This is a genomic window from Pseudomonas baetica (assembly GCF_002813455.1).
In the GTDB taxonomy this organism is placed as follows: domain Bacteria; phylum Pseudomonadota; class Gammaproteobacteria; order Pseudomonadales; family Pseudomonadaceae; genus Aquipseudomonas; species Aquipseudomonas baetica.
The window spans coordinates 4,720,649-4,833,249 of record NZ_PHHE01000001.1; the positions used below are offsets into that span (position 1 = coordinate 4,720,649).

Below are 112,601 nucleotides of genomic sequence, written 5' to 3' on the forward strand. Positions count from 1 at the left end.
GATATTCCGAGTCCACGGCCGATTATCATCCCGGATGTCCCGACGATCGATATCGCCCATCGTGACCTTGATATCCCGACTCGCCGACCGGTCATCGTTCCAGACGTTGTGAGTGCGCAAGACCCACGCCTGAAAATCGACGATACCTGGGGCGTAGGGCAAACCGCGGACACTACGTTCGCGTCAATCCGGGACAGGATCCGCGGCGGTTCAACACCTTCTACAACGAACCCTCTGCCGGCGGCCACCGACCCGAACGTCATGACGGTCCAGGGCTTCTTCGCCGATGTCACGATTGGCGACGAAAGCAAGACCATCAACGTCGAAGCCTCGAATGCCAAAGTGCATGCCGGCAACGGTGACAATAAGGTTAACGTGACGGGCCGCCGGGGCAATATCACTTTGGGCAATGGCAATAACGTTGTGATCGGTGATGTCGACAAGCTCACCGTCGGCCATGGCAACAACACCATTACCGATTCAGGGTCTTTCGCTACGGTGAAACTGGGGGATGGCAACAACAAGGTGGTGGTCAGCGGCAACATGCCGACGGTTGAAGTCGGGCACGGGGTCAATGACATCGAGTTCAGCAACGGGGGAGGCGATCTGGTGTTCGGCAAGGACATCAGCCCCGATCAATTGTGGTTCCAGCACAAAGGGCAGGACCTGCAGATATCGGTGATCGGCAGCAAGCAGGAAGTCACGCTGCATAACTGGTATGCCGACAAGCCGGAGCGGCCTCGGGACATCATGGCCGGAGACCGTCATCGGTTGATGGATCGTGATGTGGAGCAACTGGTCCAGGCCATGGCGGCGTTCGCGCCAGCGGCGCCAGCGACCATGACCTTCGGCGGGGCCGAGCAGCAGGCGTTGCAGCCTGTGCTGGCGGCGAACTGGATGTAAATAACGGCAGTTGACGCGAAAAAAGGCCCGCGATGTTTGTCACGGGCCGACGAGGGCGGTGCAATGCCGCCCTCGTCTTATGCTCGTCTGAAGCGCAACGTGCAGGTTTGCTTTTAAAGAATGGTTTTTTAGGGAAACTCTGAAGAAGCCTTCCAAATCTGGTGAAATACCCGCCCGACCCGAACACGACGGTTGAGTCACGATGAAACAGATGTCCTTCGCCGATGCCGAGTACGCCGGCAAACGTAAGCAGACCCGCCGCGAGCGCTTTCTGATTGAGATGGATCAGGTCGTGCCTTGGAAGGGCTTGATTGCCTTGATCGAACCACACTATCCGAAGGGCGACGGCGGTCGTCCGGCTTACCCGCTGATGGCGATGTTGCGGGTTCATCTGATGCAGAACTGGTTCGGCTACAGTGATCCGGCGATGGAAGAAGCGCTCTATGAGACCACGATCCTGCGCCAGTTTTCGGGGTTGCACCTGGATCGGATTCCCGATGAGACCACGATCCTCAACTTCCGGCGTCTGTTGGAAAAACACGAGTTGGCCGGCGGAATTTTGCAGGTCATCAACGGTTATCTAGGCGACCGTGGCCTGATGTTGCGCCAGGGTACGGTGGTCGATGCAACGATCATTCATGCGCCGAGTTCGACCAAGAATGAAGACGGAAAACGTGATCCCGACATGCATCAGACGAAGAAGGGGAACCAGTATTTCTTCGGGATGAAAGCGCATATCGGCGTTGATGCCGAGTCGGGTTTGGTGCATAGCGTGGTGGGCACGGCGGCGAATGTCGCGGACGTGACGCAGGTTGCTCAGTTGCTGCATGGCGAAGAGTCGTACGTGTCTGGCGATGCCGGTTACACCGGCGTGGACAAGCGTCCCGAGCATCAGAACCGCAAAATGATCTGGTCAATTGCCGCACGGCCCAGCACGTATAAGAAGCACGGCAAGAAGAGTTTTATTGCTCAGGTGCGTCGCAAAATCGAATACGCCAAGGCCCAGGTACGCGCTAAGGTTGAACACCCGTTTCGGGTCATCAAGTGTCAGTTTGGGTATACGAAAGTGCGCTTTCGCGGCTTGATGAAAAACACCGCGCAACAGGTCACGCTATTTGCGCTGTCGAACGTGTGGATGATGCGAAAACGGCTGCTGGTTGCGGGAGAGGTACGTCTGTAATGCGCAAAAAGCGCCTTGAAAAGGCGCCGCGCAAGGGTGAAACGATGAGTGAGTAACAGGAAAGGTCTGTTTTCTGACCCTGCCAGCGTTTTTTTGATTGACCAATGAGGGCATCAAAAAATCGCTGACTACTTCAGACCTTCCCTAGGTGGGGACATTCATTTCGGGTAAAGCAAACGCATCAGGCGTTTGTCTTTCTTGCTGATCTTGCGATTGATTGGCACTTCCCAATTACCCAGTGTCAACGTATTAGCCACTGGGTGGTGCATGATCGATCTTTTGTCGTAAGAAGTATAAATCGCCTCCAGCGTGTCGAAAGGAGTAAACAGGTTTCTGTCGATTTCCTCCGGCATCAGTGGATTCATTTCGCGGTTCTGATAGAACTCATAGACCTTTGGTTTATCCCACGGGATTTTCGCCTGCGGGTGCTGGTGTTCATGCATAGCGCCAAGGGCGTGACCGAACTCATGAGTCACGATGACTTCAAAGTCTGGATGATCCGGTTTTACGCCCAGGTCCATGGTTCTGTCGTCAGGATGAATCAACAACGCGTCGGTGCCGAGCATCGAACTGTTGGAGTTGTTGGTAGTGGCGATGCGTATGTCGCCCACGAGGTCGTCAACGAACTCGAACTTCAGGTTGATATACGGCAACCATTGACTGGCTGCCTTTATGATTTTGTCTTTGTGATCTGCTTCGGGTGCGTCCATGAAGGCAATCTTCAGGGTGCGGCCGTTTGCCCATAGTTTTGAATAATTTAATATCGAGCGTTTACGCCGAGTGCCAGTAAATGTGCCGATGTTGGCCGGGTTTTCATTGGTGGCCACCTGGTAAGCCGCTTGATCGTCGGGCCATTGTATAAGTTGGCAATCTGTTAGTTCGTGCATGATGGACTTCATCCTTGAAGTTGAGAGTAAGCAGTTGTTCAGGCACTGCAAGTTATTCAGCTCTATATTAGCGCTTGGCCGAAAGGCAAGTGCAATACAACGTTATATGGACTGTGACGTCATATTTTTATGTCCCGTGCAGGTACGAGCCCGACCCCACGGTCACGCGTCGCTTGAAATCCTTGGATTGGCGACGACACGCTCAGGCAGATTAGATTAAAGCTGTGGCGGTGTGTCGGTGTCTTGCTGGGAGTTTATTTTTTATAGGGTGCGGGAGTTTGATGCTGCAAGTGGCCGTGCCAGATTGACTGGCACGGCCTCATCAATTACTGCTTGCGAGTAATAAATGCGCGAATACGCTCGGCGGCTTCCACGCATTCCGCCAGCGGCGCGACAAGTGCCATGCGTACACGGCCCGCACCCGGATTGACACCGTCCACGTCGCGGGACAAGTACGAGCCCGGCACCACCGTCACGTGCTCTTCGGCGAAAAGATCACGGCAGAACGCTGCATCATCACCTTGCACATTCGGCCACAGGTAAAAGCTGCCATCCGGGCGCTGCACATCCATCACTGGGGCAAGAATCTCCAGCACCGCATCGAACTTCTCGCGATACAGCGCACGGTTGGCGCGTACGTGTACTTCGTCGTTCCACGCGGCAACGCTGGCCAGTTGAGTTTGGACTGGCATCGCGCAGCCGTGGTAGGTGCGATACAGCAGGAAGCCTTTGAGAATGTCAGCGTCGCCGGCGACGAAACCGGAACGCAGGCCCGGCAGGTTGGAGCGTTTGGACAGGCTGTGGAACACCACGCAGCGTTTGAAATCCTTACGGCCCAGTTCGACGCAAGCGGTCAGCAGGCCTGGCGGCGGCGTTTGCTCGTCAAAGTACAGTTCGCTGTAGCACTCGTCGGCGGCGATGACGAAATCGTATTCATCGGCCAGGGCAATCAACTTTTTCAGCGTCTCGACCGGGATCAGTGCGCCGGTCGGGTTGCCCGGCGAGCACAGGAACAGGATCTGGCAGCGTTTCCAGATGTCCGGCGACACCGCATCGAAATCAGGGTTGAAGCCGTTTTCATCGAGGCACGGCAGGTAATGTGGCTTGGCCCCGGCGAGGAACGCGGCGCCTTCGTAGATCTGATAGAACGGGTTCGGGCTGACCACTAGCGCGTCGTCGCCACGGTTGACCACGGTCTGGGTGAAGGCAAACAACGCCTCACGCGTACCGTTGACCGGCAGCACGTTGCGAGCCGGGTCGATCCAGCCGCTCGGCACGCCGAAGCGACGTTCACACCAGCCAGCGATGGCTTCACGCAGGGCTGGAATACCGAGGGTCGTCGGGTACACCGCCATCTGATCCAGACTGTTCGCCAGTGCTTCGGCGACAAAGCTTGGCGAACGATGTTTCGGCTCGCCGATCGACAGGGCGATCGGGCGCTTGTCAGGGTTCGCTGTGACCGTGCCAAGCAGGGCGCGGAGCTTTTCGAACGGATAGGGCTGGAGCTGGTTCAGAGCGTTGTTCATTGGTACAGGGTCTCATTGCAAAGCAGATTAATCCGGGCACGCACTCAGATGCTGATGCGCGAAAGCTTGATATCGGGTTCCTGATTGACGCTCAGTTGCTCAACGATCGCGTCCTGCAAACGACTGCACAGCAAGGGATCGGACAGTGGCTGGTTGTGTGCGTCGGTGATGAAGAACACGTCTTCCACCCGCTCGCCCAACGTTGCAATCTTGGCGTTTTGCAGCGACAGGTCGAATTCCAGGAATATACCGCCGATTCGCGCCAGCAGGCCCGGACGGTCAGGTGCGGTGAGTTCCAGTACGGTCACCGGTCGCTGGGCGTCGTTGTGGATTGTCACTTGCGGCGCAAAGGCAAAATGCTTGAGCTGACGCGGCACCCGGCGCTGGATGATCGTCGGGTAGTCGTCCGGATTGCGCAGGGCTTCGGTCAGACCTTCGCGGATCTGCTTGATCCGTGCCGGGTTGTCGCCGATGGACTCGCCTTCGTTGTCGAGCACGATGTAGGTGTCGAGGGTGAACTGGCTGCTGGACGTGATGACGCGTGCGTCGTGAATGTTCAGGTTGAGCTGGTCCATCGCCGCCACGGTCACGGCGAAGAAGTCGTGCTGGTCCGGCGCGTAAATAAAGATCTGCGTGCCACCCTCGAATTCGCGCTGGGTGGTTTCCTTGATCAGCACCAGCGGCCCGCCGTCCAGCGGCTGCTGCAGAATCGCATCGCTGTGCCAGGCCACGTCGCCAGCAGTGTGGCGCAGGAAATAGTCATCGCCCAACTGCGCCCACAACTGCTCGACATCGTCCGGGTCGGTGCCGCCGCGCACCAGAATATCCAGTGCAGCGCTTTGGGTCTGGCGGATCTGCTCTTCGCGATCCACCGGGTTTTCCAGGCCGCGACGCAGGGCGCGCTTGGTCTCGGTGTAGAGCTGGCGCAACAGGCTGGCGCGCCAGGAGTTCCACAGTGTCGGGTTGGTCGCGTTGATGTCGGCGACGGTCAGCACGTACAGATAGTCCAGACGGGTTTCATCGCCCACCGCCTGAGCAAAGTCGTGGATCACCTGCGGGTCGGACAAGTCCTTGCGCTGGGCGGTCGTTGACATCACCAGATGGTTTTGCACCAGCCACACAATCAGGCGGCTATCCCACACCGGCAACTGATGACGCTGGCAGAACGCCTCGGCATCGACCGCGCCGATCTCCGAGTGATCGCCATGCCGGCCCTTGCCGATATCGTGGTACAGGCCGGCTAGGTAGATCAGTTCGGGCTTCGGTAGTTTGCCCATGAGCTTGCTGGCCAGCGGGAATTTTTCCGACACCTGGGTGTACTGCAACTTACGCAGGTGTTTGATCAGGTTCAGGGTGTGTGCATCGACCGTGTAAATGTGGAAAAGGTCGTGCTGCATCTGCCCGATGATGAAACCGAACTCCGGCAGGTAGCGCCCAAGGATGCCGTAGCGGTTCATCCGTCGCAGGTTGCGGTGGATGCCGATTTTGCACTTGAACAGCTCGATAAACAGGCTGGTGTTGCGGATGTCGTTGCGAAAGTTGTCGTCGATCAGGTGCCGGTGCTCGCGCAGCAGGCGAATGGTGTCAGCGCGTACGCCTTTGATTTCCGGCTGCTGGGCCATCAGCACGAAGATCTCCAGCATGGCGAACGGCGTGCGGCGAAACACGTTGTCGTTGCGTGCTTCGATATAGCCGTCATGCAACTGGAAGCGTGAATTGATCGGCTGTGGCGGCGCTTCGTCTTCCGGGGCGAGGATGACCTCCTCGAAGTGCTGGATGATCAGATCGCTGAGCTGGGCGATGCTCATCACCACGCGGAAGTACTGCTGCATGAAATTTTCGACGGCCTGCTTGGCGTCGTCGCCTTCAAAGCCGAGCAGCCCGGCAATGCTGCGCTGATGGTCGAACAGCAGGCGATCTTCGGAGCGGCCGGCGAGCATGTGCAGGGCATAGCGCACTTTCCAGAGGAATTCCTGGGAGGAGGCGAGCAGGGCGTTTTCGCTCTCGACCAGAAAGCCTTCGCCGGCGAGTGCGCGCAGGTTGAGGGTGCCGTACTGGCGTCGGGCAACCCACAGAATTGTCTGGATATCCCGCAGTCCGCCGGGCGAACCTTTGACGTTGGGTTCCAGGTTGTATTCGGTGTCGTTGTACTTGTGGTGACGAGCTTTCTGTTCGGCGCGTTTGGCCAGGAAGAACTCCTTGGCCGGCCACATGTGGGCGGTGCTGGTGACGTCGAGCATGCGCTGACGCAGGCGCTCGGGGCCGCAGATGGTACGGCTTTCCATGAGGTTGGTGACCACGGTCAGGTCAGCGCGTGCTTCTTGGGCGCATTCATCCACCGAGCGAACGCTCTGACCGACTTCCAGGCCGATATCCCACAGCAAGGTGAGAAAGCGCTCGATGGAATCGCGGAAAACTTCGTGATCGGCACTGTCCAGCAGGATCAGCAAGTCGATGTCCGAGTAGGGGTGCAACTCACCCCGGCCATAGCCGCCGACCGCGACCAAAGCGATGTCCGCGTCATCGCTCCAGTTGAACTGCTCCCAGGCCTTTTGCAGGATGTTGTCGACGAACCAGGCGCGGTCTTCGATCAGCCGGCGGATGTCGCGGCCACTGCGAAAACGTGCGTCGAGCACTTCGCGAGCCTGGCGGATCGCCTTCTTGAACGCGGCGATAGGGCTCGCTTTGAGGGCCAGTTCAGCCTGGAACTGGCCGCGGTCGAAGAGTTCGGGATCCACCTGCGGCATCGATTGGCTTTCCTTCTATATAAGGCTGGGAGCGTTATGTGGATCAGGCCGAGATGCGCGGGATGGTGTCGTCGGCGCGCAGGGTGAAGATCTCGTAGCCGGTGTCGGTCACCAGCAAGGTGTGTTCCCACTGGGCCGAGAGCTTGCGATCCTTGGTGATCGCGGTCCAGCCATCGCCCAATACCTTGGTGTCGGCCTTGCCCTGATTGATCATCGGCTCGATGGTGAAGGTCATGCCGGCTTTCAGTTCCATGCCGGTGCCGGCGCGGCCGTAGTGGAGGATCTGCGGCTCTTCGTGAAACACCTTGCCGATGCCGTGGCCGCAGAATTCGCGAACCACCGAAAAGCCGTTCTTTTCCGCGTGTTTCTGGATGACTTCACCGATGTCACCCAGGCGGCAACCCGGTTTGACGATCTCGATCGCCTTGTACATGCATTCCTGGGTAATCTGCGACAGACGCTCGGCCCACACCGGTACTTCGCCGACATGGAACATGCGGCTGGTGTCGCCGTGGTAACCGTCCTTGATGACGGTGACGTCGATGTTCAGGGTGTCGCCGTTTTTCAGCGGCTTGTCATTCGGGATGCCGTGGCAGACAACGTGGTTGATCGAGGTGCAGATCGACTTCGGGTAGCCTTTGTAGTTGAGTGGGGCAGGGATGGCCTGCTGCACGTCAACGATGTAGTCGTGACAGATCTGGTTCAGTTGATCAGTGGTAACGCCTGGCTTTACATGTTCGGCAATCATTTCCAGCACATCGGCGGCCAGTTTGCCGGCGACACGCATGCCAGCGATGTCCTCGGGAGTTTTGAGGTTGACGGTCATACAGGCTCTCTCTGCGCTCGGCGGCGCTTGCTGATACGGATAGGGTTGCAGCGGTGCGTTTTGCGACCCTGAAAAACGCGATTCTACCAGACGAAAGGAGCAAATCCGCGCCTGCGTGCATCGCTTCTCTCTATACAATGGTGCCCGCGGCGCCGATTCCAAGGGGCTGCGCCCATGTCCTTGGTGTGATTACAGATTTCGGGTTCCGTTTCTGCACACCCTGTGGTATAAAATGCGCCGCTTTCCGGGGATACCCCGAAAGGCTTAAATCCACACACGTGTCGACACGATGACCTGGGTGCTTTTGGCTTAATGCCACTGGTTGGTCATTGGGATACGTGGAGGCCAAACCCGACTTATTAAGGAACTATCATGTCCCAAGTCAATATGCGCGATATGCTGAAGGCCGGTGTGCACTTCGGTCACCAAACCCGTTACTGGAATCCGAAAATGGGTAAGTACATTTTCGGCGCGCGTAACAAGATTCACATCATCAACCTTGAAAAAACCCTGCCAATGTTCAACGAAGCTCTGACTTTCGTAGAGCGTCTGGCCCAGGGCAAAAACAAGATTCTGTTCGTCGGCACCAAGCGCTCCGCTGGCAAGATCGTTGCTGAAGAAGCAGCACGTTGCGGTTCGCCGTACGTCGATCACCGCTGGTTGGGCGGTATGCTGACCAACTTCAAAACCATTCGTGCTTCCATCAAGCGTCTGCGTGACCTTGAAGTTCAAGCCGAAGACGGTACTTTCGCCAAGCTGACCAAGAAAGAAGCGCTGATGCGCACTCGTGATCTTGAGAAGCTTGATCGTTCGCTGGGCGGCATCAAGGACATGGGCGGTCTGCCAGACGCATTGTTCGTGATCGACGTTGACCACGAGCGCATCGCGATCACCGAAGCCAACAAGCTGGGCATCCCGGTCATCGGCGTTGTCGATACCAACAGCAGCCCGGAAGGCGTTGACTACATCATCCCAGGCAACGATGACGCAATCCGCGCTATCCAGCTGTACATGGGTTCGATGGCTGACGCTGTTATCCGTGGTCGCAACAATGTTGGTGGCGGCACTGTAGAATTCGCAGCTGAAGAAACTCAGGCTGCAGCTGAGTAATTGACGCCCTGGCGTTGACTCAGTAAGCAAAAAGGGGGCTTGGCCCCCTTTTTGCCACCTCGAAAACCATTGTCGGCAGCGCAGCTACAGCACCTGTAACGTGCAGCGGCTACAAGGGTGGCTCGGGAAGAATTGAACGCCCGTTCGATCGGGTGGAATGGTTGAAAACCTATCCAAGAGGAATTTGAAAATGGCAGCAATTACTGCAGCGTTGGTTAAAGAACTGCGCGAGCGTACCGGCGAAGGCATGATGGATTGCAAGAAAGCCCTGGAAAAGGCTGACGGCGACATCGAAAAAGCCATTGATGACATGCGTGCTTCGGGCGCGATCAAGGCTGCCAAGAAAGCTGGTAACGTTGCCGCTGAAGGCGCAATCGCCATCAAATCGAACGAAAAGGCAGCCGTGCTGCTGGAAGTCAACTCGCAGACCGACTTCCTGGCCCTGCAAGACGACTTCAAGAACTTCGTTGCTGCCAGCGTAGAAAAAGCCTTCGACGAAAAACTGACCGACGCAGCTCCGCTGATCGCCGCTCAGGAATCGGCTCGTGAAGCTCTGGTTGCTAAAGTTGGCGAGAACGTCAACATCCGTCGTCTGGTACGCGTAGAGGGTGACGTTGTCGGCACTTACCTGCACGGTAACAAGATCGGTGTTGCTGTCGTCCTGAAAGGCGGTGACGTCGAGCTGGCCAAAGACATCGCGATGCACGTAGCTGCAAGCAACCCTGAGTTCCTGCTGCCTTCGCAAGTTTCCGATGAAGCGATCGAGCGTGAAAAAGCTGTGTTCCTGCAGCTGAACGAAGAAAAAATCAAAGGCAAGCCAGAAAACATTGTTGAGAACATGGTCAAAGGCCGTATCAGCAAGTTCCTGGCAGAAGCGAGCCTGGTTGAGCAGGCGTTCGTCAAGAACCCTGAAATCAAGGTTGGCGAGCTGGCCAAGAAAGCGGGTGCTGAAATCGTTTCCTTCACCTACTTCAAAGTAGGCGAAGGCATCGAGAAGCCGGTCGACAACTTCGCTGAAGAAGTTGCTGCCCAGCTGGCTGCCGCCAAGCAATAAGACGGTTTTTCAACTGTCGCCCGAAAGAGGCTGCCCGCTCACGCGCGCAGCCTCTTTTCAGATGGGATTACCAATTTTTATTGGTTTCCACTTGGAACTGGCTTACAAAGCCATGTTCCGATGGCGCTGAAGCAGCGCCAAGCTAGAGTGAACGCCAGCTGTAAAGCAGCTCGCAAAGAATTTTAAATACGCCGCAGGAGAGATTCGCAATGGCTCAGCAGGGCAGTGGTTATCAGGCTCGCTATAAACGCATTCTACTCAAGCTTAGCGGCGAGGCCCTGATGGGCTCGGAAGAGTTCGGGATCGATCCAAAAGTGCTGGATCGGATGGCGCTGGAAGTCGGCCAACTGGTCGGCATCGGCGTGCAGGTCGGTCTGGTGATCGGCGGCGGCAACCTGTTCCGCGGCGAAGCCCTGAGCAAGGCCGGCATGGATCGGGTAACAGGCGACCACATGGGCATGCTGGCCACTGTGATGAACGCTCTGGCCATGCGTGACGCGCTGGAGCGTGCCAATATCTCGGCCATCGTGATGTCGGCCATTTCCATGGTGGGCGTGACCGATCACTATGATCGCCGCAAAGCCATGCGCCACCTGAACTCCAAAGACGTCGTGATTTTCGCGGCCGGTACTGGCAATCCGTTCTTCACCACGGATTCGGCAGCTTGCCTGCGTGCAATCGAAATCGATGCCGACGTCGTGCTCAAGGCGACCAAGGTCGATGGCGTCTACACCGCAGACCCGTTCAAAGACCCGCATGCCGAGAAGTTCGATCATCTGACTTATGATGAAGTACTGGATCGCAAGCTGGGCGTGATGGATCTGACCGCTATTTGCCTGTGCCGCGACCACAAGATGCCGCTGCGCGTATTCAACATGAACAAGCCCGGTGCCCTGCTGAACATCGTACATGGCGGCGCTGAAGGCACCCTGATCGAGGAAGGTCAACAATGATCAACGAAATCAAGAAAGACGCTCAAGAGCGCATGCAGAAATCCCTCGAATCCCTGGCCCACGCGTTTGGTCAGATTCGTACCGGTAAAGCCCACCCAAGCATTCTGGGGAGTGTGATGGTGCCGTACTACGGCGCAGATACCTCTATCACTCAAGTGGCTAACATCACTGTAAAAGACTCGCGCACCCTGCAAGTCGTGGCGTTCGAGCGCAATATGCTTGCGGCTGTCGACAAGGCAATCCAGAGCGCTGGTCTGAACCTCAATCCGACCAACCTGGGCGAGTTGCTGCTGATCTCCATGCCAGCCTTGACCGAGGAAACTCGTAAAGGGTTTACCAAGCAAGCTCGTAGCGCAGCAGAAGATGCTCGCGTAGCGGTACGTAACATCCGTCGCGATGCGCTGGGCGAGCTGAAGAAACTGGTCAAGGACAAGGAAATCAGCGAAGACGAAGAGCGTCGTGCAGCGACTGATATCCAGAAGCTTACCGATAAGGCAGAGGCCGATATCGATGCGGCTACCAAGCAAAAAGAAGCGGATCTGATGGCCGTATAAGGTTCGAGTTTTAAATGGACAAGACCAAGCAGACTGCGCCGTCCGCGGTGCCGCGCCATGTCGCGATCATCATGGATGGCAACAATCGCTGGGCGAAAAAACGCTTTATGCCGGGTGTCGCCGGGCATAAAGCGGGCGTCGATGCTGTGCGGGCCGTTATTGAGGTGTGCGCCGAGGCCAAGGTCGAGGTGTTGACCCTGTTCGCCTTTTCCAGTGAAAACTGGCAGCGTCCGGCCGATGAGGTCAGTGCCTTGATGGACCTGTTCTTCAAGGCCTTGCGTCGTGAGGCCAAGCGCCTCAACGACAACAACATCAGCCTGCGCATCATTGGCGATCGCTCGCGATTTCATCCGGAGCTGCAGGCCGCGATGCGTGAAGCTGAGGCCATGACCGTCGGTGCCAACCGATTTGTCCTGCAAATCGCTGCCAATTACGGCGGGCAATGGGATATAGCCCAGGCTGCCCAGCGCCTGGCGCGTGAGGTTCAGGCCGGCCATCTGCGCCCGGAGGACATTACTCCGGACTTGCTGCAGACCTGTCTGGCCACTGGCGATCTGCCGTTGCCTGATCTGTGTATCCGCACTGGGGGGGAGCACCGCATCAGCAATTTCCTGCTGTGGCAGCTGGCTTATGCCGAGTTGTACTTCTCCGACCTGTTCTGGCCGGACTTCAAACACGAAGCCATGCGCACTGCGCTGGCCGATTTCGCTTCGCGTCAACGTCGCTTCGGTAAAACGAGCGAACAGATCGAAGCTGGAGCCCGGGTTTAATGCTTAAACAACGAATCATCACCGCGCTGATCCTGCTACCGATTGCCTTGGGCGGGTTTTTCCTGCTCGAAGGTTCCGGTTTCGCGCTGTTCATCGGTCTGGTCGTGAGTCTGGGTGCCTGGGAATGGGCGCGTCTGGCGGGCTTTGCCGCGCAATCGTTCCGCGTCGGCTTTGCCGCCGTGGTGGCCCTGATGCTGTTCGTCATGTACATCCTGCCCGGGCTCGCGCCTTGGGTGCTCGGCGCCGCCGTGCTCTGGTGGGCAGTGGCGACTTATCTGGTGCTGACTTATCCGCGTTCGGCCGAGCACTGGTCCAGCGCAGCGACCAAACTGGTGATCGGTCTGTTGATCCTGCTGCCGGCCTGGCAAGGCCTGGTGCAGATCAAACAGTATCCGCTGGGTAACTGGCTGATCATGGCGGTGATGGTGCTGGTCTGGGGTGCTGACATTGGTGCCTACTTCTCCGGTCGTGCATTCGGCAAGCGTAAATTGGCGCCTCAAGTCAGCCCGGGTAAAAGCTGGGAAGGCGTTTACGGTGGCCTGGCGCTTAGCCTGGTTATTACCGCGATTGTCGGCCTGGTGCGCGACTGGACGGTGGCCGAGTTGCTCAAGGGCTTGATTGGTGCTGCACTGATCGTATTCATTTCCGTCGTGGGCGACCTGACTGAAAGCATGTTCAAGCGCCAGTCCGGGATCAAGGACAGCAGTAATCTGCTGCCGGGCCATGGCGGCGTGCTTGATCGCATCGACAGCCTGACTGCAGCTATTCCGGTCTTTGCCGTATTGTTGTGGATGGCTGCACCGTGAGTCGCCCGCAACAGATTACCGTTCTGGGGGCGACCGGCTCGATCGGTCTGAGTACCCTGGATGTCATTGCCCGTCACCCTGAGCGTTATCAGGTTTTCGCCTTGAGCGGCTTCACTCGCCTGAGTGAGCTGCTGGCCTTGTGTGTGCGTCACGTCCCGCAATTTGCTGTGGTGCCGGAAGTCGCTGCCGCTCGCGGTTTGCAGGATGACTTGCGCGCAGCCGGTTTGCCGACCCGCGTGCTGGTGGGTGAGGAGGGCTTGTGTCAGGTAGCCTCCGCTCCAGAAGTAGACGCAGTCATGGCGGCGATTGTTGGTGCGGCGGGTCTGCGTCCGACTTTGGCTGCCGTCGAGGCGGGCAAGAAGATTCTCCTGGCTAATAAAGAAGCGCTGGTGATGTCCGGCGCCTTGTTCATGCAAGCTGTGCGCAAGAGCGGTTCGGTATTGCTGCCGATCGACAGTGAGCACAACGCGATATTCCAGTGCATGCCACAGGATTTTGCCCGCGGGCTGAGTTCGGTAGGGGTGCGAAGGATTTTGCTTACAGCCTCTGGTGGCCCCTTCCGGCAAACGCTGATGGCTGAATTGGCGCATGTTTCACCTGACCAGGCCTGTGCACACCCGAACTGGTCCATGGGGCGAAAAATCTCGGTCGACTCGGCGAGCATGATGAATAAAGGTCTCGAGTTGATCGAGGCTTGCTGGCTGTTTGATGCGAAGCCTTCGCAGGTCGAAGTGGTGATTCATCCGCAAAGCGTCATCCACTCGCTGGTCGATTATGTGGATGGCTCGGTGCTGGCGCAGTTGGGTAATCCTGATATGCGTACACCGATTGCCAACGCACTGGCCTGGCCGGAGCGTATCGATTCCGGCGTGGCGCCGCTGGACCTGTTTGCAATCGCGCGTCTGGACTTCGAGGCGCCGGATGAAGAGCGCTTCCCATGTCTGCGTCTGGCAAGGCAAGCTGCTGAGGCGGGTAACAGCGCGCCAGCGATGCTCAATGCGGCCAACGAAGTCGCAGTGGCGGCGTTTCTCGACGGCCGGGTCCGTTACCTGGAAATCGCGAGTATCATCGAGGAGGTCTTGAACCTCGAAGCAGTCGTTGCGCTGGACAATCTCGATGCCGTGTTCACGGCAGACGCCAAGGCGCGAGTTTTGGCGGAGCAATGGCTGAAGCGTCACAGTCGATAGATTTCGCAACACAATGGTTACAAGCGGTACTGAACAGGATTGCGGAGAAAGTAGATGAGCGCGCTCTATATGATTGCCGGCACCCTGATCGCTTTGGGTGTGCTGGTCACCTTTCACGAATTCGGCCACTTCTGGGTCGCGCGTCGCTGTGGCGTAAAGGTTCTGCGCTTTTCCGTAGGCTTCGGTATGCCGCTGCTGCGCTGGCACGACAAACAAGGCACTGAATTTGTCGTTGCCGCGATCCCTCTGGGTGGCTACGTCAAGATGCTTGATGAGCGCGAAGGCGAGGTGCCGGTCGATCAACTGGATCAGTCGTTCAATCGCAAGTCCGTTCGTCAGCGTATCGCCATTGTTGCCGCCGGCCCAATTGCCAACTTCCTGTTGGCCTTGGTGTTCTTCTGGGTGCTGGCCATGCTCGGTAGCGAGCAGGTGCGCCCGGTCATTGGTGCAGTCGAGTCCGGCAGCATCGCCGCCAAAGCCGGTTTGGGTGCGGGTCAGGAGATCGTCGCGATCGATGGCGAGCCGACTACTGGTTGGGCCGCCGTCAATTTGCAACTGGTTCGTCGTCTTGGTGAAAGTGGCTCCTTGCAGTTATTGGTGCGTGAGCAAGGCTCTACCGCGGATTCGCCGCGTGAACTGGTGCTGGATCACTGGCTGAAGGGTGCTGATGAGCCAGATCCGATCCGCTCTCTGGGTATTCGTCCATGGCGCCCGGCCTTGCCGCCGGTGCTTGCCGAGCTTGATCCAAAAGGCCCGGCTCAGGCTGCCGGGCTGAAGACCGGTGATCGTTTGCTGTCTCTTGACGGTCAGGCGCTTAACGACTGGCAGCAAGTGGTTGATACCGTTCGTACGCGTCCTGATACCAAAATCGTGCTGCGTGTCGAGCGCGATGGTGCTTCAATCGACGTCCCTGTCACCCTGGCGGCGCGCGGTGAAAGCAAGGCGCCAAGCGGTTATCTGGGGGCGGGTGTCAAAGCTGTCGACTGGCCGCCGGAAATGATCCGCGAAGTCAGTTATGGGCCATTGGCCGCGATTGGCGAGGGTGCCCGACGCACTTGGACCATGAGCATTCTGACGCTCGATTCACTGAAGAAAATGCTGTTCGGCGAGCTCTCGGTAAAAAACTTGAGTGGACCGATAACCATTGCTAAAGTGGCGGGCGCTTCTGCCCAGTCGGGTGTCGCTGATTTCCTGAATTTCCTTGCTTATCTGAGTATTAGCCTGGGGGTTCTGAATTTGCTGCCCATTCCTGTACTGGATGGGGGGCATTTGTTGTTTTATCTGATCGAGTGGGCGCGTGGTCGTCCCTTGTCGGATCGGGTGCAAGGTTGGGGGATACAGATCGGTATCAGTTTGGTGGTCGGGGTGATGTTGCTTGCTCTGGTCAACGATCTGGGTCGTCTGTAACGCTTCGCTGAATTGCGAATCTGCCGCATTTTGCGGCAGTTTGTTTATTGCCAGTTGGAATAAGAAAGGACTTCATGAAACGTCTGCTGCTAACTGCGGTTCTCACCGTATTGATGATCGCCGAAGTTCACGCCGAGTCCTTCACTATCTCTGATATTCGCGTCAATGGCCTCCAGCGGGTCTCCGCGGGTAGCGTCTTTGGTGCCTTGCCGTTGAACGTCGGCGAGCAGGCGGATGATCGTCGCCTGGTGGAATCCACTCGTGCGTTGTTCAAAACCGGTTTCTTTCAAGATATCCAGCTGGGCCGCGAAGGCAACGTACTGGTAATCACGGTTGTCGAGCGTCCGTCGGTCGCCAGTATCGAGATCGAAGGCAACAAAGCGATCTCCACTGAAGACCTGATGAAAGGCCTCAAGCAATCCGGTCTGGCCGAAGGCGAGATCTTCCAGCGTGCCACCCTCGAAGGCGTGCGTAACGAGCTGCAACGTCAGTACGTCGCGCAAGGTCGCTACTCGGCTACCGTAGATACCGAAGTGGTATCGCAGCCGCGTAACCGCGTTGGTCTGAAAGTGAAGATCAACGAAGGCACCGTTGCGGCCATTCAGCACATCAACGTGGTGGGCAACACGGTTTTCCCCGAGGACGACCTGACCGACCTGTTCGAGCTGAAAACCACCAACTGGCTGTCGTTCTTCAAGAACGATGACAAATATGCCCGTGAAAAGCTTTCCGGTGACCTGGAGCGTCTTCGTTCCTACTACCTGGATCGCGGCTATATCAACATGGATATCGCTTCGACCCAGGTGTCCATCACCCCTGACAAGAAGCACGTGTACATCACCGTCAACGTCACCGAGGGCGAGAAGTACACTGTCCGTGACGTCAAACTCAGCGGTGATCTGAAAGTCCCTGAAGACCAGGTCAAATCCTTGCTGCTGGTTCAGAAAGGCCAGGTCTTCTCGCGCAAGCTGATGACCACCACCTCGGAACTGATCACCCGTCGTCTGGGTAACGAGGGTTACACCTTCGCCAACGTCAACGGCGTACCTCAGCCGCACGATGATGACCACACCGTGGACATCCTGTTTGCTGTCGACCCGGGCAAGCGTGCCTACGTCAATCGCATCAACTTCCGTGGCAACACCAAGTCCGAAGACGAAGTGCTGCGTCGCGAAATGCGTCAGATGGAAGGTGGCTGGGCTTCAACCTACCTGATCGACCAGTCCAAGACCCGTCTTGAGCGTCTGGGCTTCTTTAAAGAAGTCAACGTCGAAACCCCGGCTGTTCCGGGCGTTGATGACCAGGTTGATGTGAACTACAGCGTAGAAGAGCAGGCGTCCGGTTCGATTACCGCCAGCGTCGGTTTCGCCCAGAGCGCCGGTTTGATCCTCGGTGGTTCGATCACCCAGAACAACTTCCTCGGTACCGGTAACCGCGTCAGCGTCGGCCTGACCCGAAGCGAATACCAGAGCCGCTACAACTTCGGCTACGTTGACCCGTACTGGACCGCCGATGGCGTGAGCCTGGGTTACAACGCGTTCTATCGCACCACCGACTACAAAGACCTCGACGTCGACGTAGCAAGCTACGCGGTAGACAGCCTGGGTGCAGGCGTGAACGTTGGTTATCCGATCAGTGAGACTTCGCGTCTGACCTTCGGTCTGTCCGCTCAGCAGGACAAGATCAAGACCGGTCAGTACACCGTTGACGAGATCTTTGACTTCGTTAACAAGGAAGGCGACAACTACCTGAACTTCAAGGCATCGGCCGGCTGGTCCGAGTCGACCCTGAACAAAGGTGTATTGCCGACTCGTGGTCGTTCCCAGAGCCTGACCCTGGAATCCACTATTCCGGGTAGCGATCTGTCGTTCTTCAAACTGGATTACCGCGGTCAGTTGTTCCAGCCGATCACTGAAAACTACACCCTGCGTCTGCACACCGAACTGGGTTATGGCGACGGTTACGGTTCGACTGACGGCTTGCCGTTCTATGAAAACTACTATGCTGGTGGTTTCAACTCGGTGCGTGGCTTCAAGGACAGCACCCTCGGCCCGCGCAGTACGCCGAGCCGTGGTACCAACCCGGGTACGCTGGCTGACCCGGACCAGGATCCACTGCCGTTCGGTGGTAACGTCCTGATCCAGGGTGGTGTCGAGGTTCTGTTCCCGCTGCCGTTCGTGAAAGATCAGCGTTCCCTGCGTACGTCGGTATTCTGGGATGTGGGTAACGTATTTGATTCGCAGTGCAAGGACACCACCAACGCCAATGGCTCGTCGTCGAACACCAAGTGCAACGACATCAGCCTGAGCAACATGGCCAGTTCGGTCGGTGTGGGCGTGACCTGGGTCACCGCGCTGGGTCCTCTGAGCTTCGCGTTGGCCATGCCGATCAAGAAACCGGATGAAGCTGAAACTCAAGTGTTCCAATTCTCCCTCGGCCAGACGTTCTAAGCGTCTGACCCAAGATAACGACAATGGATTTTGTAGGAGTGCATCGTGCGTAAGTTGACTCAATTGGTTCTCCTGGCCTCCGTACTGGTGGCAGGCCCGGCATTTGCCGACATGAAAATTGCCGTTCTGAACTATCAGATGGCTCTGCTGGAGTCCGATGCGGCCAAGAAGTACGCAGTGGATGCCGAGAAGAAGTTCGGTCCTCAACTGACCAAACTGAAGACTCTGGAAAGCAGCGCCAAGGGTATTCAGGATCGTCTGATGGCGGGTGGCGACAAGATGCAACAAGGTGAGCGTGAGCGTCTGGAGCTGGAATTCAAGCAAAAGGCCCGTGACTTCCAGTTCCAGTCCAAGGAACTGAACGAAGCCAAAGCTGTTGCCGACCGCGAAATGCTCAAGCAACTGAAGCCGAAACTGGATGGTGCAGTAGAAGAAGTCATCAAGAAAGGTGGTTTTGACCTGGTGTTCGAGCGTGGCGCAGTGATTGATGTCAAACCTCAGTACGACATCACGCGCCAGGTTATCGAGCGCATGAATCAGCTGAAGTAACCCATGACCGTAAATATCAAACTCGGCCAGTTGGCCGAGTTCCTCGGCGCCACCCTGCGTGGCGACCCGGAGAAGCAAATAACTGGGCTAGCCACTTTGCAAGAGGCTGGCCCAGCTCAGTTGAGCTTTCTGGCAAATCCCCAATATCGCAAATACCTGGCAGGCTCGCAGGCAGCAGCGCTGCTGCTCAAAGAGGCCGATGCCGAAGGATTTGCCGGTAATGCGCTGGTGGTGCCGGATCCTTATCTGGCTTACGCACGCCTTTCGCACCTGTTCGATCCCAAACCCAAAGCCACTGCCGGTATCCACCCGACAGCGGTGATCGCGGCTGACGCTGTGGTTGACTCCACCGCCAGCATCGGTCCCTTCGTGGTGATCGAGGCCGGTGCGCGGATCGGCGCACAGGTGACCCTGGGCGCCCATTGCGTCATTGGTGCTCGCAGCGAAATCGGTGAAGGCGGCTGGCTCGCGCCGCGCGTGACGCTGTATCACGACGTGCGCATCGGCAAGCGTGTGGTTATCCAGTCCGGTGCCGTACTCGGTGGCGAAGGCTTCGGCTTTGCCAACGAAAAAGGTATCTGGCAGAAAATCGCGCAGATCGGTGGTGTTGCCATCGGCGACGACGTGGAGATTGGCGTGAACACCGCCATCGACCGCGGCGCGTTGGCCGATACCGTGATCGGCAATGGTGTGAAGCTCGACAACCAGATCCAGATTGCCCACAACGTCCAGGTCGGTGATCACACCGCGATGGCCGCGTGCGTAGGGATCTCCGGCAGCACCAAAATCGGCAAGCACTGCATGCTGGCCGGTGGTGTCGGTCTGGTCGGGCACATTGATATTTGCGACAACGTTTTCCTGACCGGGATGACCATGGTGACCCACTCGATTACCGAGCCGGGCGCCTATTCTTCCGGCACAGCCATGCAACCTGCTGCCGAATGGCGTAAAAGCGCGGCACGCATCCGTCAGCTCGATGACATCGCGCGACGTTTGAAACAGCTGGAAAAGCGCGTAGGGGAAGTGACCCCTGACGGCAATGTTTCATCAGATGGCTGATACCATTTCCATATCAAGTGTGCACAGCCTCTGGACTGCCTCCTTGATTTGCTAGAGGAGTGCGCGTCAGTCGCGCTCCCAATCTTTACATAGGCTTCCCCCCGAAATGATGGACATCAACGAGATTCGCGAATACCTGCCTCACCGTTACCCGTTCCTGCTGGTGGACCGGGTGGTGGAACTGGACACTGAAGGCAAGCGCATTCGCGCCTACAAGAATGTCAGCATCAATGAACCGTTCTTCAATGGGCACTTCCCGGCGCATCCAATCATGCCAGGCGTGCTGATTATCGAAGCGATGGCTCAGGCTGCCGGGATCCTCGGTTTCAAAATGCTTGACGTCAAACCGGCCGACGGCACCCTGTATTACTTCGTCGGTTCCGACAAGCTGCGCTTCCGCCAGCCAGTCAAGCCGGGCGATCAGTTGATCCTGGAAGCGACGTTCATCAGCTGCAAGCGCAAGATCTGGAAGTTCGAGTGCCAGGCTTCGGTCGATGGCAAACCGGTCTGCTCGGCTGAGATTATCTGTGCGGAACAAAAAGTATGAGTTTGATTGACCCTCGCGCAATCATCGATCCGTCGGCCGTTCTGGCTGACGGCGTCGAGGTCGGCCCGTGGTCGATCATCGGCGCTGGTGTGGAAATCGGCGAGGGTACCGTGATCGGGCCGCATGTGATCCTCAAAGGCCCGACGCGCATCGGTAAGCATAATCGCATCTACCAGTTCTCCTCGGTAGGCGAAGATACGCCCGATCTGAAGTACAAAGGTGAAGAAACCCGTCTGGTGATGGGTGACCACAATGTCATCCGTGAAGGCGTGACGATTCACCGTGGCACCGTGCAGGATCGCTCGGAAACCACGTTGGGCGATCACAACCTGATCATGGCCTATGCGCACATCGGTCACGACAGCGTCATCGGCAATAACTGCATTCTGGTTAACAACACCGCTCTGGCCGGCCATGTACACGTCGATGACTGGGCGATCCTTTCCGGTTTTACCCTGGTTCACCAGTATTGCCACATCGGCGCCCACAGCTTCTCCGGTATGGGCACCGCGATCGGTAAAGACGTTCCGGCGTTTGTCACCGTGTTTGGCAATCCGGCGCAAGCGCGCAGCATGAACTTCGAAGGCATGCGCCGTCGCGGTTTCAGCGAGGACGCTATCCACGCATTGCGTCGCGCCTACAAAACCGTTTATCGCCAAGGGCTGACGGTTGAGCAGGCACTGGCAGAACTGGCCGAACCTGCTGCCCAGTTCCCGGAAGTTGCGGTGTTCCGCGATTCCATCCAGTCGTCGACTCGTGGCATCACTCGCTGATCATGGCTAATCTGCGTATTGCACTGGTGGCGGGTGAGGCTTCCGGTGACATTCTCGGCGCCGGACTCATGCGCGCCCTCAAGGCACAGCATCCGGCGGTCGAGTTTATCGGCGTCGGCGGTCCGTTGATGCAGGCCGAAGGCCTGACTTCCTATTTCCCCATGGAGCGTTTGTCGGTCATGGGGCTGGTGGAGGTGCTCGGTCGTTTGCGCGAGTTGCTCAAGCGTCGCAAAGAACTCATCGCCACGCTGATCGCCGAAAAGCCGGACGTGTTCATCGGCATCGATGCACCGGACTTCAACCTCAATATCGAACTCAAGCTGCGTCAGGCCGGGATCAAAACCGTGCATTACGTCAGCCCGTCGGTGTGGGCGTGGCGGCAGAAGCGCGTGTTGAAGATTCGCGAAGGCTGCGACCTGATGTTGACGCTGCTGCCGTTCGAAGCAAAATTTTACGAAGAGAAAGGCGTGCCGGTTCGGTTCGTCGGTCACACGCTGGCCGATACCATACCGCTGGAGGCTGATCGCGCTGCTGCGCGTGCCGAATTGGGTCTGCCCGACGGCCCGCTGGTGGCATTGATGCCCGGCAGCCGTGGTGGCGAAGTCGCCCGTCTGGGGGCGCTTTTCCTTGATACCGCCGAGCGCTTGCGCGCCATGCGCCCAGGGCTGCGTTTTGTCATGCCTTGCGCCAATGCAGAGCGTCGCGCGCAGATTGAAGCACTACTGGCCGGGCGCGACTTGCCGGTGACCTTGCTCGACGGTCAGTCTCATCTGGCCCTGGCGGCGTGCAACGCAGTGCTGATCGCCTCCGGCACGGCAACCCTTGAAGCGCTGCTGTACAAGCGGCCGATGGTGGTGGCCTATCGTCTGGCGCCGCTGACGTTCTGGATTCTCAAGCGCATGGTCAAGAGCCCGTATGTGTCTCTGCCGAACCTGCTGGCCCAGCGCTTGCTGGTTCCGGAACTGTTGCAGGATGATGCGACAGTCGAGGCATTGGCACAGATGCTGTCGCCATTGATCGAGGGCGGCGAAGAACAGACGCGCGGCTTTGACGAAATCCATCGCACGCTGCGGCTGGATGCTTCCAACCAGGCGGCCGCTGCCGTGCTGAACCTGATCGGTCAAACACGATGAGCAAGAAAGATATGCAGATGGGCCTGGATTTCACCTTGGTCGCCGAAGTCGAAGAGCTGGTGGCGGGTGTCGATGAAGTCGGTCGCGGCCCGTTGTGCGGCGCCGTGGTGACTGCGGCGGTGATCCTCGATCCAAACCGGCCGATCCTTGGCCTCAACGACTCGAAAAAACTCACCGAAGCCAAGCGCGAAAAGCTTTACGACGAGATCATCGAGAAATCCCTGAGCTGGTGCATCGCCCGCGCCGAAGTTGAAGAAATCGACGAGTTGAATATTCTGCACGCAACCATGCTGGCCATGCAGCGTGCGGTCGCCGGCCTGCATATTCAGCCAAAACTGGCGATGATCGACGGCAACCGCTGCCCGCAACTGCCGATGCGCGCTGAGGCCGTGGTGCAGGGCGACGGCAAGGTCCCTGCTATTGCCGCAGCATCGATTCTGGCCAAGGTCAGTCGTGACCGCGAGATGGCCGCGTTCGAATTGATTTACCCGGGTTACGGTATTGGCGGTCATAAAGGCTACCCGACGCCCGTTCATCTGGAAGCGTTGGTGCGTCTTGGTCCGACGCCTATTCACCGGCGCTCGTTCGCCCCGGTGCGTCAGGCTTACGAGGCACTGGAAGGTCTGACGCAGGTTTAGTCGCAAGGCTGATGTTTTGTTCGAGGCCCGGTACAATCCGGGCCTTGTTGTCTCTATGTAACTGGACAGGATCACTATGCCGGCTTCATTCGTTCATCTACGCCTGCACACTGAATACTCCCTGGTCGACGGGCTGGTGCGGATCAAGCCGCTGGTCAAGGCGCTGACCGCCATGAACATGCCGGCCGTGGCGGTCACCGATCAGAACAACATGTGTTCCCTGGTCAAATTCTATAAAAACACCATGGGCGCGGGCATCAAGCCAATCTGCGGCGCCGACCTGTGGCTGTCGAACAAGGATCCTGATGCTCCGCTGAGCCGCATCAGCCTGTTGGTCATGAACGCCAAGGGCTATCGCAATCTCACCGAGTTGATCTCGCGCGGCTTCATTGAAGGTCAGCGTAACGGCATGATCATCATCGAGCGCGAGTGGGTCGCCGAGGCCAACGAAGGCCTGATCATGCTGTCCGCCGCCAAAGAAGGCGAGATCGGCATGGCGCTGATCGGTGGCAACCCGGCCGAAGCCGAAGCCCTGACACGCGAATGGATGACGGTGTTCCCGGATCGTTTCTATCTGGAAATCCAGCGCACCAACCGCCCCAACGATGAAGAACAATTGCACGGCGCCGTGGCCCTGGCCGACAAGCTGGGCGCGCCGCTGGTGGCGACCAACGATGTGCGCTTCATCAAGCAGGAAGACTTCGCCGCTCACGAAACCCGCGTTTGCATCGGTGAGGGCCGTGCCCTCGACGATCCGCGGCGTTCGAAGAATTACAGCGACCAGCAATACCTGAAAAGTGCCGAGGAAATGGCTGAGCTGTTCAGCGACATCCCCGACGCGATCGAAAACACTGTCGAGATCGCCAAGCGCTGCAACATCGAGGTGAAGCTGGGCACGCACTTTTTGCCCAACTTCCCGATTCCCGATGGCATGACCATCGACGAGTATTTCCGCAAGGTGTCCTTCGACGGTCTGGAAGAGCGGCTCGCGGTTCTGCTGCCCAAGGACACCACTGAAGATTACGAAGCCAAGCGTCAGGTCTACGTTGATCGGTTGAATTTCGAGCTGGATATCATCATCCAGATGGGCTTCCCCGGTTACTTCCTGATCGTGATGGACTTCATCCAGTGGGCCAAGAACAACGGTGTGCCGGTAGGCCCTGGCCGTGGATCGGGTGCCGGATCGCTGGTGGCTTACGTCCAGAAGATCACCGACCTCGACCCGCTGGAATATGACCTGCTGTTCGAACGTTTCCTTAACCCGGAACGGGTCTCGATGCCCGACTTCGACGTCGACTTCTGCATGGACGGTCGCGACCGGGTGATCGACTACGTGGCCGAGAAATACGGCCGCAACGCGGTAAGCCAGATCATCACTTTCGGTTCCATGGCCGCGAAGGCTGTGGTGCGAGATGTGGCGCGGGTGCAGGGCAAGTCCTACGGTTTGGCGGATCGTCTGTCGAAGATGATTCCGTTCGAAGTCGGCATGACCCTGGAAAAGGCTTACGAACAGGAAGAAATCCTGCGCGACTTCATCAAGGTCGATGAAGAGGCGGCGGAAATCTGGGAGATGGCACGCAAGCTCGAAGGCGTTGTGCGTAACGTCGGCAAGCACGCCGGTGGTGTGGTTATCGCGCCAACCAAGCTGACCGACTTCTCGCCAATCTATTGCGACGAGGCCGGTGACGGTCTGGTAACCCAGTTCGACAAGGATGACGTTGAGGCCGCCGGCCTGGTGAAGTTCGACTTCCTTGGTCTGCGGACCCTGACGATCATCGACTGGGCGCTGAAAACCATTAACCGCGACCGCGCCAAGGTCGACGAGCCGCCGCTGGATATCGCGTTCATCCCGCTGGATGACAAACCGACCTACCAGTTGCTGCAGAAAGCTGAAACGACTGCGGTGTTCCAGCTTGAATCGCGCGGTATGAAAGAGCTGATCAAAAAGCTCAAGCCCGACTGCCTGGAAGACTTGATCGCACTGGTGGCCCTGTTCCGTCCGGGCCCGCTGCAATCGGGCATGGTGGACGACTTCATCAACCGTAAGCACGGTCGCGCCGAACTGGCGTATCCGCACTCGGACTACCAGTACGAAGGCCTCAAGCCCGTATTGGCGCCGACTTACGGCATCATCCTGTATCAGGAACAGGTGATGCAGATTGCTCAGGTCATGGCCGGTTACACCCTCGGTGGTGCGGACATGCTGCGTCGGGCGATGGGTAAGAAAAAACCCGAGGAAATGGCCAAGCAGCGCGGCGGTTTCATTGAAGGTTGCGCGACCAACAATATCGACGCCGACCTCGCCGGTAACATCTTCGACCTGGTGGAAAAATTCGCCGGTTACGGCTTCAACAAATCCCACTCCGCCGCCTACGGCCTGGTCTCGTACCAGACCGCCTGGCTGAAAGCTCACTACCCGGCACCGTTCATGGCTGCGGTACTTTCTGCGGATATGCACAACACCGACAAGGTCGTGACCTTGATCGAGGAAGTGCGCACGATGAAGCTGCGCCTCGACGCGCCGGACGTGAACACTTCGGAGTTCAAGTTCACGGTGAACGACGACGGCCGCATTGTGTATGGCCTCGGCGCGATCAAAGGCGTTGGCGAAGGCCCGGTGGAAGCGATCACCGAGGCGCGTCAGGAAGGCCCGTTCAAGGATTTGTTCGACTTCTGCGCGCGGGTCGACCTCAAGCGTATCAACAAGCGCACGCTCGACGGTTTGATCCGCAGCGGTGCGCTGGATCGTCTGGGGCCTTACTTCCACGACGAGCAAAAGGCTTATCAGGCCAACATCGACCGCAACCGCGCGGTGCTGCTGGCGGCGATGGAAGAGGCGATCAAGGCTGCCGAGCAGACTGCTCGCACCCACGATAGCGGCCATGCCGATCTGTTTGGTGGGCTGTTCGTCGAGGAAGATGCCGACGTTTATGCGACTCATCGCAAGGCCAAGGAACTGACCCTCAAGGAACGTCTCAAGGGTGAAAAAGACACGTTGGGCCTGTACCTGACCGGTCACCCGATTGACGAATACGAAGGCGAGATCCGCCGTTTCGCCCGTCAGCGCATCATCGACCTGAAACCGGCCCGTGATACGCAGACCGTGGCGGGGATGATCATCGCGCTGCGGGTGATGAAGAACAAGAAGGGCGACAAGATGGGCTTCATCACCCTCGACGACCGCTCTGGGCGGATCGAGGCGTCGCTGTTTGCCGAAGCGTTCCATTCCGCGCAGTCGCTGTTGCAGACCGACGCGATGGTGGTGGTTGAGGGGGAGGTCAGTAACGATGACTTCTCCGGCGGCCTGCGTCTGCGGGTCAAGCGCGTGATGAGCATGGAAGATGCGCGCACCAACCTCGCCGAGAGCCTGCGTCTGAAGTTGCAGACCCAGGATCTCAAAGGCGATCAGCTACGCTGGTTGGGTGATTTGCTCAAGCGTCATCGCGGGGCGTGCCCGATCACCATGGAGTACACCAGCCCTGATGCGAAGACCTTGCTGCAGTTTGGCGAGACCTGGCGGATCGACCCGGCGGATGCCTTGATTCAAGCCCTGCGTGACCAGTTCGGGCGAGACAACGTCTTCCTCCAATACCGTTGACCGGCAAGTGCCATCATTGCACTTGTCCACAACCTGAATTTTTAATCTCGACCTCAGCGCGCCTCTCCCTTAAGGTAGGGCGCGAATAGACAACCGGCCGGCCCAAGCTCATTTGGGACACGACCCAAGACGGACGCCTATGAACCCGAATTTTCTAGATTTCGAACAGCCGATCGCCGACCTGCAAGCCAAGATCGAAGAGTTGCGCTTGGTCGGTAATGACAATTCGCTGAATATCGGCGATGAGATCTCCCGCCTGCAAGACAAGAGCAAAACGCTGACCGAAGACATCTTCGGCAAGCTGACCAGCTGGCAGATCGCACGCCTGGCGCGTCACCCGAAACGCCCGTACACCCTGGACTACATCGAACACATCTTCACCGAGTTCGACGAGCTGCACGGCGACCGTCACTTCTCCGACGACGCTGCGATCGTTGGCGGCATCGCCCGTCTGGACGACCAGCCGGTGATGATCATCGGTCACCAGAAGGGTCGCGAAGTGCGTGAGAAGGTACGTCGCAACTTCGGCATGCCGCGTCCGGAAGGCTACCGCAAGGCTTGCCGTCTGATGGAGATGGCCGAGCGTTTCAAAATGCCGATCCTGACCTTCATCGACACCCCGGGTGCTTACCCTGGCATCGACGCTGAAGAGCGTAACCAGAGCGAAGCGATCGCCTGGAACCTGCGTGTGATGTCGCGCCTGAAGACCCCGATCATCGCCACCGTAATCGGTGAAGGTGGTTCCGGCGGTGCATTGGCAATCGGTGTCTGCGATCAGTTGAACATGCTGCAGTACTCGACCTACGCGGTGATCTCGCCGGAAGGTTGTGCTTCGATTCTGTGGAAAACCGCCGAAAAAGCACCGGATGCTGCTGAAGCGATGGGCATTACTGCCGAGCGTCTGAAAGGCCTGGGCATTGTCGACAAGGTGATTGGCGAGCCTCTGGGCGGCGCCCACCGTGATCCGGCAGCCGCTGCTGCTTCGATTCGTGCGGAGCTGAGTTCGCAACTGGCAATGCTGAAGAAGTTCGATAACGAAGCGCTGTTGAAGCGCCGTTACGATCGACTGATGAGCTACGGTCTCTAAGTCGAGCGCAATACCCATGTGGGAGCGAGCCTGCTCGCGAAGAGGGGGTAACATTCAACCAATATGTTGGCTGTTACACCGCTATCGCGAGCAGGCTCGCTCCCACATTTGATTTGGGCAAAGAGAAAGATATGGATCGATCATCGATTGATTTGCCTGCAAGGCTTCTGCTGAGTCTTGAGCCTTGGCGCAATGCCGCTCATTGGCGCATCGCTTTCTCCGGCGGTCTCGATTCCACTGTCCTGCTGCATCTGCTCGCCCATCTTGCAAAAAAACAATCCCTTCCAGCGCTAAGTGCCATCCACATCCACCATGGCCTTCAGGCTGCGGCTGATGCGTGGCCAGAACATTGCCAGTCTGTTTGCGATGGGCTGGGGGTTCCGTTACAAGTGGAGCGGGTCAAGGTGCAACCGGGGGCGAGTCTGGAGCGGGCGGCGCGGGATGCGCGTTACGCGGTGTTCAGTTCGGTGACGCAAGTCGATGAGATTTTGCTGACAGGCCAGCATCGGGATGATCAGGCAGAAACACTTTTGTTTCGCCTGATGCGCGGTGCTGGCGTGCGCGGTCTTTCGGGGATGCCGGCGCAGCGTTCGTTAGGGCAGGGCGCTATGGTTCGGCCGCTGCTCGATGTCAGTCGAGCAGCGCTGGAAGCCTACGCTCAAGCGCATCAATTGCGCTGGATCGAAGATCCTTCGAATCAGGATGCGCAGTTCTCGCGCAACTACCTGCGTCATCAAGTCATGCCGCTGCTCACCGGGCGCTGGCCGCAAGCACAGGCGAGCATGGCGCGCAGTGCCGCGCATCTTCGCGAAGCGCAAGGCTTGGTTGATGAGCTGGCACAAATAGACCTGGCCCAGGCCGACACTCGTCATGAATTCGAATGGCTGGGGTTGCGATCACTTGAGTTGGCGCCGCTGGCGGCGCTGTCTGCCGCGCGTCAGCGCAATGCGCTCAGCCACTGGCTCGAGCCGCTGACACGGCTGCCGGACACTGACCATTGGTCGGGTTGGTCAGATCTGTGCGACGCCGCCCACGATGCGACACCAGTCTGGCGTCTGGCCGATGGCGAGTTGCACCGTAGCGCCGGTCGTCTGTGGTGGCTCAGCGGCGACTGGCTGCACACGCCGGTGATCGGTGGCCAGTGGCAGACCCCGGCGTCATCGCTACGCTTGCCGAATAACGGGTGTGTCATGTTCAGCGGGCAGACTCCCGACGGGCCGTTGCGCATTGCCTATCGGCAGGGCGGCGAAGTGATGCATCTGGCCGATCGCGGTCATCGTGATCTCAAGCGGCTGCTCAATGAGCGCGCGGTGCCGGGGTTCGTGCGTGGCAGATTGCCGCTGCTGTTTCGCGGCGAAGAATTGCTCGCGGTAGCGAACCTGCCGGGCCTTGATGGCCACGCGCAGGGCGAGTGGAAATTGCATTGGCAGCCAACAGACGAAGATCAAGGTTTGAGATGAAAGGGGCATTCCGGTAGACTACGCTCCCTTCTTGATACAACTTCTGTGGATTCGCCTGAATTGCAGGAGTTGCCGATTACCAAGCAGTCTTTGCTGGGCGATTCCAAAAAATGTGTAGCGAGCAACGTACCGGTGTTTCATCTGCCGGTCTGTCCCAACGCGGCGGTTTTTTTGAAAGGTGCACTGTGATTAATGCAGGTGATCGGGGGCTTCGGCCTTCCTTCGCTTTCCCCGGCGGCTCGTACCGCTTTAACGCAGACTTCTAGGGTTTTTCATGACGCGCTACATATTCGTCACGGGCGGTGTTGTTTCTTCATTGGGGAAAGGCATTGCCTCGGCTTCATTGGCGGCCATCCTGGAGGCGCGGGGGCTTAAAGTCACCATGCTTAAGCTGGATCCGTACATCAACGTCGACCCGGGCACCATGAGCCCGTTCCAGCACGGTGAAGTGTTCGTCACCCATGACGGCGCCGAGACCGACCTGGACCTGGGTCACTACGAGCGGTTCATCCGCACGACCATGACCCAGAACAACAACTTCACCACTGGCCGTGTCTACGAGCACGTGCTGCGCAAAGAGCGCCGTGGTGACTATCTGGGGGCAACCATCCAGGTGATCCCGCACATCACCGACGAAATCAAGCGCCGCATCATCAAGGGTGCTGGTGACGCTGACGTGGCAATGGTCGAGATCGGTGGCACCGTCGGTGACATCGAGTCGCAACCGTTCCTCGAAGCCATCCGTCAATTGCGTTTCGAAGTCGGCGCCAAGCGCGCGATGCTGATGCACTTGACCCTGGTTCCGTACATCGCCACTGCCGGCGAAACAAAAACCAAGCCCACCCAGCACTCCGTCAAGGAACTGCGTTCGATTGGCCTGCAGCCAGACGTGCTGGTCTGCCGTTCCGATCACCCGATCGACGTTTCGTCGCGTCGCAAGATCGCGCAATTCACCAACGTTGAAGAACGTGCGGTGATCGCGCTGGAAGACGCCGATACCATCTACAAGATCCCGGGCATCCTGCATTCGCAAGGTCTGGACGATTTTGTTGTCGAGCGCTTTGGCCTGCAATGCGGCAGCGCTGACCTGTCCGAGTGGGAAGCGGTGGTTGACGCCAAGCTGAACCCGGAACACGAAGTCACCATCGCGATGGTCGGCAAGTACATGGAGCTGCTGGACGCGTACAAGTCGCTGATCGAAGCGATGAGCCACGCCGGCATCAGCAACCGTACCAAGGTCAACCTGCGTTACATCGACTCCGAAGACATCGAAAACCAGGGCACTGCGCTGCTCGAAGGTGTCGACGCGATTCTGGTACCGGGCGGCTTCGGTCTGCGTGGCGTGGAAGGCAAGATCACTGCCGTTCAATACGCTCGTGAGAACAAGGTGCCATACCTGGGTATCTGCCTCGGCATGCAAGTGGCGGTCATCGAGTTCGCCCGTAACGTGATGGGCTGGAAAGACGCCAACTCCACCGAGTTCGATCGCGCCAGCGGTCACCCGGTCGTCGGTCTGATCACCGAGTGGGAAGACGCCACCGGCGCCGTTGAAGTGCGTACCGAATCGTCTGACCTGGGTGGCACCATGCGCCTCGGCGCTCAGGACTGCCTGCTCGAAGCCGGCTCCAAAGTGCACGATTGCTACGGCAAGGACGTGATCGTCGAGCGTCACCGTCACCGTTACGAAGTGAACAACAACCTGCTGCCACAAATCATCGAAGCCGGCCTGAAAATCTCCGGTCGCTCTGCTGATGCTGCGCTGGTTGAAGTGGTCGAAGCGCCGGATCACCCATGGTTCGTCGCTTGCCAGTTCCACCCTGAGTTCACCTCGACACCACGTGATGGCCATCCGCTGTTCAGCGGTTTTGTCAAAGCAGCGTTGGCTCAACACCAGAAGAAGGCGTAACCCCGATGGCACAGAAGATCATCCGCGTCGGCGACATCGAAATTGCCAACGACAAACCCATGGTGTTGTTCGGCGGCATGAACGTGCTGGAAAGCCGTGACATGGCCATGCAGGTTTGCGAAGAGTACGTGAAGGTCACCGAAAAACTCGGCATCCCTTACGTGTTCAAGGCCAGTTTCGACAAGGCCAACCGGTCTTCTGTGGCCTCTTATCGCGGTCCTGGCCTGGAAGAGGGCATGCGCATCTTCCAGGACATCAAACAAGCCTTCGGCGTGCCGATCATCACCGACGTCCACGAGCCTGAACAGGCCGCGGTCGTCGCTGAGGTCTGCGACATCATCCAGCTGCCGGCCTTCCTGTCGCGCCAGACCGATCTGGTCGTCGCGATGGCCAAGACCAACGCGGTGATCAACATCAAGAAAGCCCAGTTCCTCGCGCCTCAGGAAATGAAACACATCCTGAACAAGTGCGTTGAAGCGGGTAACGATCAATTGATCCTCTGCGAGCGTGGTTCGAGCTTCGGCTACAACAACCTCGTGGTCGACATGCTCGGCTTCGGCATCATGAAGCAGTTCGAATACCCGGTTTTCTTCGACGTGACTCACTCGCTGCAAATGCCTGGCGGTCGTTCCGACTCCGCCGGCGGTCGCCGTGCGCAGGTTCTGGATCTGGCCAAGGCCGGCATGAGCCAAGGCCTGGCGGGTCTGTTCCTCGAAGCGCATCCGGATCCGGACAACGCCAAATGCGATGGCCCTTGCGCCTTGCGTCTGGACAAACTGGAGCCATTCCTGGCCCAGCTCAAAGCCCTGGACGAACTGGTAAAGAGTTTTCCGACGGTAGAAACCGCGTAAACCTCAATTCTCCGGTAAAGTACCGCACGATTTGTCGCTCATGCCCTCGGGCATGAGCGTTATCGTCTGCAAGCTGCCCGCCGTACACCCCTTGCCGACGGTAAAAAGATTTCCTCTAGCTGCGTCGTTTTCGTCAACTTTGGAGTGTTTACAACAATGGCAAAAATCGTCGACATCAAAGGTCGTGAAGTTCTCGACTCCCGTGGCAATCCCACCGTGGAAGCGGACGTGCTTCTCGACAACGGCATCATCGGCAGCGCATGCGCGCCGTCCGGTGCATCCACTGGCTCGCGTGAAGCGCTCGAGCTGCGTGATGGCGACAAGAGCCGTTACCTGGGCAAGGGCGTGCTCAAAGCGGTAGCCAACATCAACGGTCCGATCCGCGATCTGCTGCTGGGTACCGACCCAAGCGACCAGAAAGCCCTGGATCACGCGATGATCAAGCTCGACGGTACTGAAAACAAAGCGACCCTGGGCGCCAACGCCATCCTCGCTGTGTCCCTGGCTGCGGCCAAGGCTGCTGCACAGGATCAGGACCTGCCGCTGTACGCACACATCGCCAATCTGAACGGCACCCCGGGTGTGTACTCGATGCCGGTTCCGATGATGAACATCATCAACGGTGGCGAGCACGCCGATAACAACGTCGACATCCAGGAATTCATGGTTCAGCCGGTTGGCGCCAAGTCTTTCTCGGAAGGTCTGCGCATGGGCACCGAGATTTTCCATCACCTCAAAGCTGTGCTGAAGGCCCGTGGCCTGAGCACCGCCGTTGGCGACGAAGGCGGTTTCGCACCGAACCTGGCGTCCAACGAAGACGCGCTGAAAGTGATCTCCGAAGCTGTGGCCAACGCCGGTTACAAGCTGGGCACCGACGTGACCCTGGCCCTGGACTGCGCGGCCAGCGAGTTCTACGAAGACGGTAAGTACAACCTGTCCGGCGAAGGCCAGGTGTTCACCGCTGAAGGTTTCGCCGACTACCTCAAAGGTCTGACCGAGCGTTATCCGATCATCTCGATCGAAGACGGTCTGGACGAGTCCGACTGGGCTGGCTGGAAGATCCTCACCGACAAGATCGGCGAGAAGACTCAGCTGGTTGGCGACGACCTGTTCGTAACCAACACCAAGATCCTCAAAGAAGGCATCGATAAAAAGATCGCCAACTCGATTTTGATCAAGTTCAACCAGATCGGCACCCTGACCGAAACTCTGGAAGCCATCCAGATGGCCAAGGCTGCCGGTTACACCGCCGTGATCTCGCACCGTTCCGGCGAAACCGAAGATTCGACCATTGCCGACCTGGCTGTGGGCACTTCGGCTGGCCAGATCAAGACCGGTTCGCTGTGCCGTTCCGACCGCGTTTCCAAGTACAACCAACTGCTGCGTATCGAAGAGCAGTTGAATGGCAAGGCCAAGTACAACGGTCGTTCCGAGTTCCGCGGCTAAGTAAATGGTAAAAAGACACCGGATTGTGTCGGAAAAGTCGTGACAGCGATGGATTTGCCACTAATCTGATGCCTTAACAGCACAAGCCTGGATCTTCCAGGCTTCGTGCTATCAGACGTTTCATGTTTTGGCGTGGCTGTCTTTTTTCACTGGATACCTGATATTCGATGCGCAGTCCTTACTGGTTGTTTCTCGTTTTGCTCTTGCTGCTGGCCGGTCTGCAATACCGCCTGTGGGTGGGCAATGGCAGTCTGGCGCAAGTCGCCGAGCTGAATCAGCAGATTGCTGAGCAACATGCCGAGAACGAGGGCCTGCTGGAGCGCAACCGGGTGATGGACGCTGAAGTCAGCGAACTGAAGAAAGGCATGGAGACCGTTGAAGAGCGGGCTCGTCATGAGTTGGGCATGGTCAAGGACGGTGAAACCCTTTACCAGTTGGCCCAATGATCAATTCCCTGCCGGCCTTCTGGGCCGTGATTCCTGCTGCGGGCGTCGGTGCCCGTATGGCCGCGGACCGTCCCAAGCAATACCTGCAACTGGGCGGGCGCACAATTCTTGAACACAGCCTCGGCTGTTTCCTCGATCACCCAAGCCTGAAAGGGTTGGTGGTCAGTCTTGCGGTTGATGATCCTTATTGGCCGAACCTGGCATGCGCCACTGATTCGCGTATTCAGCGGGTCGAGGGCGGCGCCGAGCGTTCGGGGTCGGTGCTCAACGCTTTGCTGCATTTGCATGCGCAGGGTGCTGATGACGAAGATTGGGTGCTGGTGCACGATGCGGCACGGCCGAACCTGAGTCGCGATGATCTCGACAAGTTGCTTGATGAGCTGGCGGATGATCCGGTCGGCGGCTTGCTTGCCGTCCCTGCGCGCGACACGCTGAAACGGGTCGACAAAAACGGTCGCGTGGTCGAGACCGTGGATCGCAGTGTGATCTGGCAGGCCTATACGCCGCAGATGTTCCGCCTCGGTGCATTGCATCGGGCGTTGGCGGACAGTCTGGTGGCGGATGCTGTGATCACCGATGAAGGCTCGGCGATGGAATGGGCGGGGCTGAAACCGCGACTGATCGAAGGGCGCGCGGATAACCTCAAGGTTACGCGGCCAGAAGACCTGGAGTGGTTGCGGCAGCGTTGGGCTAATCGCCGCTGAGTGTTGTGGCGCTTTTCAGATTGCCTTCGCGAGCAAGCCCGTTCCCGCATTTGACCGTGTTCGACAAGTAACTGCGATCATAGGTGGGAGCGGGCTTGCTCGCGAAAGCGATGGCCCAGGCAACCTATCACTCAGCTTCGATACTCCGGCCGCTCGGCCAAGCCTTCCTTGAGAAAATCCACCAGTTTGCGCACCTTCGGCGACAAGTGCCGCTGCTGCGGATACAGCGCCCACACCGCGGTATTCGGCGGCTGATGCGCCTCCAGCAACGATATCAATGCCCCGCTGTACAAATGCTCCAGCACGTAATAATCCGGCAACTGACACAGCCCGACGCCCTGTAGCGCCGCATCCAGCACCGCTTGCCCACTGTTACAACGCCAGTTTCCCTGCACCCGTTGGGAAAATTCCCGGCCGTTTTGCTCAAGTTGCCAGATGTCGGAGCTACCGATCAGGCAATTGTGGCGACTCAGTTCCGACAAGCTGTGTGGGCGACCGTACCGTTCAACGTAAGAAGGCGACGCGCACAGATACATGCGCCGTGGTGCCAAACGAGTCGCGACCAATCGCGAATCCTGCAATCGACCCAGTCGGATCGCCAGGTCCAGCCCTTCATGCACAAGGTCGAGCTGACGATTGCTCAATTCGATATCAATGCGCAGTTGTGGGTACAGGCCCATGAACCGCGTCACCAGCGGCACGATAAAACGCTCGCCATAGGCAACGGCGCAGGTCATGCGCAGCATGCCTTTGGGCTCACTGGTCAGGTCGCCGACGGCGCGCAAGGCTTCTTCTCGACCATCCTGCAAGCGCTGGCAATGTTGCAGAAACGTCTGCCCGGCCTCGGTCAGCGTGACCCGGCGGGTGCTGCGATAAAGCAGTCGTGTCTGCAAACGCTCTTCCAGTCGTACGATTTGTCGACTGATGTGCGAGGAAGAAACCCCAAGTCGTTCGGCGGCGGCGGTGAATTGGCTGCATTCGGCGACGGCGACGAACTCGTCGATGCCTTCCCAGCGATTTTCGGACATCGGGATTATCCCTGTATGGCAATAATGTTTTGCTTTTGCCCGAATTATTCATCGTTAGGCCATGTATTACACTCCTTGTCTGCTTTTTTATTCAATGGATTCACTGGAGAGTCAACATGATCAAGTCGCGCGCCGCCGTTGCCTTCGAGGCCAAGAAGCCGCTGGAAATCGTAGAAGTCGATGTGGCCATGCCCAAGGCCGGGGAAGTGTTGCTGCGTGTGGTGGCTTCCGGCGTTTGCCACACCGACGCATACACCCTGTCCGGCGCTGACCCGGAAGGCATCTTCCCGTCGATCCTCGGCCACGAAGGTGGCGCAATCGTTGAAGCCATCGGCGAAGGCGTGACGTCGGTTGCCGTCGGCGATCACGTGATTCCGCTGTACACCCCGGAATGCGGCCAGTGCAAATTCTGTAAGTCGGGCAAGACCAACCTGTGTCAGGCGATTCGTGCGACTCAGGGCAAGGGTTTGATGCCAGATGGCACTTCGCGCTTTTCCTACAAGGGCGAAACGATTTTCCACTACATGGGTACGTCGACCTTCTCGGAATACACCGTGCTGCCGGAAATCTCCGTCGCTAAAATCTCTAAAGACGCACCGCTGGAAAAGGTCTGCCTGCTCGGTTGCGGTGTCACCACCGGTATTGGCGCAGTCTTGAACACTGCCAAAGTCAAACCGGGTGACACCGTGGCGATCTTCGGCTTGGGCGGCATTGGCCTGTCTGCGGTGATTGGCGCGGTGAAAGCCAAGGCCGCACGCATCATCGCCATCGACATCAACCCGGCCAAATTCGAAATCGCCAAGCAACTCGGTGCCACCGACTGCGTGAACCCGAAAGACTTCGATCGTCCGATCCAGGAAGTGATCGTCGACATGACCGATGGCGGCGTCGACTTCTCCTTCGAATGCATCGGCAACGTGCAACTGATGCGCGCAGCGCTTGAGTGCTGCCATAAAGGCTGGGGTGAGTCGGTCATCATCGGTGTTGCCGGCGCGGGTCAGGAAATTTCCACCCGTCCATTCCAGTTGGTCACCGGTCGCGTCTGGCGCGGTTCGGCGTTCGGTGGCGTGCGTGGTCGTACCGAGTTGCCAAGCTACGTCGACATGGCGCAGAGCGGCGAAATCCCGCTGGATACGTTCATCACCCACACCATGGGCCTGGAAGACATCAACAAGGCGTTCGACTTGATGCACGAAGGCAAGAGCATCCGTACCGTCATTCATTTCTGATCAATCGCGACGCCATGGCTGCAAGTCTTGAAGGCTTGCAGTTCTGGTCGCGTAGGAGTCTTTACATGAGTCTGGAAAACATCTCCTGTCAGAAAAGTTTCGGCGGTTGGCACAAGCGTTATCGCCACCGCTCTGACGTGCTCGGCTGCGACATGGTGTTCGCCGTGTATCTGCCGCCACAGGCGGAGCAGGGCGGCAAGCTGCCGGTGCTGTACTGGCTGTCGGGTCTGACCTGCACCGATGAAAACTTCATGCAGAAGGCTGGCGCGATGCGCATGGCCGCCGAACTGGGCTTGATCATCGTGGCGCCGGACACCAGCCCGCGTGGTCCTGATGTGCCAGGTGATCCGGACGGGGCGTGGGATTTTGGCCTCGGTGCCGGGTTTTATCTGAATGCCACGCAGGAACCCTGGTCGCGGCACTATCGGATGCATGACTATGTCGTGCAGGAATTGCCTTCACTGGTTGAAGCGCATTTCCCGGCCTCCGATAAGCGCAGCATCAGCGGTCACTCCATGGGCGGTCACGGTGCGCTGGTCTGTGCGCTGCGCAATCCGGGGCGTTACCAGTCGGTGTCGGCGTTTTCGCCGATCAACAATCCGATGGATTGCCCGTGGGGCCAAAAGGCTTTTTCCCGTTACTTGGGCGAAGACCGTTCGAAGTGGCGTGAATGGGATGCCTGCGCGCTGATCGCCGAGGCTGATGAAAAACTGCCGCTGCTGGTCGATCAGGGTGATCGCGACGACTTCCTTGCCACCCAGCTCAAGCCCGAAGCCTTGCAACAAGCGGCAAAACAAGCGGGCCATCCGCTGACGCTGCGCCTGCAACCGGGCTACGACCACAGCTATTTCTTCATCTCAAGCTTCATAGACGACCACTTGCAGCATCACGCACGCGCCCTTCGGGCCTAATGCAGGTAGAATCACGCCCTGACAAAAATCGGGGCGTTTTTTTTATGCGTATTGGCCACGGCTATGATGTGCACCGTTTCGCTGAAGGCGATTTCATTACTCTGGGCGGCGTGCGAATTGCACACAGCTTCGGGCTGCTCGCTCATTCCGACGGTGACGTCCTGCTGCACGCCTTGAGCGATGCCTTGCTCGGCGCCGCTGCGTTGGGTGATATCGGCAAACACTTTCCGGACACCGACCCGCAATTCAAGGGGGCCGACAGTCGTGCCTTGTTGCGCCATGTGGTCGCACTGATCCACACCAAAGGCTGGAAAGTCGGCAACGTCGATAACACCATCGTCGCCCAGGCGCCGAAAATGGCCCCGCATATCGAATCGATGCGCGCACTGATCGCCGCGGATCTTCAAGTTGAGTTGGATCAAGTGAACGTGAAAGCTACCACCACTGAAAAGCTTGGCTTTGTCGGTCGCGAAGAGGGCATCGCCGTACACTCCGTTGCCTTGTTGCTGCGCGCATGAATGAACTGCAACTGCTCGGCCCGCGGGCCTATGGCGACCCCCTCGGCACCGCAGTACTGAAAGCCATCGCTGAAGATTTTCAGGTCGATGAAGTCCTTGATATTCCGTTCAGCGGCGATGGCGAACATCTGTGGATCTGGGTGGAAAAACGCGGCCTCAATACTGAAGAAGCTGCGCGGCGCATCGCCAAGGCTGCCGGGGTGCCATTGCGTACGGTCAGTTACGCCGGTCTGAAGGATCGTCAGGCGCTGACGCGTCAGTGGTTCAGCGTGCAACTGCCGGGCAAGGCTGACCCGGATCTGTCCGCGGCGGAAAACGACACGCTGAAAATTCTCAAGACCACTCGCCATAAACGTAAGCTGCAACGCGGCGCGCATTCGGCGAATGGTTTCACTCTGCGCCTGACACAGTTCAATGGCGACAAGGCTGCGCTCGAAGCGCGTTTGCAATTGGTCGCCAAACAAGGCATTCCCAATTATTTCGGCGCCCAGCGTTTCGGCCATGACGGTGGCAACGTCGTTGATGCTCGCTCGTGGGCGGCGCGCAAGGCCTTGCCGGAACAGCGCAATGTGCGTTCGCGTCTGTTGTCGACGGCACGCAGCTTTCTGTTCAATCAGGTGCTGGCGGCACGGGTGACCGATGGCACCTGGCAAACAGCACAGGTCGGCGATCTGCTGGCATTCACCGATAGCCGCAGCTTTTTCCCGGCCGGTGAAGCCGAGTGCAGCGATCCACGCCTGGCGATTCTCGATCTGCATCCGACCGGCCCGCAATGGGGCGAAGGTGACTCCCCGGCCGCTGGCGCTGTCCATGATCTGGAGCAGGGGATCGCCGCCCGTGAAGCGGATCTGCGTGATTGGTTGATTCACGCCGGCATGAGCCACGAACGTCGCATCCTGCGGCTGCCCATTGGCGGGTTGACGTGGCATTATCCCCAGCCTGACATTCTGCAACTGGAATTCGTCCTCCCGGCCGGATGCTTCGCCACCGTATTGGTGCGCGAACTCGTTGATCTGGTGCCGGTGGGGCAGACGGACAGCCCATGCGTATTCTGATTTCTAACGACGATGGGGTAACCGCACCCGGTCTCGCCGCGCTTTATGCTGCGCTGGCGGATTACACCGAGTGCGTGGTTATCGCCCCGGAGCAGGACAAAAGCGGCGCCAGCAGTTCGCTGACGCTCGACCGTCCGTTGCACCCGCAATACCTGGCCAACGGCTTCATCAGCCTCAACGGCACACCGACCGACTGCGTGCACCTGGGCCTTAACGGGTTGCTGGAGCGCGAGCCGGACATGGTCGTTTCCGGTATCAACCTCGGCGCCAATCTTGGCGATGATGTGTTGTATTCCGGGACAGTGGCGGCCGCCCTTGAAGGACGCTTTCTTGAGCGTCCGTCGTTCGCCTTTTCGCTGGTCTCACGCCAGGTGGATAATCTTTCCACGGCAGCTTACTTTGCGCGCAAGCTGGTCGAGGCCCATGCCGGGCTCGATCTGCCACCGCGCACGGTGCTCAACGTGAACATTCCCAATCTGCCAATCGACCACATTCGCGGCATTCAGCTGACCCGACTTGGCCACCGTGCCCGGGCGGCGGCGCCGATGAAAGTGGTCGACCCGCGCGGCAAGGCCGGTTACTGGATTGCGGCTGCCGGCGATGCCGAAGATGGCGGGCCGGGCACGGACTTTCATGCGGTGATGCAGGGTTATGTTTCGATCACGCCTTTGCAGCTCGATCGCACCTTCAACGATGCCTTCAGAAGTCTCGATGGCTGGCTGGAGGGGCTACGCTGATGGCTCGTGAACACGAAGACAGAATGCGCAGCGGCATCGGTATGACGTCCCAGCGCACGCGAGAGCGACTGATCCAGCGTCTGTACGAAGAGGGTCTGTCCAACGCCAAGGTGCTGGAAGTGATCCGCCGCACGCCGCGTCACCTGTTCGTCGACGAAGCGCTGGCACACCGTGCTTATGAAGACACGGCACTACCGATCGGACACAACCAGACCATCTCCCAGCCTTATATGGTGGCGCGCATGAGCGAGCTGCTGCTGGAAGCGGGGCCGCTGGATAAAGTGTTGGAAATCGGCACCGGTTCCGGTTACCAGACGGCGGTGTTGTCGCAACTGGTGGAGCGGGTGTTTTCGGTTGAGCGCATCAAAGTGCTGCAGGATCGCGCCAAGGAGCGTCTGGTCGAGCTGAATCTGCGCAACGTGGTGTTTCGTTGGGGCGATGGCTGGGAAGGCTGGCCGGCGCTGGCGCCTTATAACGGCATCATCGTCACCGCGGTGGCCACTGATGTGCCACAGGCCTTGCTCGATCAATTGGCTCCGGGCGGGCGTCTGGTGATTCCGGTCGGCTCGGGAGAAGTGCAGCAACTGATGTTGATTGTGCGTGAAGAAAACGGTTTTTCCCGACACGTTCTGGGCGCTGTTCGGTTTGTGCCTTTGCTTAACGGTCCACTGGCCTGAGCATTTGTTTGGCGGCGCTGAATTCCTTTCAACAGCTTGGGTCTTACACCGGCAGCAAGGAATTAAACGCAGCAGATTGACAACTTGCAAACGTGTGCGCGGAACGAATTCGCTTCATTAAGGGTAAAGCCGGTTCGGCCCGTTATACTTGCAACACCGTATGCCGACATCCGGCATGCCATATTTTTCAGCCACCACAAAGGGAGCGGCGGGTGAGTCTCACAGTCATTGCGCAGCGTATGGGTAACACGAGCTTTCAGCGCCTGGTGACTGGCCTCGTCTTGAGCACCTTGCTGGTCGGTTGCTCCAGCACCAAATCGAGCAACGTCAGGGTGGTCGATCGCAATGCGGTCGCGCAACGTCCTACAGTTACGACCGGACAGTACGTAGTCCGTCCGGGCGATACGATGTTTTCCATCGCGTTTCGCTACGGCTGGGACTACAAAGCCCTCGCGGCCAGGAACAATATTCCTACGCCATATACGATCCATCCGGGTCAGACAATTCGCTTCGATGGCCGTACCGGTTCAACGCCAACGGCGGTGGTGAGCAACAGCAGTTCCTCACCGTCCTCGTCGAGTAAAACCACAGTAATCCGGCGCCAGGCGAATGGCACGACGACCACCACTGTGACGGGCTCCGGGGCCGGTTCTGCGACAGCGGTACCGTCCGTCGCCAGCAAATCCGCACCCGCATCACTGCCGCCGGCAGGCCCGGCCCCGACGGGCTGGGGATGGCCATCTAATGGCATTCTCATTGGAAAATTCTCTTCAAACGGTAGTTTGAATAAAGGAATTGATATCGCCGGAGATTTGGGACAGCCTGTTTTAGCTGCGTCTGATGGGACGGTGGTATACGCCGGGAGTGGCTTAAGGGGCTACGGCGAATTAGTCATCATCAAACACAGCGAAACCTACGTAAGTGCTTACGGTCACAACCGTCGGCTGTTGGTTCGGGAGGGACAGCAGGTCAAGGTCGGACAGACAATTGCCGAAATGGGGTCAACGGGTACAGACCGGGTGAAACTGCATTTTGAGATTCGCCGACAAGGTAAACCTGTAGATCCGCTGCAGTTCCTGCCAAGACGTTGATTTGTAAGCCAGCCTGTTCCGTCGCGTAGAGGGGACAGGCTCCAGCGCTGCCAAGGATAGAGGCGTCGCTTGAGCTTGGGGTCGGACTCACCAAAGGACTATAACAATGGCTCTCAGTAAAGAAGTGCCGGAGTTTGACATCGACGATGAGGTTCTCCTTACGGAGGCCGGCATCGATTCGGAATCTTCGATGTCGAATGATGAAGGGGCTGCTCCACCTTCCGTTCGTTCCAAATCCAAACACTCCGCTTCACTTAAACAACATAAGTACATCGATTACACGCGGGCACTTGATGCCACGCAGTTGTATCTCAACGAAATCGGCTTTTCCCCACTGCTCTCTCCGGAGGAAGAAGTTCATTTTGCGCGCTTGTCGCAAAGTGGCGATCCTGCCGGGCGCAAGCGCATGATTGAAAGTAACCTGCGGCTGGTGGTCAAAATCGCCCGGCGTTACGTCAATCGGGGGCTGTCGTTGCTGGATCTGATCGAAGAGGGCAACCTCGGCTTGATCCGCGCAGTGGAAAAGTTCGATCCCGAGCGCGGCTTTCGCTTCTCGACTTACGCGACCTGGTGGATTCGTCAGACCATCGAGCGCGCAATCATGAATCAAACCCGGACCATCCGGTTGCCGATTCATGTGGTCAAGGAACTCAACGTGTACCTGCGGGCTGCACGGGAGCTGACCCAAAAGCTCGACCACGAACCTTCACCCGAAGAAATCGCCAACCTGCTGGAAAAGCCGGTTGGCGAGGTCAAGCGCATGCTCGGCCTGAACGAGCGGGTTTCTTCGGTCGACGTCTCGCTGGGTCCGGATTCGGATAAAACCCTGCTGGACACCCTTACTGATGATCGTCCGACAGATCCATGCGAACTGCTGCAGGATGACGACCTGTCACAGAGCATCGATCAATGGCTGTCGGAGCTGACCGACAAGCAGCGTGAGGTGGTGATTCGCCGCTTCGGCCTGCGCGGCCACGAGAGCAGCACGCTGGAAGATGTTGGCCTGGAGATCGGCCTGACCCGCGAACGGGTGAGACAGATCCAGGTGGAAGGCCTCAAGCGCCTGCGGGAAATTCTCGAGAAGAATGGCCTGTCGAGCGAGTCGCTGTTCCAGTAAGCGCCTCAAACGACCGCCCGCAAAAAGCCCCGACTGGTTCGTAATGCTGTTCACTTAAGCGGAGCAGCCTTACGGTCCACCGGAAACCGGGTTTTTGAAATCTTCACCGTCCTTGGCCTCGAAGGCCTTGGGCGGTGATCCAGAAACAGCCCGCCAACGCCTTTTCTAAGTTCCGCCAACCGTCTACCCGTCGCTGAAACAGGATTGGCCGCTGCCATCACGATCAACTGCACGGCGATGTACTGGCAAGCCGGCTTGAAACGGATGTCCGACGGCGCTCGACCAAACGCGACTGCTGCCTGACTTGCCTCCCGACGAATCACGTTGTAAGCCAGCAACAACCCCCACACTTCCTGGTAGATCAGATCGACCTTTTTGCTGCGCAAGGTCATTGCGTTTTGCTGCATTGAGCTTTTGATATCCCTGAAGCCCAATTCGATTTCCCAGCGCTCCTGATAAAGCTTGGCAACAGACTTGGTGCTGTAGATCTTGGCCGGCAACGACGTCATGACTGTTTTTACTTTGCCTTGAATTTCATAACTGACTTCACGCGCCTCCCAGTGTGTAGGAAGAGTCGGATTTCGCTTTCTGGCTTGCGGCGACACTTTCATACGCACCAAACGATCATGCTCGTTGTAACGGGCTACCTCCTCGCAAACCAATCCCTTTTTTGCCGGAATCAGCCAATGACGGTGACTGCCGTCGCCGCTCAGGCTGAGCATGAGATCGGCGCTCCAGAACCCTTTATCGAACAACGTCACGGAGTGGTCGGGGATCTGCTGCAAAAACTCATCGGCCAGACGCATTTCGCTGCGTCGGTAAGGGCTAAGCTGTGCATCCAGGATCAGGTGTGAACGCACATTCATCAGCGCCACCAGGCGCAGCATGGGAAAGGGAGTCTGGCGGTCGGTCGAGGTGTTTCCAGAACCGAAATGGTCTCGCAACTCCGGCGTATCCGGCGTGCGCAGAAGCGCACCATCGACTGCAAATACTTGCAGATCCTGCCAGGCATCATCGGGATAGCGCTGCGCGCCCCATTGAGTACCCGTTTTGCGAAACAACCACTCAACCGGGTCGGCCCCCAGCCGCTTGCGGGCCTCGGTCACACCGCTACGGGCCAACAGATGGTCAGAAGCCAGACCTTGGGCGCAGATGTTCAAACGTCGGGCGACCTCATGAACCGGCTCGTCGCGAAACAATGCCATGCCGAGCACCAGCCAGAGCACTTGGTCGGCAGGCAAGCGACGCCGTCGGATAGTGGCTTGGCTGGACAGATCCAGCGCAGACGCGACCCACTCGATGGGAATATTTTGAGTGAATGTGCTCAAGTCACAGAAGTTGAAAAGGTCGCCGAGGTCGAGCAAGTCCTGTTGAACAGACATAAAAAATCCGATGCCAGAGATCTGACATCGGATTTTCGAAGAAGCCCGGCGAGGATTCAAATGCTTAAGTGAACAGCATTACGACTGGTTCGGGGTTTTTTGTTACCTACTGGATGATGGCCATCCTGCTTTATGTAGGCGCTGCCGCAAGAGAGGCGGCGCAGGAGGGATTTCTGCGCAGAGCTCAGGTTTGTAGTCTCGGGCTGTAAGCCTTGGCTTACTCTTCCGTAAGTGTTCGTTATTTTTACAGGACGGCAGACGTCCATTTCTCGCAGCGCAAGTATTTAACCTATTGATTTATATGTTTATTTTTTAATATGAAGTGCTTATGACAGCCTGTTTTTACGTCCCGACCACGTTGCTCCGGGCTGGGAACTCTTTAATATCGGGGTTGTGTCGACGGACAGACACGCTCTTCAAGGATGAGGAGAATGGACATCGCAGGATGCGATTCATCAGGACGATGAAAAGGAACACAGGGAATAGGGAAAAAATGTGGGCGGGTCAAACCGCCCCTTTTTTTGCCCGCAAGAAAGCAAAAAGGCCCGTAAGGGCCTTTTCTTCGAGCGCGCGACAGATCAGCGTTCGAGGTCTTTGATCTTGCCTTTGACGCCATCCCACTCTTCGGCGTCCGGCAGCGATTCTTTCTTCTCGGTGATGTTCGGCCAGATTTCGGCCAGCTCGACGTTCAACTGAATGAACTCCTGCATCTCTTCTGGAACCTCGTCCTCGGAGAAAATGGCTACGGCCGGGCATTCTGGTTCGCACAGGGCGCAGTCAATGCACTCATCCGGGTGAATCACCAGGAAGTTCGGGCCTTCGTAAAAGCAGTCCACCGGACAGACTTCTACGCAGTCGGTGTACTTGCACTTGATGCAGTTGTCGGTGACGACGAAGGTCATTTCTAATTCTCTCCTCAGGCGGCGGCAGCGTTGCCCCTTCACGGTTGGGGTCGCCAGGTTCGGGAGCGATGCCTGCTGGCCAGGCTATTAGCCAGCAGCATCCCAAACCGCGCGAGATTCTAACAGCTTGAAGCCGTTTGCGTTATATCCGCTTCTTCAGTGCTTATATCCGGTTCTTCAATGCATAGAGCATTTCGAGCGCACGACGCGGGGTCAGGTCATCCAGATCCAGTTTAGCCAGCTCATCGAGTACCGGATGCGGCAGGCTGGCGAACATGTCGCTTTGCTGTGGCGTCGCCGGTTTGCCCTTGGCAGCAGGTTTCGGCGCTTCATGGGGCAAAGCGGTTTCTTCCAGTCGGCTCAAATGCTCGCGGGCACGCACGATCACTTCACTCGGCACACCGGCCAATTGCGCCACTGCCAGACCGTAACTCTGGCTGGCAGGGCCGGGCAGTACGTGGTGCAGGAACACGATGCGTTCGTTGTGCTCGGTGGCGTTGAGGTGGACGTTGGCCACCAATGGCTCGGCTTCCGGCAACACGGTCAGTTCGAAGTAGTGCGTAGCGAACAGCGTATAGGCACGCAGATGGGCCAGGCGCTCCGCCGCAGCCCACGCCAGCGACAGACCGTCGAAGGTGCTGGTGCCGCGACCGACTTCGTCCATCAGCACAAGGCTGCGCTCGGTGGCGTTGTGCAGGATGTTCGCGGTCTCGCTCATTTCGACCATGAAGGTCGAGCGGCCGCCCGCGAGGTCATCGCTGGAACCGATACGGGTGAAAATGCGATCGACCAGCGACAGTTCGCAACTGGCGGCCGGCACGAAGCTGCCGATATGCGCCAGCAACACGATCAGTGCGGTTTGGCGCATGTAGGTGGATTTACCGCCCATGTTCGGGCCGGTGATCACCAACATGCGCGTGTTGTCGTCCAGGCTCAGGTCGTTGGCCACGAACGGCGTGGTCAGTACCTGCTCGACCACCGGGTGACGTCCCTGGGTGATGCGCATGCAAGGCTCGGTGACGAAGCGCGGGCAGTTCAGGTCGAGGTTCAGCGCACGCTCGGCGAGGTTGCTCAACACGTCCAGTTCAGCCAGTGCGCTGGCGGTGTCCTGTAGCGGTGGCAACTGGCTGATCAGATCTTCCAGCAGCGCTTCGTAAAGCATCTTCTCGCGCGCCAAGGCACGGCTCTTGGCAGAGAGGGCCTTGTCTTCGAACTCTTTCAGCTCAGGCGTGATGAAGCGTTCGGCGCCTTTGAGCGTCTGGCGCCGGATGTAATCCGCTGGCGCCGATTCAGCCTGCTTGCTCGGCAGCTCGATGAAGTAGCCGTGAATGCGGTTGTAGCCGACTTTCAAATGGCTCAGACCCGTTCGGGCTTTTTCGCGGGCTTCCAGATCGATGAGGAACTGGCCGGCGTTCTCGCTCAACGATTGCAGCTCGTCGAGTTCGCTGTCGTAGCCGGTTTTCAGCACGCCGCCGTCACGTATGACCGCAGGCGGATTGTCGATGATGGCTTTTTCCAGCAACGCCGCCAGCTCCGGATAGGTGCTGGTGATTGTCGCCAGACTCTGCAGGTGCGGCGCTTCCAGATCGGTCATCGCCACTTGCAATTCAGGCAGGGCGCCAAGGGCGTCGCGCAGCCGGGCAAGGTCACGAGGACGCGCGTTGCGCAGGCCGATCCGCGCGAGAATCCGCTCGATGTCGCCGATTTCCTTGAGCTGCGGTTGCAGCTTTTCGAAACGGTAGCGATCGAGCAGACAAGTGATCGAGGTCTGGCGCGCCAGCAATACGGTCAGATCGCGCAACGGGCGATTCAGCCAGCGAGTCAGCAAACGGCTGCCCATGGCGGTCTGGCAGCGATCGACCACCGATTGCAGGGTGTTGTCGCGACCACCGGCCAGGTTGGTGTCGAGTTCGAGGTTGCGACGGCTCGCACCGTCCAGCACCACCGTGTCGTCGAGACGTTCGTGGCGCAGGCTGCGCAGATGGGGCAGGGCGGTGCGCTGGGTTTCCTTGGCGTACGCCAACAGGCAACCGGCAGCGCCGATGGCCAGGGTCAGGTTCTCGCAACCAAAGCCCTTCAGGTCTTGGGTGGAGAACTGCTGGCAAAGACTTTTCAGTGCTGAATCACGCTCGAAATCCCACGGCGCACGACGACTGACGCCACGGCGTTTTTCCGCTGGCAGGTCCCTTGGCCAGTCATCCGGGATCAGCAATTCAACCGGATTGATCCGCTCCAGTTCCGCGAGCAGGTTCTCCCAACCTTTGATTTCCGAGACGCTGAAGTTACCACTGGTGATGTCCAGTACGGCCAGACCGAACAGGCGCTCGTCACCCAGCAGTGCAGCGATCAAGTTGTCGCGGCGCTCGTCGAGCAGCGCCTCATCACTGACCGTGCCCGGCGTGAGGATGCGCACGACCTGACGCTCAACCGGGCCTTTGCTGGTCGCTGGATCGCCGACCTGCTCGCAGATCACCACGGATTCGCCAAGCTTGACCAGCTTCGCCAGATAGCCTTCCGCCGCGTGGTAAGGAATCCCACACATCGGAATCGCCTGCCCCGCCGACTGTCCGCGCGCGGTCAGGGTGATGTCGAGCAACTTGGCGGCCTTCTTCGCGTCTTCGTAGAAGATCTCGTAGAAGTCGCCCATGCGGTAGAACATCAGCTGATCCGGGTGCTGATTCTTCAGGCGCCAGTACTGCTGCATCATCGGAGTGTGGGAGGACAGGTCAGAAATTACTTTATTCATCAATTAGTTAGGGCTGTCTTTGAAATTACTTGGGGCAAAATTCGGGCTTTTTTCGTTAGCGTGAGAGCCTCAGCTAAAGCCTGCTCTGCGTTCATAGGTCAAGTATGAAGTTTTTTTGAAGCATTTGGGCGTTCTGGTGATAATTGCGCCATCAAAAGGGGGCTGCTGATTGTCTGGTAATCAGTTTCGACAGAAATACATTGACCCGCGGAATATGCGAACGGCTCCTGACCGAACTGGCTTATCCCACCTATGATGTGTGTCTGCTAACTAAGGCGGCAGTCCATGCTGTCAAGCGTGTGTTCTGGCCAGGATTCAAATACATCACAGCGCGGTGATGCTCATCAATCTCTGTCAGCCTGGTGAGTGCATCGAGGATCTGTTCGCCATCACCCAATCGGCTGAAGTGACGAACCTAATGGCGGTGATGGATAAGATCAACGAAAGTGAGGGGCGGGGAACGCTGCGGTCTACAGGCGTACCGATCAGTCCCAATTGGGCAATGCGGCGCGAAAGGATGAGTAAAAGCCATACGGCAAGATCGATGATCTCTGGCGTGTCAGTCAGCTTTAGACTGCATTTTTTTTAGGTCTTCCAGTTTTAAAGCCAAATTCATGATTTTTTCAATATGCTCGTCAGTGATTCTCACGTCATTTAGAAGTTTTTGTGAGTTTTCAAGGGTTCCTATTACGTCGACAGTTTTTGTTATTGCGTCTTCAAGAGGGTCAGGGTTGGAAGCTGAGATGTCTGAACGGAGCACAGGGAGCTTGAATAAGTGTCGAGGGAACGCGTCAGTTTTGAAACCCATCGATCTTAAAGTGAGTCCGTTTGCGTTAGGTTTGTTATCAATGAGATCTGCAATACGGAGTATCCAATTCGAACTCGGGCCTATTTTCTGAACTAAAAACCAAATTACAGATATCAGTCCATAAAGCTTGTTTAATTCGAATTGCCCAAGCTGTAGTAGATTGAAGTAGCCAAGCTTAGGTGCTTTTAAAGTGCGGTGGTTTGGTCTGTTGCATACTCGGGAGTGATGCGCGCATCTATTTCGAGTTCCGTTTAAATTAATGAGCCAGTTATCAAGAACTACTCGGTCATCAATCCCTAGCCTATCGCAAATTAGTTTCTGGTTTGCACCATTGAGCATGCTGTAAAGTTTGGATATGGTACCAAAGGTCCAAGCTTCAGACGCTACCCAAATAGGTATTGGTTTGCCTGAGTCAATGTGAGACCTAATGCTTTCTTCGCGGCTTTCGTGTAATAAGGATGTATGTTTCTTATGCCACAAATCGAAGTCGGATTCGTAATTTTCTTCTTCGGGGGTGGTGGCAAATTTTGAAAAATTTTTCTTGTTTTCATGGGCGAGTGGGTCAGTGCGCCCAAGTTCGTGTGCAATGATTGTTCGCAGGTAAATTTCGATGCGTTCTATAGCGCAAGAAATTTCTTGTCTTAGCTTTTTATCAAATAGGTAGAAAGAAAAAATGGAATCGAAGCTGGTGTTGGCCTGAAAGTCGTTTGATTTATCATATCCGCCATCTTCATTTCTTATATATTTCAGAGCTGGAGACCAGTATCCAGATAGTCGATAATAACCGACTTGAGTCAACTTCCTTTGAGCTCTTAATGGATCGCGCAAGAGCATCCCCCGCTCTGCGAGTTTCATTACGAGGCGGTCATATTCGAGAAATGGCTTTACGGGTTTTGGTTGCTGATCCATAGCTTATTATTTTCAAGACAAAAAAAAGGCCAAACCTTCACCGATGCTGAGATCGGGAGTGGATTTGGCGCTGTTGAGGCAAGGTTACCACGATATCGAGGCGTGTCAATAGCCTGGCTCGATGACGTTCATAGTGACAGTCAATGATGACTGACGACGCATGTGTGATCGAGCGCGAGACGGTGCCGGACGAGTACGACCAGTGGTTTGGTGAGCAGCATCGATGGCTTCAGAGCGGGTGCTGAGCCGTTTTTGGCCGCCGACGCCACGTAAAAAAGCGGAGATATCGAATACTCTGGCCCTAACCGGCCTGCATGAGCGAAGGCAGGGTCGCTTTGTTTATCAGTACCTTACCCAGGTTCTTGGAGAGACCGGAGGCTGTTTAAAGATCCAATGCGACAGCGTTTTTCTTTCGTTATGCAAGGTTCACATACGGGGAGTGGCCAAGAATGCAGGCATGGACTATTTTGAGATGGAGAGGGATGTCAAATTGGCATCGCTAAGCTAGGGATGAAACCAATGGCTCACAGAGTTCAGTGCTGCTCTGGGAAACGAACTTACTTGATTCATGTAGCTCAAGGCGCTTCAAGGCGGCTTGATATCTTCGTATCCGAGCGAAGGGATGGTGACGATGGAACGCTCAAAATCCGGTGCGGGTCCTATGCCTCAAGTTTTACGCCCTGTAATGCCGAATATCCGGTCTTCAAATCCAAAAGCTAGAAGTCAAACAAAAGTCTTGTCCGCTTCAGGGAGTATTGTTGCACCTGAAGACGTATCAAAATTGCCTTCGATGAAGTTTGCCACGTCAACACTGGTAAAGAAGGAAACTACACTGAAAGACGTTGACTTTGTTCCCACTCGAAAAGTCGATTCTTCAAATAAGCCACAGCCATCGAACGCAGTTGAACCGGTTTCTCCGGCTTCTGGAAATATAATAAAGCGCTACAGTGCGGTCGAGACCGGGGTGCTCATGGCTGATATTGAAAAAATGGAAAGTGTCGCCGGAAAAATAAAGCATATACGTTACACCCACAATACCGATGTCAACGGGTTTATGGCGCTTCTGTCGACCGGCAGATTTTTAGCCACAGTCGAGCGCAACGTGAACTGGAGGCTGGATATAGACTCTCGATACGCGGGTGGTGTTACGTACATTATGAAGGCGAGTTTTTATAAGGAATACAAGAATTATTATTTTGACGATATGTATTGCAAGGGTTTCATTTTTCGTGAAATAACGGGCTTCACAAAAAAATTGGCGAAATTACAAGCTTCTGAAAGCACGACGGGAGGTACGGAAGCAGAGGCCTGGTTGAGATACATCGAGCTATTGACTGCGCAATCTGACTTCAGGCGCTTTCAGGTTGCCGATAAGGGGTTGGATCCGGTTAAGCAAACTATCGGCAAACAATGGACGCCCGCTCAAATTGCAACTCTTAAGATTAATTCAATTATCAGTTGTGTGAATCCACAGCTTCGTATCCCTTGGGAGGATAATAAAGAAATTTCGGTAAACGATATTGATCTGGTGTTGATAACGAAAAGTGCTTTTGAGTCTATAAATGAAAGCGATCTGGCCAAGGTTTTTCAGGTATTTAAAAGCAACATTGTAAAGGACTCGGCGAAGGACAAGTTTAAACTGAGCTATAACGCTGGTTTTGCCATCAAGAGGCTCAATTTTTTTGCATCTCAAGGCCGAATTGTAAAGATTTTAGACGGCAATAATACCTATTCGCACACCGCTGGGCGAGAGGCCCGGCGGTCGTCGGCTTCTGGTGAGGCTTCTATCAAACAAGCTGCACAGTCTGGGCTCGAATATCACCAGGATTTTCAATATTTCGGTGCAGGCAACAATTCTCCGAAAGCGTACTCTCTGGAAACCTTTCTGTTGTTTCAAAAAGAGTACTTCAAACACTTGGTCCGGCAGCACTCCGAAGACCCTGACGGCAATACAGATGAGTATAAAAAAGCTTACGAATACGAGCTTGCTCGGATAACGCCGTTGCCAGTTGAAGAAACCGATGAACTGTAATGTTCAACTGCTTTGTCGAATGCGTTGTCATGGGAAGAGACTATTTTCTCTGCAGCCCGCCTTTCCGCGTAGGGGGCTGCTGCACGGAGAGAAATGAAGCGACCAAAACAGGCAGTCTTTGGTTTATGCAAATCAGCATTTGTTTTCCCCGAAAACTTCAAGCACTATGCGCGTTATGCAAAAACGCAACGTAGCCTCCGTCTTAAGAGCACTGCTCGACCAGCACGGGATCTCCCCCACGGAGCTCCACCGTCGCACCGGCGTGCCTCAATCCACTCTCTCGCGGATTCTCAGCGGGAAGATCGTCGATCCTTCGGATAAACACATTTCGAAAATCGCCGAGTACTTCAATGTAAGCACCGATCAGTTGCGCGGGCGTGCCGATGTTGCGCCGTCGGCCGGTGCCGCGCGTGATGACGTGCATGCGGAACTCAAGGACATAATGCTGTGGGACGACGACACGCCTGTCGATGACGACGAGGTGTCGGTGCCCTTCCTTCGCGAGGTTGAATTGGCAGCAGGATCAGGAAGATTCGTCATCGAAGAGAGCGAGCGCTCCAGCCTGCGCTTCGGCAAGCGTAGCCTGCGCCATAACGGCGTGCAGTTCGACCAGGCCAAATGCGTGACGGTGCGCGGCAACAGCATGTTGCCGGTGCTGCGTGACGGTGCCACGGTCGGCGTGAACGCGGGCAAGTGCGGCATCGGCGACATCATCGATGGCGACCTTTATGCGATCAATCACAACGGCCAGTTGCGGGTGAAGCAACTCTATCGTCTGCCTACAGGCATTCGCCTGCGCAGCTTCAACCGTGACGAACACCCGGATGAGGACTATACCTTCCAGGAAATCCAGGAAGAGCAGATCGTCATCCTCGGTCACGTCTTCTGGTGGGGCATGTACGCCCGCTAAGCAGATACCGGTCAGATAAAACCCGCCCATCGGCGGGTTTTTTTTCGCCCGCGCAAAACCCTCAACGCCATGGTTTATGCGGCCTTAATGCACTCATGCATTTCTCACGTATAAATAAATGCGTTTACGCATTGACTGGATATGCATACATGCATATTATTGCCACCAAGCCGCTCGACAAGGCGGCTGGAAACGAAAGCTCTTTAGTTCCACAAGAACAGGCAGCGATGAACCGGCCTCAACGGTTCAGAGGGTTGGCAACTGACCCGGGTGTGCAGCGTAAAGCACCAGAAGCAGTTATCCGGCGGGCAGGGACCGCGGTCGGAAAAACAATTTGAATGGACTCGTACCGCGCCAGTAGCGCCGAAAAGTCAGCTTCCTTCTTGAACACAGGATTTGAAGGAAGGCGAAGGAGCGCATTACTGAAAATCCCGGTGCATTGCGCCGGGCTTTTTGGAATGCCTGCCGGAATTCATCACTACTTCCGAAAGCAATAGATAGCCGGCTTTCCGGCGATCACCGTCTGTCCAGTTACGTCGTACTGACAGACGGTCTCAAAAAGGGTTCGCTGAGAGCCGCTAAGAAGGAATCAGAAATGAGTCGTTACGCACTTACAGTTACAGCAACGGGTTACACCGTCGTTCTTCAGGTATTGGAGACTGACGGGAGTGTGCCTGCAACGCCTGCAGATGAGCCGAGTTCAGTTTGGCGAGAAGTTCCCGATGGCATGATTGTGGAGCCAGGAATGAAGACGGATTGGGGTTCGACCTACAGTGATACTTCTGATTATGAGCGACAGGCCTTTACTTCTGGACGCATACAGCTGCGCCTTGACCAGGCTTCCCGCTGGCTGATGTTCAATCCATTGCAATACAAGCTGGATCTCGAGATCGCCACTGCGGCAGAAGCGGCTGCACTGGTTGCATACAAGCAGTACTACATTGCCGTCACCGAAGTGATAAACCAAAACGCATTTCCGACGATCAACTGGCCAGTCGCTCCGTTCTGACTCCACTGCAATTGTCAGATCGAGAAGCGAGAGCGCATTACTGAAAAGCCCGCGGCCCCAATGCCGGGCTTTTTGGAATGCCTACCTCAAGAGAAAACGATTGAACCCAACACACACCACTCATCAATCACCCCCAGGAGGCGTGACATGACAAGCGAGCAACAAGCGTTGGCGGACATGCCGATCTGGCTGGTCATCCTCCTCGCCGTAGTGGGCGGGGTGTCCGGCGAAATGTGGCGCGCCGACAAGGAAGGCGCCCGCGGCTGGTCACTGCTGCGGCGCCTGGCCTTGCGCTCCGGCGCCTGCATGATCTGCGGCGTCTCGGCAATCATGCTGCTTTACGCTGCGGGATTGTCGATCTGGGCGGCCGGCGCATTCGGATGCCTGACCGCCATGGCCGGCGCCGATGTGGCCATCGGTCTCTACGAACGCTGGGCCGCCAAACGCATCGGCGTCTGCGAAGTCCCGCCGCGCGACCAGCCTTAACCTTGACTGTTTTCCGTGCCGCCATTTTGGCGGCAGGGCTTCGCGTGGACGATTGAAAAGGAGGTCATGTATGCCCACACCGATCCAGCAGCCGTCGCAACTGTTCACCGCCATCGCGACGACGCTGCGCAACACCGCCGGGCTGAACCTCAATGTCGGCAATCACGAAGATTTCAGTGCTCCGGGCGATCAAGCCTGGGTGTTGATCGACTTCGACCGAAATGCCTCGGGAGTGCGCGCCGCTGATGGGCGAATTGCTCATGTCATGACGTTGTCGCTGCAAGTCATCCCGGCGCTTTCCGCTACGGCATTTGCCGCCTGCGATCTGATCGCGGTGCTGAAAAATCTGATCACCGACAACCGCTGGGGACTGCCCGGCGATCAGTGTGATCTGCCGATGAACATGGATGGTTTGCCGTCATTGCTCATCCGCGCCGATCAGCAATACAGGGCCTGGACACTGACGTTCAACCAGACCCTCTACCTCGGCCCGACCTTGCTCGACGATCCACTCGGCACGCCGAAATTCGCCCGTACCTGGGAAGTCAGCAACATCGACGACCCCGACCAATACACCGCGCTGGAGGCCTGATCGATGTTCGACGCATTACTGCGCATGCAACTGGGTCCGATCATCGAACGCCTGGCCGAGATGGAAGCGGAAATCGAAGACCTGCATCGGCGTGCCGAGAGCTACTGCCGCATCGGCGTCTGCCAGACAGTCGACGCGGCGAGTAACACCTGCACGGTCAGCCACGGTGGACTGCTCACACCGGCCATCAAGTTCTTCAACCCGAGCGCCGGAACGCAAAGCGAATCGCGGATTCCGACAGTGGGTGAGCAGTGTTTGTTGTTCAACTACGGCAGCGGCGAAAGCGGTGCGCAGTCGGTGGCGTTGTTCGGTTTGAACAGTGATCGCTTTCCGCCCACTTCGACTGTACCGACGCTGACGCGCCGCGTGCATCAGGACGGCAGCGAAAGCGGTTACGACGACGCCACACACACTCTGCATTGGCAAAACGGCCCTGCGGCGTTCAACGGTTCTCGCGATTCGCTGGAACTGAGCATCGGCCCGGCACGACTGGCGCTGACCCCGCAGGCCATCAACCTGCAACTGGGCGCTGTCGGCATGACCATCGACGCTTCGGGCGTGCACTTCAGCGGCCCGTTGGTCGATCACCAGGGCCGCGTCATCAGCCCCTGATTCAAGAGCCTTCCATGATCGGAATCGATAGAGACAGCGGGGCCACGGTCGACGACTGGCTGCAGTTTGTGCAGCGCGCGACCCGGGCCCTGACTACGCCGCTGGGCACCCGGCAAAAACGGCCCTTGTATGGCTCGTTGATCCCCTCGCTACTGGGGCAGAACCTCGGTGACGACGTGCTGCTTCTGGCCCAGAGCCACGCAGCGCAAGCGTTCTACAACAAGCAAAACGGCATCGATGATTTTCAGCCGCAGGTGATCGTCGCCAGCCGTCAGGGCGCCGGTCTGCTGCTGCGTTTCGCCGGCACCTGGAAAAACCGTCAACAAACCTTCGAGGTCGTGACATGAGCATGTTGATCCCCGGCCAGAACCAATTGGCCGAACCCGCGCTGATCACCGTCGAAGCGTTCGAAGATCTGCTCGCCGAGTTCAAGACTTTCGTCATCGAATACGTCGGTGCCCGCTCGCCGGACAGCGCAGCGAAACTCAAGACCAGCCTGGAAAACGAAAGCGAACTGCTGACCCTGGCACTGGAAGCTTTCTGCGTTCGGCTGCAAACCCACGAACGCAAATACAACGCCCGCATCAAGCAGATGCTGGCGTGGTGGGCGACCGGCAGCAACCTCGACGCACGGCTGGCGGACATGGGCCTGGAGCGGCAGTTGCTCGATCCGGGTGATCCGGCGGCATTCCCGCCAGTGCCGGCGATTTACGAAAGCGACGACGACGCCCGGTTGCGTTATTACCTGGCGCCGCATGCCCCGGCGGCGGGGTCGCGGATGCAGTATCGCCGCGAGGTGTTCACCCTCGGCGAGCGGCCGACGGTGAAAGTCGAATCCACCGACGCCGGTGTGGTGAATGTCACTTACACCTTCAACCCGGACGGCTTCGCCGCGCAGGTCAAGGATGGCAATGGCCGCCGCACCGCGCCGGGTGAAGTGCAGGTCACCGTACTTGCGCGGGACGGTGACGGCACGCCGTCCGAGGCATTGCTTGAAGGCGTCCGCCAGCACTTCGCCCGGCCGGATGTGCGACCGGAAACCGACCTCGTCACCGTCAAGGCTGCCGACATTCAGCGCTACAAAATACGTGTCGTCGCCAAGATCAATTCCGGCCCCGATTCGGGCCTGACCCAAGTCGCCGCGCAGCAGCAATTGCAGGCTTACGCCGACAGTTGCCATCGCCTCGAAGGGCGGGTCGATCCGAGCTGGATCGATTACACGCTGCACAGCGCTGGTGCCGTGCAATTGCAGATTCTGGAACCGCTGACGCCGATCGTGACCACCGCGTTTCAGGCGCCGTACTGCACGGCGGTCGAGGTTGAGGTGCTGACGCTATGAGTGAAAAAACTCAACGCCCGACGCTGCTGCCTGCGAACAGCTCGGCACTCGAGCGCGGTCTGGATCTGGGCTTCGGCGCGCTACTTGATCGCATCGCGCCGCCGTTCCCCGAACTGATGAATCCGAGTGAAACTCCGGTCGCGTTTCTGCCGTATCTCGCAGCGGATCGCGGCGTCGCCGAATGGAGCACCGCCGCACCCGAAGCGGAAAAGCGCCTGACCGTCGAACTGGCCTGGCCCACTGCACGCCAGGCCGGCACTCGCAAGGCACTGGAAAACGCTGCCAAGGGTTTGCAGCTGCGCCCCGAAGTCCGCGCCTGGTACGAACAGACACCGCCCGGCGTGCCTTACAGCTTCACTGTGCGCGCCTTCAGCGACCAGCCCTACAGCGCAGAAATCGACGCCCGTCTCGACCGACGCCTGGCCGATGCCAAAAGCGAACGTGATGTGCTGACGGTCTCGGTCGGCTTGAGCGCTTTCGGCAATCACGTCATCGGCGCCGCGACGTTCTGCGGCGAACTGACCACGGTTTATCCGGTGTTCATCGAAGGGCTCGAAACCTCGGGAGAGGCGTTCATGGCCGCCGGTATGTACACCGTCGAAACATCCACTATTTATCCTCAGGGGGCCTGAATGGCTGACTATTACACCCTGCTCACCAACGCAGGGATTGCCTACGAAACGGCTTGTAAAGCTGCGGGCGTGCCGATCAAGTTGACGCAGATTTCCGTCGGCGACGGCGGCGGCGCGGTCTACAACCCGGCCGCGACCGCCACCGCGCTGAAACGCGAAGTCTGGCGCGGGCCACTCAATGCGCTGTTCCAGGACGAGAAAAACCCGAGCTGGCTGCTCGCCGAAGTCACCATACCGCCGGATGTTGGCGGTTGGTATGTGCGGGAAGCGGGGTTGTGGACTGACACTGGCGTGCTTTACGCCATCGTCAAATACCCGGAGTCGTTCAAACCGGTTCTGGCCACGTCCGGTTCGGGTAAAGAGTTCTACATTCGTTCGATTTTCGAGACGAGTAATGCGTCGCTTGTGACGCTGCTGATCGACGACACCGTCGTCAAAGCCACGCGTGCCTGGGTCATGAGTTACCTCGCCGAAGAACTCGGCAAACTTGACGGCAAACAGTCGGTACGCGTTGCGGCGACTGGCAATGTCGTGTTGAACGGTGCGCAGCAGATTGATGGTGTGGCCGTGATTGCCGGTGACCGTGTGCTGTTGCCGAATCAGACGCTGGCCAAGGACAACGGCCTGTGGATCGTCGCCAATGGCGACTGGTTGCGGGCGATGGATGCCAACAGCAACGCCAAGGTCACGCCGGGCCTGACGGTGATGGTGGAGGAGGGCACGGCGAACGGTGATTCGTTGTGGCACTTGACCACCAATGCACCGATCACCCTCGGCACCACGGCGCTGACGTTCAAGATGCTCGCGGGGCGTACCGGGATTGCTGCTGGCACTTACAAGAGTCTGACCGTTGATGAGTATGGTCGGGCGACTGCCGGTGCCAATCCTGAAACGCTGGCTGGATTCGGGATCAAGGATTCGTACACCAAGGCTGAAGTCGAAGCGCTGATTGCCAAGGCATCGGCGTTGCCGGTGGGCTCGATTGTCGCGTTCCCGGTTGATGCTCCGCCGCCGGGCTTTCTGGAACTGGATAACAGCGTCAAGAGCAGCGCGACTTACCCGGACTTGAGCGCTTATCTAGGTAGCAAGTTCAACAAAGGTGATGAGGGCGTCGGGAATTTCCGTTTGCCTGAGGCGCGTGGGGAGTTCTTGCGTGGTTGGGATCATGGGCGTGGGGTTGATGCTGGTCGGGAGTTGGGCAGTATTCAGGCTGACATGCTCAGGGCGCACACGCATTCGACATCGTATGCAGGAAACGAAATTGTTCAGGCGAATAGTGCCGGCGTGCCTGTTTCAAATTGGCGGGCAGCCCAAGGTGTAACCGGAAGCGCTGGTGGAACTGAAACACGACCGCGTAACGTCGCCGTCATGTGGTGCATCAAAGCTTGGAATGCGCCGGTCAATCAGGGAACCATCGATGTTGCCGCGCTGGTCACAGAAGTCGAACGACTCAAGTCTGCTGTTCCGGTGGGCGCTGTTCTGGCATTCCCGTCAGGGATCGTTGCACCCGGTTATCTGGAGCTGGATGGCAGTGTGCAGAGCATTGCGACCTATCCGGATCTGGCGGCGTATCTCGGCACAAAGTTCAACAAAGGGGATGAGGGGGCCGGGAATTTCCGCTTGCCGGAATCTCGCGGCGAGTTCCTGCGAGGGTGGGATCACGGACGCGGTGTGGATGCAGGCAGGGCAATCGGCAGTTATCAACTCGACTCGCTCCAGAACATCACAGGGCAGTACGCCGCGAACAACGGTGTTCAGCTCGCAGCAACAGGCACGGTCAGTGGCGCTTTCAGCGCGCCAGCGACAGGTGGGACTCAGCTCCCCGGAGGCATAGCCTCTACCGGTGTCATCAATATGTCGTTCGATGCTTCGAAGGTGGCACGCACTTCGACAGAAACCCGGCCACGCAACCTGACGGTGATGTGGTGCATCAAAGCCTGGAACGCGCCGATCAATCAGGGAAGCATCGATATCGCCGCCCTCGCCGATGAAGTTCGCAACGCTTCGGGTCGCTATCTGAGAACCCGGGTTTTCAAGGCAAACGAGATCTATCTGCCGGGGCCTGGAACCAAAAAGATCAAATACAGATTGCAAGGTGGTGGCGGTGCGGGTGGTGGTGCAGTCTCGACAGCCAATACTCAGCTTTCCGCCGGTTGCGGTGGGTCTGGCGGTGCTTATGCAGAAGGCTGGTTGACTCAGGGTTTCGACGGTCAGCAGATCACTATCGGTAAAGGGGGCACGGGCGTTGTTGCCAGTATCGGTCTCAATGGGGGAACAACATCTTTTGCCGGAATCGCTGCACCAGGAGGATATGGAGGAGGATTCTCGGCCAACACTGTGCCGCCTCTGCAACTTGGCCGCAGCCCCAATTCCGAGCCCGCCACAGGTGGTTCGACGATCAATGCCAATGGCCAGGGAGGCGGTGGAGTGAACGGGCCGACCTTGGCTTTTTGTACATCCGGCGAAGGAGGCCTCAGTGCATTTGGACCGGGTGGTAACTCTTCGGGCGGTGCCAGTCGAGACGGCGAGGGTGCCGTAAATCCTGGTTCCGGTGGCGGGGGAGCGTTAGCCAAGCCATCGTGTCCGTCCAACCTCAAAGGCGGCAATGGTGGTGACGGCATCGTGATTATCGAGGAGTGGACCTGATGAGTACCTATGTACGCATTTATGCCGACATGGTTGTCGAGCAGATCGAAACCGAGGGCGATATTTCGACGTTGTACCCGCCGACGCTGGTATGGGTGTGCGTCGATCATCTCGATCCACGTCCCCAGCAAGGCTGGGCGGCAAAGGAGCATGACGGTGATTGGTTGTTTTCGCCGCAACCTTCTATGACGGTCACGCCTGAAACACTGGCAACCGCCGTTGCTGCCGAACGCTTTTTGCGTGAAGCAGGTGGCGTCATCGTCGATGGATTCACCATCGAAACCACACGTGACAGCCAGACATTGATTGCTGGAATGGGCTTGTCTGCAATTGTCGATCCCGAGTACCGATGCAACTTCAAGACAGCCAATGGCTTTGTCGAAATTGATGCGACCCGAATCCTCGAAATCGCCAAGGCTGTGCGTACTCATGTCCAGGCATGTTTTGATCGTGAGCGCGATTTACTGCTGGCGATCGACCTTGGAAATTATCGTCCCGAAATGCTGACTGAGGGCTGGCCGGCTGTACCGCCAGCGTCTGAGCCCGGTTTGTGACGCTTCAATAAACGCCCCGCACCGTCGGGGCGTTTTCTTACCCGCCAAAGCCCCTCCCCGAGGGGCTTTCCCGTTTATGGAGAAACGAAAAATGGCAACCCGCCAAACCTACACCGTGCTCGTCCCATTCCCCACCGGCGGTGGGCACTGGTCGAGCGTCGGTCAAGACCTCGATCTGCTCGACGTCGAGGCCAGTGCCTTGCACAGCGCCGGTCGACTGGAACTGAAAACATCGTCCACCCAGGCCAAAAAGGCCGCTGCCAAGAAGGCTGACTGAACATGGCTGAGGTTTTGAACTTCGAGCACAACGGCATTACCGTCAATGCCACCGAATCCCCCGAAGCCATGGGTGGCCTGGGTGACAACGTCATCGGTCTGGTCGGCACCGCGCCGAAGGCTGATCCGCTGATTCCGCGTAACGCGCCGTTCCGCATCAATAGCTTTACCACCCATGCACTGCTCGATCCGACCGGTTCGGAAGAGGGCACCCTGTATCACGCCGTCTACCAGATCCTCAAAGTGGTCAAGGTGCCGGTGTACGTGGTGATCGTCGAGGCGGGTGCTACCCCGGCCGATACCGTCAACGCAGTGATCGGCGGCGTCGAGCCGGCGACCGGTCGCAAACTGGGTCTGGCTGCACTGGGCAGTGTCCCGGAAGATCTGACCATCATCGGCGCGCCGGGCTTCACCGGCACCAAAGCGGTGGCCAGCGAGTTCGCCTCGTTCGGCAAGCGCATCAAGGCTCGTGTGGTGCTGGATGGCAAGGACGCCTCGGTCGCTGATCAAGTGACTTACAGCCAGGAACTCGGCGGCGCCGACCTCGGTTTCGACCGTTGCCTGGTGGTGCACAACATGCCCGCCGTGTACTCGAAAGCGGCGAAGAAAAACGTTTTCCTGTCGCCTTCCAGCCTGGCGATTGCCGCGCTGGCCAAGGTCAAGCAGTGGGAAAGCCCGGGCAACCAGGTGACCTACGCCGAAGACGTGTCTCGCGTTGTTGAATACAACATCCTCGACACCTCCACTGAAGGCGATCTGCTCAACCGTTACGGCGTCAGCTACTACGCCCGCACTGTGCTTGGCGGCTTCTCGCTGCTGGGTAACCGCTCGATTACCGGCAAGTTCATCAGCTACGTCGGCCTTGAAGATGCGATCAGCCGCAAGCTGGTCAAGGCCGGCCAGAAAGCCATGGCCAAGAACCTGACGAAGTCGTTCATGGATCAGGAGGTCAAGCGCATCAACGACTGGCTGCAAACCCTGGTCGCCGACGAAACCATTCCTGGCGGCAGCGTGTATCTGCACCCGGAACTCAACAGCGTAGAGAAGTACAAGAACGGCACCTGGTACGTGGTCATCGACTACGGCCGCTACGCGCCGAACGAACACATGGTTTATCAGCTCAACGCCCGCGATGAAATCATCGAGCAGTTCCTGGAGGACGTTCTCTAATGTTGACCAACCGCAATCGCCAGGCCATCGCGGCCACCCTGCAAGGCCTGCCGCTGTCGGCGACCGTGGAGGAATTCACCCCGCCGAAGATCGAATTCGACATGGAAAACATGGCGGGCGGACGCTTCATCGTCGAAGAAATGGCCAAAAGCGCGAAGGCGCTTGGCGCCAAGTTGATCCTGCAGGGCGCTGGCCCGGAAATCATGCTCGCACTGGGCGTGAAGCTCGGCGATGACATTCTGTTGAACGTGCGTGAAGCCGGTCAGGATCAGGATGGCAACACGTGGTTCACCTACCACACCGTCGGCGGCAAGCTGAAGATTCTCGATGAAGGCGTGATCAAAATGGGTGATAAACCCAAGACCACCCTGGAATTGTCCTGCCGTACCTACACCCGCCTGGAAAACGGTATCCCGGTGATCGACATCGACGTGCGCACCCAGAAGTTCGTGCTCAACGGCGTCGACATCCTCGGTGATGCCCGCCGTGCGGTGCTGATGCCGTAACCCAGTAGGCAAGCCTGGCACAAACCCCTGTGGGAGCGGGCTTGCTCGCGAAGGCGGTGTGTCAGGCGAAATTTGTGGCTCTGACCCACCGCATTCGCGAGCAAGCCCGCTCCCACAATGGATCAGCGTGACTGGCAGATGTTAAGCAACACCCCCCTCAAGAATCACCAAGGAATTCATTCATGTCGTGGATGCCACCCAAGCATGACCTGCTGTCGTCAATCACCGGCGATGACGGCGCGCAGATCGAGCAGATTCAGCTCAAGCCGCTGTTCTACGCCGCGCAGAAAGAAGCGCTGGAGCGCGCCGGCGATGACGAAGACGATCAGTTCTTCGAACTGGCGCTGCTGGCCACCGGCCTGTCGGTCAAGGAACTCGACCAGCTCAAACGCCCGGACTACGTGAGCATCGCGCAGTACGTACACGAGATGTCGACCCGTCCGGCCTCGTACTTTCTCGACCAGGTCGAAGCCGCGGAAAAATCCGCCGATCCGGATGAGGTGCAACTGCTGCAACCGCTCGCCGTGACCGGCCGCACCCTGACCTCGCTGAGTCTGGAAATGCCAGTGCTGCGTGCCACCAAAGTGATGAAGAAACTGAAAACGGCCAAGGAACGCGCCGAGTTCATCACCGCCCATTGCACCGGCCTGATGATCCCCGATCTCGCCCTACTGACCGTCCCGGACTGGACCCAATTGCAGGTGCGCATAGACGATTTTTTAAACCAGCCGGCGGCCTACTTTCGGAACGCGACATCGAAGTAATCCTCGATATCGTCCCGCTCATTTACCCGGTAAGTGAGGCGGAGATTCTGGAATGGGACGCCGAAAAGGCGTTGCGCCGCTACGACATAGCGATCACTCGCCTTGGCGTGAAACAGGAGTAGAGCGGCAATGGCAGAGAGCAAATATGCGCTCACGAACGCCGGTGAGAGTGGCAATACGGCGGACGCACTACCGACCAACCTCGGCAAATCGCTGCAGGACCTTAACCTGACGCTGTCCTTGGCAAGCGTGAATATTCGTTTGCTGACTCAGGAGCAGATCAAGCTGCGCGAGCTGCTGGTGAGCCAGCAATCGTTGTTCAAGGTCGTCGCGGCGCCGCCAGCCGCCAATAGTGAGCCGAAGTCAAAACTCAAGGCGGAAATCGAGCAGCGACCGCCACCGAAGAACCTGCAATCGGCGATGGCTAACGAGACCGCACTGGTTGAGCTCAATCAGTTGATTGGACTCAACAAAGAGCAGCTTCAAGCGCATTCAGAGCAAACCCTCGAACTCGCGACTCAGCGGTCGATCGCAGCCAGTGGCGCGACTGGCGCGGATCTCTTGCAAATCCAGCAGGTCGGGGCGCGATCTGGTATTGCCGACGGTGCCAAGGGTGATCAGCGGGCTACAGAGCTAAGAGCGTATTCCGGCGACGCTGCGATCAATGCCACGGCCTTCCGGATCGACGTCAAGGCTGCGGGGGAAATGCTCGCGGTCTGGCGTTCCTCCTTGAAGCTGGATCGATACCAAGGCCAGGATCTGGCCGATGCGGTCAGTTACCTGAGCAGCAGCGGTCTGGATGCCAAGCCTGCCGATATCGGCGCGGTCGTTCAGCGCTCGGGCGAGAGTGCCGTTGCATCGGGAATGACACCGGAACAGGTGGCAGCGTTTGCCACTGCGCTGTTGAACAGCGGTGCGGACAAGGACGGTGCCAGTGCGGCATTGAAGAGCTTTACGTCGGCCTTCGGCAAAGGAAACGCTGCGTCAACCGAACAGCGTTCGGCGATGACCCGGTTGCACCTGGATCCCGAATCGTTGCGTGAGAAGATGCGCACGGATGCGCCAGGTGCGATTGATTCGGTGCTCGCAGCACTCAGTAAACAATCCGTACCCGAACGTGCAGCCACGGCGAAGACGCTGTTTGGCGAGAGCGGTACAAGCATTCTTGAGTTGTTGAAGAAGCCCGACGACGTCAAGACAGCCTTCTCGCGAGTGTCCGACAAGCACCAATATGCAACCTCGGAACTGGGTTCCGGGGCCGGTGCAGCGACGAAAACGGCCGAGGCGTTTGGTGATACTTCGCAAGGGCGCTGGAATGCGTTGGATGCGAGTCTCAATCGGCTAACCACGGCATTCGGTACCGCACTGGCACCGATCACAGAGGGTCTCGCGTTCGGGCTCACGGCGTTGGTCAATGTCGCGAGTACAGCGGCAGAAGCATTCCCCGCCCTCACCGCAGGGTTGATCGTGCTGGGCGCTGTCACCGTGCCATTTGTGGCGGCTGCCCTGAAGAGCGGTGCGACTGCTGTGCTCGGTGCGGTTACGACAAAGCTGTTGCGTCTGGCCACCACCCGATTGCCGCCTGAAATCGGTGATGTGATTACCGGAGATGAAGGCGGTGATCGCCCTCGAAAAACGAACAAAACCAGTCGCTCGCCCGCTCGGCAAAAAACTGCCAGGGTATCGTCGCGTTCAGGCAGCGGGGGTGGTCGTTTGCGGGGTGTCACGGCAAGAGTGCTGCCCTTCATTGACAACGCGAAAATCGGCCTCGAGATGTGGGCTGATAAAATCGGCAGTTGGACGCCGCGCTCAATAGAGAAGATTGCCGCCCGACAGGTGCCGGCGGTACAGCGTCTCGGCGGCAGTTTGCTGCCAAGGCTTGCCAGTGCAATGCCGGCCGTGAAGGCCGGTGCGCCGCAGGCCATCGTGAGTGCAGCCTACACCGGCCTTAAGGGCTGGCGAGAGGGTGACGACAAAGCGGTCAAAGGCGCCGCCGGCGAACTGGCCGGAACTGCAATCGGTGCCACGATCGGTTCGTTGATTGCGCCTGGCATCGGTACTTTCATCGGGGGGACTTTGGGCGGCATGCTCGGTTCTTATGTCGGTGAACAACTGGCGACTCCCGCTGAGGACAAACTTGCCCCGCCGGCGCAGGTAGCCAAAGACTTGTCCACTGCTCAGACACAAAATCAGCAAATCACCTACGCCCCGTCGATTCAGATCAGCGGCAGTGAAATTGTCAGTTCCGAAAAGGTTGGCACGATGATCTCGCAGGTCATGGAAAACCATTTCAACGCCCAATTCGTTCCGGCGATGAGTATTAATCCCCTCGCCACGCGCCGCGACGCAGCCCTCACCGATGGAGTCGCCTGATGAAACAACAAATGGCACTCGGCAGTTTCATCTTCGGCCTGTCCCGCGAGTTTGCCTACAGCACGCTGGCGCGCAAATCCGACGGTGGCTGGACTGAATTGCAGATCCTCACCAGTAAACCCAAATCCCATCAGACCGGACAGAAGCCGGAAACCCTGACCATCGGCGGCACGGCGATGTACGCCGTGGCGATGGAGCGGCTCGATGAGCTGCGTGCGCTGCAAGCGTTGAGAGTACCGCTGCCGTTGATTGACGGCATTGGTCGCAACTGGGGTTTGTGGCGAATCAACAGCATCGACGAAAACCAGAGCGAGGTCATCGATGACGGCACCGCGATGGTGATCAAGTGGGTGATCGGATTGTCGGAGTTCAACAATGCGTAAGGTACGAAGCGTGGCCGGTGATTCGCTGAATTTGTTGCTGTACCGCGAAACCGGTCGCAGCGATGACAGCGCCGAAGAAGCCCTGTGGACACTCAACCCGACCCTGGCCGAGCACGGCTCGATCCTGCCGGCAGGTGTCTGGGTGACGCTGCCGGAGCTCGACAGCAAACCGGCCGCAATCAAACCGGTTCTGGCTTGGGACTAAGGAGGTTGCATGGCACAGGGATTTACACCGGCGATCGAAATCTACGGCGCCAACCAGGCCTTGCTGAACCAGCGCCTGATCAGTTGGGAACACATTGATGCTGCCGGGATGGAGTCCGATCAACTGACATTGGTGATCGACCTGGAAGGCCTTGAAGGCTTGCCGACCCTGGGCGGAACAATCGGCCTGCGGGTGGGCTATCGGGAGTCCGGGCTGGTCGAAAAGGGCCAGTTCAAGGTGACTCGACTGACCCCGACGCTGTTCCCGTTGCGCTTGACGCTGGTGGCGACCGCAGCGCCTTTCAGCGGCAAGGATGAGACCCGATTCAAGGAACGGCGCACGGCCAGTCATGGCCCCACCACCCTTGGCGCACTGTTTCGCCAGTTGGTCTCGCCGCACGGTTTTTCGCCGCGCGTCGATCCCGAACTGGCGCTGATCCGGATTGCTCATGTTGATCAGTCGAACGAAACCGACATGAGCTTCATCACGCGACTGGCGCTCAAGTACGACGCGGTGGCCAAACCGTTCAACGACCTCTACGTATTGGCGAAACCGGCGCAGCTGAAAAACCTGTCGGGCCAGGTGATACCGGACGTCAGGCTGTCGGTGACCAGCAACAATCGACCGGGTGATCACGCCTTCATCAGCGCCACACTGGAAGAGACCGCTCGTACCCAGAACCAGGGTTGCAAGACCTGCTTCTGGGACATCGCCGCCGGCAAACTGCGCGAGGTGATAACCGGTTCCGAGCCCTACAAGGTCATTCGCCAGAAACAGGCCAGTGAAGAAGAAGCCAAAGCCATCGGCGAAGCCGAAGTGCGCAAGATGCTGCGCCAGAAATACAAGCTGAAGGTCACCTGCCCGGGCGATCCGCTTTTGGCTGCCGAAGGCCTGCTGGTGCTCGATGACACCTGGCCAGACTTCATGCGCGGTCGCTGGTCGATCGAAAAAGTCACCGCCAGCGGCAAGCGCGAGGAAAGCTATCGCTGCCTGATCGAGGCAACGGGCCTCGACCCCAAGGCCTGATCCCTGCACAACATCCCGTGGGAGATTCTATGGTTGAGGGGAAGCCCTCAACTGACTTTTGTCTGATATTCGCTTTGCCCTTTCAGCAAGGCGAATACCACCCGAGCAAGTTTGCGAGCCAGCATCACCAACGCCTGCGTGGTGCTGAAACCCCGTGCTCTCTGGGCTTCGTAAAACCCTTTCCAGGCTATCGTACGGCTAGCCGACATCGCTGCGTTGTGCAAAAGTCGGCGGGCCTCGGGGTCTCCGCGCTTGGTCAAGCTGCGGCGACCGTCCTTTTGCCCTGATTTCGATACCCGTAAATCCATGCCCAGGAAGGCGATAAACGCATCCGCGTTGCTAAATTCTCCCCGCTGAAACGCCGTGAGCAGGCGCGCTCCGGTCAGAAATCCAATGCCCTCAACTTTCAGGCAACGCTTCAATTGGCCGAGCAAACCGGCTTGTTTGAGCTGATCGTTGATCGTCTTTTCGATCATCGTTTCAAGCCGCTGCATGGATTTTATTTGTTCAGCAAAAGCTGCCTTCAACAGCGGCTCATTCGACCAGCTCTGCACCAGGCCGACCCTTGCCTGGACCAAAGCCGCGCGGCGGCGGAAAAGGCTCAGGAGCTGGCGGTACAGCGGTGATGGCGGGGTCCAGGGGTGCAACTCCTCGGCTTCGTTCTTCAGGTAACGGGCCAGCAGCTTGGCGTCCAAGGCGTCGGTTTTGGCGCGGATCTTCACGCCTTCGCGGTAGTGTTTGAGTTCATAGCCGCCCACCATGTAAATCGTGCAACCGGCCGCATAGGCCAAATCAGCGAATTCCAGGTGGTAGATGTTGGTTGCCTCAATGGCAATAGACACGGGGACGAGCAAGGCCTTCAGCCACTGCTTGATGGATGTTTTGGTATTGGGAATCGCTTCAAGCAGATCGCTATCGGCCTGATAAATCACCAGTTCATTTTTGGCGACATCCACGCCAACGATCGGATTTGATAGAGCGACTGGCATTGCCACAGGATTTCCTCCGGGATAAGGTTTGAGCACTTGAAGGGTTCACCCAGAGGCGCAGGCTTGTTCCTATCGTCGGTCTAGCCAGATGCATTCTTTATCGGCGCTTGGGTGAAAGGAGGAGGGGCGAAGTCTCCCACGGTCTGTGCTGCGTCAACAGTCAGAATCGAGCCTTGTCCCTCCTCCTCCCTTCAAGTCCTACCATACAAGCGAGCCTGCTCGCGAAGAGGCCGGCATATCTAACATTGATGGCGACTGACCCAGCGCTTTCGCGAGCAGGCTCGCTCCCACATTGGGCTCTGCGTTAACTCCCCCTAATTCTGGAACATCCCCATGAAGATCACCCCGATCCTCACGCAGTTGCGTGCGCAATGCCCAAGCCTGGCCAATCACATTGCGGAGGGTATCGATCTGGCGTTGCTGCAAGGCAACCCTGATCTGCCGACACCTTCGGCCTACGTCACACCCCTGGCCGATGTGGCCAGCAACAGCAGCGCACAAAACCTCACCGCCCAAGCGATCCGCGACCGCTTCGAAATCGTCCTGGTGCTTGACGCCAGCGACGCTACAAAAGCGCTGGATCGGTTGCACGACCTGCGCGCCGAACTGTGGCGCGCGCTGGTGGGTTTCAAAGTCGATATCGACTACAGCGCCATCGCCTACGACGGCGGTGAACTGGTCTCAATCAACAGCAGCCGCGCCTATTACCGGCTGCGCTTTTTTGCCGAGTTCCAGCTCGGTCGCAATCTGCCGAGTCAGCCTGCGGAGAGTTGGCACGAACGTGAACTGGACGGTTTGTCGTCCTTTACCGGGGTCACCGTGCGGGTCGATGCGATCGACCCGGCCGACCCCAACCTGAAACACCCGGGCCCCGATGGGCGCGTGGAACTGACTTTCTCTGGAGACGTAACCCCATGAGCAATCGCATCACCGTAGTGCCGGCCGCTGGCCGTGCCGTGCCAGACCCGGAGGCGGGCGATCTGCTGCCTCTTGAAGGCCGTGAAGTGCTGGACAGCGCCTGGTGGCGCCGACGTCTGGCCGACGGCGATATCACACTCAAAACCGCAAAAGCGGCTAAACCACAGGGAGCCAAATAATGGCGATCGGATTCAGCAACATCCCCGCGGACATTCGTGTACCGCTGTTCTATGCCGAAATGGACAACTCGGCCGCCAATAGCGCGAGCTCGACCCTGCGTCGTCTGATCGTGGCTCAGGTCAACGACAACATCGCCCCGACTGAAGTCGGCAAACTGATTTTGGTCTCCAGCGTCGCGCTGGCCAAGAGCATCGGTGGCCAAGGCTCGATGCTCGCCTCGATGTACGAGACCTTCCGCAAGGCCGACCCGATCGGCGAGATCTGGTGCCTGCCGCTGCACAACACTGAAGGTGCCATCGCCAAAGGCGTACTGACCCTGACCGGCACCGCCACTCAGGCTGGCGTACTCAACCTGTATGTCGGCGGCGTGCGTGTGCAAGCCACCGTGGTCAACGGTGCCACCGCCGCTCAGGCAGCCACTGCGCTGGCGCAGAAAATCAACGCCAGTGCCGATCTCCCGGTGAGTGCTGCAGCGGCCGAAGGTGTGGTCACCTTGTCTGCCAAATGGACTGGCGACAGCGGCAATGACATCAGCCTGCAATTCAATCGCCTGGGCAAGAGCAACGGCGAAGAAACTCCGGCCGGCCTGACCACCGCCATCACCGCCATGACCGGCGGCGCTGGCGTCCCGGATCAGATCGCTGCCGTGGCGGCACTGGGTGACGAGCCATTCGAGTTCATCGCACTGCCATGGTCGGACCTGTCGACCCTCAACACCTGGCAAGCGGTCATGGATGACAGCACCGGTCGCTGGTCGTGGGCCAAGCAACTGTTCGGTCACGTCTACAGCGCCAAGCGCGGTACCGTCGGCACTCTGGTGGCGGCCGGTCAGGCGCGTAATGACCAGCACATGACCATTCAGGCGCTGGAGCCGGGTGTTCCGCAACCGTTCTGGGTACAAGCGGCTGCACTGGCTGCGCGCACCGCGGTGTTTATCTCGGCCGACGCCAGCCGTCCGACCCAGAGCGGCAGCTTGCCGGGTGTCGACCCAGCGCCGGCGAGCGAGCGTTTCACCCTGACCGAGCGTCAGTCGCTGCTCAACTACGGCATCGCCACGGCTTACTACGAAGGCGGTTACGTGCGCATCCAGCGTTCGATCACCACCTACCAGAAAAACGCTTACGGCCAGGCCGACAACTCCTACCTGGACAGCGAAACCATGCACCAGTCGGCGTTCATCGTGCGTCGTCTGCAAAGCGTGATCACCAGCAAATACGGCCGGCACAAACTGGCCTCCGACGGCACCCGTTTCGGCGCCGGCCAGCCGATCGTGACGCCTGCGACCATTCGCGGTGAGCTGATCGCCCAGTACGCCAAGCTCGAACTGGAAGGCCACGTGGAGAACGCCGAGCTGTTCGCCGAGCACCTGATCGTCGAGCGCGACGTGCAGGACCCGAGCCGCGTGAACGTGCTGTTCCCGCCGGATTACATCAACGGTCTGCGCGTGTTCGCATTGCTCAACCAATTCCGTCTGCAGTACGACGACGCGGCTTGATAACCGCGTTTAGCGTCAAGCCTTCAGCCCACCTCGCGTGGGCTTTTTTATTCAAGGGAGTAACACCATGGGTCAACTGATTGCAGGCACCTGCTACGTCAAGGTCGACGGCGCGCAACTGACTATCAATGGCGGCTGCGAAGCCCCGCTGATGGCCGTCAAACGCGAAACCGTCGTACCCGGCTTCTACAAGGAAACCGACATCGCACCGTCGTTCAAAGTGACCGCGCTGCACACCGCCGACTTCCCGCTGAAGAAGCTGATCGAAGGCACCGACATCACCGTCACCTGCGAATTCAGCAACGGCAAAGTCTACGTACTGGCCGGCGCGTATCTGGTCGAAGAGCCAGTCTCCAAAGGCGATGACGCCACCATCGAACTGAAATTCGAAGGCATCAAGGGGACCTGGCAATGAGCGGCGCCGTGAAGCTTCAAGTTGCGATCGAAGCTCACGGCGAGCCCCTGACCGAACTCGTCCTGCGCCGTCCGACGGTGCAGGAAGTGCGAGCGATCAAGGCGCTGCCGTACAAGATCGACAAGAGCGAAGAGGTCAGCCTCGACATGGACGTCGCGGCCAAATACATCGCCGTGTGCGCCGGCATTCCGCCGTCGTCGGTCAACCAGCTCGATCTGGCTGACCTCAACGCGCTGAGCTGGGCCGTTGCGAGTTTTTTCATGAGTGCGGCGTCGGCGCCATCACCGACCTGATCGCTGTCGCCTATGACCTGGCCTGGTTCTGGAAGGTTGACCCCGAACAGATGATGGCCAGGCCACTGGATGTGCTCCGCGAATCGCTGGAGCACGCGCAACGGATCAATGCGATGCAGCAGGTGCAGTGATGGCAGACACAGATAGCAAACCGAAAACATCGGTGCTGATTACCGGCATCGATGAGCTGTCGCCCAAGCTCGGTGCCCTCCGGGCCAAGGTCGAGAGCTTCAAGAAAAATCTCGAGCAGACCGGTCTGGGCAAACTCGACATCAGCGGGTTGTTCAAGGGCGGCAGCGTGATCACGCCGTTCGTGGACGGTATCAAGTCGGCGGCAGCCTTTCAGGGCAAGTTGGCCGACGTCAGCGAGACGGCAAAAACCGTCGACCTGCCCGCCGCGCCGAAAGCCGCTGCGCAGAACATGAACGTGTTCAGTGCGTCGATGGAAAAGGTTTCGGCCGCCGTCGATGCCGCACTGGTGCCGGCGGTCGGCGCACTCGTGGTCGGACTGGAACCGATGCTGACCCAGGTCGGCAGCCTGCTCGCCGATAACCCGAAACTGGTCGAAGGCCTGGCGGCGGGGGCGATTGCCTTCTCCGCCATGCAAACCGCCGTCACCGGCATGACCCAAGTGATGGACGTGATGAGCATGGTGCTCAAGACCAATCCGATCATGTTGATCGCGATGGGCATCGCGGTGGCGGCCGGTTTGATTTATGCCAATTGGACGCCGATCAGCGCTTTCTTCAAGGGCCTGTGGGAGGGCGTGAAAAACATGGGGGCGAGTGCGATGGCGACGTTGCGCTCGATCCTCGATTGGCGCCCGCTGGATGCACTGGCGGCGTTGTGGTCACCGATCACGGGATTCTTCTCGGGCATCTGGGACAAGGTCAAAACCGTCACCGCGCCGGTGATCGACTTTTTCAAATCGGTGTTCTCGTGGACGCCCGCCGGCATGATCCTGGAAAACTGGGCGCCGCTGACGGGACTGTTTTCGGCGATCTGGGAATTGCTCAAGGCCTTGAGTGTGCCGGTGATGGCGTTTCTCAGAAACCTGTTTGATTTCTCGCCGATGCAGATGATCAGCAGTGCGTGGGGCGGTGTTGTCACGTACTTCGAGCCGATGTTCGCCGGGCTGCGAAAAGTGGCGCAGTCGACTAAAGAGTTCTTCGTTTCGTTGTTCGACTTCTCGCCGATGCAGATGATCACCAGCGCTTGGGGCAGTGTCGTTGCGTACTTCCAGCCGTTGTGGGCGGCACTGCAATCGGCTGTACAAAGCACCCGAGAGGCTTTGCGGACGTTGTTCGATTTTTTCCCGATGGAAATGATCACCAGCGCCTGGGGCGGTGTCGTTGGATTTTTCGAACCGATCTGGATGGCTCTGCAAACGTCAGTGCAACAGGTCAAAGGCTTTTTCACCAGCCTGTTCGAGTGGTCGCCGCTGGAGCAGATTGCGCAGTACTGGCAGCCGATCGGTGAAGTATTTTCGGCGCTGTGGGATGTACTGCTGGCGTTGTCCGCGCCGGTCGTGGATTTTCTGCACACCCTGTTCGAATGGAAGCCCCTGGATCAGATCATCGAGAGCTGGGGGCCGATCACCGAGTGGTTCGGCGAGTTGTGGCAAAAGCTGCAAACCGTCATCGCGCCGATCAAGGAACTGTTCGACGGTGGTTTCGCCGGGTTGATCGCCAAGGTCACCGGCAAGGTCGAAACCCTGACCCAAGCGCAACGCCAGACCAATGCCGAAGGCAAAGGTGAATTGGCCCCAGCGTTTTTTGGCGCAAACCCTCAAACGCCGTCCACCGGGGCGTTGCAGGGCGGCTCCTTGCCGCAATCCTCCAGCGCACTGATCCAGCAAAGCGCCGCCAATAACCGTACGCAACTCGAAGGCGGCCTGACGGTGCGCTTCGAAAATGCGCCGGCGGGGCTGCGTACCGATCAACCGCAAAGCAATCAACCGGGCCTGGCGCTGTCTTCGCGCATTGGCTATCGCTCGCTGTCGGCAGGAGGTTCCAATGAACTGGCGTGACCGTTTGTTGCCGGCATCGTTTCGCGGTGTCGGGTTCTGGATCGATCAGGCGAAAACCCCGGTCGGTCGCAAAGGTCAGTTGCACGAGTATCCGCAACGCGACCTGCCGTATTTCGAGGATCTTGGCCAGCAGGCCAAGACCCATGATCTGACGGCCTTCATCATCGGCGCCGATTGCCTGGAGCAGCGCGACAAGTTGCTCAAGGCATTGGAGGCGGGCAGTGGTGAACTGGTGCACCCATGGCTCGGCCGCCTGCAAGTCAAGGTCGGCGAATGCGACATGACCCACACCCGCCAGGACGGCGGTCTGGTGACTTTCGCGTTGAAGTTTTACCCCGATAAACCGCTGCCTTTTCCGACCGCCAACGTCAGCACCCAGAAAGTTCTGTTGGCCAAAGCCGACACACTGTTGGGTTCGGCAGTGGCGCGCTTCGAACAGGCGATGACCCTGATCAAGGCTGCGCGAATCGGCATTGCCAACCTGCGCAACAGCCTTACCGGGGTGTACGAGGTGATCAAGGAACAGCTCAAACCGCTGATCGAGCAGTACCGGCAGATCACCGAACTGGTCAAAGCGGTCAAGGAATTGCCCAAGGAAGTGGCGGCCGAGTTCAAGGGCTTGCTCGGCGATATCAAGGCGCTCAAGGAATTCGCGAAGGAAGGCTATCGTGGCGTGATTGCCGACGTGTCCCAACAACTCGAAGCCATCCGCAAGGCTGATGCGCCGAAGATCACCACCGGCAAGGACACCAACGCGGCGGCGCAAGCCATGGCCGATCTGGTGCAGGACACTCTGCTGGTGAAAGTGGCGCAATGGGTGGCGTCGATGCCGATAGCGACCCCCGCGGTGAAATTGTCATCGACACCGTCGGTGGCTCAGCAGGCGGATCAACCGGTGACCCGTCAGGAAGTGCCGGTGACCGATGAGATGAAAGCGCTGCAGAAGGCTATCGGGGCGGCCATTGATCCGATGCTGGACAAGGCCGATCCCAAGCATCACCAGGCAATCAATGATGTGAAGGAAGCGCTGATTGCGCATCTCAAGGCAGTGGCGTCATCCGGTGTGCGACAGGTCAGTAAGTCGTTCCAGGAAAGCCTGCCGGCGCTGGTCGTGGCCTACAAGCAATTTGCCGATGCCACACGGGTGACTCAAGTGACTCAGAGCAACGCGATGAACCATCCGGGCTTTTCACCTAACGATGTGAAAGTGTCCAGGGAGTAAGCCATGAGCGAGATGGATAATCGCGTCACGCTGACCGTCAACAACATGGAATACGGCGGCTGGAAAAGCGTGGAAATCAGCGCTGATCTGGAGCGCCAGTTCCGTACCTTCAAACTCGACATCACTTGGCAATGGCCGGGGCAGACGGTGGATCAACGGATCAAACCGGGTGACCCCTGCGAAGTGAAAATCGGCAAGGACCTGGTGCTCACCGGTTACGTTTTCAAGGCGCCGATCAGCTATGACGGTCGGCAGATCAGCCTGAGTATCGAAGGCAGTTCCAAAACCCAGGACCTGGTCGATTGCGCCGCCACCAACCGGCCCGGTCAATGGCAGGAACAACCGTTGCTGACCATCGTGCAGGCGCTGGCGATGGAGTATTCGCTGATGGTGGTCAACGAAATCCCCGAGACCTCAAGGCTGGCCAAGCACACGATTGTGCCGGGTGAGACGGTGTTTCAGTCGATCGACCGGTTGCTCTCGCTGTTTCGGGTGTTTTCCACCGATGACGAGCAGGGCCGGCTGGTGCTGGCCAAGCCCGGCAGCGGTGGTCGCGCCAGCGATGCGCTGGAACTGGGCAAGAACATTTTGTCGGCCAACGCACCGATGGATCAGAGCCAGGTGTTCTCCGAATATCGGGTGATCGGCCAGCAAAAAGGTTCGGACAAGAAGAGCGGGGCGGCGGTCAGCGAAGTTGAATCGACGGCGGCTGACCTGACCTTCAAGCGCCGGCGCACCACGATCATCAACGAGGGTACCGCGCTGACTTTCGAACTGGCCCAGCAACGCGCCCAGTGGGAAAGCGCCACGCGCATGGGGCGGGCGCAGTCCACCACTTATCAGGTGCAGGGCTGGCGTCAGTCCAACGGTGATCTGTGGCGCCACAACACGCTGGTCAAGGTCAAGGATCCGGTGCTCGGGTTTGATGGCGACATGCTGATCTCCAAGGTCACTTATTCGCTGTCGGCGCAAGGCTCGGTGACGACCCTGCAGGTCGCGCCGCCGCATACCTTCGATCCTGATCCAATCCCTCCGAAAAACACCTGAGCCTGACACCGAACCCCTGTGGGAGCGGGCTTGCTCGCGAAAGCGTCGGTAGCTCCAACACCCTATTGACTGACCCACCGCTTTCGCGAGCAAGCCCGCTCCCACATTTTGTCCGTGTCGGGTCTGCTCCTTGAGGACACCCCATGAGCCTACTGACACGCCTGCTGGCGCGCGGCACTGTCGTGCTCGCCAATTCGGCATCCAAGCTGCAATCGCTGCAAATGCGCCTCACCGCCGGGGAGGTCAACGACGACCTCGAACACTTCGAACCCTATGGCTTCACCAGTCATCCACTGGCTGGCGCCGAGGGCGTTGTCACCTTCCTCGGCGGTGATCGTTCCCACGCCATTGCTCTGGTGGTCGCCGACCGCCGCTATCGCCTGCAATCGCTGGCGTCCGGTGAAGTGGCGATCTACACCGACGAGGGCGACAAGATTCACTTCAAGCGCGGGCGGATCATCGACATCGAAACCGCCACGCTGAACATCCGCGCCAGCACTGCCGTGAACTTCGATACGCCGGTCATCAATCAGACCGGCAAGATCGTCTCCACGGGCGACCAACTCGCTGGCGGCATCAGCCAGATCAAACACGTGCACGTTGGCGTGCAGGCCGGCAACGGCCAGACCGGTACGCCGGCAGGAGGCAAATGATGTTTATCAGCCATAACCTCCATGCCGCGCTGACCCGCGCCGTGCTCATCAGCCTGTTCACCTGGCGCCGCGCCGCCGATGACGACGCCCTCGACGATGACGAACGCTACGGCTGGTGGGGCGACACCTTTCCCACCGTCGCCGACGACCGCATCGGCTCGCGGCTGTGGCTGTTGCGGCGGGTCAAGCTGACCCGACAGACCCAGATGGACGCCGAGTTCTATGCCCGCGAAGCCTTGCAATGGCTGCTCGACGACGGCCACTGCAGCGCCATCGACATCATCAGCGAACGCCTCGACGCCCAGCGCCTGAACCTGCGCACGGTCCTGACCCTGGCCGACGGCGAACGTCTGGACATCAACCCCGATAACAGTTGGCAGGTGATCTATGCCGTTTGAAACCCCTTCGCTACCGGTGCTGATCAAGCGCACCCAAAGCGACCTGGCCGGCGATTCGCTGCGCCAGTCCGATGCGCAAGTGCTGGCCCGCACCTTAGGCGGCGCCGCTTACGGCCTGTACGGTTATCTCGACTGGATTGCCGAGCAGATCCTGCCGGACAAGGCCGATGAATCGACCCTGGAACGCATCGCTGCATTGCGCCTGAATCAGCCGCGCAAACCCGCGCAGGTGGCTACCGGCAGTGTGAGTTTTACCGCGACCGCCGGTGCGGTGCTCGACGTCGATACGCTGCTGCAATCAAGCGACGGTCGCACCTACAAAGTCAGCGCTTCGCGCACCACGGTGAATGGCAGCAACAGCACCACCATCGCTGCGCTGGATGCCGGCAGCATCGGCAACGCCGACGCGGGTTTGGCGCTGACGCCGGTGCAACCGATTGCCGGTGTTGTCGGCAACAGTTTCGTGGTGCTGGCACCCGGGCTTAGCGGCGGTGTGGCGCGGGAAAGCCTGGAGTCGCTGCGCTCGCGGGTGATCCGTTCCTATCGCGTCATCCCACATGGCGGCTCGGCCAGCGACTACGAAACCTGGGCGCTGGAAGTGCCGGGCGTGACCCGCGCATGGTGCCGTGGTGGTTTGCTCGGGCCGGGCACGGTAACGGTGTTCATCATGCGTGACGAAGACCCGCAACCCGTGCCGAACGACGAGCAACTGGCCGAGGTTCAGGACTACATCGAACCGCTGCGCCCGGTCACCGCCGAGGTGCATGTGCAGCGGCCGATTCAGGTGCCGGTGGTCTATCGCTTCAAAAGCGTCAACCCGGACACCACCGCTGTGCGCGCCGCCGTCGAAGCGCAGTTGCGCGATTTGCACAACCGCGAGGCTGACCTCGGCGTGCCGTTGTTGATCAGCCATATCCGCGAAGCCATCAGCAGCGCCGGTGGCGAATACGATCACACGCTCACCGCGCCGGCCGCTGACGTGCCGGCCGGACAAAGTGAACTGCTGACCTTCGGAGGTTGCGTATGGGGGGCATAAGAACCGCCGCGCAATATCAGGCGCAATTGCGTGCCTTGCTGCCGAGCGGCCCGGCATGGGACCCGGAGCGCGTGCCGGAACTGGAGGAAGTGCTGCAAGGCGTCGCCGTTGAACTGGCCCGCCTCGACGCCCGCGCCGCTGACCTGCTCAACGAAATGGACCCGGCCGGCGTCAGCGAACTGGTGCCGGACTGGGAGCGGGTGATGGACCTGCCCGACCCGTGCCTGGGCGCCACGCCACTGTTCGACGACCGCCGCCTCGCCGTGCGCCGCCGCTTGCTCGCGGTCGGCAGCCAGGCCGTCGGTTATTACCTCGAAATCGCCAAAAGCCAGGGCTACCCCAACGCCTCCATCACCGAACACGAAGCCCCGCGCATGGGCCGTGCACGGTTCGGCGCGGCGCATTGGGGCACGTGGGAAGCGCAATTCATGTGGACACTCAACACCGGTGGCCGCCTGCTGCTTGGCCGGCGTTTCGGCGCGAGTTACTGGGGCGAGCGCTTCGGCGTGAACCCCGGCTCGGCGCTTGAATGCCTGATCCACCGCAGCGCGCCAGCGCATACCAAGGTGCACATCAATTATGACTAGGGAGTGATGGGATGGATTATCCAAACAGTGTGCCCAGCGCCGGATTGGTGAATGGGAAGTTCGTTGATGAAAACCCGTTGATGGGGACGCCGGGGTCGTTGATTCCGGCGGAGTGGGGGAATGGGGTTACGCAGGAAATTCTCAACGTGATCAAGGCCGGGGATTTGACCCCGGACGAGAAGAAATACGATCAGTTGTTGCAGGCCATCCAGAGTGTTTCGGCCAAGGGCTGGAATCTGGATTCGGCGTTGCCGCTGTCGGCGTTGCCTTTGCCAACCGTTGCCACGGCAGATGCCCGGTTGCCGATTACGCCGGCAGCCGCATCGGCCAGTGGCGGGCGAGTGTCGGTGCCGGCGGGTGTCTACGTCAGCATTGGCCAGGAAGTGGTGGCCGGTCAGTTGGGGCGTTCGCGTACGTTCACGACTCAGGCCTGGAGCAGTGCAGACCTGTTGCCTAGCTCAAGCTATTTTCTGCGGGCGCAGGTGGTGGGCGGTGTGCTGAGTTTCTATACCCAGCGCGGGACGATTTTCGACGTGGCGCCCGAGTCTCTGAAAGGAACGGCCAACGGCGCTGCTGGCGGTGGTTTCCAGAGCTCGGTGCTGGATATGTGTTTGGCCTGGGTGGTCACCGGTGCGCCGGGCTCCGTGCCGACGGTGCGTGCGATCTACAACCGGGCGCGCTTGACCTGGACTCAAACTGTCAACGGCACCGGTGCGGTGTTTCTGCCGCTGGATCCCCATGCCCGTGCAGCTCGGCTGGTGGTGGGCAATCCGACGCCCTCATCGACGGCCGTCACCAGCGTCGCGTTTCCGGCAACGGGATGGGCTGGAGGCAACTACAGCTACCTTTCCCCCGTTTCAACGGGCGTTTCCAATAATGCGGGAGGCTGGAACCCGGCCACTTTGCAACCTTGCGTGATATTCACCAACAATATTCTCTACGACGTCACGGTTTCGACGCTGACCGCCAGTTTTGATCACGCCAACCTGCGCTCGCTCTGGCAGTCCTATCAGGCCGAGCACAATCTTGGGCAAGCCAATGCCGACAGTGATGAATTGCTCTTCAGCATGGGGATCAAAAGTCATCCGCTGACCGACTACAGCGCCGGCATCGCGATCAATTTCGGGGAAGCCGTGAACGTCCAGTTGCAGTGGGAGCTCATTCGATGATCGTCATTCAGGAACTCCATCAGATTGACGGCGAGTTGCGCCCCGCGCAGCCGTCTGCCGCCCATGACTGGAACGGCGAACAGTGGGTCGTCAATCCGGAAAAAGTCGCGTTGCTGGAACAGCAGGAAGCCGAACGTTTGTGTGCCAGGGTCGATGCAGCCGCCGACAGTGCCCGCACACAACTGGCCGGCGACCCGCTCAAAGCCATGGAATACGCCCAGGCTGCCGCCGATGCTCAAGCCTATCAGGACGCCGGTTACCCGAAGAAAGAAGTACCGCTGTCGGTCGCTGCCTGGGTGATCAAAGGACGCACAGCCAAACAGGCTGCCGAGCAGATTCTCGGCAAGGCCGATCAGCTCACCGACCATTTGCTGACCCTGCGCACGTTGCGCCTGAAGGCGAAAACACAGATCCGTACTCAGGCAGCCAAAGGCAAGGTCGAGCTGGCTCGCAGCGCCGCCGATGAGGCGATTGCGGCAATCCGCGAACTGGTCAGCCAACAGGCCGGTTAAAACGCCAGTCTGCTTCAGCCAAGCCCACTTCACCGTGGGCTTTTTTATTTTCAGAAACTGACCGTGGACGAGCTTGCAATGGCAGCGCTCGGGACGCGGTTCATTTGTATTTCAGAGGAACGAAAGACCAATGGATTATCCAAAAAGCGTCCCCAGCGTCGGCCTGGTCGATGGCCGCTTCGTTGATGAAAACCCGGTGGCGGGCACGCCGGGTTCTTTGATTCCGGCAGTGTGGGGCAACAGTGTGACTCAGGAACTCCTGAGCGTGATTACCGGCGGTGGGCTGGTGGCTTCTGAAGCGGACAACACTCAGTTGTTCAAGGCGATTCAGGCGATTGTCGGGAATGCCAGTCCGATGCGTTCGGTCATCACTCGACTGGCTGCTTCCAAAACGTTGATCGAGCAAGAACTCGGTCTTGTGCTGATCGACGGCAGCCCGGCTCCGCTGACCGTGCTGTTGCCGCCGGCCAACGTCGCACTCGGTGTACGCGATGTGATTGTTCGTCGTGTGGACAACAGTGGCAATCGCCTGATGGTCCAGGCATCCGGCACTGACCGCATCCGTTTCCATACGCACCTTTCGCCGAGTGGTTATCCATTTTTCGTATTGATGGGCGGTGGGGACTGGTGGCATCTGCGCAGTGATGGTGCAGGGAGTTGGTGGCCGATCGGCCGCTTCGACAACACCCCGTTGGGCAGGCCGTTTTTCGAGACCACCGTGGTGCTGAGCCCCGGTGGTTATGGTGCGCTCAACGGCACGTTGATGAATCGTGCCGAGTGGCCATGGCTGTGGGATCACGCCCAGCGTTCGGGAATGCTCAATACCGAGGCAACCCGTGCTGGAAATGAAGGTAACTGGACGCCAGGTGATGGCGCGTTGACCTTTCGAGGCCCGGAACTGCGCGGCGAATTCCTGCGGGTTCTGGACGAGGGGCGTAACGCTGACGTCGGCCGCGTCATGGGTACCAATCAGGCCGGCACGGTGCATTCGTATGCCTTGGGGGCAAACGGCGCCGGGACGGTGGGTTCGCGCTGGTCTGACAGCCTTTCTGCGGTTGGGCAGCAGACTCACGAAAATCAAACATGGGTCAAACCGAGCAACGGCGGCCCGATTTTTCCCGCAGGCACCAGTTGCCAGCAGGACGCTGCCAACACGCTTTTGTATACGTTTACGTCCCGTCCCCGCAACGTCGCCTATCCCGGCCGCATCAAGGTTATCTGAGGCTCAGCATGTTCAATTACTTAATGGATGACGCCGGCGCTCTGGTGGGGCCGGTGGAGTTTTTTGTGACGCCAGGCATCGGCGTTCAATTGCCCGCTAACGCGATTCAACTGGCTTACGAATTGCCAGAAGCGGAACAGGGGCGTACCTGGGCGATGGCCAACGGTGTGCCTCGCGAGCTGATCGACCTGCGTGGCATCGTCTATCGCAAAGATAACGGGGCGAAACAGACCTGGAGTGAATTGGGAGCCCTGCCCGAAGACCTCACTGCCGACCCGTGCCCCGATGAATTTCATGTCTGGCAGGACAACGCATGGGTGCTGAATGAACCCCGGCGTCAGGCGGACTTCAAGACCAAAGTCATTGCTCAGCGTGACACCTTGCTACGCGACGCCGTCCTGCGCATCGCCCCCCTGCAATACGCCGAAGACATCGGTGATGCCAGCCCTGACGAACAGTTGCTGCTGCTCGAATGGAAGTTCTACAGCGTCGAACTCAACCGCATCGAAAAACAGGCTGGTTTCCCCGAACAAATCACTTGGCCGATCGCACCTGGCACAACCGTAGACAGCTGATGGCTGCACAGGGAGAAGTGCAATGGACTACCCCAAAAAAATCCCCGGTGTGGGCTTGGTCAACGGCGGTTTCGTCGATGAAAACCCCGTGGCCGGAACTCCGGGATCGCTGATCCCCGCCGAGTGGGGCAACAGTGTCACGCAAGAAATTCTCAATGCCATCAAGGCTGCGGGGCTGACGCCGGATGAGGCGAAAACCGACCAGTTGGCAACCGCCATTGGCGCGCTGGTCGACTTCAAAAAACTGAAAAATACCCCGACCACGCTGACGGGTTACGGCATCACCGATGCGGTGGGGCGGTTGTTGGCGGTCAGGCAGATCGAGACGGTCGGGATCACCGTTTATAAACCCGATCCCAAGGCGAAGCGCATTCGTGTGCGCTTGGTGGGAGCGGGTGGATCCGGTGGTGGGTGCGTGCCTGTCGCGGCCAACAATCTGCGAATCGGCGGCGGTGGTGGTTCGGGGGCCTATGCGGAAAGCCTGTATGACGTGACTTCACAAATGCTTGCCGGCGTGCCTGTCTCGTTGGGCGCGGGTGGCTCGGCCGGCACTACGATGGGCCTGGCAGGCGGGGGGGGCTTCCTTTGGCTCATACATGAGCGTGGCAGGGGGGGGGCCGGCGCACAGATTTTGAACATCGATACGCTGGCCTCATCCTCGGGGTACGTTCAGGGCGGCACCGGAGGTCAAGAAGTCGCGGGCGGCAACCTTGCCAAAGCACGGGGTAACACCGGTGGCTACGCCATGTTCAATGGCAATTGGGGAATGCTTTCCGGAGGCGGAGCCGCGAGTCCGTTCGACGGTGGCGGTCCGTACAAGGGATTACACAACCCGGGTGTCGCAGGCAACCGGGGCTCGGGAGGCAGCGGCTCTTGCTCGTCCCATGCGTCGAACTCGTTTGTGGCCGGCGCTGGCGGCAACGCCTTCTGTGAAATCTGGGAGTACGAATAATGGCCCGTTATGCACGAGTTGAAAACGGTGTCGCGGTCGAACTGATCGATACCGGTGACTACCTGATTACCCAACTGTTCGCCCCGGCCTTCGTCGAGACAATGGTGCAGGTGCCGGACGGCATGAAAGTCGAAATCGGTGCGCCGCTGAGCGAGGTGCCGCAGCAAATCAAGACACAGGAGGTTCTGCAAACAGCAGTGGTTACTGCAGCAGGCGTTGTTGCAGAGCAAGACCCAAGGACACTAGATCGCCCGTGGCGGGATGCGTCCCTTGCGGCGACCGAGTGGCGGGTGGCGCGTCATCGCGATGAGCAGGAACTTGGCCGGGGCACGACGCTCAAGGCCCAGCAATATCTGGAGCTACTCGAGTACCGACAAGCGCTGCGCGATTGGCCCGAATCCAGAACTTTCCCGGCAGCGGTCTCTCGACCGATAGCGCCGCATTGGTTGATGGCCGATGCAGGCTGACGCCCCGCTCGCATGTATTTTCAGATAAGGAAATGAGTCATGGATTATCCAAAGAGTGTTCCCAGCGCCGGGTTGATGGACGGCAAGTTCGTTGATGAGGATTTGTTGACGGGCAAGCCGGGGTCGTTGATTCCAGCCAGTTGGGGCAATGGTGTTACGCAAGAGTTGTTGACGGTCATCCAGAGCGCGGGCCTGACCCCTACGGAGGCCTCCAATAATCAGCTGCTCAGTGCGCTGCGTAGCAGCAATCTGTTCGTGACTGCGCCGCAGTTCGACAAAGGCAAAACAGTCGCTACTACCGAGTTTGTGGCCCGCGCGGGTTTGCAGTTTTCCGGATTCATTTCGTACCCGACGAGCACTGCCCTGACCATGGCCAACGTGGGGGGCGTGGCGAGTTTTGCCAGTACAACACCGATCACGGCAACGCTGCCCACCATTAATGGCATCACCCATGCCAGCACACTTCACGTGATCAACGCGGGCAACGGTGTGCTCACCATCAATCCCGCCGCTAACGAACAAATAGAAACCTGTAACGGTACGATCGGGTCGTTGAAACTCGGTCTCGGTGATTCCGCGTGCCTGATCAAACTGGCCAACCAATGGCGGCTGTACGGAGGGTCGGTCAGCGATCGGTACGCCACCGCCCATTCCGGCATTAACGGCAACGTTGGTTATCAAAGGTTTGCCAGCGGCAACATTGACCAATGGGGCGTCGGCACAACGGATGCCAAGGGCGAAGTCGATATCACATTTCCAATTTCCTTCCCCACTGCATTTTCTTCAGTAGTGGCCACCCATGCGGGCGGCGACGGGGCAATGGTCATCTTGATCGTGGGCTCAGGAAAGCAACAAGGCTGCAAACTCAAGGTGCGTGATTTCGGCGGTAACCTTGCTGCGGGCTGGGGTATCAACTATTTCGCGAAGGGCTATTGAATGAATCTGCATAACGTTTTGTTCAGCGCCAGCACCCGGGGCGTTTATGTACCGGGTATCAACTCAACCGACATTCCCGCTGATGTCATCGAAATTCCTCAGACTTATTGGATTTCGCTGCTGCAGCAACTGGCCGTCACTGCAAAAGTGATTGGAGTGCGTGCGGATAACGGCTACCCCATTCTTGTTGATCCACCGCCTCCGTCGGCAGAAGCAGCAGCCGACATCGAGCGCCGGTGGCGCACTGCGCAATTGGCTGCCACGGACGGTCTGGTCGCCCGTGATCGCGATGAGCTCGAGGACGGTGGCGGCACGACGCTGACCACCGAGCAATACGCCGAATTGCAAACCTATCGCCGTCAATTGCGTGACTGGCCGCAGGGTTCTTTCTTCCCGTTCAGCGAGCATCGACCGGTGGCGCCGAGTTGGTTGGAAGCTGCGTTCTAAATCTGCAGGCCTCAAAGTCAATACTGTTTCCCCGAAAATTCCGGAAAACAAATGGTTGGCAGTGTTTGGTCGGCAACCATGATTCAATCCCGGCATCCAGGGGGGATTACGCATTATGCAAATAACTGAAAACAACCTTTTAAACATCATGCCCAACGCCCGCTCCCAAGCGGGCGTTTTTGTTTCTGCGCTCAATAGCGCCATGGCCAACCACCGCATCGATACGCCTAAACGTGTCGCTGCATTTCTTGCGCAAATAGGCCACGAGTCGGGCCAGTTGCAGTACGTGCGCGAGTTGGGCAACAACCAGTACCTGAGCAAATACGACACCGGCACTCTGGCGTTACGTCTGGGCAATACGCCTGAGGCCGACGGTGATGGGCAAAAGTACCGCGGACGCGGACTGATCCAGATCACCGGACGCGCCAACTATCGCCAATGCAGCCTCGGTCTGTTCGGTGATGAGCGCTTGTTGTCCTTGCCGGAACTGTTGGAGCAACCGCAATGGGCCGCCGAATCTGCCGCATGGTTCTGGGAGAAGAATGGCCTGAACGAACTGGCTGATAGAGATCAGTTCACCACCATCACCCGCCGCATCAACGGCGGGTTGAACGGCCTGCAGGATCGCCTGGAAATCTGGGCGCGGGCGAGGGCGGTGCTATGCCAATCCTCTGGCGAGTGATTGGCGTCTTGCTGCTGGCCTTGGGGGCGGCGGCGCTGGCCTGGCAGTTTCAGGACTGGCGTTACGGTCGGCAGTTGGCCGAGCAGGCTCGGTTAAACGCCGAAACCCTTAGTCAACAGACCACGGCCGCCGCCACGGCACAACAGGCCGAGCAGGATAAACGTCTGGCACTGGAGCAGCGGCTCGCGGCCAGTGAACGAACCCACTATCGAGCGATGAACGATGCCCAACGTGATCAGGATCGCCTGCGCGATCGTCTTGCCACTGCTGATGTGCGCCTGTCAGTCCTCCTCGACGCCGGTGACATTGCCGCAGGTTGTGCGGTGCCTGCCTCCGCCGGCACCGGCGGCGTGGATCATGCAACCGTACGCGCCCGACTTGAGCCGGCGCATGCTCAACGAATTATCGCCATCACCGACACCGGCGACCGCGGACTGATTGCCCTGCAGGCCTGTCAGGCCTATGTCAGAGCGCTGGCGCCCGAACATTTTGAATAAGCTTGTATATTGAAAGCGCAACCGGCTCGTGTACGGTGGTACCCATTCCATCCGATCCGGAGCGCACCGTGAAAGAGATCACTCAACTGGCTGCCGAGCTGGGCCGACGTCTGCAAGTGCTCAACACCCACGTCACCACCGCCGAGTCCTGCACCGGTGGCGGGATAGCCGAAGCCATCACGCGCATTCCAGGCAGCTCGGCGTGGTTCGAGGCCGGTTACGTGACGTACTCCAACCGGCAGAAAACCCAGCAACTGAATGTGCCGGCCGAGTTGTTCGATACGGTAGGGGCGGTCAGTCGCGAGGTGGTCGAATCGATGGTGCAGGGCGCGCAGAAACACAGCCTGGCGCGGTTTGCCGTGGCGGTGAGCGGCGTTGCCGGTCCTGACGGCGGCACGCCGAACAAACCGGTGGGCACTGTGTGGCTGGCCTGGGGCGTCGGCGACGTGGTTTCCAGTGAGGTGCAGCACTTCCCCGGCAACCGCGATGAAGTCCGCCGACAAACGGTGAAGGCCGCGCTAGAGGGGCTCCTGCGACTGGCGGCACGAGAAATCGAAAATCAGGGGTAGGCGATCCGCGAACGCTGTGGAATAATACTGGCTACTTATACAGGTGTTGGCCGTCAGGCCTTATTGATTACGTGAGGACTTTAATGGACGACAACAAGAAGAAAGCCTTGGCTGCGGCCCTGGGTCAGATCGAACGTCAATTCGGCAAGGGTGCCGTAATGCGTATGGGCGATCAGGACCGTCAGGCGATCCCATCCATCTCCACTGGCTCTCTGGGTCTGGACATTGCACTCGGCATTGGCGGCCTGCCAAAAGGCCGTATCGTTGAAATCTACGGTCCTGAATCTTCCGGTAAAACCACACTGACGCTGTCCGTGATCGCCCAGGCGCAAAAAGCCGGCGCGACCTGCGCATTCGTCGATGCGGAACACGCCCTCGACCCTGAGTACGCCGGCAAACTGGGCGTCAACGTCGATGACCTGCTGGTTTCCCAGCCGGACACTGGCGAACAGGCCCTGGAAATCACCGACATGCTGGTGCGTTCCAACGCTGTTGACGTGATCATCGTCGACTCCGTGGCTGCACTGGTACCGAAGGCTGAAATCGAAGGCGAAATGGGCGACATGCACGTGGGCCTGCAAGCCCGTCTGATGTCCCAGGCGCTGCGTAAAATCACCGGTAACATCAAGAACGCCAACTGCCTGGTGATCTTCATCAACCAGATCCGCATGAAGATCGGCGTGATGTTTGGTAGCCCGGAAACCACCACTGGTGGTAACGCGCTGAAGTTCTACGCTTCGGTCCGTCTCGACATCCGCCGTACCGGCGCGGTGAAGGAAGGCGACGAAGTGGTCGGCAGCGAAACCCGCGTCAAGGTTGTGAAGAACAAAGTGGCTTCGCCGTTCCGTCAGGCCGAGTTCCAGATTCTTTACGGCAAGGGCATCTACCTCAACGGCGAGATGATCGACCTGGGCGTACTGCACGGTTTCGTCGAGAAGTCCGGCGCCTGGTATGCCTATGAAGGCACCAAGATCGGTCAGGGTAAGGCCAACTCGGCCAAGTTCCTGGCAGACAACCCGGAAATCGCCGCCAAGCTCGAGAAGCAACTGCGTGACAAGCTGCTGGCGCCAGCAGCAGACGTCAAGGCTTCGGCGACCCGTGACAAGGTCGACGATATGGCCGAGGCCGACATCGACGTTTGAAGTCTTTGAATGACACTTGTACTGGATACCCTCGTCGCGGTGCGGCGAACCGCCATGGACCTGCTCGCACGTCGCGAGCACGGTCGAGTCGAACTGACGCGTAAACTGCGTCAGCGCGGTGCTCCGGCGGAGATGATCGAAACAGCCCTCGACCGTTTGACGGAAGAAGGGCTGCTTTCCGAAGCCCGTTATCTTGAAAGCTTTGTTTCCTACCGAGCGCGTTCCGGCTATGGCCCTCTGCGAATCCGCGAGGAACTCGGCCAGCGCGGCCTACAACGCGCTGATATCGAACTCGCCCTGCGCGAAAGCGGTATCAGTTGGCAGGAGCAACTTCAGGAAACGTGGCAGCGAAAGTTCTCCGGACATCTGCCGATTGATGCCAAGGAACGGGCCAAACAAGGCCGCTTCCTTGCCTATCGGGGCTTCTCGATGGAGATGATCAATCGCTTGTTCAGCGGCAGAGGAATGGACGATTAAACGAAAACGGCCCGCTATGAAAATAGCGGGCCGTTTTTTTTTGCCTTTTAAATGACTTTCGACGGTTCTCGGCTGCGTTGCGCGGTCGGTGGTTTGGAGTCGGCCCAGTTTTCCGGCAAGTTGATGTAGTCCACCAACTCCCTCAAACGCCCGTGATTCCTGGCGTTGAAAGCAAAGGCCAACCGCGTCAGGTGGCTGAACTGCGCTTCATCGTGTTCTTCGCCAGCGTAGGCGTGTTGATGGAACTGGTCGCTCAGGCAAAGATCGGCAAAGGCTTCCTGCATATGCTCCAGCGCCTGGTCGCTGAGCTTGTGATTCATGCGGATCACGAATTGGCGCTTGAGCCAGCGGCTGGAGTGGAAGTTGCTGTAGAACTGGTTGATCTGTTCCACCGCTTCCTCGACGGTGTAGAACAGCCGCATCAGCTTCGTGTCGGTTGGCAAAATGTAGTGGTTGTCTGCCAATTGCTGGTGGATGAAATCCATCGCCCCCTGCCAGAACGTGCCGCCTGGCGCGTCGAGCAATACCACCGGCACCAATGGGCTTTTGCCGGTCTGGATCAGCGTCAGCACTTCCAGCGCTTCGTCCAGCGTGCCGAAACCGCCCGGGCACAACACCAAGGCATCGGCTTCCTTGACGAAGAACAACTTGCGGGTGAAGAAAAAGTGGAAAGGCAACAGATTGCCGGTGCCGCCCACGGTGGGATTGGCATGTTGCTCGAAGGGCAGGGTGATATTGAATCCCAGGCTGTGATCCCGGCCAGCACCTTCATGTGCGGCGGCCATGATGCCGCCACCGGCACCGGTGATGACCATCATGTCGGAACGTGTCAGTGCCGCGCCGAGTTCGCGAGCCATCGCATACAGTGGATGTTCGACTGGCGTGCGCGCCGAGCCGAACACGGTGACTTTGCGTCGCCCCTTGAATTGCTCCAGCACCCGAAACGCCTGTTCCAGTTCGCGCAGGGCTTGCAGGGTTATCTTGGCGTTCCAGCGGTTGTGATCTTCTTGGGCCATGCGCAGCACGGTCAGGATCATGTCGCGGTAGATGGGGAGATTCGGGCTGTTGGGTGAAACATGGTTGAGTTGTTCTTCGACCTTGCTGATGAGGTCGGGGCCGCTTTCTTGAAAATGACGGCTGAGCAGGTCATTCGGTTGGTAAGGCATTCAACGTCTCCTTCTGCACAGAGCCTGTAGCGCTGACGAACGGCGTCAGTGCCGCGCTGCAAAAAAACACAATCGGCAGTTCCTTTCCTGCCGCTGACAACTGATCGGGAATACTCTGAATCTAGACCCTTGCGCGTCTTCGTGCTGACTTGATCATGGCGCTGCAAAGTTCTGCATGGCAACCGCTTGTGGAATTTTGCGCCAAGGCGTCACCGCTCGTCCGAACGTGCGCCGGGCAGTAAACCCTCTGATTAACTAATGTACAGGCACTGGACGACAACTTCGCGTCAACAGATGTACGCAAGGCGCACGCTATTCAAGGATTTGTGGGTGGCAAGGAGGCGGGACACATGGTCAGAGTGATGCTGGAGATCGATACGCAGCTGTATCGGATGTTGAAGGCGTCAGCCGAGACTAACCAAGTGAGTCTCGAGGAGGAGTGTTGCCGAAGGTTGGCAGGCGGAGAACGCCGATCGCGTTATTTACAGGCGCTGGTGGCCGAATTGCGCGCCGAGGATGAACAGCGGCGCGCCAACTCACGATGATTACTTTTTCTTGGCAGGAGCGGCTTTCGGGCAATCGGCGTCCTGATAGCTGGCCGAACCGATGGCACGATTGGTCTTGACCTCGGTGAAGTCGTAACGCATCACGGCACCCTTGGCCATCAATTTGCGATAAGACGGGTTGTTGCACACCGAAGCACCCAACTGGAAGTACACGGCTTTAGGGTCCGCGCGCATTTTTTCGGCATGGCTGGCCTGCACGCTCAGGTGGTTGATCAGTGTGGTGCCTTCAACGGTGTAGCCCTGATCAAGAATGTCTTCATTGATTGCCCGTGGCGTGCCGACGCTGCTTTGGGCGGCGACGTTGCGCAGCTCTCTGTTTAGATTCTGCTCACTCAAGGACGCAGCCTGAGCGGTGAAGGACGACGCCAGCAGAATGGCAGCGGTGGGAACGATAAGGCGCAGCATGAAACTCTCCTGGTTCAGTGACTGGTGGTTCGACCAGCCACGTGACTGTGCGTTCAGTGGCGGCGAATTATAGGGGAGCCGGTCTGGACGGTACAGGGTTGTGCCCGTCGCTCTGGTAAACTGCCGGTCTTTATTGCCCTGCCGAGTGTTGTTCGTGTCGAGTTTCCCTGTCTGCCGGCCTTGCCTGCGATGAACCATGCCCCCAACGCCGTAGCCCGCCTGCGCGATCAGCGCGAAGACGAGGGCATCAAGCCGATTCAAGCCCGGGGCTTTCGCTCCGAGCGTTGCCGCGACTGCCGCGTGATCATCAGCCATTGCCTGTGCGCCTGGCGGCCAACGGTCGACACCCGTTCCGGCGTGTGCCTGATCATGACCGGCAAGGAAGTGTTCAAACCGAGCAACACCGGTTGGCTGATTGCCGATGTGGTGCGCGATAACCACGCGTTCATCTGGTCGCGCACCGAGCCCGACCCGCAGATGCTGGCGCTGCTCCACGATCCACAATGGCAGCCCTATCTGGTGTTTCCCGGCGAATACGTCGAGCCGTCGCGCGTGACCAACACCGTTGCCCCCGATAACAGCAAGCGTCCGCTGTTCATTCTGCTCGACGCGACCTGGACCGAGGCACGCAAGATCTTCCGCAAGAGTCCCTACTTCGACCGCTTGCCGATTCTCAGCCTGCTCCCCGACAAGCTGTCGCGCTATCGCTTGCGGCGCTCGACGCGCAGCGAGCACCTGTGCACCGCCGAAGTCGCTGCGTTATGCCTGGAACTGGCAGGTGACAGTGACGCCGCTTCGGCGCTCGACGCTTATTTCGACGTGTTCAGCCAGCATTACCTGGGGGCCAAACAGCAACTGGACGTGAATGAAGCCACGCCGGCTCACGCCGAGTTGCAACCCTATATACGAAAGCCGCAGCCGGAGTTGGCCCAATAGTGGCCCATACTGTATGTAGCGGCGGCCGTGCTGCTTGACCACCCGGTTTTCGCTGGGCATGCTTGGCGCCGATTAGGGTGCGGCCAAGGTTTGAAACGCCGTGTTTGCTGGTTATTGGCGTTGAACGTGCCCCTGTAGATACCGCTATAAGGCGGCATCTTGAGTTGCTTTGGCCAGACCCAAATGCACCGGGTCTGCCATCAAAAACAGGATCATTTGAAAAATGGCCACATACGACATCCTGATTGCCGATGATCACCCCCTGTTTCGTAGCGCTCTGCATCAAGCGGTGACGCTAGGCCTTGGCGCGGACGTGCGACTGGTGGAAGTGGCGAGCATCGCCGAACTGGAAACGCGCCTGACCGAAAAGGCTGATTGGGATCTGGTCCTGCTGGATCTGAACATGCCCGGCGCATTCGGGTTTTCCGGGCTGGTGATGTTGCGCGGACAATACCCGCAGATTCCGGTGGTAATGGTCTCGGCGCAGGAAGAAGCCTCGGTGATGGTCAAGTCCCGTGAATTCGGGGCCAGTGGCTTTATTCCCAAGTCCAGTGGCCTGAGCGTGATTCAGGAAGCGGTGCGTAAAGTGCTCGATGGCGATGTGTTCTGGCCGCCGCAGGCGTTCGAAGCGGTCAGCGTTTCCGCCGAAGCCAAGGCCGCCAGCGATGGCCTGGCGAGCCTGACACCCCAGCAGTTCCGCGTATTGACCATGGTGTGCGAGGGCCTGCTGAACAAGCAGATTGCCTATGAATTGAGCGTGTCGGAAGCGACCATCAAGGCCCACGTCACGGCGATCTTTCGCAAGTTGAATGTGCGTACCCGGACGCAGGCCGCGTTGCTCTTGCAACAACTTGAGTCAATTCCGAGCCAATAAAGCCTGGCGCCTTCACGCTTTTTTGACTTTCGTTGATCTAGCTTTCCCATTCCTTTTTGGTTGGTTTCTACCTTATGTCACCTTTCAAGGGCCAGACCGGCCTGAAACGCATCCTTAACGCTTCCGGTTACTCGCTGGACGGCCTGCGCGCAGCCTTCACTGGCGAAGCGGCGTTCCGTCAACTGGTGCTGCTCAACGTGGTGCTGATTCCGCTGACATTCTTCCTCAATGTCAGCCGCGTCGAACAGGCGCTGCTGATCGCCGTGTGCTTGCTGGCGTTGATTGTCGAGTTGCTGAATTCGGCGGTGGAAGCGGCCATTGACCGTATCTCGCTGGAACTGCACCCACTGTCCAAGAACGCCAAGGACATGGGCAGCGCCGCGCAATTCGTGGCCTTGAGCATGATTGCTCTGGTCTGGGCAGTGATTCTGCTTTAAGCAATCGTCGGCAAGACGATCTCGTCGCTGCGCTGCACCCCGGCGGTGAAAGCGCGGCACAACTCGAGAAACTCGCGCATTGCCGAGGTCTGGTATTTCTGCTTGTGCCAGATGAAGTAGAACTGCCGCGCCAGATCCAGATCCGGCGTCTCCACCGCCACCAGACTGCCGCGGCGGAAGGCATCTCGCAGAGCCAGCCGCGAGATGCAGCCAATCCCCAGCCCCGATTCCACCGCGCGTTTGATCGCTTCGGTGTGCTCCAGCTCCAGACGGATATTCAGCGCACTGCGATGGTGACGCATGGCCTGATCGAAGGTCAGGCGCGTACCGGAACCCTGCTCGCGCAGAATCCACGCTTCGTGCGTCAACTCTTCCATGGTCGCGCTGCCGCGTTTGGCCAGCGGATGCTGCGGCGCGCAGAACACCACCAGCTCATCCTCGACCCAGCTCTGCACTTCGATGTCCGGGTGACTGCAATCGCCTTCGATTAGACCCAGATCAATTTCATAGTGAGCGACTTGTTGCACGATATTGGCCGTGTTCTGCACGTGCAGCTTCACCTGACTTTCCGGGTGGCGCTGCATGAAACTGCCAATCAGCAGGGTGGCCAGATAATTGCCGATGGTCAGCGTTGCCCCCACTGATAGCGAGCCGAAACCGGATTTGCCGTTGAGCAGGTCTTCGATTTCCTTGGATTGGTCGAGCAGCGCCACGGCTTGCGGCAGCAACTGTTTGCCCAGGGCGTTGAGACTCAGCCGTTTGCCGGCACGGTCAAACAGCTGGCAGCTGGACTGGCGCTCCAGTTCGGTGATCGAAGTGCTTGCCGCCGATTGCGAGAGGTTGAGCAGACCCGCAGCACGGGATACGCTTTCCTGTTGGGCGACAGCGACGAAGACTTGCAGTTGACGGAGAGTAAATCGCATATCGATATAACCGATAACCCTTATCTTAATAATCCAGTTAACAGATATTGTCAGCGCTATTAGAATGCGATGCAATTGCGCACCATCGGCATTTTTTCAGCCCAGAGCAAGCGCAGAGCCAATATCCAGGAGTCAAACGTACATGAGCAACATGAACCACGAGCGTGTCCTCAGTGTTCATCACTGGAACGATACCCTGTTCAGCTTCAAGTGCACCCGCGATCCGGGCCTGCGCTTCGAGAACGGGCAGTTCGTGATGATCGGCCTGCAACAGCCAAACGGCCGCCCGCTTATGCGCGCTTACTCGATTGCCAGCCCGAACTGGGAAGAGCATCTGGAATTCTTCAGCATCAAAGTGCCGGATGGCCCGCTGACCTCCCAGTTGCAGCATCTGAAGGAAGGTGACGAGATCATCATCAGCAAAAAGCCTACGGGCACGCTGGTACTGGACGATCTGAAGCCTGGCAAACACCTTTACCTGCTCAGCACCGGTACCGGTCTGGCGCCGTTCATGAGCGTGATTCAGGATCCGGAAACCTACGAGCGTTTCGAAAAAGTCATCCTGTGCCACGGCGTGCGCTACGTGAACGAAGTCGCTTACCGCGAATTCATCACCGAGCACCTGCCGCAGAACGAGTTCTTCGGCGAAGCGCTGCGCGACAAGCTGATTTACTACCCGACCGTCACTCGTGAACCGTTCGAGAACGAAGGTCGTCTGACCGACCTGATGCGCAGCGGCAAGTTGTTCAGCGACATCGGCCTGCCGCCGATCAACCCGCAGGACGACCGCGCCATGTTGTGCGGCAGCCCGAGCATGCTCGACGAGACCAGCGAAGTGCTCAACAGCTTCGGCCTGACCGTGTCGCCGCGTATGCGCGAGCCGGGTGACTACCTGATCGAGCGTGCGTTCGTCGAGAAGTAAGCCCCACTGAAAAAGCCCCCATTGTCTGAATTGGCAATGGGGGCTTTTTTATGCCCGCGACATTCACCTGTAGGAGCTGCCGCAGGCTGCGATCTTTTGATCTTGCTTTTGAAGAGCAAAATCAAAAGATCGCAGCCTGCGGCAGCTCCTACATTGGGTGCGGGTTCAGGCGTTGGCGGGGATGACTTCGAGGACGCGAATCTGTTCAGGCGTCGGGTAATGCCAGCGCACATCCAGGTCCCAGAACTGCGCACCGTACTCACGTTCCGGCGCCGGGGTCTGATAGGCCGGGCGCGGATCCTGGGCCAGGCATTGCTCGATCAACTCAACCAGTGGCTCGGCAAGGCGTTGGGCGTGGGTGTGCGCCTGTTGCAACGCTGAATCCGTCCACTGCACGTCAATCAACTGCGGCGCTGCGCTGGCGATGCTGTTGGAGGCGCTGGTGATGATGTCGGCGTAAGGCACGTAGGGTTTGATGTCGAGAATTGGCGTGCCGTCGAGCAAGTCGATGCCGGAGATGAACAGACGATTGGCTTCAACCTTGTCCAGTTTCACCACGGATTGGCCGATGCCATTCGGGCGGTGGGTGGCGCGGGTAGCGAACACGCCCATGGACTTGTTGCCACCCAGGCGGGGAGGGCGGACTTTCAGGCGCGGTTTTTCTTCCAGCGCCTGATGGAAGAGGAACAGCAGCCAGACATGACTGACCTGCTCCAGACCCTGCACGGCGTCACCCTGATCGAACGGCGCTACCAGTTCCAGCACGCCACGCGCGGCAGGGGCCAGTTGCGGCTGGCGGGGGATGGCGAACTTCTCCTTGAAGCAGGAGCGCACGAAGCCGATGGGGGAGACGCTGTAAGTCATGGTTGAGAGTCAGAAGCGGGATCAGGGCGGGCATGATAACCCGGCGGGCCCCAAGACTGGTGGTAGCAGGACCGGCCTCTTCGCGAGCAGGCTCGCTCCCACAGTTGACCTGTGTCGTAAACAAAATTCCTGTGGGAGCGAGCCTGCTCGCGAAGGCCGCGCCGCCAATCTCAGAGGCTGAACCCACCATCCAGCGGAATAATATTCCCGGTCATATAAGCCCCCGCCGTACTCGCCAGACTGATTGCCAGCGCCGCCATCTTTTCCTCACGCCCCCAACGCTTCATCGGGATCAGCGCCGTGTCCTCGGCCAGTGCCTGCTGATCATTGCCGATGTGCTGGGTCATCTTGCTCGGAAACCGCCCCGGGGCGATGACATTGACGTTGATGTGCTGGCTCACCAGTTCCCGCGCGAGAATCCGTGACAGTTGATGCAATGCCGCTTTGCTCGGCCCGTAGGCATACGCCTGTTCGCCGAACGAAGAAATCCCCGCCACCGAACCGATGTTGATGATCCGCGCCGGATTCGCCGCCGACCCGGCTTTGCGCAGCAATGGCAGAAACTGCTGAATGCAACTGAACACTGACGTCACGTTGAGCTGCATGACCTTTTCCCAGCCCTTGACCGGATAGCTCTCCAGCGGCGCGCCCCACGTGGTGCCGGCGTTGTTCACGAGGATATCCAGATGGGTGATCTGCTCGCCCAAGCGCGCGGCCAGTTCCTGCACGCCTTCTTCCGTCGCCAGATTCGCCGCCACGCCGTGGCAAGTGCCCAAGGCACTGAGTTCTTGCGCCGTTTGATGACAGGCTTCGGCGTCTCGGGAGCAGACATAGACACTGGCGCCAGCCTCGACAAAGGCCTTGGCGATCATTTTGCCGATACCACGGGTGCCGCCGGTCACCAGAGCGGTGCGGCCTTGCAGGGAAAAGTACGGGTGCATGGCGAATCCTGAGGGCTAGGGGTCAATACACCCTAGTCGCCAGCCGCAAAAAACGGAGCCACTATTTTCGAAGGGAATGAACGGTCATGCGCTGCGGTGGCGACCATCAGTCGCCACCGCAGAAGGGCATCAGTCCGGACGAACGCGCAGGGTCAGACCCTTGAGGAAGTTGCGCAGCAACTGATCGCCGCACGGGCGGTAGTTGGTGTGGCCGACCTTGCGGAACAGCGCGCTCAGCTCAGGTTTGGACACCGGAAACTCGGCCGCCTTGAGGATCGCGTGCATGTCGTCTTCTTTCAGTTCGAAGGCCACGCGCAGCTTTTTCAGGATGATGTTGTTGGTCACCGGCACCTCGATCGGCTGCGGCGGACGGCTTTCGTCCTTGCCACGCTTGAAGATCACCAGGCCATCGAGGAAGTGTGCGATGACTTCGTCCGGGCAGCGCACGAAACCTTCTTCGTCTTCTTCTTTCTTGTCGAGCCAGGTGATCACGTCGGCGAGGGTCACGTCCATGCCGCCGAGTTTGATGATCTCGATAACCTTCTTGTCGCTGATGTCGAGCATGTAGCGCACGCTGCGCAATACGTCGTTATGAACCATGTCGGTAATCCTGATAAGCGTTGTGGGCAACGCGCGGGCGCGCTGCCGGAATGTGTGGCGGCAATGGAAGCGTCAGAACTTCTCTTTGCCGGACAGGTAGCGCCATTGGCCGACCGGTACTTTGCCAATCGAGACGCCGCCGATGCGGATGCGGCGGATGCCGACAACCTTCAGGCCAACCGCTTCGCAGAACTGGGCGATGATGCCTGGTTGCGGGTTTTTCATGGCGAAGCGCAGGCGGTTTTCGTTCTGCCAACTGGCCTTGACCGGCGGCAGCTCCTTGCCCTTGTGGGTCAGGCCGTGCTGCAAACGGTTGAGGCCGTGGGCGACCATGTCACCTTCGACTTCAACGATGTATTCCTGCTCGATCTTGGCCGAATCGGCGGTGAGCTTGCGCAGAATCTTCCAGTCCTGAGTGAACACCAGCAGGCCGCTGGCCTTGGCCTGCAGGTCGGTGCTGGCGGTCAGGCGCAGGAAGTGGCCACGCAACGGGCGTTTGCTGTAGCGATGTTCTTCGCTGAGGGTTTCGGCGCTCAGGGTTTGCATCGCGCTGTCCGCATCCATGCCCGCCGGCACGTTGAGCAGAATGGTCACCGGCTCCGGCGCGGTGGCCTTGGCGTCCTTGTCGAGCTCGACCTTCTGGTCGCCTACCTTGAATTGCGGCTCGTCGATGACTTCGCCGTCCACGGTGACCCAGCCGCCCTCGATGAACAGCTCGGCCTCGCGGCGGGAGCAACCCACCAGTTCGATGAGGCGTTTGGAGAGGCGAATCGGGTCAGTCATGACAGGGCCGTAACAAAAAAGGGGTGGGCATTGTACCTGTGTGGCGCCGGTTAAGCCCGGTTCCATTTACAGGCTGTTCGCTTTACCTGTGGGAGCTGGCTTGCCAGCGATGGCATCACCTCGGTATTTCTTGCAGACCGCAGCGCCCGCATCGCTGGCAAGCCAGCTCCCACAGGGTTTTATGGTGTGTCAGCCATTGCTGGTGCGCTGCTGGTTCTGCCGCAAGCGCATGTGCAGCAACGGATACGGCTGGCCCATGCCATCGACCTCCGAACGGCCGATGACCTCGAATCCTTGCTTGAAGTAAAACCCCAGCGCCTGCGGGTTCTGTTCGTTCACATCCAGTTCATCGGCGTTCAGATGCTGCAGGGCGTAATTGAGCAGCGTTTTACCCAGGCCCTGGCCGCGACGGTCGGGGTCGATAAAGAGCATTTCAATCTTGCCTGCCGCAACGCCGGCGAAGCCGGTGATGCGTTGCTCGCGATCCTTGGTGCAGATCAGCATCACCGAGTCGAGGTAGCGGGTCAGCACCAGCTTGCGCAACAACTCGATGTAGCTGTCCGGCAGAAAATCATGGGTCGCACGGACCGAGGCCTCCCAGACCCGGGTCAGTTCCTGATAATCGCTGAGTTTCGGCGTGTGGATGACCGAATGGTGACGCATGCCCGTCTGCCTCTTGTCCGTTTAAAGGGAGTCCGTCCCCCGCTAAACGATAGCCGTAAAAAAGCCCCGCATCTCGTAAAAAGAACGGGGCCTTTGAATACAACACTATTCCCCTTGTGGGAGCGAGTTTGCTCGCGAAGGCGTTGTGTCAGTCGACATCTCGGGTGACTGATCCAGCGCTGTCGCGAGCAAGCCCGCTCCCACAGGTACTGGGTGATGCTTAGATTTGCTCAGCCCACAGATCATATTCGTCAGCGTCAGTCACTTTGCACCAGACCTTGTCGCCCGGCTTCAGATTGCTGCCATTGTCGATAAACACGTTGCCGTCGATTTCCGGGGCGTCGAAGAAGCAGCGGCCCACCGCGCCTTGCTCGTCGACTTCGTCCACCAGCACTTCGATTTCACGGCCGATGCGCATTTGCAGGCGTGCCGAGCTGATCGCTTGCTGGTGCGCCATGAAGCGATCCCAACGATCCTGCTTGACGTCGTCCGGAACGATCTCCAGATCGAGATCATTGGCAGGAGCGCCATCTACCGGCGAGTACTGGAAGCAGCCGACGCGGTCGAGCTGGGCTTCGGTCAGCCAGTTCAACAGGTACTGGAAGTCTTCTTCGGTTTCGCCCGGGAAGCCGACGATGAAGGTCGAACGGATGATCAGATCCGGGCAGATTTCGCGCCAGTTCTTGATCCGCGCCAGGGTTTTGTCTTCGAACGCCGGGCGTTTCATCGACTTCAACACTTTCGGGCTGGCGTGCTGGAACGGGATGTCCAGGTACGGCAGGATCTTGCCGGCGGCCATCAACGGAATCAGCTCGTCAACGTGCGGGTACGGGTAAACGTAGTGCAGACGCACCCAGACGCCGAGGGTGCTCAGCGCTTCGCAGAGTTCGGTCATGCGGGTTTTCACCGGCGCGCCGTTCCAGAAGCCGGTGCGGTATTTCACGTCAACGCCGTAAGCGCTGGTGTCTTGCGAAATCACCAGCAACTCTTTAACGCCGGATTTGACCAGACGCTGAGCTTCATCGAGCACATCGCCGACCGGACGGCTGACCAGTTTGCCGCGCATCGACGGGATGATGCAGAACGAGCAGCTGTGGTTGCAGCCTTCGGAAATCTTCAGGTACGCGTAGTGGCGCGGGGTCAGCTTGATGCCTTGCGGCGGTACCAGGTCGATCAGCGGGTTGTGATCCTTACGCGGCGGCACCACTTCGTGCACAGCGTTGACCACTTGCTCGTACTGCTGCGGACCGGTTACGGCCAGGACGCTTGGGTGCACGTTGCGGATGTTGCCTTCTTCCACGCCCATGCAACCGGTGACGATGACCTTGCCGTTTTCCTTGATCGCTTCGCCGATCACTTCCAAAGACTCAGCCTTGGCCGAATCGATGAAACCGCAGGTGTTGACGACCACAACGTCGGCGTCCTGATAGGTGGACACCACGTCATAGCCTTCCATGCGCAGCTGGGTCAGGATGCGCTCGGAGTCGACCAGTGCTTTCGGGCACCCCAACGATATCATACCTACACGCGGGGCTTTCTCTGTCATCATTATAGGTAGATCCTCATCAGGGCTTATTTTTTCTAATGGCAAAAAACGGTGCGCGAGTATACAGCTATTTACGCTTCTCAGACCCTCGGCAGGCGACCGGTAGTAGCGCTGATCGTCAGCTTCAGTACGCCCAGCGCTGGGCGGCCGAGAAGGGGTTAGCACTGGATGAGTCCTTATCTCTGAGGGATGAAGGGCTATCCGCCTATCACCAGCGTCACGTCAAGCAGGGTGCCTTGGGCGTGTTTCTTCAGGCGGTCGAGGATGGCCGAATCGCTGACGGATCAGTCCTGGTCGTTGAGGGACTGGACCGACTGAGTCGGGCCGAGCCCATTCAGGCCCAGGCGCAGTTGGCTCAGATCATCAACGCCGGCATCACCGTGGTCACTGCCAGTGACGGCCGGGAATACAACCGAGCTGGTTTGAAGGCACAGCCGATGGACCTGGTGTATTCGCTGTTGGTGATGATCCGTGCGCACGAAGAATCAGACACCAAATCAAAGCGTGTGAAAGCCGCAATTCGCCGGCAGTGCGAAGGGTGGATTGCTGGCACTTACCGGGGCATTATCCGAAACGGCAAAGATCCGCAGTGGTTGCATTGGGATGGCCAGGTATTCCAGCTGTTACCAGAGCGTGTCGAGGGTGTGCGCCTGGTGATCGAGCTGTTCCGCCAGGGCTATGGTTCGGTTCGTATTATTCGAGAATTGACTGAACGCGGTTTGTCCGTCACCACGAAAGGCATCACAGCCTTGCAGGTGCACAGGCTTGTCCGGCTGCCGGCACTGATGGGCGTGAAGGTGCTGGAGCTGGACGGTGAAACGTATCGGCTGGAAGGATACTACCCGTCGATATTGACCGCCGATGAATTCGCCGATCTATCGCTTCTCGTTGAGAGCCGTGTCAGGCGCAAGGGTAAGGGGGAAATCCCCGGTCTCGTTACCGGTTTAGGGATCACTTATTGCGGATACTGCGGTACGGCTGTTGTTGGGCAGAACGTTATGCACCGGGCCAAAGCTGACGGGAGTTTGTCTGATGGTCATCGGCGTTTGATCTGTGTGGGGTATTCACATAACAAGGGTTGTCCTGTCGGTGGTAGTTGCAGTGTCGTGCCTATAGAGAAAGCGTTGATGAGCTATTGCACCGACCGTATGAACCTCAGCAGCCTGTTGGAAGGTAATGACCAGTCGCAATTGATACAAGCACGGCTGGTGGCTGCAAAGAGCGAAGCGGCAAATATCGAGCAGCAACTGGAGCGGGTTAGTGAGGCGCTGCTGGCGGCCGAAGGTGGTGCGGCGCCGCTGGTATTCGTCCGTAAGGCTCGCGAACTTGAAGATCTGCTTTCTGCAAAGCAAAAAGATATAGCTCAGGCCGAGCGCGAACTGGTAGCGGTATCAAACCGTGACCAGCCTGGGCTTTCTGAGGCGTGGGCAGAGTTGTCCTCAGGTGTTGAGATGATGGACTTCGATGCAAGGATGAAAGTGCGGCACTTGGTAAGAGATACTTTCGAACGAATAGTTGTCTACCACCACGGGATGCAGGCAACTGCACGGGATGGAAATGTGATCGACTTATTGTTGGTCGGGAAAGGTGGCCAGCCCCGGTTGCTTCGTATTGATCGAAAAACAGGGGAGTGGCGAGCAGGGATGGGGGCTTAATTTAATACCCCCTCCTACTGCTTGGTTAAGTATTGATATTGCTTTATTGGTGCGGCAGTCGGGGAAGTTTATGTTTTGCTGACTGCTCGCCATCCTTTCCACTGTTCTACAGGTTTGGTTTCCTTAAATAAGGAGTAGAGGCCTCTTTGAGCTCGGCACCATGGATGGCTTTCAGGCGGGCGCCATTTCACGTCATCATCAGCAAATAAGTGACTATTCTCGCGGACAAAATTGCTGAGATTTTTGAAGGTTAGAGTGACCCTGCTGGGTGTCAAAACCGTATACGTTTTGGACCGAGCATTATGTTCAGCTGCGGCACTAAGGCCATCCATGCGCTGAGGCCTTCCCTTCATTCTCTTGCTTGCAAGTGCTGCCCGCTTAGCGACGACCTCAGGGCGCTTTGCTCCTTCCCGCATAGCGTGAATAGTTGCTTCTGGTGGGAGTTTTAATCTCCCCTCTTCGTGTGCTTTTAATAGTCCTCGCTTAATGCTTTCTCGGTGAACTGGAGAAAGCGCCCGACCAGTAAGCATCGATATTCCGGATTTTTTTAGACCCAGCGATAGTGCCTTTCGGGTTAATTGTGGAACAGTGCATCCAATTTCTAGGGCTAAATTCTTGTTCACCGTGAATGCAAATTTCTCCGTCATCAGCCCGATTTGGGCCTCAGTCCATACCCAAGTCGGGCGTTTAATCCCTCTACTTTTCGTCATGTTCATGCTCCGGATTGGGGTGTATCTAGGCGGCTTTTTCTTGGGCTAGCGGAACAGGTTTGCTTAGTACCCGAAGATGGCCTTGGCCAATCCAGAAGTTGTGTTGCACTTGGATACACACGTTCCAGGCTTCCTGCGCGACATGGTTCCCGGCGTCGACAATGTTGCCCTCGTCGTCGACCAGGGCCATGCGGAGCTTTTTCCCGTCGTGGGTTATGCAGGTGAACCCTTCATGAGATACGCCGCTGATAGTTGCGGTAGGCAGCGTGTCGGTTTTGGCGTCGAAAATCATTATGCTGCCTCCAGTTTCATGATCGGCTCCCAGCTCGACTCGTTGACATTGTGAGTTCTCATGCCTGAGCCTCCTGCTGTGCCACGCTCAGTCCTACTGCGACCGGGCGCACCCAGATCGGCATGCTGTTGAGCATGAAGGTTTCGCCGGCAGCGGCCAGCAGTAGGGTGGTGCCCATCACATGGGCGATTGCTTCGGCTGCGGCCGGCGGTACCGCGTTGCCGATCCGCTCGCGCCATGCCTGATCGCTCAAACCGTCCAGCTCGAACTGTTCTTCTGGTTCGACCAGACTCTGCAGCGCGGCCAGTTCCAGCGTGGTGAATGGTCGGTGCCAGGTGCCGTCGAGACTTTCAATCACGCAGGTCAACCGGTCATTAGCTTCCGGCATGCGGGGATCAGCGACTGACCAGCGTCCGTTGTCCTGCTTGGCACTGGCCGATACGGCGCCGCACTGCTCTTTCCAGCCGACAACGCCGTAGTGGCCACCAGTCAGGTAGGCGTCACCCTTGACACGCTTCATGCCGGGGCGGGGATCTGCGATCGACAACGCGCCACTGGCTACCTGCTGCGATCCGGTGACAGTCCCAGCAGTTTTATCCCATGGACAAACACCCAGCTTCCGGCTGCTCGCTCCCGGGTGCCAGTTGTGATACCGGGGATCCTGCACGGCAAAGGCGCCTTGCCCAGTGGTACTGCCGGCGATCACCGTTCCGGCGGCGTTGTCGAATGGCGTTACCAGATACTTGCCGAAGCCATCACCAGGCCGGCGAGGATCAGCAACGCTGAAGGTCCCTTGCCCGGGCGACTTGACACCGATTACCGCGCCGCTGGTTTCGTCCCATTTGCGGACGCCGTACTGCTGGTATTGCAGGGCGCCGGCTTTGGCGCGTGGATCGGCAACAGAGAACGCTCCGTTTGTTGGGCTGCTCCGACCAGCAACGGTGCCGGCGGTGTCTTGCCATTCATGCACGCCGAGGTATCCGGCGCGATACTCAGGAACGATCACCAAGTCACGCAGGTAACCGTCCTCTATCGCCAAGTCGTTCAGGCTGCGCCAGTCCTTGCCGGCGGTGACCAGGGCGAGACGAACCCACGTTTTCCACTGGAGTGCTGGAACCCGGTGCATCGGGCCGGCGGCTTCGATATTGCCGGCGAGCGGCATACGTCCGAGGATCGAGCCGACAGACTGGAGCGTTTTCTTTTCCGGCTCGTACAGGAACGGCGGCACCTTCTCGATGTGGCGGGCCACCAGCAAGAAGCGCTTGCGGCTCTGAGCCAGGCCGCCGATGACGCCGCAATCGTGCGTGGTTTCGGCGACTGCGTATCCGTAGTGGTTCAGCAGCTTGTTGATCTGGTCCAGCAGGTGGCGGCCACGGGTGGCTAGGCGGGGCACGTTTTCGAAGACGATCAGCGATACCGGGTCGTCCTTCCACGCCTCACACATCAGCCAGATGCAGCGCAACGTTAGCTCGTTCAGAGCCTGGTACTTCGGCGTCAGGCTCATTGTTTCGGACAGCAAGCCCGAGGCGCCTTTGCAAGGGCTGGAAATGAACACAGCGTCCGGACGTTCGTTGCTGGCAGCGCGGCGCAGGTCGTCGGCGCTCGCCTCAGTCCAGCCGGAAGGCGGCTCTTTACCGTGGAAGCGGGTGTACTGGTCGCGGGTGAACAGATCCATCAGTGTTCCGGGAACACCGGAAAGACGGTGAAAGTCGCGCAGGCCGGCTGGGTCCACGTCGACGCCGCCGATGCATTGCCATTCGGCTTGGATATGCCCAACGATGGGCTTGGCCCGGTTGAAACCCTTAGCGCCGCCGCCGAGACCGCAGCACATGTGGAAGTGTTTGAGAACGCGCTTAAGCATTGGCGTTCTCCTCGACAATGACCGCTTGCGCTTGGCTCTCACTGGCTTCTATGTAGCTGCGCAGAACGTCTAGATCATTCGGCTGCGCCGTAGGGGTCTTATACCCCACAACAGGCTGCGCGGGCGGGCGTTTCTGAGCGTTTAGCGTTGCATCAGCGAGCGCTGCCCCGCGCAGCTTTTCGTGGGGTATAAGTGCTTCGGCAGTGGCGCTGGACGAAGCAATAATGCCTGCTGCTGCGCAGCAGAGACTGTTTTTTACAGGCGTGTCGATCCCACTGTCGTCGCGAAGCAAAGCGGCCTGCACCTGCGTGTTGTCCTGTGAGTGCGTCATGCCGCTTTCCTCCGATGTTCGATAGCAAGTTGATCCATCAGGCGCTGGTGGTAAGTGTTGCGCGCCTCTGCGGCAGACCACGGACGGATGGTTTCAACCATGGGTTCGATGCCGACCAAGCAATCCCAGATAGCCGGATCGGTTGGCATGAGGTCGCGACGTTCGGTGGCCAGCGCTATCAGGTCGGCCTGATGGATGCAGGTAGGGAGTTCTGGGGCGATGTCGAACCGGTCGCAAACGCGCCACCAAATGCAGTCCTCGAAGTGTTGGTAGGCGCTAATCCACTGCTTGAGTGGCCGTGTCATATCGCCCAAGTACGCCTCGGGAGCGTCATGGAGCAAGGCCACAAGTTTGTGTTCTTCTGGCACCAGGTCAGCGACGATGCAGCTGTGCTGAGCCACGCTGTAGAACTCGCGGGTGTGGCCGTTGAAGCGGCACAAATGAGCCAGCGAGTGTGCAATATCTCGCGGATCGATCATTTCGGCGTCCGGCTCAAGCAAATCAAAGCGCTTGCCGGTATGGGTGAGGATCCAGCTCATGCTGCACCTCTCGATTGCGCGGTGGTGGCAATGGCCTGGTGGTCTTGTTGGAAAAAAACGACAGCTTTCTCTGCATCGTCCGTGCTGAGAGGAATACGGAGAGGCACTATCTCAACCTTTGCATGGCCTGTTATTTCGGCGGGCGTCAGTAATTCGGCCATGGCAAGCGCCTCTTCGCGCAGGGCGCGGGTTTCGCGTTCGAGTTTTTTCCCCGTGCGGAAGGCGGCGAACGTATCAGCGGCAATGCGGAGCTTTTCGGCGATATCGAGCAGTGTCTGGCGTTCGGGATTGCCGAGCGTCAACGCTTGCTGAAGGCGTTTGCTGAATTGCGCCAAGTGTGCGTGGTTGGCCTTGATGAATTCGAGGGAGGCTCTTAACTCGCGAATGGTCTTGGCGCTTTCGGCGCGCAGGATGTCGTCGCTCTGTTTCATGCCAGCGGACATGCCGTCGGTACGGCCCATGATGTAGCCAGCCCAGACCAATAGTCCGGCCAGAATGATTAGGGCGATGAGTGCGCAGATTTGAATTGCAGTCATTTGGTTTGCTCCTGGTTCAGTGTCGGACTGGTGGTGGCAGTCCTTGGGGTAAGGCTTACTCGGTTGGCTCGTCTTGCTGACTCTGCATGTCTTCGTCGGCCTGGTAGGCGCGAATATCGATGAGCGATGCAACGTGTCGAATGTGGGCGTACTTGGGCGCTTTCCGACTTGAGTCCAGAGTGGTGATCGGAAGCTGGATCCGACCGCTGTTGATTTCAATCACAAACTTTTGCTCGTTGAGGTTGCGGAAATACTTCTCACGCACGGCCTCCAGCGGAATCAGCACATCACCGAAGGTGCGGTACAGCAGCTCGATGGTCGTGGATTCAGGAGCGGGGCGTAGCCGCAGTGGGGCTTGGGCTGCATTACTCATGGCTTTGTATAGCCTCCTTGCGTTTGCTTCTTGCTGGATGGTTCCAGGCGTTCAGGCAATGGCGTTTGGTCAATTCCCGCAGATGCTCGGGCACCTCAAGGAGCGCGGCATTGCGCTCCTCTCGTGTCCGCATTGCGATGATCTGTCGGGCGTATTCCCTAGGCCACGTCACGGCGGTCTGCCGGAATTTCAGGTAGGTCGATGCCTAGTTTTTCAGCCAGCCAGCGGATGCCGGCTTGCTTGACCCGGGTCGACTGGCTGTATTGCAAGCCGTACTTTTCGTCATACCAGGTGCCGTCCTTGACCCGCAGATACTCTTTGTCCCGTTTTGGGTAGGCCGGCAGGTTGCCCTTAAGCAGGTCTTTCTCCCGCATGAGTGCAATCAGTTTTGGACGTGTGAGGCCGAGTTGCGAGGCTGCTTGGGCGAGGGTACGTTCCATGTCGTCCACCTCATGCCGCATGTGCGGCAGGTGTTGCAGCGGCCGCGAGATGGTTGATGGACTCGATAACCATGAGGTAAATCTCGTCATCGGTGTCGCTCACGGTGAAGCATCGGGTGTTGGGGCTTTTGTTGCCGATGCTCAGGATGATGGTCGCCCCTAGGCGCGTGTGGGTGCGGTGAATGGCAACGTGCAGCGGGAGATCAAACCCCATGTCGAGGCTCTGCACGCCGCCAGTGCGCACCAGCTCAAGCACACGCTGCTTGTCTTGGGCTTCAAAGCGGCCGTATACACGGCTGGCATGCGGGAGATGAACCGGGTCGCTGCTATTGCTCGGATCGAACGGTCCGTTAGCGATCTCTTCAATGAAGTCGGCCAGCTTAAGGTGAGTTTTCTTGTCGCTTGGAAGGGTCAGCGTGTGACGCTCAGTCCCCAGCTCGACGCTGAATGCGGTCTCAGTTGCGCCCCGTTCTACTTTAAGGCGGAACGCAAGGCACTCGCGCGTGGGAGCGGTTCGTAGGACATGATTGAAGGTCTCGGTCAGATTGACCTGAGCTTTGAGCAACTGCAGGGTGCGGTTGTCGATTCTGTATTTGCTCATGCCGCGTGCCCTCCGCCATTTGGATCAAATGGAGAGGATTGGGGCTTGGCAATAAGCTTTGGTTTGTTGTTGTGAATGATGACCAGGCAGCCGCTGAAGGACTGCAGCTGCTCGATCATCTTCTTGTTACTGACGCACGCCGGATGGACGTGGAGGGTTGCATTGGTTCGCATAGGTTATGCCTCGCTCTGTGGTGTAAGAGTGAGGCGAAAATAACCTAGGTGTTAGATCGGTGCAACAACTTTGGTTTTAGGTGCTTTAATTTCTTGGTAACGGCGCGGCGTTGACGGGTCGAATGGTCGACCACCAGAAGACGCGACCTAACACCTTCATCTGTTGCTCTACGAATTGCTCGAACGTGTAAGTCTCGTCGGGATGTTCCGATTGGTTGTAGCTGATGAGCCTCAGTCCCCCTCCGTCTAGGCGCTCCAAAAACTTTATTCTCAGTGCGCCGTCTTGCTCAATGGCGTAAAGGTGGTCAGCAATAATCCGAGTCATTCCTCGGTCTATACCGACCGTAGCACCATGAAGAATCAGGGGTTCCTGGCTTCGGCCTGTTACGGGGGCGCACAAGGCATTTGCTGGGTCTACGCCACATTGGCGTAGCGTTGCTAGAGAGAAACGAAGAACACGTCCATATTCAGCTTGCACTGCAGTCCTTCCGGCTCCGGCAGAAATCTCGACCTGCTTAAAAAGAGGAATTTCAACCTCGTCGTCATTCAACGGCGTGTTGCTGTCCCACGATGAAACGGGGTCTAGAACGAGAGGCCCGGCAGGTTTCTCCTGGTGGCGCACGATTGATGTGACAGTCGCCGGCATATCACCGTTTTCGAGCCATGGCAGAGACAAATTCAATCCTCTAGCAATAGCGCCTGTTTTACGACTTTCCCTAGTCTGGCCGTCGACAATCTTGAAGATCGTTGCCTGAGAGCACCCCGACAGCTTTGCAACGTCAGTCTGGCTGAGGTTGAGCTGCTCCATGGCGTACTTGAGCCGATCTGCAAGTGTGGGGAGAAGTTCGATAGGTAAGTATTTCATTAGCTGATTCTACAACCGTGGTTGTGACCCGTCTTAGACTATTGGGTGTTGACTGTTCTATTACGAAGGTTGTAGATTGCGAGCCGTGATCAAATACATGGAGAGCTAGATCAATGACTTCCTGCAGTACAGATGCCGATTTGTGTCGAGAGGCCTTGGAAAAGGTCATCACGATTTGCGGCAACAACCAGTCAGAGCTTGCCCGTCGCTGTAACGTTAAGCAGCCCCATGTGTGGAAATGGATCAAGGCAGGTCGCGTTCCTACTGAACGCGTTCATTCGGTTGCGCGTGCGTCAGGCGGCAAGGTACTCCCGCACGAATTGCGCCCCGATTTACCTGATCTTTTCCCAGCACCACAATTTCCAGCAGTTGCTGCGTAAACATTAGAAAAAAGGCGACCCAAGGGTCGCCCAGTTCCTCCCGACACGCACCACCACAGCGCTGTCGGGCCGCGATAGGGGTTGGAGGGCAAACCAAATGCAAAACCCCCCACTCCTATCGCGTTTTCCAAGGCTCGGAAGCTTTGGTGTTGCTGCCTTTTCCACCACAGAGCTGGCAGCTGTTGCGCCTGGGGTGAACAACGGATTGTTCGCCCCGGCACGGTGCCGGTGTTGGTCATAGGGACCTCGCCGGCGTTTGGGCCTATCAAGCCACACGACAAATGTATCACTACTCTCTGTCGTGCGGCACTGGCAACATTCAAGGATTAATGCCATGAGCCGAATCGCTCTAAGTTCTGTAGATCGAGCCCAGCGGGAAGTCCTGCCGCTCGATCTTGCGCTTTACCACGCTGCACGCGACTACCCAGGCGGCGCCGCTGCTATCGCAGCCACCACTGGCCGAAACGCCACGACGTTGCAGCACAAGCTTTCCCCAACCCATCCAAGCCACACCGTGAACATCCAAGAGTTTGGCGAGATCCTGGAACTGACTAAGGATCGCCGCATTCTGGATGCGGTGCATGCGCTGGTCTGCGACACGATCTGGCAGGAACTGGCTGAGGCCTACACCAACGACATGCCCGAGACATTGACGACCGGCATCGCTGAGTATTTCCGGCAGGTGGCGGATCTTGCCGACACCTGGGCCAAGAGCATCGGTGACGGCGTCGTCTCCGATCAAGAGTTGGCAGCGATTCGCCTGCAGGTGTTCAGGGGGATCCAAGGGCTGCTCGGATTATTCAATCGCGCCACCTACGTCAACCAGACGACGCGAGGTGCTGACCATGGCTGACATCGCAGACTTCGCTAATGATCTGGTGCTAGAGCGCGTCGACCAAGCGCTCGCAGCACGTCGCATCGCCGCCAAACCTGCATTGGCGGCGCATTCGTTTCTGTTCTGCGAAGAGTGCGATGAGGCAATTCCGGAGGCGCGCCGTGTGGCGCAGCCTGGCTGCACGCATTGTGTGGATTGCCTTTCCCTCGCGGAATTGAAGGGAGCTCGTCATGCTCGATGAAGTGCTGGCTCAGTTCGCAGACTACGGCCTTGTACCTGCGCAGCCGCTGGTGTTCGGTAAGCTCACTCGTTGCAAGACGGCGCAGGATAAGGGCACCGAAAAGAACGGCTGGTACGTCGCCCATGAACATCGCACCGAGAAAGGCGAGACGCTTATTTTTGGTTCATTCGGCGATTGGCGTTCGGGCGAGACGCAGAAGATCAAGGTCAAGGCTGGTCGGATGTCACCCGAAGAGCGCGAGGTCATGCGCGCCCGTCAGGAAGAAGGCAAGCGTCGCGCTGCAGAGGTGGCAGCTAATGCGGCGCGTCGAGCGGCAAAGCGAGCGGACAGCTTGTTCCAGCGCATGCCGGAGAAAGGTCGTAGTGAGTATCTGGACCGCAAGCAGATTGTCGGTTTCCGGGTACGCTACGCGCCGCGTTCCGGGGCAGTCCTGGTTCCCATGAGCAATGCGCGGGACGATATCGTCGGGCTTCAGGTGATTTACCCGAGCAAACAGGAAGATACCGGTCGGGACAAGTCTTACTGGCCCTACGGGATGTCAAAAGAGGGTGCTTTCCACCTCATCGGTCCGGATGCCGATCCGGGTGATCCAGTGCTGGTATGTGAGGGCTACGCAACAGCCGCCAGCCTGCATATGGCGACTTCGCTGACCGTGGCGGTGGCATTCGACGCGGGTAACCTGCTGGCCGTGTGTAAGGCCATGCGCGAGCGGTTTGCCGGTTGCCCTCTGATCATTTGCAGGGACGATGACTGGAAGACTACGAAGCCAAACGGTGACGCTTGGAACCCCGGTGAAGAGAAGGCGAATAACGCGGCACTGATCGTCGGTGGCCAGGTGGTTGCGCCGATCTTCTCCAGCGAGAGGGAAGTGAAGTGGACCGACTTCAACGATCTGCATGTCGCCGAGGGTTTGGAGGCGGTGCGCCGTCAGGTGCTGGCCGTGGTCAAGCCGCCGGCTGCAGGTGGTTGGAAAGATCTACTAGCTCGCAGCGATAGCGGCGCTCTGATCGCACACATGCAGAACGTTGAATTGATATTGGCCAATGATCCACGTTGGGCTGGGGTCATCAGCTACAGCGCCTTCAGTTCGAAGCTCGTCAAACTGCGTGCGGCGCCATATGGCGGTGGCACGGGTGACTGGGCGGACATCGATGACGTGCGGGTGATGAAGTGGCTCGCGCAGCAGTACAACCTTCGGGTCAAGGCGTCCCATGTGATCGAGGCGGTCAGTGTGGTCGCACATGATCATGCGTTTCATCCGGTGCGGCAGTACCTGCGCAAGCTCGAATGGGATCGCGTGCCTCGTCTGGAAAGCTGGCTCACCGATGTTATGGGTGTGAAGGCCACCGACTACTCGTCCAAGGTTGGCAAGCGCTGGATGTTGTCGGCCGTGGCGCGAGTGATGAAGCCTGGCTGCAAGGCTGACTCGGTGATGATCCTTGAGGGTGCGCAGGGCGCTGGTAAGTCGACGGCGATGAGCATTCTCGGCGGCGAGTGGTTCATGGATACGCCGTTCGCCCTAGGCGACAAAGACGGCTTTCAGGCGATCCGGGGCAAGTGGATTGTCGAGCTGGGCGAGCTGGACAGCTTCAACAAGGCCGAGAGTACCAAGGCCAAGCAGTTTTTTTCGGCGTCCACCGACACTTACCGCGAGAGCTACGGCCGCAGAACAATGGACGTGCCACGCCAGTGTGTTTTCGTGGGTACCACGAACCAAGACGAGTACCTTAAGGATGCAACCGGTAACCGTCGTTACTGGCCGGTTGCGTGTACCAAAGTCGATCTGGAGTTGTTGAGATCGATCCGCGATCAGCTCTGGGCCGAGGCGGTGTTCTGCTATGACGCGGGTGACCTCTGGTGGGTGACGCTGGATGAGGCGGCATTGTTCGCGGAAGAGCAGGACGAGCGATTCGTAGTGGATGAATGGGAAACACCCATCTTGACCTGGTTGGAAGAGTCACAGATTGGTGAGACCACTACCGGCAGCGAGGTGCTGACGCAGGCTCTCAAGCTCGACCCTGGACATTGGGGTAAGCCAGAGCAGATGCGTGTCGGTGCCATCCTTCATCGGTTGGGCTGGAGACGTTACAGGCTCGGTGCGATGACCAAGAGTCGGCAGCGGTTGTGGGGCTACAAGAAGCCAGCGGACTGGGGGAAGGCGCCTGAATTGGAAGTAGACGTTGCCGAGGAGCTTTGTTTCGATGATTAAGGAGATCGATTCGTTGCTTCAATTATGGGCTCGGGAGTTGCACTCCGACCATTCGAAAGGCGGTCTGGCCGGTGGAAACATGGTCGCGATGATGATGGAGAGTAACGGCCAGTTAATCCGCGGGCGGCGTGCATTCCGTGCGCCGTTAGAGAGCTCGTTGGATATCGAGCTTATCGTGAACAAGCATCTCGCGCCCGAGCTGGTGACGGTTGTGCGGGAGCACTACTGCACCCTCGATGTTGACATGCGTTTGCGTTATGCGCACTGCGGCTGCGGGCGTGACACTTATTATCAGCGTCTTCATGAAGCGCATTTGGTTATCTGGGGTGTGTTGATGGGGGTGGCGGCTTGACCCCAGGCATGGCTCCGGCAGTTGCTGTCCCACCGGCCCGCCTTGTCCCACTATGTTTTGGCGTAGTGGGACAGGTGCGGGCCTTGTCTTTGCTGGGCTGTCCCACCGTCCCACCTTCCAACGTCACCCGCCCGCATATGCGTAGCAGACACAATGCACGCGCGCTTCACGCGCAAGCGTGTTTATAAATTTCTCTCTTTACACGAGAAAATAGATAAATAAGTAGGACGGTGGGGCTAAGCCCCGAATCTAGGCGCTCTCAGGCGTCCCACCTCAATACTAAAAGGTGGGACAGATGGGACGCCGCCGAAACAACAGAATGCCGTGGTGAGTTATTCGCTTACATTCGCTAGACGTTCACCCCACATTGACCACTTATTCACCGGGTGGCATTAAACCGGGGTTGCTGCCACCGGAATCGACCTGTAAAAAGTAGTCATCTTCGATAGGTGCGACCGCAGAGAGCGGCACGTACCAACCACCAAACCCGG

119 protein-coding genes (1 of these 119 cut by a window edge) are annotated in these 112,601 nt (G+C 58.3%); 90 read left to right on the forward strand and 29 right to left on the reverse strand.

The window, feature by feature from the left end; translation table 11 throughout:
* Together ATI02_RS21840 and ATI02_RS21845 are read left to right on the forward strand one after the other, a co-directional pair.
* Positions 1–903, forward strand: the 3' portion of a protein-coding gene (locus ATI02_RS21840; protein ID WP_238156193.1) for an SPM autocatalytic domain-containing protein. 5,112 nt of this gene lie to the left of the window's left edge; the window shows 903 of its 6,015 coding nt (coding positions 5,113–6,015); the start codon falls outside the window, past its left edge; the stop codon is at positions 901–903.
* Between the two features lie 202 nt (positions 904–1,105).
* Positions 1,106–2,083: an IS5 family transposase gene (locus tag ATI02_RS21845; RefSeq protein ID WP_100845106.1), complete on the forward strand. Its 978-nt coding sequence runs from the start codon at positions 1,106–1,108 to the stop codon at positions 2,081–2,083.
* Between the two features lie 158 nt (positions 2,084–2,241).
* On the opposite strand, the gene ATI02_RS21850 is transcribed toward ATI02_RS21845, so the two are convergent.
* The 4 genes from ATI02_RS21850 to map all read right to left on the reverse strand — a co-directional run bounded on the left by ATI02_RS21850 (position 2,242) and on the right by map (position 8,069).
* A complete protein-coding gene (locus tag ATI02_RS21850) occupies positions 2,242–2,970 on the reverse strand; it encodes a M12 family metallopeptidase (protein ID WP_100847327.1) in 729 nt (242 codons plus the stop codon).
* Positions 2,971–3,296: 326 nt separating this feature from the next.
* Positions 3,297–4,496, reverse strand: a complete 1,200-nt coding sequence (dapC, locus tag ATI02_RS21855) for a succinyldiaminopimelate transaminase (RefSeq protein ID WP_095189369.1) — start codon at positions 4,494–4,496, stop codon at positions 3,297–3,299.
* A 44-nt stretch (positions 4,497–4,540) separates the two neighbouring features.
* The gene (locus ATI02_RS21860; RefSeq protein ID WP_100847328.1) at positions 4,541–7,243 is read right to left on the reverse strand and encodes a [protein-PII] uridylyltransferase; all 2,703 of its coding nucleotides are present in this window, start codon (positions 7,241–7,243) and stop codon (positions 4,541–4,543) included.
* Positions 7,244–7,286: 43 nt separating this feature from the next.
* Positions 7,287–8,069 carry a type I methionyl aminopeptidase gene (map, locus tag ATI02_RS21865; RefSeq protein WP_042557873.1) on the reverse strand — a complete coding sequence of 261 codons (783 nt, stop codon included), beginning with the start codon at positions 8,067–8,069 and terminating at the stop codon, positions 7,287–7,289.
* Positions 8,070–8,441: 372 nt separating this feature from the next.
* Between map and rpsB the strand changes: the two genes are divergently transcribed.
* From rpsB to ispD, 23 genes are all read left to right on the forward strand, one after another.
* On the forward strand, positions 8,442–9,179 hold the full coding sequence (rpsB, locus tag ATI02_RS21870) for a 30S ribosomal protein S2 (protein ID WP_095189367.1): 738 nt from the start codon (positions 8,442–8,444) through the stop codon (positions 9,177–9,179).
* Positions 9,180–9,369: 190 nt separating this feature from the next.
* Entirely contained in the window at positions 9,370–10,233 is an 864-nt protein-coding gene (tsf, locus tag ATI02_RS21875; protein ID WP_100847329.1) for a translation elongation factor Ts, read from the forward strand.
* A gap of 209 nt (positions 10,234–10,442) precedes the next feature.
* A complete protein-coding gene (pyrH, locus tag ATI02_RS21880; RefSeq protein WP_003222124.1) occupies positions 10,443–11,186 on the forward strand; it encodes a UMP kinase in 744 nt (247 codons plus the stop codon).
* The gene (gene frr, locus ATI02_RS21885; protein ID WP_095189365.1) at positions 11,183–11,740 is read left to right on the forward strand and encodes a ribosome recycling factor; all 558 of its coding nucleotides are present in this window, start codon (positions 11,183–11,185) and stop codon (positions 11,738–11,740) included. The genes pyrH and frr overlap by 4 nt, the downstream gene beginning before the upstream one ends.
* A 14-nt stretch (positions 11,741–11,754) precedes the next feature.
* A complete protein-coding gene (gene uppS, locus ATI02_RS21890; protein WP_100847330.1) occupies positions 11,755–12,510 on the forward strand; it encodes a polyprenyl diphosphate synthase in 756 nt (251 codons plus the stop codon).
* Positions 12,510–13,316, forward strand: a complete 807-nt coding sequence (locus ATI02_RS21895) for a phosphatidate cytidylyltransferase (protein WP_095189363.1) — start codon at positions 12,510–12,512, stop codon at positions 13,314–13,316. The genes uppS and ATI02_RS21895 overlap by 1 nt, the downstream gene beginning before the upstream one ends.
* Positions 13,313–14,503, forward strand: coding sequence for a 1-deoxy-D-xylulose-5-phosphate reductoisomerase (gene ispC, locus ATI02_RS21900; protein WP_095189362.1), 1,191 nt, complete (start codon positions 13,313–13,315; stop codon positions 14,501–14,503). Before ATI02_RS21895 ends, ispC begins: the two co-directional genes overlap by 4 nt.
* A gap of 54 nt (positions 14,504–14,557) precedes the next feature.
* On the forward strand, positions 14,558–15,910 hold the full coding sequence (gene rseP, locus ATI02_RS21905) for a sigma E protease regulator RseP (protein ID WP_100847331.1): 1,353 nt from the start codon (positions 14,558–14,560) through the stop codon (positions 15,908–15,910).
* Between the two features lie 74 nt (positions 15,911–15,984).
* The gene (gene bamA / locus ATI02_RS21910) at positions 15,985–18,360 is read left to right on the forward strand and encodes an outer membrane protein assembly factor BamA (protein WP_095189360.1); all 2,376 of its coding nucleotides are present in this window, start codon (positions 15,985–15,987) and stop codon (positions 18,358–18,360) included.
* Between the two features lie 45 nt (positions 18,361–18,405).
* Positions 18,406–18,909, forward strand: a complete 504-nt coding sequence (locus ATI02_RS21915; protein WP_042557882.1) for an OmpH/Skp family outer membrane protein — start codon at positions 18,406–18,408, stop codon at positions 18,907–18,909.
* Between the two features lie 3 nt (positions 18,910–18,912).
* Complete coding sequence (gene lpxD / locus ATI02_RS21920) at positions 18,913–19,968, forward strand: UDP-3-O-(3-hydroxymyristoyl)glucosamine N-acyltransferase (RefSeq protein WP_100847332.1); 1,056 nt, start codon at positions 18,913–18,915, stop codon at positions 19,966–19,968.
* A gap of 106 nt (positions 19,969–20,074) precedes the next feature.
* A complete protein-coding gene (gene fabZ / locus ATI02_RS21925; protein WP_016771469.1) occupies positions 20,075–20,515 on the forward strand; it encodes a 3-hydroxyacyl-ACP dehydratase FabZ in 441 nt (146 codons plus the stop codon).
* On the forward strand, positions 20,512–21,288 hold the full coding sequence (gene lpxA / locus ATI02_RS21930; RefSeq protein WP_095189358.1) for an acyl-ACP--UDP-N-acetylglucosamine O-acyltransferase: 777 nt from the start codon (positions 20,512–20,514) through the stop codon (positions 21,286–21,288). The genes fabZ and lpxA overlap by 4 nt, the downstream gene beginning before the upstream one ends.
* A gap of 2 nt (positions 21,289–21,290) precedes the next feature.
* Positions 21,291–22,421 carry a lipid-A-disaccharide synthase gene (lpxB, locus tag ATI02_RS21935; protein WP_100847333.1) on the forward strand — a complete coding sequence of 377 codons (1,131 nt, stop codon included), beginning with the start codon at positions 21,291–21,293 and terminating at the stop codon, positions 22,419–22,421.
* An 11-nt stretch (positions 22,422–22,432) separates the two neighbouring features.
* Entirely contained in the window at positions 22,433–23,059 is a 627-nt protein-coding gene (gene rnhB / locus ATI02_RS21940) for a ribonuclease HII (RefSeq protein WP_007908845.1), read from the forward strand.
* Positions 23,060–23,135: 76 nt separating this feature from the next.
* Complete coding sequence (gene dnaE, locus ATI02_RS21945; RefSeq protein ID WP_100847334.1) at positions 23,136–26,657, forward strand: DNA polymerase III subunit alpha; 3,522 nt, start codon at positions 23,136–23,138, stop codon at positions 26,655–26,657.
* Positions 26,658–26,796: 139 nt separating this feature from the next.
* On the forward strand, positions 26,797–27,744 hold the full coding sequence (locus ATI02_RS21950; RefSeq protein WP_042557889.1) for an acetyl-CoA carboxylase carboxyltransferase subunit alpha: 948 nt from the start codon (positions 26,797–26,799) through the stop codon (positions 27,742–27,744).
* A 131-nt stretch (positions 27,745–27,875) separates the two neighbouring features.
* Positions 27,876–29,204 (forward strand): tRNA lysidine(34) synthetase TilS, encoded by a 1,329-nt coding sequence (gene tilS, locus ATI02_RS21955; protein WP_100847335.1) that lies wholly within the window; start codon positions 27,876–27,878, stop codon positions 29,202–29,204.
* 274 nt (positions 29,205–29,478) lie between these two features.
* Positions 29,479–31,110 carry a CTP synthase gene (locus tag ATI02_RS21960; protein WP_095189354.1) on the forward strand — a complete coding sequence of 544 codons (1,632 nt, stop codon included), beginning with the start codon at positions 29,479–29,481 and terminating at the stop codon, positions 31,108–31,110.
* A gap of 5 nt (positions 31,111–31,115) precedes the next feature.
* A complete protein-coding gene (gene kdsA / locus ATI02_RS21965) occupies positions 31,116–31,961 on the forward strand; it encodes a 3-deoxy-8-phosphooctulonate synthase (protein ID WP_095189353.1) in 846 nt (281 codons plus the stop codon).
* A gap of 156 nt (positions 31,962–32,117) precedes the next feature.
* Complete coding sequence (gene eno / locus ATI02_RS21970) at positions 32,118–33,407, forward strand: phosphopyruvate hydratase (RefSeq protein WP_093436567.1); 1,290 nt, start codon at positions 32,118–32,120, stop codon at positions 33,405–33,407.
* 167 nt (positions 33,408–33,574) lie between these two features.
* Positions 33,575–33,853 carry a cell division protein FtsB gene (gene ftsB, locus ATI02_RS21975; protein WP_095189352.1) on the forward strand — a complete coding sequence of 93 codons (279 nt, stop codon included), beginning with the start codon at positions 33,575–33,577 and terminating at the stop codon, positions 33,851–33,853.
* Positions 33,850–34,557 carry a 2-C-methyl-D-erythritol 4-phosphate cytidylyltransferase gene (gene ispD, locus ATI02_RS21980; protein ID WP_100847336.1) on the forward strand — a complete coding sequence of 236 codons (708 nt, stop codon included), beginning with the start codon at positions 33,850–33,852 and terminating at the stop codon, positions 34,555–34,557. The genes ftsB and ispD overlap by 4 nt, the downstream gene beginning before the upstream one ends.
* Before the next feature lie 131 nt (positions 34,558–34,688).
* On the opposite strand, the gene ATI02_RS21985 is transcribed toward ispD, so the two are convergent.
* On the reverse strand, positions 34,689–35,585 hold the full coding sequence (locus ATI02_RS21985; RefSeq protein WP_100847337.1) for a LysR family transcriptional regulator: 897 nt from the start codon (positions 35,583–35,585) through the stop codon (positions 34,689–34,691).
* Between the two features lie 116 nt (positions 35,586–35,701).
* On the opposite strand from ATI02_RS21985, the gene ATI02_RS21990 reads away from it, so the two are divergent.
* The 8 genes from ATI02_RS21990 to rpoS all read left to right on the forward strand — a co-directional run bounded on the left by ATI02_RS21990 (position 35,702) and on the right by rpoS (position 42,920).
* Complete coding sequence (locus tag ATI02_RS21990; RefSeq protein ID WP_008081726.1) at positions 35,702–36,814, forward strand: S-(hydroxymethyl)glutathione dehydrogenase/class III alcohol dehydrogenase; 1,113 nt, start codon at positions 35,702–35,704, stop codon at positions 36,812–36,814.
* Positions 36,815–36,879: 65 nt separating this feature from the next.
* Positions 36,880–37,725: an S-formylglutathione hydrolase gene (gene fghA, locus ATI02_RS21995; RefSeq protein ID WP_095189349.1), complete on the forward strand. Its 846-nt coding sequence runs from the start codon at positions 36,880–36,882 to the stop codon at positions 37,723–37,725.
* Positions 37,726–37,769: 44 nt separating this feature from the next.
* Positions 37,770–38,243, forward strand: a complete 474-nt coding sequence (ispF, locus tag ATI02_RS22000) for a 2-C-methyl-D-erythritol 2,4-cyclodiphosphate synthase (protein WP_100847338.1) — start codon at positions 37,770–37,772, stop codon at positions 38,241–38,243.
* The gene (truD, locus tag ATI02_RS22005; protein WP_100847339.1) at positions 38,240–39,298 is read left to right on the forward strand and encodes a tRNA pseudouridine(13) synthase TruD; all 1,059 of its coding nucleotides are present in this window, start codon (positions 38,240–38,242) and stop codon (positions 39,296–39,298) included. The genes ispF and truD overlap by 4 nt, the downstream gene beginning before the upstream one ends.
* Entirely contained in the window at positions 39,286–40,035 is a 750-nt protein-coding gene (surE, locus tag ATI02_RS22010; RefSeq protein WP_095189346.1) for a 5'/3'-nucleotidase SurE, read from the forward strand. Before truD ends, surE begins: the two co-directional genes overlap by 13 nt.
* Positions 40,036–40,076: 41 nt before the next feature.
* Positions 40,077–40,712, forward strand: a complete 636-nt coding sequence (locus ATI02_RS22015) for a protein-L-isoaspartate(D-aspartate) O-methyltransferase (RefSeq protein ID WP_170947254.1) — start codon at positions 40,077–40,079, stop codon at positions 40,710–40,712.
* Positions 40,713–40,924: 212 nt separating this feature from the next.
* The gene (locus tag ATI02_RS22020; protein WP_095189345.1) at positions 40,925–41,803 is read left to right on the forward strand and encodes a peptidoglycan DD-metalloendopeptidase family protein; all 879 of its coding nucleotides are present in this window, start codon (positions 40,925–40,927) and stop codon (positions 41,801–41,803) included.
* A 106-nt stretch (positions 41,804–41,909) separates the two neighbouring features.
* Positions 41,910–42,920, forward strand: a complete 1,011-nt coding sequence (gene rpoS, locus ATI02_RS22025; protein WP_095189344.1) for an RNA polymerase sigma factor RpoS — start codon at positions 41,910–41,912, stop codon at positions 42,918–42,920.
* A gap of 50 nt (positions 42,921–42,970) precedes the next feature.
* On the opposite strand, the gene ATI02_RS22030 is transcribed toward rpoS, so the two are convergent.
* The 3 genes from ATI02_RS22030 to mutS form a co-directional block, all read right to left on the reverse strand.
* A complete protein-coding gene (locus ATI02_RS22030) occupies positions 42,971–44,302 on the reverse strand; it encodes an IS4 family transposase (protein WP_100846722.1) in 1,332 nt (443 codons plus the stop codon).
* Positions 44,303–44,880: 578 nt separating this feature from the next.
* Positions 44,881–45,204, reverse strand: a complete 324-nt coding sequence (gene fdxA / locus ATI02_RS22040; protein ID WP_007908827.1) for a ferredoxin FdxA — start codon at positions 45,202–45,204, stop codon at positions 44,881–44,883.
* Between the two features lie 163 nt (positions 45,205–45,367).
* A complete protein-coding gene (gene mutS / locus ATI02_RS22045; protein ID WP_170947348.1) occupies positions 45,368–47,938 on the reverse strand; it encodes a DNA mismatch repair protein MutS in 2,571 nt (856 codons plus the stop codon).
* A gap of 430 nt (positions 47,939–48,368) precedes the next feature.
* Here mutS and ATI02_RS32755 point away from each other — a divergent pair, with 430 nt between their 5' ends.
* Entirely contained in the window at positions 48,369–48,539 is a 171-nt protein-coding gene (locus ATI02_RS32755; protein WP_420875223.1) for a DUF4113 domain-containing protein, read from the forward strand.
* Here ATI02_RS32755 and ATI02_RS22055 read toward each other — a convergent pair.
* Entirely contained in the window at positions 48,510–49,613 is a 1,104-nt protein-coding gene (locus tag ATI02_RS22055; protein WP_238156194.1) for an Abi family protein, read from the reverse strand. The two genes, ATI02_RS32755 and ATI02_RS22055, sit on opposite strands and share 30 nt — an antisense overlap.
* 685 nt (positions 49,614–50,298) lie before the next feature.
* Between ATI02_RS22055 and ATI02_RS22065 the strand changes: the two genes are divergently transcribed.
* The 20 genes from ATI02_RS22065 (at position 50,299) to ATI02_RS22155 (ending at position 67,182) form a co-directional block, all read left to right on the forward strand.
* Entirely contained in the window at positions 50,299–51,699 is a 1,401-nt protein-coding gene (locus ATI02_RS22065; protein WP_146166080.1) for a hypothetical protein, read from the forward strand.
* A 175-nt stretch (positions 51,700–51,874) separates the two neighbouring features.
* Complete coding sequence (locus tag ATI02_RS22070) at positions 51,875–52,609, forward strand: XRE family transcriptional regulator (RefSeq protein ID WP_100847344.1); 735 nt, start codon at positions 51,875–51,877, stop codon at positions 52,607–52,609.
* A gap of 149 nt (positions 52,610–52,758) precedes the next feature.
* Complete coding sequence (locus tag ATI02_RS32105) at positions 52,759–52,947, forward strand: hypothetical protein (protein ID WP_141233098.1); 189 nt, start codon at positions 52,759–52,761, stop codon at positions 52,945–52,947.
* A gap of 257 nt (positions 52,948–53,204) precedes the next feature.
* The gene (locus ATI02_RS22075; RefSeq protein ID WP_238156195.1) at positions 53,205–53,618 is read left to right on the forward strand and encodes a tail fiber assembly protein; all 414 of its coding nucleotides are present in this window, start codon (positions 53,205–53,207) and stop codon (positions 53,616–53,618) included.
* A 147-nt stretch (positions 53,619–53,765) separates the two neighbouring features.
* Positions 53,766–54,104: a phage holin family protein gene (locus ATI02_RS22080; RefSeq protein WP_038357950.1), complete on the forward strand. Its 339-nt coding sequence runs from the start codon at positions 53,766–53,768 to the stop codon at positions 54,102–54,104.
* A gap of 70 nt (positions 54,105–54,174) precedes the next feature.
* A complete protein-coding gene (locus ATI02_RS22085) occupies positions 54,175–54,696 on the forward strand; it encodes a hypothetical protein (protein WP_100847345.1) in 522 nt (173 codons plus the stop codon).
* A gap of 3 nt (positions 54,697–54,699) precedes the next feature.
* Positions 54,700–55,308: a phage baseplate assembly protein V gene (locus ATI02_RS22090; RefSeq protein WP_100847346.1), complete on the forward strand. Its 609-nt coding sequence runs from the start codon at positions 54,700–54,702 to the stop codon at positions 55,306–55,308.
* Positions 55,309–55,322: 14 nt separating this feature from the next.
* On the forward strand, positions 55,323–55,655 hold the full coding sequence (locus tag ATI02_RS22095; protein ID WP_095188860.1) for a phage baseplate protein: 333 nt from the start codon (positions 55,323–55,325) through the stop codon (positions 55,653–55,655).
* A complete protein-coding gene (locus ATI02_RS22100) occupies positions 55,652–56,647 on the forward strand; it encodes a baseplate J/gp47 family protein (RefSeq protein WP_100847347.1) in 996 nt (331 codons plus the stop codon). The genes ATI02_RS22095 and ATI02_RS22100 overlap by 4 nt, the downstream gene beginning before the upstream one ends.
* Positions 56,644–57,279, forward strand: coding sequence for a phage tail protein I (locus ATI02_RS22105; RefSeq protein WP_100847348.1), 636 nt, complete (start codon positions 56,644–56,646; stop codon positions 57,277–57,279). The genes ATI02_RS22100 and ATI02_RS22105 overlap by 4 nt, the downstream gene beginning before the upstream one ends.
* On the forward strand, positions 57,280–59,925 hold the full coding sequence (locus ATI02_RS22110) for a phage tail-collar fiber domain-containing protein (RefSeq protein ID WP_238156196.1): 2,646 nt from the start codon (positions 57,280–57,282) through the stop codon (positions 59,923–59,925).
* Complete coding sequence (locus ATI02_RS22115) at positions 59,925–60,479, forward strand: DUF4376 domain-containing protein (RefSeq protein ID WP_238156197.1); 555 nt, start codon at positions 59,925–59,927, stop codon at positions 60,477–60,479. Before ATI02_RS22110 ends, ATI02_RS22115 begins: the two co-directional genes overlap by 1 nt.
* Before the next feature lie 91 nt (positions 60,480–60,570).
* Positions 60,571–60,756 (forward strand): hypothetical protein, encoded by a 186-nt coding sequence (locus ATI02_RS22120; protein ID WP_095188863.1) that lies wholly within the window; start codon positions 60,571–60,573, stop codon positions 60,754–60,756.
* A 2-nt stretch (positions 60,757–60,758) separates the two neighbouring features.
* A complete protein-coding gene (locus tag ATI02_RS22125; RefSeq protein ID WP_047299931.1) occupies positions 60,759–61,925 on the forward strand; it encodes a phage tail sheath protein in 1,167 nt (388 codons plus the stop codon).
* Positions 61,925–62,431, forward strand: a complete 507-nt coding sequence (locus tag ATI02_RS22130; protein ID WP_100847349.1) for a phage major tail tube protein — start codon at positions 61,925–61,927, stop codon at positions 62,429–62,431. The genes ATI02_RS22125 and ATI02_RS22130 overlap by 1 nt, the downstream gene beginning before the upstream one ends.
* 182 nt (positions 62,432–62,613) lie before the next feature.
* Positions 62,614–63,195, forward strand: a complete 582-nt coding sequence (locus ATI02_RS22135; protein WP_100847350.1) for a phage tail assembly protein — start codon at positions 62,614–62,616, stop codon at positions 63,193–63,195.
* A 129-nt stretch (positions 63,196–63,324) separates the two neighbouring features.
* Positions 63,325–65,568 (forward strand): phage tail tape measure protein, encoded by a 2,244-nt coding sequence (locus ATI02_RS22140; RefSeq protein WP_100847351.1) that lies wholly within the window; start codon positions 63,325–63,327, stop codon positions 65,566–65,568.
* Positions 65,568–65,951: a phage tail protein gene (locus tag ATI02_RS22145; RefSeq protein ID WP_100847352.1), complete on the forward strand. Its 384-nt coding sequence runs from the start codon at positions 65,568–65,570 to the stop codon at positions 65,949–65,951. The genes ATI02_RS22140 and ATI02_RS22145 overlap by 1 nt, the downstream gene beginning before the upstream one ends.
* Positions 65,944–66,156, forward strand: a complete 213-nt coding sequence (locus tag ATI02_RS22150; RefSeq protein WP_100847353.1) for a tail protein X — start codon at positions 65,944–65,946, stop codon at positions 66,154–66,156. Before ATI02_RS22145 ends, ATI02_RS22150 begins: the two co-directional genes overlap by 8 nt.
* Positions 66,157–66,165: 9 nt before the next feature.
* Positions 66,166–67,182, forward strand: coding sequence for a phage late control D family tail protein (locus ATI02_RS22155; protein ID WP_100847354.1), 1,017 nt, complete (start codon positions 66,166–66,168; stop codon positions 67,180–67,182).
* 47 nt (positions 67,183–67,229) lie between these two features.
* Here the strand turns inward: ATI02_RS22155 and ATI02_RS22160 are convergent, their stop codons facing one another.
* Complete coding sequence (locus ATI02_RS22160) at positions 67,230–68,171, reverse strand: IS110 family transposase (protein ID WP_100846149.1); 942 nt, start codon at positions 68,169–68,171, stop codon at positions 67,230–67,232.
* A 333-nt stretch (positions 68,172–68,504) separates the two neighbouring features.
* Between ATI02_RS22160 and ATI02_RS22165 the strand changes: the two genes are divergently transcribed.
* From ATI02_RS22165 to recX, 25 genes are all read left to right on the forward strand, one after another.
* Positions 68,505–69,089, forward strand: a complete 585-nt coding sequence (locus ATI02_RS22165; protein WP_100847355.1) for a phage tail terminator protein — start codon at positions 68,505–68,507, stop codon at positions 69,087–69,089.
* Positions 69,086–69,268, forward strand: a complete 183-nt coding sequence (locus tag ATI02_RS22170; RefSeq protein WP_095188872.1) for a DUF2635 domain-containing protein — start codon at positions 69,086–69,088, stop codon at positions 69,266–69,268. The genes ATI02_RS22165 and ATI02_RS22170 overlap by 4 nt, the downstream gene beginning before the upstream one ends.
* Positions 69,268–70,764: a phage tail sheath subtilisin-like domain-containing protein gene (locus tag ATI02_RS22175; RefSeq protein WP_100847356.1), complete on the forward strand. Its 1,497-nt coding sequence runs from the start codon at positions 69,268–69,270 to the stop codon at positions 70,762–70,764. Before ATI02_RS22170 ends, ATI02_RS22175 begins: the two co-directional genes overlap by 1 nt.
* A gap of 67 nt (positions 70,765–70,831) precedes the next feature.
* Positions 70,832–71,179, forward strand: a complete 348-nt coding sequence (locus tag ATI02_RS22180; protein WP_007908779.1) for a phage tail tube protein — start codon at positions 70,832–70,834, stop codon at positions 71,177–71,179.
* The gene (locus tag ATI02_RS22185; protein ID WP_007908778.1) at positions 71,176–71,472 is read left to right on the forward strand and encodes a phage tail assembly protein; all 297 of its coding nucleotides are present in this window, start codon (positions 71,176–71,178) and stop codon (positions 71,470–71,472) included. The genes ATI02_RS22180 and ATI02_RS22185 overlap by 4 nt, the downstream gene beginning before the upstream one ends.
* Before the next feature lie 130 nt (positions 71,473–71,602).
* Entirely contained in the window at positions 71,603–73,501 is a 1,899-nt protein-coding gene (locus tag ATI02_RS22190) for a phage tail protein (RefSeq protein ID WP_100847357.1), read from the forward strand.
* On the forward strand, positions 73,488–74,723 hold the full coding sequence (locus ATI02_RS22195; protein WP_100847358.1) for a DNA circularization protein: 1,236 nt from the start codon (positions 73,488–73,490) through the stop codon (positions 74,721–74,723). Before ATI02_RS22190 ends, ATI02_RS22195 begins: the two co-directional genes overlap by 14 nt.
* A 3-nt stretch (positions 74,724–74,726) precedes the next feature.
* The gene (locus tag ATI02_RS22200) at positions 74,727–75,770 is read left to right on the forward strand and encodes a phage baseplate assembly protein (protein ID WP_100847359.1); all 1,044 of its coding nucleotides are present in this window, start codon (positions 74,727–74,729) and stop codon (positions 75,768–75,770) included.
* A 143-nt stretch (positions 75,771–75,913) separates the two neighbouring features.
* Positions 75,914–76,423, forward strand: a complete 510-nt coding sequence (locus ATI02_RS22205) for a phage baseplate assembly protein V (protein WP_100847360.1) — start codon at positions 75,914–75,916, stop codon at positions 76,421–76,423.
* Positions 76,423–76,821: a phage GP46 family protein gene (locus ATI02_RS22210; protein ID WP_100847361.1), complete on the forward strand. Its 399-nt coding sequence runs from the start codon at positions 76,423–76,425 to the stop codon at positions 76,819–76,821. Before ATI02_RS22205 ends, ATI02_RS22210 begins: the two co-directional genes overlap by 1 nt.
* The gene (locus ATI02_RS22215) at positions 76,811–77,857 is read left to right on the forward strand and encodes a baseplate J/gp47 family protein (protein WP_100847362.1); all 1,047 of its coding nucleotides are present in this window, start codon (positions 76,811–76,813) and stop codon (positions 77,855–77,857) included. Before ATI02_RS22210 ends, ATI02_RS22215 begins: the two co-directional genes overlap by 11 nt.
* Entirely contained in the window at positions 77,845–78,444 is a 600-nt protein-coding gene (locus tag ATI02_RS22220; protein WP_100847363.1) for a YmfQ family protein, read from the forward strand. The genes ATI02_RS22215 and ATI02_RS22220 overlap by 13 nt, the downstream gene beginning before the upstream one ends.
* 11 nt (positions 78,445–78,455) lie before the next feature.
* Complete coding sequence (locus ATI02_RS22225; protein ID WP_095188881.1) at positions 78,456–79,613, forward strand: phage tail protein; 1,158 nt, start codon at positions 78,456–78,458, stop codon at positions 79,611–79,613.
* Positions 79,610–80,125 (forward strand): phage tail protein, encoded by a 516-nt coding sequence (locus tag ATI02_RS22230; protein ID WP_100847364.1) that lies wholly within the window; start codon positions 79,610–79,612, stop codon positions 80,123–80,125. The genes ATI02_RS22225 and ATI02_RS22230 overlap by 4 nt, the downstream gene beginning before the upstream one ends.
* Positions 80,126–80,255: 130 nt before the next feature.
* A complete protein-coding gene (locus ATI02_RS22235; protein WP_100847365.1) occupies positions 80,256–81,347 on the forward strand; it encodes a phage tail protein in 1,092 nt (363 codons plus the stop codon).
* Between the two features lie 8 nt (positions 81,348–81,355).
* Positions 81,356–81,922, forward strand: coding sequence for a tail fiber assembly protein (locus ATI02_RS22240; RefSeq protein WP_100847366.1), 567 nt, complete (start codon positions 81,356–81,358; stop codon positions 81,920–81,922).
* A 22-nt stretch (positions 81,923–81,944) separates the two neighbouring features.
* Positions 81,945–82,874 carry a glycine-rich domain-containing protein gene (locus tag ATI02_RS22245; protein ID WP_100847367.1) on the forward strand — a complete coding sequence of 310 codons (930 nt, stop codon included), beginning with the start codon at positions 81,945–81,947 and terminating at the stop codon, positions 82,872–82,874.
* Complete coding sequence (locus ATI02_RS22250; RefSeq protein WP_100847368.1) at positions 82,874–83,341, forward strand: phage tail assembly chaperone; 468 nt, start codon at positions 82,874–82,876, stop codon at positions 83,339–83,341. The genes ATI02_RS22245 and ATI02_RS22250 overlap by 1 nt, the downstream gene beginning before the upstream one ends.
* Positions 83,342–83,380: 39 nt before the next feature.
* Positions 83,381–84,277 (forward strand): gp53-like domain-containing protein, encoded by an 897-nt coding sequence (locus ATI02_RS22255; protein WP_100847369.1) that lies wholly within the window; start codon positions 83,381–83,383, stop codon positions 84,275–84,277.
* Entirely contained in the window at positions 84,278–84,724 is a 447-nt protein-coding gene (locus ATI02_RS22260) for a tail fiber assembly protein (RefSeq protein ID WP_100847370.1), read from the forward strand. It begins immediately after the preceding gene.
* A 115-nt stretch (positions 84,725–84,839) separates the two neighbouring features.
* Positions 84,840–85,406 carry a glycoside hydrolase family 19 protein gene (locus ATI02_RS22265; protein ID WP_100847371.1) on the forward strand — a complete coding sequence of 189 codons (567 nt, stop codon included), beginning with the start codon at positions 84,840–84,842 and terminating at the stop codon, positions 85,404–85,406.
* Positions 85,385–85,903, forward strand: a complete 519-nt coding sequence (locus tag ATI02_RS22270) for a lysis system i-spanin subunit Rz (protein ID WP_100847372.1) — start codon at positions 85,385–85,387, stop codon at positions 85,901–85,903. Before ATI02_RS22265 ends, ATI02_RS22270 begins: the two co-directional genes overlap by 22 nt.
* A gap of 68 nt (positions 85,904–85,971) precedes the next feature.
* A complete protein-coding gene (locus ATI02_RS22275; protein ID WP_100847373.1) occupies positions 85,972–86,472 on the forward strand; it encodes a CinA family protein in 501 nt (166 codons plus the stop codon).
* Positions 86,473–86,555: 83 nt separating this feature from the next.
* Positions 86,556–87,614, forward strand: a complete 1,059-nt coding sequence (recA, locus tag ATI02_RS22280; protein ID WP_095188892.1) for a recombinase RecA — start codon at positions 86,556–86,558, stop codon at positions 87,612–87,614.
* 9 nt (positions 87,615–87,623) lie between these two features.
* Positions 87,624–88,091 (forward strand): recombination regulator RecX, encoded by a 468-nt coding sequence (gene recX / locus ATI02_RS22285; RefSeq protein WP_100847374.1) that lies wholly within the window; start codon positions 87,624–87,626, stop codon positions 88,089–88,091.
* A gap of 47 nt (positions 88,092–88,138) precedes the next feature.
* On the opposite strand, the gene ATI02_RS22290 is transcribed toward recX, so the two are convergent.
* On the reverse strand, positions 88,139–89,257 hold the full coding sequence (locus ATI02_RS22290) for an LOG family protein (protein ID WP_100847375.1): 1,119 nt from the start codon (positions 89,255–89,257) through the stop codon (positions 88,139–88,141).
* Between the two features lie 350 nt (positions 89,258–89,607).
* Here ATI02_RS22290 and ATI02_RS22295 point away from each other — a divergent pair, with 350 nt between their 5' ends.
* Positions 89,608–89,802: a hypothetical protein gene (locus ATI02_RS22295; RefSeq protein WP_100847376.1), complete on the forward strand. Its 195-nt coding sequence runs from the start codon at positions 89,608–89,610 to the stop codon at positions 89,800–89,802.
* On the opposite strand, the gene ATI02_RS22300 is transcribed toward ATI02_RS22295, so the two are convergent.
* Positions 89,803–90,228: a PA3611 family quorum-sensing-regulated virulence factor gene (locus tag ATI02_RS22300; RefSeq protein WP_095188896.1), complete on the reverse strand. Its 426-nt coding sequence runs from the start codon at positions 90,226–90,228 to the stop codon at positions 89,803–89,805.
* A gap of 189 nt (positions 90,229–90,417) precedes the next feature.
* On the opposite strand from ATI02_RS22300, the gene ATI02_RS22305 reads away from it, so the two are divergent.
* From ATI02_RS22305 to ATI02_RS22315, 3 genes are all read left to right on the forward strand, one after another.
* Positions 90,418–91,164: a tRNA-uridine aminocarboxypropyltransferase gene (locus ATI02_RS22305; RefSeq protein ID WP_100847377.1), complete on the forward strand. Its 747-nt coding sequence runs from the start codon at positions 90,418–90,420 to the stop codon at positions 91,162–91,164.
* 223 nt (positions 91,165–91,387) lie between these two features.
* Positions 91,388–92,038 carry a response regulator transcription factor ErdR gene (gene erdR / locus ATI02_RS22310; protein WP_095188898.1) on the forward strand — a complete coding sequence of 217 codons (651 nt, stop codon included), beginning with the start codon at positions 91,388–91,390 and terminating at the stop codon, positions 92,036–92,038.
* Positions 92,039–92,112: 74 nt separating this feature from the next.
* Positions 92,113–92,475: a diacylglycerol kinase gene (locus tag ATI02_RS22315; protein WP_003222276.1), complete on the forward strand. Its 363-nt coding sequence runs from the start codon at positions 92,113–92,115 to the stop codon at positions 92,473–92,475.
* On the opposite strand, the gene ATI02_RS22320 is transcribed toward ATI02_RS22315, so the two are convergent.
* On the reverse strand, positions 92,472–93,398 hold the full coding sequence (locus ATI02_RS22320) for a LysR family transcriptional regulator (RefSeq protein ID WP_100847378.1): 927 nt from the start codon (positions 93,396–93,398) through the stop codon (positions 92,472–92,474). The two genes, ATI02_RS22315 and ATI02_RS22320, sit on opposite strands and share 4 nt — an antisense overlap.
* Before the next feature lie 142 nt (positions 93,399–93,540).
* Between ATI02_RS22320 and fpr the strand changes: the two genes are divergently transcribed.
* Complete coding sequence (gene fpr / locus ATI02_RS22325) at positions 93,541–94,320, forward strand: ferredoxin-NADP reductase (protein ID WP_002554680.1); 780 nt, start codon at positions 93,541–93,543, stop codon at positions 94,318–94,320.
* A 165-nt stretch (positions 94,321–94,485) separates the two neighbouring features.
* On the opposite strand, the gene tsaA is transcribed toward fpr, so the two are convergent.
* From tsaA to rimO, 6 genes are all read right to left on the reverse strand, one after another.
* Positions 94,486–95,184, reverse strand: a complete 699-nt coding sequence (gene tsaA / locus ATI02_RS22330; protein WP_100847379.1) for a tRNA (N6-threonylcarbamoyladenosine(37)-N6)-methyltransferase TrmO — start codon at positions 95,182–95,184, stop codon at positions 94,486–94,488.
* Between the two features lie 170 nt (positions 95,185–95,354).
* A complete protein-coding gene (locus ATI02_RS22335) occupies positions 95,355–96,125 on the reverse strand; it encodes an SDR family oxidoreductase (RefSeq protein ID WP_100847380.1) in 771 nt (256 codons plus the stop codon).
* A gap of 129 nt (positions 96,126–96,254) precedes the next feature.
* Positions 96,255–96,725: a YehS family protein gene (locus ATI02_RS22340; RefSeq protein ID WP_095188903.1), complete on the reverse strand. Its 471-nt coding sequence runs from the start codon at positions 96,723–96,725 to the stop codon at positions 96,255–96,257.
* Positions 96,726–96,797: 72 nt separating this feature from the next.
* On the reverse strand, positions 96,798–97,508 hold the full coding sequence (locus tag ATI02_RS22345; protein ID WP_100847381.1) for an rRNA pseudouridine synthase: 711 nt from the start codon (positions 97,506–97,508) through the stop codon (positions 96,798–96,800).
* A 189-nt stretch (positions 97,509–97,697) separates the two neighbouring features.
* Positions 97,698–98,171, reverse strand: coding sequence for a GNAT family N-acetyltransferase (locus tag ATI02_RS22350; protein ID WP_100847382.1), 474 nt, complete (start codon positions 98,169–98,171; stop codon positions 97,698–97,700).
* Between the two features lie 220 nt (positions 98,172–98,391).
* Positions 98,392–99,717 carry a 30S ribosomal protein S12 methylthiotransferase RimO gene (rimO, locus tag ATI02_RS22360; RefSeq protein WP_167394920.1) on the reverse strand — a complete coding sequence of 442 codons (1,326 nt, stop codon included), beginning with the start codon at positions 99,715–99,717 and terminating at the stop codon, positions 98,392–98,394.
* A gap of 38 nt (positions 99,718–99,755) precedes the next feature.
* Here rimO and ATI02_RS22365 point away from each other — a divergent pair, with 38 nt between their 5' ends.
* Positions 99,756–101,372, forward strand: coding sequence for a recombinase family protein (locus ATI02_RS22365; protein WP_100847384.1), 1,617 nt, complete (start codon positions 99,756–99,758; stop codon positions 101,370–101,372).
* Between the two features lie 68 nt (positions 101,373–101,440).
* Here the strand turns inward: ATI02_RS22365 and ATI02_RS32110 are convergent, their stop codons facing one another.
* The 10 genes from ATI02_RS32110 to ATI02_RS22410 form a co-directional block, all read right to left on the reverse strand.
* On the reverse strand, positions 101,441–102,082 hold the full coding sequence (locus tag ATI02_RS32110; protein WP_146166081.1) for a hypothetical protein: 642 nt from the start codon (positions 102,080–102,082) through the stop codon (positions 101,441–101,443).
* 25 nt (positions 102,083–102,107) lie between these two features.
* Positions 102,108–102,374, reverse strand: a complete 267-nt coding sequence (locus ATI02_RS22370; protein ID WP_100847385.1) for a hypothetical protein — start codon at positions 102,372–102,374, stop codon at positions 102,108–102,110.
* Between the two features lie 58 nt (positions 102,375–102,432).
* Positions 102,433–104,235, reverse strand: coding sequence for a DNA cytosine methyltransferase (locus ATI02_RS22375; protein ID WP_100847386.1), 1,803 nt, complete (start codon positions 104,233–104,235; stop codon positions 102,433–102,435).
* Positions 104,228–104,566: a hypothetical protein gene (locus ATI02_RS22380; RefSeq protein ID WP_238156198.1), complete on the reverse strand. Its 339-nt coding sequence runs from the start codon at positions 104,564–104,566 to the stop codon at positions 104,228–104,230. The genes ATI02_RS22375 and ATI02_RS22380 overlap by 8 nt, the downstream gene beginning before the upstream one ends.
* Positions 104,563–105,105, reverse strand: a complete 543-nt coding sequence (locus ATI02_RS22385) for a phosphohydrolase (protein WP_100847387.1) — start codon at positions 105,103–105,105, stop codon at positions 104,563–104,565. Before ATI02_RS22385 ends, ATI02_RS22380 begins: the two co-directional genes overlap by 4 nt.
* Entirely contained in the window at positions 105,102–105,641 is a 540-nt protein-coding gene (locus ATI02_RS22390; RefSeq protein WP_338110236.1) for a hypothetical protein, read from the reverse strand. Before ATI02_RS22390 ends, ATI02_RS22385 begins: the two co-directional genes overlap by 4 nt.
* A gap of 55 nt (positions 105,642–105,696) precedes the next feature.
* Positions 105,697–106,014, reverse strand: coding sequence for a pyocin activator PrtN family protein (locus ATI02_RS22395; RefSeq protein ID WP_038362343.1), 318 nt, complete (start codon positions 106,012–106,014; stop codon positions 105,697–105,699).
* A 158-nt stretch (positions 106,015–106,172) separates the two neighbouring features.
* Entirely contained in the window at positions 106,173–106,454 is a 282-nt protein-coding gene (locus ATI02_RS22400) for a phage antirepressor KilAC domain-containing protein (protein ID WP_100847388.1), read from the reverse strand.
* A gap of 10 nt (positions 106,455–106,464) precedes the next feature.
* Positions 106,465–107,055 (reverse strand): hypothetical protein, encoded by a 591-nt coding sequence (locus tag ATI02_RS22405; protein WP_100847389.1) that lies wholly within the window; start codon positions 107,053–107,055, stop codon positions 106,465–106,467.
* A 258-nt stretch (positions 107,056–107,313) separates the two neighbouring features.
* On the reverse strand, positions 107,314–108,093 hold the full coding sequence (locus tag ATI02_RS22410; RefSeq protein ID WP_100847390.1) for an XRE family transcriptional regulator: 780 nt from the start codon (positions 108,091–108,093) through the stop codon (positions 107,314–107,316).
* 155 nt (positions 108,094–108,248) lie between these two features.
* On the opposite strand from ATI02_RS22410, the gene ATI02_RS22415 reads away from it, so the two are divergent.
* From ATI02_RS22415 to ATI02_RS22435, 5 genes are all read left to right on the forward strand, one after another.
* Positions 108,249–108,473: a transcriptional regulator gene (locus ATI02_RS22415; protein WP_157815146.1), complete on the forward strand. Its 225-nt coding sequence runs from the start codon at positions 108,249–108,251 to the stop codon at positions 108,471–108,473.
* A 334-nt stretch (positions 108,474–108,807) separates the two neighbouring features.
* Positions 108,808–109,326, forward strand: a complete 519-nt coding sequence (locus ATI02_RS22420) for a phage regulatory CII family protein (protein ID WP_167394889.1) — start codon at positions 108,808–108,810, stop codon at positions 109,324–109,326.
* Positions 109,319–109,549 (forward strand): TraR/DksA family transcriptional regulator, encoded by a 231-nt coding sequence (locus tag ATI02_RS22425; protein ID WP_100847393.1) that lies wholly within the window; start codon positions 109,319–109,321, stop codon positions 109,547–109,549. Before ATI02_RS22420 ends, ATI02_RS22425 begins: the two co-directional genes overlap by 8 nt.
* Positions 109,539–111,758: a VapE domain-containing protein gene (locus ATI02_RS22430; protein ID WP_100847394.1), complete on the forward strand. Its 2,220-nt coding sequence runs from the start codon at positions 109,539–109,541 to the stop codon at positions 111,756–111,758. The genes ATI02_RS22425 and ATI02_RS22430 overlap by 11 nt, the downstream gene beginning before the upstream one ends.
* On the forward strand, positions 111,751–112,110 hold the full coding sequence (locus tag ATI02_RS22435) for a PA0613 family protein (protein WP_100847395.1): 360 nt from the start codon (positions 111,751–111,753) through the stop codon (positions 112,108–112,110). The genes ATI02_RS22430 and ATI02_RS22435 overlap by 8 nt, the downstream gene beginning before the upstream one ends.
* Positions 112,111–112,601: the final 491 nt, after the last annotated feature.

Bases quoted from the DNA above. Each gene is read 5' to 3' on its own strand.
- ATI02_RS22320 (WP_100847378.1), bottom strand. From the start codon at position 93,398: ATGCGATTTACTCTCCGTCAACTGCAAGTCTTCGTCGCTGTCGCCCAA.
- ATI02_RS22390 (WP_338110236.1), bottom strand. From the start codon at position 105,641: ATGACTGCAATTCAAATCTGCGCACTCATCGCCCTAATCATTCTGGCC.
- fdxA (WP_007908827.1), bottom strand. From the start codon at position 45,204: ATGACCTTCGTCGTCACCGACAACTGCATCAAGTGCAAGTACACCGAC.
- ATI02_RS22125 (WP_047299931.1), top strand. From the start codon at position 60,759: ATGGCTGAGGTTTTGAACTTCGAGCACAACGGCATTACCGTCAATGCC.
- ATI02_RS22085 (WP_100847345.1), top strand. From the start codon at position 54,175: ATGCCCACACCGATCCAGCAGCCGTCGCAACTGTTCACCGCCATCGCG.
- ATI02_RS22185 (WP_007908778.1), top strand. From the start codon at position 71,176: ATGAGCGGCGCCGTGAAGCTTCAAGTTGCGATCGAAGCTCACGGCGAG.
- erdR (WP_095188898.1), top strand. From the start codon at position 91,388: ATGGCCACATACGACATCCTGATTGCCGATGATCACCCCCTGTTTCGT.
- ATI02_RS21950 (WP_042557889.1), top strand. From the start codon at position 26,797: ATGAACCCGAATTTTCTAGATTTCGAACAGCCGATCGCCGACCTGCAA.
- ATI02_RS22420 (WP_167394889.1), top strand. From the start codon at position 108,808: ATGAGCCGAATCGCTCTAAGTTCTGTAGATCGAGCCCAGCGGGAAGTC.
- ATI02_RS22180 (WP_007908779.1), top strand. From the start codon at position 70,832: ATGGGTCAACTGATTGCAGGCACCTGCTACGTCAAGGTCGACGGCGCG.
- ATI02_RS22135 (WP_100847350.1), top strand. From the start codon at position 62,614: ATGTCGTGGATGCCACCCAAGCATGACCTGCTGTCGTCAATCACCGGC.
- ATI02_RS21895 (WP_095189363.1), top strand. From the start codon at position 12,510: ATGCTTAAACAACGAATCATCACCGCGCTGATCCTGCTACCGATTGCC.
- fghA (WP_095189349.1), top strand. From the start codon at position 36,880: ATGAGTCTGGAAAACATCTCCTGTCAGAAAAGTTTCGGCGGTTGGCAC.
- recX (WP_100847374.1), top strand. From the start codon at position 87,624: ATGACACTTGTACTGGATACCCTCGTCGCGGTGCGGCGAACCGCCATG.
- ATI02_RS22255 (WP_100847369.1), top strand. From the start codon at position 83,381: ATGGATTATCCAAAGAGTGTTCCCAGCGCCGGGTTGATGGACGGCAAG.
- ATI02_RS22345 (WP_100847381.1), bottom strand. From the start codon at position 97,508: ATGACTGACCCGATTCGCCTCTCCAAACGCCTCATCGAACTGGTGGGT.
- ATI02_RS22225 (WP_095188881.1), top strand. From the start codon at position 78,456: ATGGATTATCCAAACAGTGTGCCCAGCGCCGGATTGGTGAATGGGAAG.
- rpsB (WP_095189367.1), top strand. From the start codon at position 8,442: ATGTCCCAAGTCAATATGCGCGATATGCTGAAGGCCGGTGTGCACTTC.
- ATI02_RS22140 (WP_100847351.1), top strand. From the start codon at position 63,325: ATGGCAGAGAGCAAATATGCGCTCACGAACGCCGGTGAGAGTGGCAAT.
- ATI02_RS22410 (WP_100847390.1), bottom strand. From the start codon at position 108,093: ATGAAATACTTACCTATCGAACTTCTCCCCACACTTGCAGATCGGCTC.
- ATI02_RS22200 (WP_100847359.1), top strand. From the start codon at position 74,727: ATGAGCGAGATGGATAATCGCGTCACGCTGACCGTCAACAACATGGAA.
- bamA (WP_095189360.1), top strand. From the start codon at position 15,985: ATGAAACGTCTGCTGCTAACTGCGGTTCTCACCGTATTGATGATCGCC.
- tilS (WP_100847335.1), top strand. From the start codon at position 27,876: ATGGATCGATCATCGATTGATTTGCCTGCAAGGCTTCTGCTGAGTCTT.
- ATI02_RS22265 (WP_100847371.1), top strand. From the start codon at position 84,840: ATGCAAATAACTGAAAACAACCTTTTAAACATCATGCCCAACGCCCGC.
- rimO (WP_167394920.1), bottom strand. From the start codon at position 99,717: ATGACAGAGAAAGCCCCGCGTGTAGGTATGATATCGTTGGGGTGCCCG.
- ATI02_RS22095 (WP_095188860.1), top strand. From the start codon at position 55,323: ATGATCGGAATCGATAGAGACAGCGGGGCCACGGTCGACGACTGGCTG.
- ATI02_RS21990 (WP_008081726.1), top strand. From the start codon at position 35,702: ATGATCAAGTCGCGCGCCGCCGTTGCCTTCGAGGCCAAGAAGCCGCTG.
- ATI02_RS22375 (WP_100847386.1), bottom strand. From the start codon at position 104,235: ATGCTTAAGCGCGTTCTCAAACACTTCCACATGTGCTGCGGTCTCGGC.
- ATI02_RS22385 (WP_100847387.1), bottom strand. From the start codon at position 105,105: ATGAGCTGGATCCTCACCCATACCGGCAAGCGCTTTGATTTGCTTGAG.
- ATI02_RS22270 (WP_100847372.1), top strand. From the start codon at position 85,385: ATGCCAATCCTCTGGCGAGTGATTGGCGTCTTGCTGCTGGCCTTGGGG.
- ATI02_RS22100 (WP_100847347.1), top strand. From the start codon at position 55,652: ATGAGCATGTTGATCCCCGGCCAGAACCAATTGGCCGAACCCGCGCTG.
- ATI02_RS22080 (WP_038357950.1), top strand. From the start codon at position 53,766: ATGACAAGCGAGCAACAAGCGTTGGCGGACATGCCGATCTGGCTGGTC.
- ATI02_RS22380 (WP_238156198.1), bottom strand. From the start codon at position 104,566: ATGACGCACTCACAGGACAACACGCAGGTGCAGGCCGCTTTGCTTCGC.
- ATI02_RS22230 (WP_100847364.1), top strand. From the start codon at position 79,610: ATGATCGTCATTCAGGAACTCCATCAGATTGACGGCGAGTTGCGCCCC.
- pyrH (WP_003222124.1), top strand. From the start codon at position 10,443: ATGGCTCAGCAGGGCAGTGGTTATCAGGCTCGCTATAAACGCATTCTA.
- ATI02_RS32105 (WP_141233098.1), top strand. From the start codon at position 52,759: ATGCATATTATTGCCACCAAGCCGCTCGACAAGGCGGCTGGAAACGAA.
- ispD (WP_100847336.1), top strand. From the start codon at position 33,850: ATGATCAATTCCCTGCCGGCCTTCTGGGCCGTGATTCCTGCTGCGGGC.
- ATI02_RS22250 (WP_100847368.1), top strand. From the start codon at position 82,874: ATGGCCCGTTATGCACGAGTTGAAAACGGTGTCGCGGTCGAACTGATC.
- surE (WP_095189346.1), top strand. From the start codon at position 39,286: ATGCGTATTCTGATTTCTAACGACGATGGGGTAACCGCACCCGGTCTC.
- ATI02_RS22235 (WP_100847365.1), top strand. From the start codon at position 80,256: ATGGATTATCCAAAAAGCGTCCCCAGCGTCGGCCTGGTCGATGGCCGC.
- ATI02_RS22210 (WP_100847361.1), top strand. From the start codon at position 76,423: ATGTTTATCAGCCATAACCTCCATGCCGCGCTGACCCGCGCCGTGCTC.
- rnhB (WP_007908845.1), top strand. From the start codon at position 22,433: ATGCAGATGGGCCTGGATTTCACCTTGGTCGCCGAAGTCGAAGAGCTG.
- ATI02_RS22105 (WP_100847348.1), top strand. From the start codon at position 56,644: ATGAGTGAAAAAACTCAACGCCCGACGCTGCTGCCTGCGAACAGCTCG.
- uppS (WP_100847330.1), top strand. From the start codon at position 11,755: ATGGACAAGACCAAGCAGACTGCGCCGTCCGCGGTGCCGCGCCATGTC.
- tsf (WP_100847329.1), top strand. From the start codon at position 9,370: ATGGCAGCAATTACTGCAGCGTTGGTTAAAGAACTGCGCGAGCGTACC.
- ftsB (WP_095189352.1), top strand. From the start codon at position 33,575: ATGCGCAGTCCTTACTGGTTGTTTCTCGTTTTGCTCTTGCTGCTGGCC.
- ATI02_RS22055 (WP_238156194.1), bottom strand. From the start codon at position 49,613: ATGAAACTCGCAGAGCGGGGGATGCTCTTGCGCGATCCATTAAGAGCT.
- ATI02_RS22260 (WP_100847370.1), top strand. From the start codon at position 84,278: ATGAATCTGCATAACGTTTTGTTCAGCGCCAGCACCCGGGGCGTTTAT.
- ATI02_RS22205 (WP_100847360.1), top strand. From the start codon at position 75,914: ATGAGCCTACTGACACGCCTGCTGGCGCGCGGCACTGTCGTGCTCGCC.
- ATI02_RS22175 (WP_100847356.1), top strand. From the start codon at position 69,268: ATGGCGATCGGATTCAGCAACATCCCCGCGGACATTCGTGTACCGCTG.
- fabZ (WP_016771469.1), top strand. From the start codon at position 20,075: ATGATGGACATCAACGAGATTCGCGAATACCTGCCTCACCGTTACCCG.
- ATI02_RS21985 (WP_100847337.1), bottom strand. From the start codon at position 35,585: ATGTCCGAAAATCGCTGGGAAGGCATCGACGAGTTCGTCGCCGTCGCC.
- ATI02_RS22335 (WP_100847380.1), bottom strand. From the start codon at position 96,125: ATGCACCCGTACTTTTCCCTGCAAGGCCGCACCGCTCTGGTGACCGGC.
- lpxB (WP_100847333.1), top strand. From the start codon at position 21,291: ATGGCTAATCTGCGTATTGCACTGGTGGCGGGTGAGGCTTCCGGTGAC.
- ATI02_RS22195 (WP_100847358.1), top strand. From the start codon at position 73,488: ATGAACTGGCGTGACCGTTTGTTGCCGGCATCGTTTCGCGGTGTCGGG.
- ATI02_RS22290 (WP_100847375.1), bottom strand. From the start codon at position 89,257: ATGCCTTACCAACCGAATGACCTGCTCAGCCGTCATTTTCAAGAAAGC.
- ATI02_RS22075 (WP_238156195.1), top strand. From the start codon at position 53,205: ATGAGTCGTTACGCACTTACAGTTACAGCAACGGGTTACACCGTCGTT.
- ATI02_RS22300 (WP_095188896.1), bottom strand. From the start codon at position 90,228: ATGCTGCGCCTTATCGTTCCCACCGCTGCCATTCTGCTGGCGTCGTCC.
- ATI02_RS22425 (WP_100847393.1), top strand. From the start codon at position 109,319: ATGGCTGACATCGCAGACTTCGCTAATGATCTGGTGCTAGAGCGCGTC.
- ATI02_RS22315 (WP_003222276.1), top strand. From the start codon at position 92,113: ATGTCACCTTTCAAGGGCCAGACCGGCCTGAAACGCATCCTTAACGCT.
- kdsA (WP_095189353.1), top strand. From the start codon at position 31,116: ATGGCACAGAAGATCATCCGCGTCGGCGACATCGAAATTGCCAACGAC.
- ATI02_RS22220 (WP_100847363.1), top strand. From the start codon at position 77,845: ATGGGGGGCATAAGAACCGCCGCGCAATATCAGGCGCAATTGCGTGCC.
- ATI02_RS21845 (WP_100845106.1), top strand. From the start codon at position 1,106: ATGAAACAGATGTCCTTCGCCGATGCCGAGTACGCCGGCAAACGTAAG.
- ATI02_RS22215 (WP_100847362.1), top strand. From the start codon at position 76,811: ATGCCGTTTGAAACCCCTTCGCTACCGGTGCTGATCAAGCGCACCCAA.
- rseP (WP_100847331.1), top strand. From the start codon at position 14,558: ATGAGCGCGCTCTATATGATTGCCGGCACCCTGATCGCTTTGGGTGTG.
- rpoS (WP_095189344.1), top strand. From the start codon at position 41,910: ATGGCTCTCAGTAAAGAAGTGCCGGAGTTTGACATCGACGATGAGGTT.
- map (WP_042557873.1), bottom strand. From the start codon at position 8,069: ATGACCGTCAACCTCAAAACTCCCGAGGACATCGCTGGCATGCGTGTC.
- dapC (WP_095189369.1), bottom strand. From the start codon at position 4,496: ATGAACAACGCTCTGAACCAGCTCCAGCCCTATCCGTTCGAAAAGCTC.
- recA (WP_095188892.1), top strand. From the start codon at position 86,556: ATGGACGACAACAAGAAGAAAGCCTTGGCTGCGGCCCTGGGTCAGATC.
- lpxA (WP_095189358.1), top strand. From the start codon at position 20,512: ATGAGTTTGATTGACCCTCGCGCAATCATCGATCCGTCGGCCGTTCTG.
- ATI02_RS22070 (WP_100847344.1), top strand. From the start codon at position 51,875: ATGCAAAAACGCAACGTAGCCTCCGTCTTAAGAGCACTGCTCGACCAG.
- ATI02_RS22400 (WP_100847388.1), bottom strand. From the start codon at position 106,454: ATGGAACGTACCCTCGCCCAAGCAGCCTCGCAACTCGGCCTCACACGT.
- ATI02_RS22405 (WP_100847389.1), bottom strand. From the start codon at position 107,055: ATGAGCAAATACAGAATCGACAACCGCACCCTGCAGTTGCTCAAAGCT.
- ATI02_RS22065 (WP_146166080.1), top strand. From the start codon at position 50,299: ATGGAACGCTCAAAATCCGGTGCGGGTCCTATGCCTCAAGTTTTACGC.
- ATI02_RS22015 (WP_170947254.1), top strand. From the start codon at position 40,077: ATGACGTCCCAGCGCACGCGAGAGCGACTGATCCAGCGTCTGTACGAA.
- truD (WP_100847339.1), top strand. From the start codon at position 38,240: ATGAATGAACTGCAACTGCTCGGCCCGCGGGCCTATGGCGACCCCCTC.
- ATI02_RS22030 (WP_100846722.1), bottom strand. From the start codon at position 44,302: ATGTCTGTTCAACAGGACTTGCTCGACCTCGGCGACCTTTTCAACTTC.
- ATI02_RS22430 (WP_100847394.1), top strand. From the start codon at position 109,539: ATGCTCGATGAAGTGCTGGCTCAGTTCGCAGACTACGGCCTTGTACCT.
- ATI02_RS22155 (WP_100847354.1), top strand. From the start codon at position 66,166: ATGGCACAGGGATTTACACCGGCGATCGAAATCTACGGCGCCAACCAG.
- ATI02_RS22340 (WP_095188903.1), bottom strand. From the start codon at position 96,725: ATGGTTCATAACGACGTATTGCGCAGCGTGCGCTACATGCTCGACATC.
- dnaE (WP_100847334.1), top strand. From the start codon at position 23,136: ATGCCGGCTTCATTCGTTCATCTACGCCTGCACACTGAATACTCCCTG.
- ATI02_RS22090 (WP_100847346.1), top strand. From the start codon at position 54,700: ATGTTCGACGCATTACTGCGCATGCAACTGGGTCCGATCATCGAACGC.
- ATI02_RS22395 (WP_038362343.1), bottom strand. From the start codon at position 106,014: ATGAGTAATGCAGCCCAAGCCCCACTGCGGCTACGCCCCGCTCCTGAA.
- ATI02_RS22165 (WP_100847355.1), top strand. From the start codon at position 68,505: ATGAAGATCACCCCGATCCTCACGCAGTTGCGTGCGCAATGCCCAAGC.
- ATI02_RS22115 (WP_238156197.1), top strand. From the start codon at position 59,925: ATGAGTACCTATGTACGCATTTATGCCGACATGGTTGTCGAGCAGATC.
- ispF (WP_100847338.1), top strand. From the start codon at position 37,770: ATGCGTATTGGCCACGGCTATGATGTGCACCGTTTCGCTGAAGGCGAT.
- ATI02_RS22370 (WP_100847385.1), bottom strand. From the start codon at position 102,374: ATGATTTTCGACGCCAAAACCGACACGCTGCCTACCGCAACTATCAGC.
- ATI02_RS22130 (WP_100847349.1), top strand. From the start codon at position 61,925: ATGTTGACCAACCGCAATCGCCAGGCCATCGCGGCCACCCTGCAAGGC.
- ATI02_RS32110 (WP_146166081.1), bottom strand. From the start codon at position 102,082: ATGACGAAAAGTAGAGGGATTAAACGCCCGACTTGGGTATGGACTGAG.
- tsaA (WP_100847379.1), bottom strand. From the start codon at position 95,184: ATGACTTACAGCGTCTCCCCCATCGGCTTCGTGCGCTCCTGCTTCAAG.
- ATI02_RS22145 (WP_100847352.1), top strand. From the start codon at position 65,568: ATGAAACAACAAATGGCACTCGGCAGTTTCATCTTCGGCCTGTCCCGC.
- ATI02_RS22110 (WP_238156196.1), top strand. From the start codon at position 57,280: ATGGCTGACTATTACACCCTGCTCACCAACGCAGGGATTGCCTACGAA.
- ATI02_RS21850 (WP_100847327.1), bottom strand. From the start codon at position 2,970: ATGCACGAACTAACAGATTGCCAACTTATACAATGGCCCGACGATCAA.
- ATI02_RS22170 (WP_095188872.1), top strand. From the start codon at position 69,086: ATGAGCAATCGCATCACCGTAGTGCCGGCCGCTGGCCGTGCCGTGCCA.
- ATI02_RS32755 (WP_420875223.1), top strand. From the start codon at position 48,369: ATGGCGGTGATGGATAAGATCAACGAAAGTGAGGGGCGGGGAACGCTG.
- ATI02_RS22120 (WP_095188863.1), top strand. From the start codon at position 60,571: ATGGCAACCCGCCAAACCTACACCGTGCTCGTCCCATTCCCCACCGGC.
- ATI02_RS21960 (WP_095189354.1), top strand. From the start codon at position 29,479: ATGACGCGCTACATATTCGTCACGGGCGGTGTTGTTTCTTCATTGGGG.
- ATI02_RS22240 (WP_100847366.1), top strand. From the start codon at position 81,356: ATGTTCAATTACTTAATGGATGACGCCGGCGCTCTGGTGGGGCCGGTG.
- ATI02_RS22435 (WP_100847395.1), top strand. From the start codon at position 111,751: ATGATTAAGGAGATCGATTCGTTGCTTCAATTATGGGCTCGGGAGTTG.
- ATI02_RS22365 (WP_100847384.1), top strand. From the start codon at position 99,756: ATGGCAAAAAACGGTGCGCGAGTATACAGCTATTTACGCTTCTCAGAC.
- frr (WP_095189365.1), top strand. From the start codon at position 11,183: ATGATCAACGAAATCAAGAAAGACGCTCAAGAGCGCATGCAGAAATCC.
- ATI02_RS22150 (WP_100847353.1), top strand. From the start codon at position 65,944: ATGCGTAAGGTACGAAGCGTGGCCGGTGATTCGCTGAATTTGTTGCTG.
- lpxD (WP_100847332.1), top strand. From the start codon at position 18,913: ATGACCGTAAATATCAAACTCGGCCAGTTGGCCGAGTTCCTCGGCGCC.
- ATI02_RS22160 (WP_100846149.1), bottom strand. From the start codon at position 68,171: ATGCCAGTCGCTCTATCAAATCCGATCGTTGGCGTGGATGTCGCCAAA.
- ATI02_RS22295 (WP_100847376.1), top strand. From the start codon at position 89,608: ATGGTCAGAGTGATGCTGGAGATCGATACGCAGCTGTATCGGATGTTG.
- ATI02_RS22245 (WP_100847367.1), top strand. From the start codon at position 81,945: ATGGACTACCCCAAAAAAATCCCCGGTGTGGGCTTGGTCAACGGCGGT.
- ATI02_RS22305 (WP_100847377.1), top strand. From the start codon at position 90,418: ATGAACCATGCCCCCAACGCCGTAGCCCGCCTGCGCGATCAGCGCGAA.
- fpr (WP_002554680.1), top strand. From the start codon at position 93,541: ATGAGCAACATGAACCACGAGCGTGTCCTCAGTGTTCATCACTGGAAC.
- ATI02_RS21860 (WP_100847328.1), bottom strand. From the start codon at position 7,243: ATGCCGCAGGTGGATCCCGAACTCTTCGACCGCGGCCAGTTCCAGGCT.
- ATI02_RS22350 (WP_100847382.1), bottom strand. From the start codon at position 98,171: ATGCGTCACCATTCGGTCATCCACACGCCGAAACTCAGCGATTATCAG.
- ATI02_RS22190 (WP_100847357.1), top strand. From the start codon at position 71,603: ATGGCAGACACAGATAGCAAACCGAAAACATCGGTGCTGATTACCGGC.
- eno (WP_093436567.1), top strand. From the start codon at position 32,118: ATGGCAAAAATCGTCGACATCAAAGGTCGTGAAGTTCTCGACTCCCGT.